At 46.8% G+C, this 115,343-nt stretch carries 115 protein-coding genes and 3 tRNA genes (2 of these 118 cut by a window edge); 61 read left to right on the top strand and 57 right to left on the bottom strand.

Going from position 1 to position 115,343, the window contains the following annotated elements:
* Both WOA13_RS08770 and purL read left to right on the top strand, forming a co-directional pair.
* On the top strand, positions 1–20 hold the 3' portion of the coding sequence (locus WOA13_RS08770; RefSeq protein WP_342127525.1) for a DUF192 domain-containing protein. Its footprint begins 328 nt before the window's first position; only the last 20 of its 348 coding nucleotides appear in the window; its start codon lies beyond the left edge, outside the window; it ends in the stop codon at positions 18–20.
* A gap of 90 nt (positions 21–110) precedes the next feature.
* Positions 111–2,258: a phosphoribosylformylglycinamidine synthase subunit PurL gene (purL, locus tag WOA13_RS08765; RefSeq protein ID WP_342127524.1), complete on the top strand. Its 2,148-nt coding sequence runs from the start codon at positions 111–113 to the stop codon at positions 2,256–2,258.
* A gap of 110 nt (positions 2,259–2,368) precedes the next feature.
* Here the strand turns inward: purL and WOA13_RS08760 are convergent, their stop codons facing one another.
* Both WOA13_RS08760 and WOA13_RS08755 read right to left on the bottom strand, forming a co-directional pair.
* Positions 2,369–3,547, bottom strand: coding sequence for a cysteine desulfurase (locus tag WOA13_RS08760; RefSeq protein WP_342127523.1), 1,179 nt, complete (start codon positions 3,545–3,547; stop codon positions 2,369–2,371).
* 43 nt (positions 3,548–3,590) lie between these two features.
* Positions 3,591–3,746, bottom strand: coding sequence for a hypothetical protein (locus tag WOA13_RS08755; protein ID WP_342127522.1), 156 nt, complete (start codon positions 3,744–3,746; stop codon positions 3,591–3,593).
* Between the two features lie 157 nt (positions 3,747–3,903).
* On the opposite strand from WOA13_RS08755, the gene WOA13_RS08750 reads away from it, so the two are divergent.
* Both WOA13_RS08750 and WOA13_RS08745 read left to right on the top strand, forming a co-directional pair.
* On the top strand, positions 3,904–5,184 hold the full coding sequence (locus tag WOA13_RS08750; protein WP_342127521.1) for a YcaO-related McrA-glycine thioamidation protein: 1,281 nt from the start codon (positions 3,904–3,906) through the stop codon (positions 5,182–5,184).
* Between the two features lie 4 nt (positions 5,185–5,188).
* Positions 5,189–5,839, top strand: coding sequence for a TfuA-related McrA-glycine thioamidation protein (locus WOA13_RS08745; RefSeq protein WP_342127520.1), 651 nt, complete (start codon positions 5,189–5,191; stop codon positions 5,837–5,839).
* Positions 5,840–5,842: 3 nt separating this feature from the next.
* On the opposite strand, the gene WOA13_RS08740 is transcribed toward WOA13_RS08745, so the two are convergent.
* The 3 genes from WOA13_RS08740 to WOA13_RS08730 form a co-directional block, all read right to left on the bottom strand.
* Positions 5,843–6,292, bottom strand: a complete 450-nt coding sequence (locus WOA13_RS08740) for a metal-dependent transcriptional regulator (RefSeq protein WP_342127519.1) — start codon at positions 6,290–6,292, stop codon at positions 5,843–5,845.
* Between the two features lie 59 nt (positions 6,293–6,351).
* Complete coding sequence (gene nudC / locus WOA13_RS08735) at positions 6,352–7,200, bottom strand: NAD(+) diphosphatase (protein WP_342127518.1); 849 nt, start codon at positions 7,198–7,200, stop codon at positions 6,352–6,354.
* A gap of 69 nt (positions 7,201–7,269) precedes the next feature.
* The gene (locus WOA13_RS08730) at positions 7,270–8,562 is read right to left on the bottom strand and encodes an MgtC/SapB family protein (protein ID WP_342127517.1); all 1,293 of its coding nucleotides are present in this window, start codon (positions 8,560–8,562) and stop codon (positions 7,270–7,272) included.
* Positions 8,563–8,734: 172 nt separating this feature from the next.
* Here WOA13_RS08730 and WOA13_RS08725 point away from each other — a divergent pair, with 172 nt between their 5' ends.
* Complete coding sequence (locus WOA13_RS08725) at positions 8,735–10,162, top strand: MBL fold metallo-hydrolase (RefSeq protein ID WP_342127516.1); 1,428 nt, start codon at positions 8,735–8,737, stop codon at positions 10,160–10,162.
* Between the two features lie 18 nt (positions 10,163–10,180).
* Here the strand turns inward: WOA13_RS08725 and WOA13_RS08720 are convergent, their stop codons facing one another.
* From WOA13_RS08720 to pylS, 11 genes are all read right to left on the bottom strand, one after another.
* Complete coding sequence (locus tag WOA13_RS08720; RefSeq protein ID WP_342127515.1) at positions 10,181–10,561, bottom strand: NifB/NifX family molybdenum-iron cluster-binding protein; 381 nt, start codon at positions 10,559–10,561, stop codon at positions 10,181–10,183.
* A 147-nt stretch (positions 10,562–10,708) separates the two neighbouring features.
* Positions 10,709–11,365 carry an MBL fold metallo-hydrolase gene (locus WOA13_RS08715; RefSeq protein ID WP_342127514.1) on the bottom strand — a complete coding sequence of 219 codons (657 nt, stop codon included), beginning with the start codon at positions 11,363–11,365 and terminating at the stop codon, positions 10,709–10,711.
* The gene (locus WOA13_RS08710) at positions 11,365–11,937 is read right to left on the bottom strand and encodes a DUF1847 domain-containing protein (protein WP_342127513.1); all 573 of its coding nucleotides are present in this window, start codon (positions 11,935–11,937) and stop codon (positions 11,365–11,367) included. The genes WOA13_RS08715 and WOA13_RS08710 overlap by 1 nt, the downstream gene beginning before the upstream one ends.
* Positions 11,938–11,977: 40 nt before the next feature.
* Positions 11,978–12,847 (bottom strand): nucleotide-binding protein, encoded by an 870-nt coding sequence (locus tag WOA13_RS08705; RefSeq protein ID WP_342127512.1) that lies wholly within the window; start codon positions 12,845–12,847, stop codon positions 11,978–11,980.
* On the bottom strand, positions 12,844–13,701 hold the full coding sequence (locus tag WOA13_RS08700; RefSeq protein WP_342127511.1) for an ATP-binding protein: 858 nt from the start codon (positions 13,699–13,701) through the stop codon (positions 12,844–12,846). The genes WOA13_RS08705 and WOA13_RS08700 overlap by 4 nt, the downstream gene beginning before the upstream one ends.
* A gap of 8 nt (positions 13,702–13,709) precedes the next feature.
* Complete coding sequence (locus tag WOA13_RS08695) at positions 13,710–14,087, bottom strand: NifB/NifX family molybdenum-iron cluster-binding protein (RefSeq protein ID WP_342127510.1); 378 nt, start codon at positions 14,085–14,087, stop codon at positions 13,710–13,712.
* Between the two features lie 322 nt (positions 14,088–14,409).
* Positions 14,410–15,441, bottom strand: coding sequence for a methylcobamide:CoM methyltransferase MtbA (gene mtbA / locus WOA13_RS08690; RefSeq protein WP_342127509.1), 1,032 nt, complete (start codon positions 15,439–15,441; stop codon positions 14,410–14,412).
* 206 nt (positions 15,442–15,647) lie between these two features.
* Positions 15,648–16,427 (bottom strand): 3-methylornithyl-N6-L-lysine dehydrogenase PylD, encoded by a 780-nt coding sequence (pylD, locus tag WOA13_RS08685; protein WP_342127508.1) that lies wholly within the window; start codon positions 16,425–16,427, stop codon positions 15,648–15,650.
* Between the two features lie 12 nt (positions 16,428–16,439).
* Entirely contained in the window at positions 16,440–17,522 is a 1,083-nt protein-coding gene (pylC, locus tag WOA13_RS08680; RefSeq protein WP_342127507.1) for a 3-methylornithine--L-lysine ligase PylC, read from the bottom strand.
* A gap of 1 nt (position 17,523) precedes the next feature.
* Positions 17,524–18,564 carry a methylornithine synthase PylB gene (gene pylB / locus WOA13_RS08675; protein WP_342127506.1) on the bottom strand — a complete coding sequence of 347 codons (1,041 nt, stop codon included), beginning with the start codon at positions 18,562–18,564 and terminating at the stop codon, positions 17,524–17,526.
* Positions 18,565–18,586: 22 nt separating this feature from the next.
* Complete coding sequence (pylS, locus tag WOA13_RS08670; protein WP_342127505.1) at positions 18,587–19,822, bottom strand: pyrrolysine--tRNA(Pyl) ligase; 1,236 nt, start codon at positions 19,820–19,822, stop codon at positions 18,587–18,589.
* A 509-nt stretch (positions 19,823–20,331) separates the two neighbouring features.
* Between pylS and cobD (WOA13_RS08665) the strand changes: the two genes are divergently transcribed.
* From cobD (WOA13_RS08665) to WOA13_RS08625, 9 genes are all read left to right on the top strand, one after another.
* The gene (cobD, locus tag WOA13_RS08665; protein WP_342127747.1) at positions 20,332–21,831 is read left to right on the top strand and encodes a threonine-phosphate decarboxylase CobD; all 1,500 of its coding nucleotides are present in this window, start codon (positions 20,332–20,334) and stop codon (positions 21,829–21,831) included.
* Between the two features lie 62 nt (positions 21,832–21,893).
* Positions 21,894–22,499 (top strand): NTP transferase domain-containing protein, encoded by a 606-nt coding sequence (locus WOA13_RS08660; protein WP_342127504.1) that lies wholly within the window; start codon positions 21,894–21,896, stop codon positions 22,497–22,499.
* A 175-nt stretch (positions 22,500–22,674) separates the two neighbouring features.
* On the top strand, positions 22,675–24,171 hold the full coding sequence (gene cobD, locus WOA13_RS08655; protein ID WP_342127503.1) for a threonine-phosphate decarboxylase CobD: 1,497 nt from the start codon (positions 22,675–22,677) through the stop codon (positions 24,169–24,171).
* Complete coding sequence (locus WOA13_RS08650; protein ID WP_342127502.1) at positions 24,168–25,163, top strand: cobalamin biosynthesis protein; 996 nt, start codon at positions 24,168–24,170, stop codon at positions 25,161–25,163. Before cobD (WOA13_RS08655) ends, WOA13_RS08650 begins: the two co-directional genes overlap by 4 nt.
* Before the next feature lie 22 nt (positions 25,164–25,185).
* Entirely contained in the window at positions 25,186–25,770 is a 585-nt protein-coding gene (gene cobZ / locus WOA13_RS08645; RefSeq protein ID WP_342127501.1) for an alpha-ribazole phosphatase CobZ, read from the top strand.
* A complete protein-coding gene (gene cobS / locus WOA13_RS08640; protein ID WP_342127500.1) occupies positions 25,767–26,582 on the top strand; it encodes an adenosylcobinamide-GDP ribazoletransferase in 816 nt (271 codons plus the stop codon). The genes cobZ and cobS overlap by 4 nt, the downstream gene beginning before the upstream one ends.
* Positions 26,567–27,175: an NTP transferase domain-containing protein gene (locus WOA13_RS08635; RefSeq protein WP_342127499.1), complete on the top strand. Its 609-nt coding sequence runs from the start codon at positions 26,567–26,569 to the stop codon at positions 27,173–27,175. Before cobS ends, WOA13_RS08635 begins: the two co-directional genes overlap by 16 nt.
* A 29-nt stretch (positions 27,176–27,204) precedes the next feature.
* Positions 27,205–27,573, top strand: a complete 369-nt coding sequence (locus WOA13_RS08630) for a hypothetical protein (RefSeq protein ID WP_342127498.1) — start codon at positions 27,205–27,207, stop codon at positions 27,571–27,573.
* 193 nt (positions 27,574–27,766) lie between these two features.
* Entirely contained in the window at positions 27,767–28,498 is a 732-nt protein-coding gene (locus WOA13_RS08625; RefSeq protein ID WP_342127497.1) for an RAD55 family ATPase, read from the top strand.
* Positions 28,499–28,621: 123 nt separating this feature from the next.
* Here the strand turns inward: WOA13_RS08625 and WOA13_RS08620 are convergent, their stop codons facing one another.
* A complete protein-coding gene (locus tag WOA13_RS08620) occupies positions 28,622–29,305 on the bottom strand; it encodes a DUF5591 domain-containing protein (RefSeq protein WP_342127496.1) in 684 nt (227 codons plus the stop codon).
* Positions 29,306–29,418: 113 nt separating this feature from the next.
* Between WOA13_RS08620 and WOA13_RS08615 the strand changes: the two genes are divergently transcribed.
* Positions 29,419–29,793 (top strand): helix-turn-helix domain-containing protein, encoded by a 375-nt coding sequence (locus WOA13_RS08615; protein ID WP_342127495.1) that lies wholly within the window; start codon positions 29,419–29,421, stop codon positions 29,791–29,793.
* A gap of 166 nt (positions 29,794–29,959) precedes the next feature.
* Here WOA13_RS08615 and WOA13_RS08610 read toward each other — a convergent pair whose 3' ends face one another.
* The 3 genes from WOA13_RS08610 to WOA13_RS08600 are packed head-to-tail and all read right to left on the bottom strand — an operon-like array spanning position 29,960 to position 32,098.
* A complete protein-coding gene (locus tag WOA13_RS08610; protein ID WP_342127494.1) occupies positions 29,960–31,135 on the bottom strand; it encodes an aminotransferase class I/II-fold pyridoxal phosphate-dependent enzyme in 1,176 nt (391 codons plus the stop codon).
* A 50-nt stretch (positions 31,136–31,185) separates the two neighbouring features.
* Positions 31,186–31,677 (bottom strand): Lrp/AsnC family transcriptional regulator, encoded by a 492-nt coding sequence (locus WOA13_RS08605; RefSeq protein ID WP_342127493.1) that lies wholly within the window; start codon positions 31,675–31,677, stop codon positions 31,186–31,188.
* Positions 31,678–31,720: 43 nt separating this feature from the next.
* The gene (locus WOA13_RS08600; RefSeq protein ID WP_342127492.1) at positions 31,721–32,098 is read right to left on the bottom strand and encodes a 30S ribosomal protein S8e; all 378 of its coding nucleotides are present in this window, start codon (positions 32,096–32,098) and stop codon (positions 31,721–31,723) included.
* A gap of 179 nt (positions 32,099–32,277) precedes the next feature.
* Between WOA13_RS08600 and rnz the strand changes: the two genes are divergently transcribed.
* Both rnz and WOA13_RS08590 read left to right on the top strand, forming a co-directional pair.
* On the top strand, positions 32,278–33,195 hold the full coding sequence (gene rnz / locus WOA13_RS08595; RefSeq protein WP_342127491.1) for a ribonuclease Z: 918 nt from the start codon (positions 32,278–32,280) through the stop codon (positions 33,193–33,195).
* Positions 33,196–33,279: 84 nt separating this feature from the next.
* Complete coding sequence (locus WOA13_RS08590; protein WP_342127490.1) at positions 33,280–34,026, top strand: hypothetical protein; 747 nt, start codon at positions 33,280–33,282, stop codon at positions 34,024–34,026.
* Between the two features lie 155 nt (positions 34,027–34,181).
* Here WOA13_RS08590 and WOA13_RS08585 read toward each other — a convergent pair whose 3' ends face one another.
* Positions 34,182–34,451: a hypothetical protein gene (locus WOA13_RS08585; RefSeq protein ID WP_342127489.1), complete on the bottom strand. Its 270-nt coding sequence runs from the start codon at positions 34,449–34,451 to the stop codon at positions 34,182–34,184.
* A 39-nt stretch (positions 34,452–34,490) separates the two neighbouring features.
* Positions 34,491–35,606, bottom strand: coding sequence for an AAA family ATPase (locus WOA13_RS08580; protein ID WP_342127746.1), 1,116 nt, complete (start codon positions 35,604–35,606; stop codon positions 34,491–34,493).
* 354 nt (positions 35,607–35,960) lie between these two features.
* Here WOA13_RS08580 and WOA13_RS08575 point away from each other — a divergent pair, with 354 nt between their 5' ends.
* The 4 genes from WOA13_RS08575 to WOA13_RS08560 all read left to right on the top strand — a co-directional run bounded on the left by WOA13_RS08575 (position 35,961) and on the right by WOA13_RS08560 (position 38,942).
* A complete protein-coding gene (locus tag WOA13_RS08575; protein ID WP_342127488.1) occupies positions 35,961–36,332 on the top strand; it encodes a response regulator in 372 nt (123 codons plus the stop codon).
* 26 nt (positions 36,333–36,358) lie between these two features.
* Entirely contained in the window at positions 36,359–37,837 is a 1,479-nt protein-coding gene (locus tag WOA13_RS08570) for a response regulator (RefSeq protein ID WP_342127487.1), read from the top strand.
* Between the two features lie 166 nt (positions 37,838–38,003).
* On the top strand, positions 38,004–38,780 hold the full coding sequence (locus WOA13_RS08565) for a sulfide-dependent adenosine diphosphate thiazole synthase (protein ID WP_342127486.1): 777 nt from the start codon (positions 38,004–38,006) through the stop codon (positions 38,778–38,780).
* 87 nt (positions 38,781–38,867) lie between these two features.
* Positions 38,868–38,942 (top strand) — tRNA-His (locus WOA13_RS08560).
* A gap of 205 nt (positions 38,943–39,147) precedes the next feature.
* Here the strand turns inward: WOA13_RS08560 and WOA13_RS08555 are convergent.
* From WOA13_RS08555 to WOA13_RS08545, 3 genes are all read right to left on the bottom strand, one after another.
* Entirely contained in the window at positions 39,148–39,495 is a 348-nt protein-coding gene (locus WOA13_RS08555) for a DUF356 domain-containing protein (RefSeq protein ID WP_342127485.1), read from the bottom strand.
* Between the two features lie 120 nt (positions 39,496–39,615).
* Positions 39,616–40,425, bottom strand: coding sequence for a pyrroline-5-carboxylate reductase (gene proC, locus WOA13_RS08550; protein ID WP_342127484.1), 810 nt, complete (start codon positions 40,423–40,425; stop codon positions 39,616–39,618).
* Between the two features lie 90 nt (positions 40,426–40,515).
* A complete protein-coding gene (locus tag WOA13_RS08545) occupies positions 40,516–41,010 on the bottom strand; it encodes a multiprotein bridging factor aMBF1 (RefSeq protein WP_342127483.1) in 495 nt (164 codons plus the stop codon).
* A gap of 83 nt (positions 41,011–41,093) precedes the next feature.
* Between WOA13_RS08545 and WOA13_RS08540 the strand changes: the two genes are divergently transcribed.
* Both WOA13_RS08540 and WOA13_RS08535 read left to right on the top strand, forming a co-directional pair.
* Positions 41,094–42,377 (top strand): proteasome-activating nucleotidase, encoded by a 1,284-nt coding sequence (locus tag WOA13_RS08540; protein ID WP_342127482.1) that lies wholly within the window; start codon positions 41,094–41,096, stop codon positions 42,375–42,377.
* A gap of 17 nt (positions 42,378–42,394) precedes the next feature.
* On the top strand, positions 42,395–42,985 hold the full coding sequence (locus WOA13_RS08535; RefSeq protein ID WP_342127481.1) for an endonuclease dU: 591 nt from the start codon (positions 42,395–42,397) through the stop codon (positions 42,983–42,985).
* 3 nt (positions 42,986–42,988) lie between these two features.
* On the opposite strand, the gene glmM is transcribed toward WOA13_RS08535, so the two are convergent.
* Positions 42,989–44,332: a phosphoglucosamine mutase gene (gene glmM / locus WOA13_RS08530; RefSeq protein ID WP_342127480.1), complete on the bottom strand. Its 1,344-nt coding sequence runs from the start codon at positions 44,330–44,332 to the stop codon at positions 42,989–42,991.
* A gap of 116 nt (positions 44,333–44,448) precedes the next feature.
* On the opposite strand from glmM, the gene WOA13_RS08525 reads away from it, so the two are divergent.
* Positions 44,449–44,736, top strand: a complete 288-nt coding sequence (locus WOA13_RS08525) for a signal recognition particle protein Srp19 (RefSeq protein ID WP_048206296.1) — start codon at positions 44,449–44,451, stop codon at positions 44,734–44,736.
* 119 nt (positions 44,737–44,855) lie between these two features.
* On the opposite strand, the gene WOA13_RS08520 is transcribed toward WOA13_RS08525, so the two are convergent.
* Together WOA13_RS08520 and WOA13_RS08515 are read right to left on the bottom strand one after the other, a co-directional pair.
* A complete protein-coding gene (locus tag WOA13_RS08520; RefSeq protein ID WP_342127479.1) occupies positions 44,856–45,029 on the bottom strand; it encodes a preprotein translocase subunit Sec61beta in 174 nt (57 codons plus the stop codon).
* A 51-nt stretch (positions 45,030–45,080) separates the two neighbouring features.
* Complete coding sequence (locus WOA13_RS08515) at positions 45,081–46,100, bottom strand: S-methyl-5-thioribose-1-phosphate isomerase (protein WP_342127478.1); 1,020 nt, start codon at positions 46,098–46,100, stop codon at positions 45,081–45,083.
* A gap of 143 nt (positions 46,101–46,243) precedes the next feature.
* Between WOA13_RS08515 and WOA13_RS08510 the strand changes: the two genes are divergently transcribed.
* Both WOA13_RS08510 and WOA13_RS08505 read left to right on the top strand, forming a co-directional pair.
* Positions 46,244–48,094, top strand: coding sequence for an HD domain-containing protein (locus tag WOA13_RS08510; RefSeq protein ID WP_342127477.1), 1,851 nt, complete (start codon positions 46,244–46,246; stop codon positions 48,092–48,094).
* On the top strand, positions 48,091–48,843 hold the full coding sequence (locus WOA13_RS08505) for a tRNA (adenine-N1)-methyltransferase (protein WP_342127476.1): 753 nt from the start codon (positions 48,091–48,093) through the stop codon (positions 48,841–48,843). The genes WOA13_RS08510 and WOA13_RS08505 overlap by 4 nt, the downstream gene beginning before the upstream one ends.
* A gap of 72 nt (positions 48,844–48,915) precedes the next feature.
* Here WOA13_RS08505 and radB read toward each other — a convergent pair whose 3' ends face one another.
* A complete protein-coding gene (gene radB / locus WOA13_RS08500) occupies positions 48,916–49,584 on the bottom strand; it encodes a DNA repair and recombination protein RadB (RefSeq protein WP_342127745.1) in 669 nt (222 codons plus the stop codon).
* A gap of 378 nt (positions 49,585–49,962) precedes the next feature.
* On the opposite strand from radB, the gene WOA13_RS08495 reads away from it, so the two are divergent.
* The 6 genes from WOA13_RS08495 (at position 49,963) to WOA13_RS08470 (ending at position 59,204) form a co-directional block, all read left to right on the top strand.
* Entirely contained in the window at positions 49,963–50,214 is a 252-nt protein-coding gene (locus WOA13_RS08495) for a glutaredoxin family protein (protein ID WP_342127475.1), read from the top strand.
* Positions 50,215–50,308: 94 nt separating this feature from the next.
* Positions 50,309–52,612 carry an anaerobic ribonucleoside-triphosphate reductase gene (gene nrdD, locus WOA13_RS08490; RefSeq protein ID WP_342127744.1) on the top strand — a complete coding sequence of 768 codons (2,304 nt, stop codon included), beginning with the start codon at positions 50,309–50,311 and terminating at the stop codon, positions 52,610–52,612.
* Positions 52,613–52,634: 22 nt separating this feature from the next.
* Entirely contained in the window at positions 52,635–53,414 is a 780-nt protein-coding gene (locus tag WOA13_RS08485) for an anaerobic ribonucleoside-triphosphate reductase activating protein (RefSeq protein ID WP_342127474.1), read from the top strand.
* Positions 53,415–53,487: 73 nt separating this feature from the next.
* Positions 53,488–54,363, top strand: a complete 876-nt coding sequence (locus tag WOA13_RS08480) for a DUF4349 domain-containing protein (protein WP_342127473.1) — start codon at positions 53,488–53,490, stop codon at positions 54,361–54,363.
* Between the two features lie 60 nt (positions 54,364–54,423).
* On the top strand, positions 54,424–55,419 hold the full coding sequence (gene thiL, locus WOA13_RS08475) for a thiamine-phosphate kinase (RefSeq protein ID WP_342127472.1): 996 nt from the start codon (positions 54,424–54,426) through the stop codon (positions 55,417–55,419).
* Positions 55,420–55,511: 92 nt separating this feature from the next.
* Positions 55,512–59,204, top strand: a complete 3,693-nt coding sequence (locus tag WOA13_RS08470; RefSeq protein WP_342127471.1) for an S-layer protein domain-containing protein — start codon at positions 55,512–55,514, stop codon at positions 59,202–59,204.
* 242 nt (positions 59,205–59,446) lie between these two features.
* Here WOA13_RS08470 and WOA13_RS08465 read toward each other — a convergent pair whose 3' ends face one another.
* Complete coding sequence (locus WOA13_RS08465; RefSeq protein ID WP_156146088.1) at positions 59,447–59,968, bottom strand: helix-turn-helix domain-containing protein; 522 nt, start codon at positions 59,966–59,968, stop codon at positions 59,447–59,449.
* A gap of 164 nt (positions 59,969–60,132) precedes the next feature.
* On the opposite strand from WOA13_RS08465, the gene WOA13_RS08460 reads away from it, so the two are divergent.
* The 3 genes from WOA13_RS08460 (at position 60,133) to WOA13_RS08450 (ending at position 62,751) form a co-directional block, all read left to right on the top strand.
* On the top strand, positions 60,133–61,128 hold the full coding sequence (locus WOA13_RS08460; RefSeq protein ID WP_342127470.1) for an ABC transporter substrate-binding protein: 996 nt from the start codon (positions 60,133–60,135) through the stop codon (positions 61,126–61,128).
* A gap of 76 nt (positions 61,129–61,204) precedes the next feature.
* A complete protein-coding gene (locus WOA13_RS08455; protein WP_342127469.1) occupies positions 61,205–61,993 on the top strand; it encodes an ABC transporter permease in 789 nt (262 codons plus the stop codon).
* Positions 61,993–62,751 carry an ABC transporter ATP-binding protein gene (locus WOA13_RS08450; RefSeq protein WP_342127468.1) on the top strand — a complete coding sequence of 253 codons (759 nt, stop codon included), beginning with the start codon at positions 61,993–61,995 and terminating at the stop codon, positions 62,749–62,751. The genes WOA13_RS08455 and WOA13_RS08450 overlap by 1 nt, the downstream gene beginning before the upstream one ends.
* Before the next feature lie 136 nt (positions 62,752–62,887).
* Here WOA13_RS08450 and WOA13_RS08445 read toward each other — a convergent pair whose 3' ends face one another.
* From WOA13_RS08445 to WOA13_RS08425, 5 genes are all read right to left on the bottom strand, one after another.
* The gene (locus tag WOA13_RS08445) at positions 62,888–63,322 is read right to left on the bottom strand and encodes a polymer-forming cytoskeletal protein (RefSeq protein ID WP_342127467.1); all 435 of its coding nucleotides are present in this window, start codon (positions 63,320–63,322) and stop codon (positions 62,888–62,890) included.
* Positions 63,323–63,429: 107 nt separating this feature from the next.
* Positions 63,430–64,176 (bottom strand): prenyltransferase/squalene oxidase repeat-containing protein, encoded by a 747-nt coding sequence (locus WOA13_RS08440; protein ID WP_342127466.1) that lies wholly within the window; start codon positions 64,174–64,176, stop codon positions 63,430–63,432.
* A 26-nt stretch (positions 64,177–64,202) separates the two neighbouring features.
* The gene (gene nrdD, locus WOA13_RS08435; RefSeq protein WP_342127465.1) at positions 64,203–66,011 is read right to left on the bottom strand and encodes an anaerobic ribonucleoside-triphosphate reductase; all 1,809 of its coding nucleotides are present in this window, start codon (positions 66,009–66,011) and stop codon (positions 64,203–64,205) included.
* Between the two features lie 162 nt (positions 66,012–66,173).
* Entirely contained in the window at positions 66,174–67,010 is an 837-nt protein-coding gene (locus WOA13_RS08430) for an Mrp/NBP35 family ATP-binding protein (protein WP_342127464.1), read from the bottom strand.
* A 38-nt stretch (positions 67,011–67,048) separates the two neighbouring features.
* Positions 67,049–67,372: a DUF134 domain-containing protein gene (locus WOA13_RS08425; RefSeq protein WP_048204597.1), complete on the bottom strand. Its 324-nt coding sequence runs from the start codon at positions 67,370–67,372 to the stop codon at positions 67,049–67,051.
* A 206-nt stretch (positions 67,373–67,578) separates the two neighbouring features.
* Here WOA13_RS08425 and WOA13_RS08420 point away from each other — a divergent pair, with 206 nt between their 5' ends.
* Genes WOA13_RS08420 through WOA13_RS08410 form a run of 3 tightly spaced genes read left to right on the top strand, consistent with a single transcriptional unit; the run spans position 67,579 to position 70,049 of the window.
* Positions 67,579–68,691 carry an ORC1-type DNA replication protein gene (locus WOA13_RS08420; RefSeq protein ID WP_342127463.1) on the top strand — a complete coding sequence of 371 codons (1,113 nt, stop codon included), beginning with the start codon at positions 67,579–67,581 and terminating at the stop codon, positions 68,689–68,691.
* A 14-nt stretch (positions 68,692–68,705) separates the two neighbouring features.
* Positions 68,706–69,269 (top strand): molybdenum-dependent transcriptional regulator, encoded by a 564-nt coding sequence (locus tag WOA13_RS08415; RefSeq protein ID WP_342127743.1) that lies wholly within the window; start codon positions 68,706–68,708, stop codon positions 69,267–69,269.
* Complete coding sequence (locus WOA13_RS08410) at positions 69,270–70,049, top strand: exodeoxyribonuclease III (protein ID WP_342127462.1); 780 nt, start codon at positions 69,270–69,272, stop codon at positions 70,047–70,049.
* Between the two features lie 145 nt (positions 70,050–70,194).
* Here WOA13_RS08410 and thsA read toward each other — a convergent pair whose 3' ends face one another.
* On the bottom strand, positions 70,195–71,835 hold the full coding sequence (gene thsA / locus WOA13_RS08405) for a thermosome subunit alpha (protein WP_342127461.1): 1,641 nt from the start codon (positions 71,833–71,835) through the stop codon (positions 70,195–70,197).
* Between the two features lie 331 nt (positions 71,836–72,166).
* Positions 72,167–72,340 carry a DUF5350 domain-containing protein gene (locus tag WOA13_RS08400; RefSeq protein ID WP_197072215.1) on the bottom strand — a complete coding sequence of 58 codons (174 nt, stop codon included), beginning with the start codon at positions 72,338–72,340 and terminating at the stop codon, positions 72,167–72,169.
* A gap of 276 nt (positions 72,341–72,616) precedes the next feature.
* On the opposite strand from WOA13_RS08400, the gene WOA13_RS08395 reads away from it, so the two are divergent.
* The 4 genes from WOA13_RS08395 to WOA13_RS08380 all read left to right on the top strand — a co-directional run bounded on the left by WOA13_RS08395 (position 72,617) and on the right by WOA13_RS08380 (position 77,059).
* Positions 72,617–73,909, top strand: a complete 1,293-nt coding sequence (locus WOA13_RS08395; RefSeq protein WP_342127460.1) for a DNA double-strand break repair nuclease NurA — start codon at positions 72,617–72,619, stop codon at positions 73,907–73,909.
* Positions 73,899–75,731, top strand: coding sequence for an ATP-binding protein (locus WOA13_RS08390; RefSeq protein ID WP_342127459.1), 1,833 nt, complete (start codon positions 73,899–73,901; stop codon positions 75,729–75,731). The genes WOA13_RS08395 and WOA13_RS08390 overlap by 11 nt, the downstream gene beginning before the upstream one ends.
* A gap of 75 nt (positions 75,732–75,806) precedes the next feature.
* A tRNA-Lys gene (locus tag WOA13_RS08385) sits at positions 75,807–75,880 on the top strand.
* Positions 75,881–76,099: 219 nt separating this feature from the next.
* Positions 76,100–77,059 carry a WD40 repeat domain-containing protein gene (locus tag WOA13_RS08380; protein ID WP_342127458.1) on the top strand — a complete coding sequence of 320 codons (960 nt, stop codon included), beginning with the start codon at positions 76,100–76,102 and terminating at the stop codon, positions 77,057–77,059.
* Between the two features lie 146 nt (positions 77,060–77,205).
* Here the strand turns inward: WOA13_RS08380 and WOA13_RS08375 are convergent, their stop codons facing one another.
* Positions 77,206–77,328 (bottom strand): hypothetical protein, encoded by a 123-nt coding sequence (locus WOA13_RS08375; RefSeq protein WP_342127457.1) that lies wholly within the window; start codon positions 77,326–77,328, stop codon positions 77,206–77,208.
* Between the two features lie 189 nt (positions 77,329–77,517).
* Here WOA13_RS08375 and WOA13_RS08370 point away from each other — a divergent pair.
* Positions 77,518–77,591, top strand: a tRNA-Lys gene (locus tag WOA13_RS08370).
* Positions 77,592–77,740: 149 nt separating this feature from the next.
* A complete protein-coding gene (locus WOA13_RS08365) occupies positions 77,741–77,920 on the top strand; it encodes a ribbon-helix-helix domain-containing protein (protein ID WP_048204603.1) in 180 nt (59 codons plus the stop codon).
* A 42-nt stretch (positions 77,921–77,962) separates the two neighbouring features.
* Here the strand turns inward: WOA13_RS08365 and WOA13_RS08360 are convergent, their stop codons facing one another.
* Genes WOA13_RS08360 through WOA13_RS08350 form a run of 3 tightly spaced genes read right to left on the bottom strand, consistent with a single transcriptional unit; the run spans position 77,963 to position 79,743 of the window.
* Positions 77,963–78,736 carry a sugar phosphate isomerase/epimerase family protein gene (locus tag WOA13_RS08360; RefSeq protein ID WP_342127456.1) on the bottom strand — a complete coding sequence of 258 codons (774 nt, stop codon included), beginning with the start codon at positions 78,734–78,736 and terminating at the stop codon, positions 77,963–77,965.
* Between the two features lie 27 nt (positions 78,737–78,763).
* Entirely contained in the window at positions 78,764–79,207 is a 444-nt protein-coding gene (locus WOA13_RS08355) for an RNA-binding domain-containing protein (protein ID WP_342127455.1), read from the bottom strand.
* Positions 79,204–79,743 carry a dephospho-CoA kinase gene (locus tag WOA13_RS08350; RefSeq protein ID WP_342127454.1) on the bottom strand — a complete coding sequence of 180 codons (540 nt, stop codon included), beginning with the start codon at positions 79,741–79,743 and terminating at the stop codon, positions 79,204–79,206. The genes WOA13_RS08355 and WOA13_RS08350 overlap by 4 nt, the downstream gene beginning before the upstream one ends.
* Before the next feature lie 149 nt (positions 79,744–79,892).
* Here WOA13_RS08350 and WOA13_RS08345 point away from each other — a divergent pair, with 149 nt between their 5' ends.
* From WOA13_RS08345 to porB, 5 genes are all read left to right on the top strand, one after another.
* Complete coding sequence (locus tag WOA13_RS08345; protein ID WP_342127453.1) at positions 79,893–80,849, top strand: tRNA dihydrouridine synthase; 957 nt, start codon at positions 79,893–79,895, stop codon at positions 80,847–80,849.
* Positions 80,850–81,167: 318 nt separating this feature from the next.
* On the top strand, positions 81,168–81,710 hold the full coding sequence (locus WOA13_RS08340; RefSeq protein ID WP_342127452.1) for a pyruvate ferredoxin oxidoreductase subunit gamma: 543 nt from the start codon (positions 81,168–81,170) through the stop codon (positions 81,708–81,710).
* 4 nt (positions 81,711–81,714) lie between these two features.
* Positions 81,715–81,975: a pyruvate synthase subunit PorD gene (gene porD / locus WOA13_RS08335; RefSeq protein ID WP_342127451.1), complete on the top strand. Its 261-nt coding sequence runs from the start codon at positions 81,715–81,717 to the stop codon at positions 81,973–81,975.
* Positions 81,976–83,190, top strand: coding sequence for a pyruvate synthase subunit PorA (gene porA / locus WOA13_RS08330; protein WP_342127450.1), 1,215 nt, complete (start codon positions 81,976–81,978; stop codon positions 83,188–83,190).
* A complete protein-coding gene (gene porB, locus WOA13_RS08325; protein ID WP_342127449.1) occupies positions 83,187–84,062 on the top strand; it encodes a pyruvate synthase subunit PorB in 876 nt (291 codons plus the stop codon). Before porA ends, porB begins: the two co-directional genes overlap by 4 nt.
* A 46-nt stretch (positions 84,063–84,108) precedes the next feature.
* Here porB and WOA13_RS08320 read toward each other — a convergent pair whose 3' ends face one another.
* A complete protein-coding gene (locus tag WOA13_RS08320) occupies positions 84,109–85,509 on the bottom strand; it encodes an alanine/glycine:cation symporter family protein (RefSeq protein ID WP_342127448.1) in 1,401 nt (466 codons plus the stop codon).
* A gap of 144 nt (positions 85,510–85,653) precedes the next feature.
* Here WOA13_RS08320 and nth point away from each other — a divergent pair, with 144 nt between their 5' ends.
* From nth to WOA13_RS08300, 4 genes are all read left to right on the top strand, one after another.
* A complete protein-coding gene (nth, locus tag WOA13_RS08315) occupies positions 85,654–86,286 on the top strand; it encodes an endonuclease III (protein ID WP_342127447.1) in 633 nt (210 codons plus the stop codon).
* Between the two features lie 48 nt (positions 86,287–86,334).
* Positions 86,335–87,051, top strand: coding sequence for a hypothetical protein (locus WOA13_RS08310; RefSeq protein ID WP_342127446.1), 717 nt, complete (start codon positions 86,335–86,337; stop codon positions 87,049–87,051).
* Between the two features lie 181 nt (positions 87,052–87,232).
* On the top strand, positions 87,233–88,327 hold the full coding sequence (gene dinB / locus WOA13_RS08305) for a DNA polymerase IV (RefSeq protein ID WP_342127445.1): 1,095 nt from the start codon (positions 87,233–87,235) through the stop codon (positions 88,325–88,327).
* Between the two features lie 12 nt (positions 88,328–88,339).
* The gene (locus WOA13_RS08300; RefSeq protein ID WP_342127444.1) at positions 88,340–89,062 is read left to right on the top strand and encodes an AAA family ATPase; all 723 of its coding nucleotides are present in this window, start codon (positions 88,340–88,342) and stop codon (positions 89,060–89,062) included.
* 27 nt (positions 89,063–89,089) lie between these two features.
* On the opposite strand, the gene WOA13_RS08295 is transcribed toward WOA13_RS08300, so the two are convergent.
* The gene (locus WOA13_RS08295; protein ID WP_342127443.1) at positions 89,090–92,704 is read right to left on the bottom strand and encodes a hydantoinase B/oxoprolinase family protein; all 3,615 of its coding nucleotides are present in this window, start codon (positions 92,702–92,704) and stop codon (positions 89,090–89,092) included.
* 55 nt (positions 92,705–92,759) lie between these two features.
* Between WOA13_RS08295 and WOA13_RS08290 the strand changes: the two genes are divergently transcribed.
* Entirely contained in the window at positions 92,760–93,278 is a 519-nt protein-coding gene (locus tag WOA13_RS08290) for a phosphatase PAP2 family protein (RefSeq protein ID WP_342127442.1), read from the top strand.
* Here the strand turns inward: WOA13_RS08290 and purF are convergent.
* The 3 genes from purF to WOA13_RS08275 form a co-directional block, all read right to left on the bottom strand.
* Positions 93,269–94,699, bottom strand: coding sequence for an amidophosphoribosyltransferase (purF, locus tag WOA13_RS08285; RefSeq protein WP_342127441.1), 1,431 nt, complete (start codon positions 94,697–94,699; stop codon positions 93,269–93,271). The two genes, WOA13_RS08290 and purF, sit on opposite strands and share 10 nt — an antisense overlap.
* 30 nt (positions 94,700–94,729) lie before the next feature.
* The gene (locus WOA13_RS08280; RefSeq protein WP_081955726.1) at positions 94,730–94,900 is read right to left on the bottom strand and encodes a 50S ribosomal protein L37e; all 171 of its coding nucleotides are present in this window, start codon (positions 94,898–94,900) and stop codon (positions 94,730–94,732) included.
* 114 nt (positions 94,901–95,014) lie between these two features.
* A complete protein-coding gene (locus WOA13_RS08275) occupies positions 95,015–95,233 on the bottom strand; it encodes an LSm family protein (protein WP_048204619.1) in 219 nt (72 codons plus the stop codon).
* Between the two features lie 227 nt (positions 95,234–95,460).
* On the opposite strand from WOA13_RS08275, the gene thiD reads away from it, so the two are divergent.
* On the top strand, positions 95,461–96,831 hold the full coding sequence (thiD, locus tag WOA13_RS08270; protein ID WP_342127440.1) for a bifunctional hydroxymethylpyrimidine kinase/phosphomethylpyrimidine kinase: 1,371 nt from the start codon (positions 95,461–95,463) through the stop codon (positions 96,829–96,831).
* A 69-nt stretch (positions 96,832–96,900) separates the two neighbouring features.
* Here thiD and WOA13_RS08265 read toward each other — a convergent pair whose 3' ends face one another.
* The 4 genes from WOA13_RS08265 to alaS form a co-directional block, all read right to left on the bottom strand.
* Positions 96,901–97,431, bottom strand: coding sequence for a universal stress protein (locus WOA13_RS08265; protein WP_342127439.1), 531 nt, complete (start codon positions 97,429–97,431; stop codon positions 96,901–96,903).
* A 59-nt stretch (positions 97,432–97,490) separates the two neighbouring features.
* The gene (locus tag WOA13_RS08260; RefSeq protein WP_342127438.1) at positions 97,491–100,091 is read right to left on the bottom strand and encodes a valine--tRNA ligase; all 2,601 of its coding nucleotides are present in this window, start codon (positions 100,089–100,091) and stop codon (positions 97,491–97,493) included.
* Between the two features lie 141 nt (positions 100,092–100,232).
* Positions 100,233–101,303, bottom strand: a complete 1,071-nt coding sequence (locus WOA13_RS08255) for a response regulator transcription factor (RefSeq protein ID WP_342127437.1) — start codon at positions 101,301–101,303, stop codon at positions 100,233–100,235.
* 366 nt (positions 101,304–101,669) lie between these two features.
* Entirely contained in the window at positions 101,670–104,441 is a 2,772-nt protein-coding gene (alaS, locus tag WOA13_RS08250) for an alanine--tRNA ligase (protein ID WP_342127436.1), read from the bottom strand.
* Positions 104,442–104,744: 303 nt separating this feature from the next.
* On the opposite strand from alaS, the gene WOA13_RS08245 reads away from it, so the two are divergent.
* Together WOA13_RS08245 and surE are read left to right on the top strand one after the other, a co-directional pair.
* Positions 104,745–105,020, top strand: coding sequence for a hypothetical protein (locus WOA13_RS08245; protein WP_048206305.1), 276 nt, complete (start codon positions 104,745–104,747; stop codon positions 105,018–105,020).
* A gap of 174 nt (positions 105,021–105,194) precedes the next feature.
* Positions 105,195–105,980 carry a 5'/3'-nucleotidase SurE gene (gene surE, locus WOA13_RS08240; protein WP_419095415.1) on the top strand — a complete coding sequence of 262 codons (786 nt, stop codon included), beginning with the start codon at positions 105,195–105,197 and terminating at the stop codon, positions 105,978–105,980.
* Positions 105,981–106,038: 58 nt separating this feature from the next.
* Here surE and WOA13_RS08235 read toward each other — a convergent pair whose 3' ends face one another.
* Positions 106,039–106,188 carry a hypothetical protein gene (locus tag WOA13_RS08235; RefSeq protein WP_342127434.1) on the bottom strand — a complete coding sequence of 50 codons (150 nt, stop codon included), beginning with the start codon at positions 106,186–106,188 and terminating at the stop codon, positions 106,039–106,041.
* Positions 106,178–107,146: a GTP 3',8-cyclase MoaA gene (gene moaA, locus WOA13_RS08230; protein WP_342127433.1), complete on the bottom strand. Its 969-nt coding sequence runs from the start codon at positions 107,144–107,146 to the stop codon at positions 106,178–106,180. The genes WOA13_RS08235 and moaA overlap by 11 nt, the downstream gene beginning before the upstream one ends.
* Before the next feature lie 77 nt (positions 107,147–107,223).
* On the opposite strand from moaA, the gene WOA13_RS08225 reads away from it, so the two are divergent.
* Positions 107,224–108,543, top strand: a complete 1,320-nt coding sequence (locus WOA13_RS08225) for a cobyrinic acid a,c-diamide synthase CobB (protein WP_342127432.1) — start codon at positions 107,224–107,226, stop codon at positions 108,541–108,543.
* Positions 108,544–108,628: 85 nt separating this feature from the next.
* Here WOA13_RS08225 and priL read toward each other — a convergent pair whose 3' ends face one another.
* The 4 genes from priL to WOA13_RS08205 all read right to left on the bottom strand — a co-directional run bounded on the left by priL (position 108,629) and on the right by WOA13_RS08205 (position 111,223).
* Entirely contained in the window at positions 108,629–109,687 is a 1,059-nt protein-coding gene (gene priL, locus WOA13_RS08220; protein ID WP_342127431.1) for a DNA primase regulatory subunit PriL, read from the bottom strand.
* Position 109,688: 1 nt separating this feature from the next.
* Positions 109,689–110,426, bottom strand: coding sequence for a DNA polymerase sliding clamp (locus tag WOA13_RS08215; protein WP_048204627.1), 738 nt, complete (start codon positions 110,424–110,426; stop codon positions 109,689–109,691).
* Between the two features lie 88 nt (positions 110,427–110,514).
* The gene (locus WOA13_RS08210) at positions 110,515–110,826 is read right to left on the bottom strand and encodes a transcription factor S (protein WP_048204628.1); all 312 of its coding nucleotides are present in this window, start codon (positions 110,824–110,826) and stop codon (positions 110,515–110,517) included.
* Positions 110,804–111,223: an NUDIX hydrolase gene (locus WOA13_RS08205; protein WP_342127430.1), complete on the bottom strand. Its 420-nt coding sequence runs from the start codon at positions 111,221–111,223 to the stop codon at positions 110,804–110,806. The genes WOA13_RS08210 and WOA13_RS08205 overlap by 23 nt, the downstream gene beginning before the upstream one ends.
* Positions 111,224–111,290: 67 nt before the next feature.
* Here WOA13_RS08205 and artA point away from each other — a divergent pair, with 67 nt between their 5' ends.
* The 3 genes from artA to WOA13_RS08190 are packed head-to-tail and all read left to right on the top strand — an operon-like array spanning position 111,291 to position 113,421.
* The gene (artA, locus tag WOA13_RS08200) at positions 111,291–112,103 is read left to right on the top strand and encodes an archaeosortase A (protein WP_342127429.1); all 813 of its coding nucleotides are present in this window, start codon (positions 111,291–111,293) and stop codon (positions 112,101–112,103) included.
* An 11-nt stretch (positions 112,104–112,114) separates the two neighbouring features.
* Entirely contained in the window at positions 112,115–112,741 is a 627-nt protein-coding gene (locus WOA13_RS08195) for a phosphatidylserine decarboxylase (protein WP_342127428.1), read from the top strand.
* Positions 112,741–113,421, top strand: a complete 681-nt coding sequence (locus WOA13_RS08190; protein ID WP_342127427.1) for an archaetidylserine synthase — start codon at positions 112,741–112,743, stop codon at positions 113,419–113,421. The genes WOA13_RS08195 and WOA13_RS08190 overlap by 1 nt, the downstream gene beginning before the upstream one ends.
* Positions 113,422–113,527: 106 nt before the next feature.
* On the opposite strand, the gene clpB is transcribed toward WOA13_RS08190, so the two are convergent.
* On the bottom strand, positions 113,528–115,343 hold the 3' portion of the coding sequence (gene clpB / locus WOA13_RS08185; RefSeq protein WP_342127426.1) for an ATP-dependent chaperone ClpB. Its footprint extends 791 nt past the window's final position; only the last 1,816 of its 2,607 coding nucleotides appear in the window; the start codon falls outside the window, past its right edge — the gene reads right to left on this strand; the stop codon is at positions 113,528–113,530.

The raw sequence follows: 115,343 nt of genomic DNA, 5'->3' as shown, positions 1-115,343 counted from the left end.
ATCATGTGATGTTCGATTAATCCTGAATCTTCTCTTACCGTTGGAAATCTTTATCTAATCTATGGTTTATTTAAGGCTAAATCATACTCCTTATATTATGAGGCGCACAAATGTTACCGGAAAATGACCTGAAGATCATAACAGAAGAGATGGGCAGAGAACCAAACCTTGTTGAACAGGGATGCTTTTTGAACCTGTGGAGTGAACATTGCTCCTATCGTTCCAGTGCTCCTTTGCTGAAGACATTTACCACTGTTGGCGACCGTGTGATCATCGGTCCCGGTGATGATGCTGCTATCATCCGCTTCGGTGATGGCTGGGTACTTGCCATCGGTATGGAAAGCCACAACCATCCTTCCTATGTGGACCCTTACAACGGCTCCGCAACAGGTGTGGGAGGTATCGTGCGTGATATCATCTCCATGGGTGCAAGACCAATTGCACTGATGGATCCTCTTTATTTCGGTCCTCTGGACACCCCGAAGAACCTCTACCTCTTTGAGCACATCGTAGAAGGTATTGCAGGATACGGTAACTGTATCGGTGTACCTGTTGTCAGGGGAGAGGCATACTTTGACGAGACCTACAGCGGAAATCCTCTTGTCAATGTTGTCTGCGTGGGCCTTGCCCGCGAGGAGAACATCGTGACCGCCTGTGCGCAGAAAGCAGGCAACAAACTGGTACTTGTGGGTTCCACTACCGGTCGTGACGGTCTTGGTGGTGCATCATTCGCTTCCCGTGACCTTTCAGAAGAAGCAGAAGCAGAGGACCGTCCCAGCATCCAGATCGGCGATCCTTTCACAGAAAAGCTCCTCATCGAGGCAACCCTTGAAGCAATAGGTACCGGGCATGTACTTTCATGCAGGGATCTTGGTGCAGCAGGTCTTGCAGGTGCAAGTTCCGAAATGGCATCAAAAGGAAACCTTGGAATGCGCCTGATGGCTGACAAGGTAATTCTCCGTGAATCCGGAATGACCCCTTATGAGATCATGATCTCCGAGTCCCAGGAACGTATCCTCTTTGAGGTCACACCTGAGAACGTAGATGAGCTCCTTGCTATCGCAGAGAAGTACGACCTTAACGCCAGCATGATCGGTGAACTTACAGAGCGTCTCTATTACACCGTTGAGTTCGAGGGTGAGGTCGTTGCAGATATGCCTGTCAAGCTCCTGACAGAAGGCGCACCTACCTTCGAGCGTCCTTCAACAGCTCCTGCAGAGCGTGACATTGGTGACAAACCGGAACTTGCAGCTGACTTGAAGCAGGCAGTAATTGACATTCTTTCATCTCACAACATTGCATCAAAGGAATGGATCTACAGGCAGTACGACCATGAGGTCCAGGTCCGTACCGTGGATAAGCCCGGATCAGATGCAGGCGTCCTTCGCATTGCAGACGGCAAAGGTCTTGCACTGTCCTGTGGATGTAACCCGGGACACACCCTTCTTGACCCTTACGAGGGCGGAAAGGGAACTCTCATTGAGAACAGCATGAACCTCGCTGTAAAAGGTGCAGAGGGTATAGCCCTCGTGGACTGTCTCAACTTCGGTAACCCTGAGAAACCTGACATCTACTGGCAGTTCAAGCATGCCATCCTTGGTCTCGGAGATGCTGCAAGGGAGCTTTCCATTCCTGTTGTCGGAGGTAATGTTTCCCTCTACAATGAGAGTGGCGAATACGGCACAGCTATCGTCCCTACACCATCCATAGGTCTTATCGGAATTACCGGTGATCTCGAGACGGTGCCAGCATCCTTCTTTGAAGGCGAAGGCAACTCCGTCATCCTTGTGGGTGAGACCTTTGATGAAATGGGCGGTTCCCAATACTACAACATAAAGGGACTCAGGAACAACGGCAATGTTCCAAAGGTGCTTGAGAATGCCCCGAAGACCGTTGAGAGCCTGATCAACGTCATCAGAAGCGGAAACATCGTAGCAGCCCACGATGTCTCTGCAGGTGGACTTGCAACAGCTCTTGCTGAAATGTGCAAAGAGGCCGGAGCAAACATCGATCTTTCAGGTGTTGGCAAAGACCTAAGGGCAGACGACCTCCTGTTCTCTGAATCCCATGCAAGGGCTATTCTTGTGACCTCTGAGAAAGATAAGGTCCTTGAGATGCTCGGTGACATCCCATGCACTGTGATCGGTACTGTTGGCGGAGATGACCTGAACATCAAAGGCAATGGCTTTGATCTTTCCTTTACTCTCGATGAGATCGCAGATGCAAGGGCAAGTCTTACAAAACTGATGATGGAATAATTTCCATTATCGTCTTTCTTTTCTTTTTCTTCTCTTTCCGACCAATATGCCGGAAGGGTGTGGGAATATAATTCCCACAGTTCGTTTTTAGTATTGTATATAAAAAAAGATCATGCGAGCATTGTTATCTGCTCGACACCTTCAACAAGTGACTCAACTTCTTCTTCTGTATTGTACAGGGCAAAGGATGCTCGCACAGTTCCCTCAACTCCCAGCATGTCCACTGAAGGCATAGCACAGTGGTATCCGCTTCGGACACAGATCTTCCTGGTCTCGTCCAGTATCATGGCAACGTCATGCGGGTTCATGCCTTCCACATTGAACGGAACCACGCCTGCCCTGTCCTCAGGTCCGTAGACCTCCACGCCTTCGATCTCTGCAAGTCGTTTTGCAGCATATGAAGACAGCTCTTTCTCATGTTTCTCTATATCTTCCACACCGATCTCCTGCACGTACTCAACAGCCCTGCCAAGTCCGATGACTCCAGGGATGTTCGGAGTGCCGGCCTCGAACTTTGATGGGGAAGGTTCCAGCTCATAACTTTCTGTGGTAACAGCATGGACGGTCCCGCCGCCAACATAGGTGGGTTCAAGGACATCAGGGTCTTTGATGCAGAGGATTCCTGTTCCCTGTGGTCCCAGCATTCCCTTGTGTCCGGGGGTGGCAAAGAAATCGCACCCTATCTTTTTGACGTCAACGGTCATGTGGCCTGCAGACTGTGAACCGTCCACAAGGACCATTGCTCCGCTCTTCTGTGCTATCTTTGTTATCTTTCCAACATCCCTTATGGATCCGAAGACGTTGGATACGTGGTTGACAGAGACCAGCTTTGTCCTGTCGGTAATTGCAGCATCAACTTCTTTCGGGTCTACACATCCTTCATTGTAAGTTCCGACGATGGTGACCTCTACACCCATCTCTCTTAGCCTCATCCACGGGAGCAGGTTGGAGTGGTGCTCCACAAGAGTTGTGACAACATGATCTCCTGCTTCCCACTGAAGGCCAAGGGCAACCATGTTGATACTTTCAGTTGCATTCTTTGTCAGTATGGTGCTCTCAGGTGCAGTGTTCAGGAACTCTGCGATCCTGTCCCTTGAATCCTCATAATTATCAGTGGTCTGTCGGGCGAGCCTGTGAGCTCCTCTACCATGATTTGCTGCGTATTTGAGGAAGTAATCGTTCATGGCATTGACTGCCGGGACAGGCGTTTGTGTTGTAGCGCCATTGTCCAGATAGATCACTTCATCAAGGACGGGAAAATCTTTGCGTACGGAATGAATGTCAAACATAACCTTCCTTACGCAAGATATCTAAAAATATGTTTTGCAGGCGTTATTTCGCCAGCATTCCACCGAGCATGAACTTGTAAAGTTCCATCTCCTCAGTGTCCAGTTTTTCAGTAGTTTGCCCACTTACAACCGAATGGTATGTCCCGTCTTCTTCACGCCTTCCGTATTTATCACTTATTTTCGTGATATTTCTCATCATCTGTTTCCTCCTGTCTCTTCAATTTGATTTTGTAAAAACTAAGCCTCCGGAGATAGCTTAAACACTTTCTTACGTGTTTATCTTATATAGGGTTTTCGGACAAATCTGTCTGGATTTTGTCGTAAGGGTTATAAGTTGCAAAGGACTTCCGATAAACATGTCCCATATCCAAATCGATCGATCATTACAGTATATGGATGGTACGCAGAGGGTTTTTGATGAGGAGACAACCCTTGGTAACACAAAACCACACCTGGAAGAGATCGGTGTCACAAGGATTGCCAGTATCACCGACCTGGACCGTATAGGGATCCCGGTATTCTCTGCCATTAGGCCAACAGCTGCCGAAGGTGCTATTTCTATCTATTCAGGTAAAGGGTCTACTGAAAGCCAGGCAAGGATCTCTTCCATGATGGAGAGCTTTGAGAGATGCCTTGCAGAGCGTGTTGGTGTTAATGCTGATATCGTTGAGGACGTGGCCGCAGAAGAGTTCATCGAATCTATTGAAAATGCTTCGGAAGGACATGAACTTGTAGATCCCAATAAACTCCTTCTGGCTGAACCATTGCCACCTGAGAGCCTGGTGGAGTGGACCCAGGGATGGGACCTTTTGTGCGAAAAGGAGGTATATGTCCCTTCGAACGCGGTATATCACCCTTATGATTCTCCCGGAATGTCTGCAAGGCTTTTCAGGAGCAATACCAACGGTCTTGCATCAGGGAACGTGATAGAGGAGGCAATATTGCACGGTTTGCTCGAAGTAATTGAGCGTGATGCACTGAGCACTGCCGAGTTCAACAGGAACCCGGGTAAGCAGATCCTCCTCTCCGAAGATGACGGTGTAAATTATGAACTTATGCAGAAGTTCGAATCCAATGGGGTACAGCTCAAACTTTGGCTGCTTCCGCATGATACAGGTATAACATCTGTTGTGGCTGCAACGGATGATCTTGATCTTAAGGATCCGGCTTTGCTTGTGATGGGTGCAGGCTCTCACCTGAATCCGGAGATCGCAATAAGAAGAGCGATCACCGAGGCTGCCCAGTCAAGGGTCGTACAGATACACGGTGCCCGTGAGGACACTGACAGGGAGAGCTTTGTCAGGCAGATCGGTTATGAACGCATGAAAAGGATGAACCGTTTCTGGTATGAAGATTCCGAGACCGTTACTACCGGAGAGCTGAATGATATCTCAAGTGCAACTCCTGCAGAGAACATCGATGTTGTTCTGGATGAACTGCGCAAGGTCACGGATAGTGCTATCGTGGTTGACCTTTCCCGTAAGAACGTAGGCGTTCCGGTGGTGAGGGTCATAATTCCGGGATTCGAGCAGTATACCCTCGACCGTGAGCGTGTCGGCCATCGGGTGAGAAAAGGACGTAAACAATCCCCTCCTTCCGAGAAACCCTGGAAGAGAAGGTTCGGCAAACGAAAGTGATCCTATGAGAGCGGTTGTCTTCGCAGGTACCAGCATCAGCCACGAGGATGCAAAAGAGATCCTCGATGTCACCTACATGCCACCGGTGGCAAGGGGTGATGTTGATAAGGTCGCCGGTCAGGGATATGATGTGATCGGCATAATCGATGGTGTTTTCTTTGACAGGGCTGCAGTGGCGCACAAGGAGATCATCCGCGCAATGAAAAAAGGCATCAAGGTCGTAGGTGGTTGCAGCATGGGCGCATTGCGCGCGTCAGAGCTTGATGTTCATGGCATGGTCGGTGTGGGTACAGTCTATGGCTGGTACCGTGACGGTGTCATTGAATCCGATGACGAGGTCGCAGTGACCACTAACCCCGAGACCTTTGAACAGGTCTCACTACCGCTTGTTAATATCAGGGAGACCTTCAGGGAGGCAGTTGAGCAGGGTCTGATCGATAATGAGACCTTCAAAGGGCTGATCGCGATAACAAAAAGTATCCATTATCCTCAGAGAAGCTATCTTGGTATTATAAAAAAAGCAGTTGAAGAAGGACTGCTGGAAGATGCGGAACCCCTGCTGGGCTACTGCAGGAACAATGCATCGGATGTAAAAAGGGAAGATGCAATTCTTGTTCTGAAGAAGGTCAAAGAGATACTGGAAGCAGGGGAATGATGCTCATCCCTCGTGGGGTTCGTGATGGTTATGTTTGAGGTTGCAGCTGTCATGCTCGATCCTGCCACAAACCCCGAAGGTCGGATGCCCCATAGAGTCACAGATCGTGTTGATGGCCTTTTTTGATACATAAGCCTCAAATCTTGCAACCTCTGCACACGATTCTTCTGCAGTGAGGCCGTAATGGTTCAGCATCAGGCTTAAGATACGGTGCCTTCTCAAAAGGAAGTGTGCATATTCCTCTCCTTTTTCCGTAAGGCTGAATCCCCTGTACGGGACATGGTTCACATATCCGGATGAAGCAAGCTCGTTAATAGCCTTGGTTATGGTAGAGGGGTCCACTTCCATGTGGGCGGAGATCTCAGTGGTGCGAACATTGTCACCCTTCTCAAAGAGATATTTTATGTACTCTATCTTCCTTGGCGATAGTTCCAGTCCTGTCATATCGTCCATAAGGAGGGTTATGCATGTATTTATTTAAAATTTGCGTACTCCCCAAAAATAATACTCTTTTATTCCCCTTTTGCATGCTTTTCCAGAAAATGATCGATGAGAGCTCGCGAGATACTCTTCTTTTGCGGGAGCTTTGGGATATCGTTCACGTGGAACCAGGCTGCATCTTCGATCTCTTCCGGATCGATGTCTATTTCACCTTCCGCAAAGTTCGCTGTAAATCCTATCATAAGCGATGAGGGAAATGGCCAGGGCTGGCTTGCGAAATAGGTGAGGTCCTTTACGGAAACGCCCACCTCTTCCCTGATCTCCCTGTGGGCAGCGTGCTCAATGGTCTCCCCGGCTTCCACAAAGCCGGCCACAAGTCCGTAAAGTCCTTCCGGGAAGTTCCTGGACCTTGCCATAAGAAGGTGTTCGTCCCTTTCTATAAGCACAATAACAGCAGGGCTGATGCGGGGATAGGCTATATGGTCACAATCGTGGCATTGCATTCCGGTCTCTTTCGGGATATATTCTGTAGTTCCACCGCAGATCCCGCAGTATTGGTGAGTGCGGTAAAAATCAGCCATCTGGACCGCCCTTGAGGCAATTCCAAGCATCTCCTCATCGATCACACCATACAGGTCATGAAGGTCGAAGTACTGCATATCCTCTTCACATAACTCTTCTTCCATCTCAAAGCAGTAACATGGTTTGCTATTGATAGTTCCGATATAGATGACCTCAGTTCCATTAATGACCTTCTCTCCAGGACTGTATTCAAAGTACTCTTCCGGCCGACTTGCAGCATCGATCAGGATCTTTCTCCGGTGAACGGGAAAATAGAGTGCTTTTCCTTCCGGGTTGTTCTCATTTCCGTGGAACTCCAGCTCCTCGGTGGCAAAAGAAGGTCTGTACTGAGTGTTCATAACATCACTTCTTTGAGGTATCGTCCTTAAAGGAGTTAACGCCTGACATGTACATTACACAGACAAAAATTAAAATACGGTAGAGCCTGCGTAAAGGGTCCACAGGTAAAGGGCTGCAATTCCTGTGGCAGCTATCAGTATGAGTGTGTTCCTCGAGCGGCAATATAGCTCCTTTGATCCGGATATCCTTATGAGTACCAGCTTGTTAAGCGTACTGATGATACCTGCGGCCACTGCTGTCTGTGCAGCTACCGTATATGACACGTTCCCTGAGAATGCCAGGGCTGCCACCGAGGCAGTGACTGCTGAACTGCTTACCAGTCCTCCAAGGGCGGATGCGTAGACACCGGCATCGCCGAGGAATTCGCTTGAAATGCTTGTGATCACAAGCAGGATAGTAAAGATCGCACCGAACCTGAAAGCAGGCTTTAGTGCAAAAGGTGAACCGATCTCAAGTGGTTCGGTCATTATATCGTTCTTTTTCCTTCGAATGATCACTATTCCGATCGTAATCATGAGCATTGCTAACTGTGGTGGTAGCATCATCAGCATGGTGGATGCAGTGGGGTCCACTATCAGTGCGATCAGGGTGTTGCTTATTATCATGGAGATATTTGACATCAACACTCCGATGTACAATGCATCCATCAGGCTGGTCCTGTTCTTTGCCATTGTCGCAAGTGCAGCCGTGGTTGCCTCACTGCTTATGAACCCTCCGAAAAGTCCTGAATATGTAATTCCACCATCTGTCCCGAACCTTTTGAGGGAGATGTAGCTGATAAAACCTATGAACATGACCAGTACCACAATGAGTATGGCCGATTTCAGGTTCAGGACACCCAATACAGGTTCGTCCGGCATTAGCGGATAAAGGATAAAGGCGACAACAAGGAACTGTACAGCATTGAGTATTTCCTCGTCTGAGAGGTGTTGTGCGAAGGTGTGAAGTGGCTTTTTCTCGATCAAAAGGAGTGTTATGAGCACAGCTATTATTATGGCAAAGAGGAATCGACCGCTAGTGACCAGTACTCCAAGCAGGTAGGTCGAGAACAGGGCAATGGAACTGGTCATTCCAAGCTTGCCGCTGGTTGTGTAGATCCTGTATACCAGTACAAAACAGGAGGCTGCAACAAGTGCTGTTGTGATCTGCAGTATGGCGCTGTTTATAACCTCTGCAACATAGGCTGCAAGCATTCCGCTAAGACAGACTATTGCAAAAGTGCGTACACCAGCAAAGACTTCCTGATCCTTACGGCGATGTTCCCTTTCTATGCCTATCAGTATTCCTATTAACAGGGACAGTATAGCTTTTGTAAGGAAATCATATAGTACAGGGTCCAGCCCGATGTCAAATGTCAGCACAATGCACCCCTCGGAGTAGTAAAGGAATTCAGTGTTCGATCACTTTATATTAATAATATATATCTCATGAACCCTTATAGTATTTTTGAAGTCTTTATGATGTTGCCATCATCATAGTATCGGCATAAATATTCTCTATGTTATGGCTCAAAAAGGGTGGGAGGTCCTATATTTGATCATCAGGCAGATATTTACAGACGGAATAGCACATAGCTCATACCTTTTTGGCGGGAACACTACGTGTGCAGTGGTTGATCCGGATCGTGACATCGATGTCTACATGGATGTTGCATCTGAGATGGGCTGGGAGATCACCCATGTCCTGGAAACCCATCTCCATGCGGATTTCATCTCCGGCCACATAGAACTCCGGGAAAGGACCGGTGCTACGATAGTGGCCCCGGCCTCTGCGAATTGCAGTTTTGATTCCATGGAGGTATCCGAAGGAGATTCATTTGAGATAGAGGACATGGTCATAGAGGTTCTGGAAACCCCGGGACACACACCGGAGCATGTATCCTATGTTGTCACGGACAGGTCACGTGGTGAGGTTCCGGTATGTGTCTTCTGTGGTGACACCCTTTTTGTAGGCGATGTTGGAAGGCCTGACCTGTTCCCGGGAAGAGCAGAAGAGCTGGCCTCGAAACTCTATGAAAGCCTGCACGAAAAACTGCTGAAACTGCCTGATCATTGTGAGGTATATCCTGCACACGGTGCAGGTTCCCTGTGTGGAAGGTCCATGGCTGCAAAACGCAGTACCACTATCGGTTATGAGCGTCTTTATAATTATGCCCTGAACATCAGTGATCGGGAAGATCTCATTCACTCACTTACTGAGAACATGCCTAATGCTCCCGATCATTTCAGCCGTTGCAGTGAGGTCAACGGAAGGGGGCCTGAACTGCTTGTTGTTCTTCCTCCTCTGAAAGCTATCCCTCCTGCAGATTTCAGCAAACTGGTCGAAGATCCCGGCACCATTGTCCTTGATATCCGCTGCTATGAGGCATTCGGTGGACGCCATATCCCGGGTGCATACAGCATCGACCTGAAGAGCAACTTTGCCACATTTTCAGGCTGGCTTCTTCCTCCGGATAAGAACATCCTGCTGGTTTCCGACTCTCCTGATCATGCATCCGAAGCAGCAGTATGGCTGCACAGGGTAGATCTTGACAGGGTCATCGGATTCCTTGAAGGGGGCATGCATGCATGGGCCATGGCAGGTCTTCCCACAGAACATCTATGTCAGGTATCAAGCCCTGAGCTCGATAACATGGTCAGGGACGACGAAGAGTTTATTCTTGTGGACGTCAGGGCACCTTCAGAGTTCGATTCCGGGCATATCGACAAGGCAATTAACATCCCTGTGGAAGAGGTAAGGTATTCCTACAAGGGGCTTGATCCCGAGGCAAAGACCCTGGTGATCTGCGGAAGCGGACATCGTTCCAGTATGGCTGCAAGTATCCTGCAACAGAACAACTTCAGTGATGTGCACAATGTTTCCGGCGGGATGACCGGTTATAATGCTGCGGGATTCGGTCCTGATTGTCCTTTGTGTGCTCTTCCCTGGATATCTTCCGGGAAAGGGAAGATGGACGAATAAAAAAAAGTTATAGGGCCATCAAAGGCTATGCTGTGTCAAACCTAGCCCCTGGTCTTTGTCCACGTTTATGCTCTTAGGCCTGTATAACTTCCCTGCTTTCCAGGAATCGATGGCTTCCTGTACCGTGCCATCGGCACCTATGAATATGTCAATATCATTCTTGTTCAGAAGGTCCACGATCTTCTGGCCGACCCCGGAACACAGGACAACGTCCACTCCGGCCTTTACCAGCAGTTCGTGGGGTAATCCTTTTCCACCCACATGGACACTTGTGTTCTCCATGACCTCAACTTCTTCTGTTTCGCTGTCATAGATCGTGTAGGTAGCAGCCTTTCCAAAATGAAGTTCGACATCATCTTCCAATCCGCCTTTTTCCGTGGAGGGTATAGCAATTCTCATATTCTCACCTTTTCCGGCGAAGAATATGTTCTCATTATTTGATATACTTCTGCATGGAAAGCAGTTCAAAATATACTGTGAACCTGTAGTGTTTTGAAGGTATGGAATTGGTACAACTGAAGATCTGGCAAGATATTTCAGTTCTATTCAGATCTCAAAGCTGTACCCTGCCTCAATAGGTACAAAAGTATCCGGAAACATGCTTTTGATGGTCTCAATGTTCGATGTACAGTGTCCGACACCTATGAACTCCAGTCCTTCAAGGAGTTCATACTCCCTGCTATCATGCAGGCCCCCAATGATGCCGCAGACCTCTCCTTCTGAAGCTGCTGCTCCGATTATGGCTTCCAGTCCCGGGTGTGCACATCCTGTGATCACGAAAATACCGTTTGCTGTTTCCAGCATCAGCGACTGCTCTTTAGGATTGTTCCCTAGTTCACCTGTAGAAAAGACGTTGTTGCATATTCTGCATTTGTCGGTGACCTCATGCAAAGTAGAATGGACCGACATCTCATTTTTAAGTTTCTCTGAAAAGGATGCTGGAACGAAGACCTCAAGGCTCTTGCTGCTGTTCAATATCACCGGCAGGCCACCTATATGGTCCCAGTGCTGGTGGGAAAGCACGAGAATATCGATATCCTCGACAGGTATGTTCAGCTTCGATAGATTGTGCCTTAAAGCACAGCCATCCCACCCCGTGTCAAAAAGTATCTTCCTGTTCCCGGTGTCAATATAACAGGAAAATCCCCACCCTTTCCTGAAAGGTGGTTTTGCTTCATTATCATAGACGATGGTGACCTTCATCACTTGTTCCCCATTCCGAAACGGTTCCTCTGGTAATATCCGGAATAAAGTGCTCCTGCAGGATTGTGTGCAAGGACCCTGTCCTTTACAATGAACGTTGTAACAGGTGCTTCGGAATATTTGTTGAACATTATGTCATGACCCATGCATAGTCCCACTATGATGTTAAGATCTGTTCCCGCCCGGTTGAGCATTGTTGCCTGAGCAATGGGGTTGCAGGTTGTTTCTCTTCCCTCCCTGATCTTGTCCAGTCCGTATTCCTCCTTGTCCACGCCACAGATCTTGCAGCATACAGACTCTACCATGAAGTCTTTCTCAAGTATATGGCAGAGGGTCCTGGCCTCATCTCCCAGACCCAGGCAGAAAGCGACGCCTAGTTTGCGGTATCCCATTTCCTTTGCAAAAAGGATGAGCTCTTCAAGCCTTGTTCTCTGCATGTAGAAATTAGCCTCTATCTTTGAGGCCGCCTTCATCATATCCAGGTCTTCTGCAACATATTCAGGCTGCACTTCCCTTGGAGTACAATCCTTTCCCTCCCTGCACCTTCTTGTTTTGCAGGATGCACATTTCATTGTCTGATCACCTTTTATACTACCAAATATCCCATTTTCATCATGAGGTTGCATCGAGTTCTGCTTTCACAGTTCTCCAGATGCTTTTCAGGTTATCTGAGAACTCATTGTCCGCATATTCAATGACGGTCTTTTTCCCTATCATCGCCCTGTTAGGTATTGTGTCATACGGAAGCTTTCCTGCAACCATAATGCCATTTTCCTCGCATGATATCTCGATCTGCTTTGTGTTCTCTTCATTTATGTTATATTTATTGATGCAGACGATGGCAGGAATTCCGAAATGGTCAGTGACCTTTATTATTCTTTCCAGGTCGTGTATGCCTGATACACTTGGTTCAGTGACAATAAGTGCAAGGTCAGCACCGGTAATGGTGGCTATAACAGGACAGCCGGTTCCCGGAGGGCCGTCGTAGATGACAAGGTCGGAGTCATTTTCCCTTGCGAGTGATAGGGCATGTTCTTTTACTGAAGTAACAAGTTTACCGCTTGCTTCTTCTCCGATAAACAGTTCTGCATGCACCATCGGGCCATACCTTGTAGTTGAACTGAATACAGTTCCTGAGGGGTTGTCTATCATTGTAATAGCATTCTCAGGGCATACGTATTCGCAGACCCCGCAACCTTCGCATTTGCAGCTGTTTATGGAATGGTCCGTGAATATCGCATTAAAATTGCAATTCTCGATACACAGGTTGCAGCCGGAACATTTCTCATCATCTATATTTGCGATGTCCATTCCGTGGAAATCGAAGGTTTCGATGACCTCTGGTTCAAGGAGAAGATGCAGGTTAGGTGCATCCACATCACAGTCTGCGATAATACTGTTCTCTGCAAGTGATGAAATACCTGCAGTGATGGTTGTCTTGCCGGTCCCGCCTTTACCGCTGATTATGACAAGCTGCTTCATGCTTTTTCACTCCTGCCGTATCTGTCTTTTATAGAAATGTAGAGCTGCATGAACTTCTCTTTCCACTCTTCCATCTCCTCCACGAATGGAATTCCCTCCGAGTAAAGCCGTGCGATCCTTGTGTCCTGGGGTATTTTCATAAGGACTTCGATACCCTCGTCTGCACAGTATTTTTCCACACTGTCATCGCCACTTCCACTTCGGTTGATAAGTATTCCGTGTGGTATATTGAGTACTCTGGCAACCTCGACCGCCAGTTTCAGGTCATGTAATCCAAAGGGAGTAGGCTCAGTAACAAGGATACAGTAGTCGACATCTTCAAGGGTGGTCAGTACCGGGCACGCGGTTCCGGGCGGTGCATCAATGATAGCTGTCCTGGTTGGATCGATGTATTTTTTCACCTTCCCGATCACAGGTGATGCCATGGTCTGGCCGATATCCAGCAGTCCTTCGTATAGTTCCGGACCGGTCTGGTCTTTGGTTGTTGATTTCCTTATTATGCCTGTAACGATCTCGCATTCCTGAATTGCCCCTTCGGGGCATACCATCATGCATCCGCCACAACTGTGGCATAGTGCAGGAAATGTCATGATCTTGTTCGGAAGAGTTGCAATTGCATTGAAACGGCAGAAGTCAGAACATTTTTTACAATATGTGCAGTTCTCTTCCAGGATCTCAGGGATGACGGTTGTTACCTCTGTGATCGGCTCCATTTCCCTTTTGAGAAAGAGGTTGCAGTTAGGTTCTTCAACATCACAGTCCAGGAGTTGTGCATCCTGAAGTGAAAGGGAAAGGTTCACCGCTACGGTGGTCTTGCCTGTTCCTCCTTTTCCGCTTGCTATTGCGATCTTCATGATATCATTCAGTTCTGGTGATCATGGTCGTGGTCATGTCCCTGGCAGACATTCTCACTGTTCGGACTTGCAAGGTTTCCTTCTTTCCATTCTGAAATAGCAGTTTCTACTGTTCCCTGAGCTCCAACGAAAACCTCTATCCCGAATTCTGAGAACATGTTGACAGCTTTTGTTCCAAGTCCTCCGCAAAGCATTATGTCGACGCCTGCATTTGATAATAGTTCAGGTGGCAAACCAACGCCGCCGTTGTGCTGGCTTGTATTTTCTACTACCATTACCTCATTTGTCTCTGTATCCAGTACGGTATAGTTTGGAACCATTCCAAAGTGCTGTCCGACATTATCTTCCAATCCACCATTTTTTGCAGAAGGTACGCATACTTTCATCTTTTTAACCTCTTGTAATTTTTAAATTTGATTTATTATGCTCATATACGAGGAAGTATTTAAAGATAATGGAGAACCTTGATATATTTAATCTCTTTTGTGCATTTTAATCTTCAAATATCTAAACCTTTGGTTAAGCCCCTGTGGGTTGTTCAATACTCAGAATAAGTTGTTCTGGAATGCGATGAAAGGTAGCAGGTTAAAATTAATGCAAATAGTGCATGTGCCCGGAGAAAAGGGGTTTAAGGGCAGAACAGAGTTTAAAAATGAATTTAATTTGAATTTCAAGTAATTAAAAAAAGAAAGGAAAAAAGAATTGGACTTAGTAAGTCCAGTTCTTTGCAGCTTCGATCATTGCCTGGAGGTTCTCGGTTGGGGTCTGGCTTACGATACCACAGCCAGGTGCGAGAAGTCCCTTGTTGTCGAGCTCTTTGAGTACTCTTGCGGATTCTTCCTTGACGAAATCTACGCTCTGGTTCCAGAGGCAGTTGACTGGGTCGAGGTTACCGACGATGAGTGCTTTCTCTACCTTGGTGATTGCTGTTGCTGCGTTAACGTTCTGGTCAACACTGATTGCGTCTACACCACAGGTCTCCATGAGTGCAAGACCTTCTGTTGTGTCACCACAGATGTGGAGTACAGCTGGTACGCCCTTCTCGTGGAGTGCGTCAATGAGCTTCTGGTGGAATGGTACTACGAACTTTGCGTAGAAGTCTGCACCAATAAGTGAGTAGCTTGCGGTTGGGTCAATGATTGAGAATACGCTTGCTCCAGCTTCTACCTGTGCGAGTGCGTACTTGATGGAGAAGTCTGTTGCGAATTCCATGATCTCAAGACCGTACTCTTCCTTTGTCATGATGTCCATGAACCAGGAGTCACCGGTGATGTGCTGTGCGAGTGAGAAAGGACCGATCATACTTCCGATGATTGGGACTTCTTCTCCGTACTTCTCTTTGAGGATCTTGATTGCTTCGAGGACGATGGAGGTTCTCTTGCTTGTGTCTTTGACATCGTATCCTTCAAATGGCTTGAGGTCGTCAAGGCTGTTTACAACGTGGCTGATGACGGATGGCTGCTGTACCTTTGTACCGTCCTTGATGCCACAGCCGAAGAACTCTGCTTCTGCGGTGATGTCGAATGGGACACGGATTGCTTCGAAACCGATAACTGTGTGACCTGCTTCTGAGAGTGCAGCAAGCTGTGCAGCATCGTAGTTTGCTTCTGGCCAGAAAACATCGATTGCTTCCATCTGGTCTACTGTACCGGTCTGTGTGACACAGATAGCTGGCATCCTGTCAACTTTCTCTCCCTGTAATACGCGGACTAATCTTTCCTTCTGTGTGTATTCGGACATTTACATTCTCCTTTATACTAAATCCTTTATAATCACTAAAAAGGTAGTTACGCTATGTATTTGCTATATATATACCTTTTTGTTTGAAAAAAATCAACTGCAATAGTCGCATTAGTCAAGTATTTTGGATTTATTTTAGTACTTTATGATATGTTTTGACAGGCATTTCTTCCTGCCAAAACATAATGCTTATTTTAACATACAATTTAAAAAATTGAATAGAGCATTGCTGCAACACCAATTACCAGTGGTTCCATGACGAGGTCGATATCGTACTTCTCGTCAAGGTCATCCGGCAGGGCGCACGGGATGCCCGGAGTTGATACCAGACATCTTTCTGCGATCATTCCTTCTGATATCGTATTTGCATTTGGGGTTGCCTCAAATACCATGGAGAACTTCCTTGGCTTTTCAATGTCAAAGGCGTTGACACCAAGCTCTTCGATAGCCCTGTTCATGAACTCTGTGTTCGGGTCGCATGCATACACATTAAATCCCTTTTTCACAAGGTGTGATGCGCCTGCATATCCCACACGTCCAAGACCGATGACCAGAACGTCCTTTGAATCAGCGTGCTTGTACCTTGAAGCTATCTCGGAGTAGATCACGCCGGTGCATATATGGTTGGTTGCTATCTTACCATTGCTTAAGTTGTGTGCAATGAATATATGGTCGTCTGCCATCAGTATGATGTCTGCACCACCTGCAACTGCCTCATAATATCCGGTCATGTCCGGATGTTCGGTGATAAAACCTTCAAGTCCGAAATATTCGGTTATTGCAAGCAGGGATGCTGAGAAGTTACCAATGATGCCGTTGCCGGCAGTGATGGGAACAATTCCCACTTTCTGGTTTCCGGGTTTTGTGCTATAGACTTCTTCACATATCTGTGAGATGTCCTTTCCGGTTGCTCCTTTTATAATATCATTGTTCGCGTTAAGCTTGTTCAGCAGGTCTTCCAGGTCTTCAGGTGTCAATAATGCCATAGTAATCACTTCTTATAATCCGTAATGTGTTCCGATATGTGCAATTCCTCTGTTGCGTGCCATTTGTGTTGCATCTTCATCGATGCCCTTTGAGATGAGGGTGAATACAGTGTCCTTACCTTCACTCCTGAAGATCTCCAGTCCATCCTCTTCATGATATATGTCATATGAGTCTCCCATTGACAGTACATGTTCCCCAACGGAAACAAGTTCTCCATCCTTCAGTAATAGGTGCTCAAAGATACAGTATCCTTTTTCAGGTGCCCTCTCTATCTCATCAATGCCTTCGTTGAATGCCTTCATAAGCATTTCAACAAGGTTGATGCCGCTTGAATGGTATACGGCGGTCGGTGTCTGGCTGGGGAACCTGGCATCTATCTCCAGGACCTTAAGTCCCCTTTCGGAGGCAATTGCCTCTACATCCATGATGCCTTTCAGGTTGAGATTCGCAGCCAATGCGTATGATATGTTCCTGAATTCAGGGTCGTGGTCTACAGGTGTTATCATGTGACAATCATAGGTGTCATCGATGTGCACCTTCGTTTCCTTCACCACTGCAAAATGCTCTCCGTCCCCGATTATCTCCAGTGATACAACATCACCTTCAAGATACTCCTCGATCATCATGGAAGGGTCAAGCCCTTCGAGCTCACTGTCATCGTAGATTATCTTTGTCCCGATGCTGCTGCTCTCGCATGGAGGCTTGATAAAATAAGGCGGTTGTGATGGTTTATCGTCCGGGGTCGGTACTCCGATGGAAACAAAGTATTCCTTGGACCTTTTCTTGTCCATGCTGATGTGGTATGCATCAAAATCAAAAAGAACGGGGCATTCCAGCTTAGTGCTGATGTCCCGAATAAAATCAAGGGTCCCAATGTTCTCATTGACCGGAATTATGGCATCTACATCCTTTGAGATGTCGATGAAACGGTCAGGGTCCTGAGTTATGTCAAAACAGTGGAACTCGTCAACAACATTGCGTATAAGTGGCTTCCTGTTCCTGTCTATCAGGACAACATCCATCCCCGCTTTCCTGGCAAGATAGCTCACTTCGAAGCCCTGAAGCTTCCCTCCTATCAAACATATCGTCGTCATCCTATCGCCCCAACAACTTCTCGAACTCGCTTTGTTCTGCAGGCTCCATACCCATTGTTTTCAGTCTGGCGACGACGCTCTTTACATCCCTGTCCCTTTCAGCGTGTTCCCTGTCATAGTTGACAACACCCTCAAGGGATGAATTGGAAGATATGATCGATGTGACTACGTTTGCTCCGGCGTTAAGCCTGTGGACCATCCCATCGATCCCTTCAAGGTCGAGTGATGCCGGAATAAGCTTCTCCGGATATAGAAGACGAAGTATCGAGATGATCTTCAGTTCAGAGGCACAATCTCTTATTTCCTTTCCTTCCAGTGGCGTTCCCTGCTGTGGCAGGAATGTCATCACACGCACCATGTCCGGATTAGAGGTTGCCAGTCCTCTCAGTGATATTATGGTGGACTCCATATCAGGTTCCACTTCTGTGAGCATACCGTCCTCGACACAGTATCCCAGCTTCTTTGCATGGTTCCTTGAATTGATCCTGCCTTCGAATGACTGGTCGACCCTCAACTGTTTGTAGAGTTCCATGTCATAGGTTTCCTGATACAGCGCAAGGAAGTTGGCCCCGTTGTTCTTTAAAAGTTCGAGAGTATCGTCATCAACAACTCCCGGGGATACCATGATCGGCTTTCCGACCTCTTCCTTTACAAGCCTCACGATCTCAGCAAGTCTCTCCGGCTTGTTGTGGAAGTACGGGTCTTCGCCCATTGTCAGGTCCACCATATGTACGTCTTCGGTCTTTATGACCTGGCAGATCTGCCTGATATCCTCATTGCTGAGGCGGTATCTTTCAATGTCATTGGAGTTCCTGTAGTAACAGAAAGCACATTTGTTCTTGCAGTGTGTGGAGAAGTACACAAAGCTGTACATGAACACCTTGTTTCCGAAGAAATGGTCCCTTATACGGCGTGCCACATAATGCAGTTTATCAATTATCTCAGGACTTTCTGTTTCAAGAAGGCTCCTGATATCATCATCGGACAACTGTGACCCGGCTATGATCTGGTCTGCATAGCTATCCAGGTCCTTATTATCCATGTTCTCAAACAAGATATTCACCTCATAAGTTGGTAATGATTCCGTTGTAGTACAGTTCGGACCTGCTTGCACGGCGTATGTTGGAATAGTCGTGCTTTACCTTGAGCAGTCTTTCCAGTCCGAAACCTGCACCTATCCATGGTTTGTTGACTCCCCATTCCCTGTCAAGGGGGATAGGTCCGACAACTGCTGAGGAAAGTTCCAGGTCACCATGCATTACATCGATTGTGTCTCCGTAGACCATGCAATCATCCGCTTCGATCTGGTATTCTATGCCAAGGTACTCAAGTAACTCATGTATGATGCCTTCAAGCTCTTCCCTTGTGCAGTTGGATCCCATCTGGCAGAAGTTCAGCATCGTGAACTCTTGAAGGTGGCTGCTTCCGTCGGACTCTTTGCGGTAACATGGTCCGATCTCGAATATCCTTATGGGGTCGGGGAGCACTTTGTCCAGCTTGCGCAGGTAGTTGTACAGTCCTGGTGCCAGCATCGGCCTCAGGCACATGTTTTCTCCCACACGGAATAGCTTGTAGTTTTCGTCATCCTTGTCGATACCCATTCTTTCGACATATTCGAATGGTATCATTATCGGGGACTTTATCTCAAGGAATCCTCTTTCAACAAAGAACTCGGTGATTGTCCTTTCAAGTTTGCCAAGGCGGTCTTCCCTGTCCTCTTCATACATCTTCCTGAGGTCTTTGCGCCGCCTTTCGAGTAGTTCTTTCTCAAGGTCCTTGAATTCGGGCAGATCTCCCTGCACCGGTATCCTGTCCTCAGGCGCCATCAATGTCTTAAGCCTCTCGATCTGGGAAGGTGAATATTTCACTTCCGGTTTTTTGTCCTTTTCAACTTTTGGCTCAGTGGCGGCAGGCTTTGCCTCACTTACTGGCGGTGGAGTTGGTGTGGACACTGAAACGGATTTAACAACAGCTTGTTTTGGCTTCCTGGGAGCAGGCTTCTTTGAGGAGAATACACTAACGGCTTGTCCTTTCTCCTTGAAGGTCTTCTTAACAAAACGATTGATCTGCTCGTCACTTGGACGACAGCGTTTGCAAGGCTTACGGTACTTATTGTTCCTGAGTGATCTTGCAGAACGGCTTGATCTGGAATTCCTTACTGTGAACCGGGCCCCACACTCGGTCTCAATATGAAGGTGATTCCTTGTGACCTCAAAGTCTTTGATCCCATGAAGTAATCCGCTTCGCGACAGCCAGACTCCGTTGAGTCCGACCAGAATATCCAGTAATTGCTTTTCCATAGGTCTAAGCTCCTATCGCGAAACACTTCATATTATCATCATCCTTTACTTGCACCCGATGTATCGTACATCAGGTTGTCATATGTTTTGATGGAAAGCCATGTCCATCTGGCGGAAACTCCGGGAATCTAACCCGGCTGAACGGATTTAGAGTCCGTTCGATCTACATGATCAAGTCTCCATGTTGTTGGGGTGTGTATATTCACCTGTTATGGATACTCTGGCTTTCCTGACATATTTGTGGCAGACATCCGGAAGATATGTCCTCCTGTGTCACCACGACACCTTCAAATTGCCGGGTTCCATATTTAAGAATTTCGGATTGGTTTTTTTCTGCGACTTTGGTTTGCAGATATTTACCGTTGGTTCCTTTAAGGACATTGGTAATGATGGGTGCCGATTTTTCCGGATGCTTTTTTAGTTTCATATGTGAGTATTGGAGTTTCTAAAGATAAATTTACATAAATTAATATAGCTTTTGTTCCTATCATAGGACGATTAATGTGACGATGAATCTGGAAGCTGAAGGTAATTTACCTCTCAAAAAACATATCATAGGTCTTGTGCCCGCATCGCATGGCGGTCTTGTACGCCAGGCATCACAGGAATACGGGATAGAAGAGTCCGATATCATAGACATGAGCGCAAGCCTGAATCCTTATGGCAGCCCGTTCGATCATCCTGAATATGGTCTTGACCTTTCTTCTTTATTTGAGGCTTCAAAGCCTGGAATGTATCACTATCCTGACAATCGCTACTTACTGTATAAGGAGGCTGCAGCAAAATTCCTTGGTGATGGGTTGAGTGCAGAGAACATCATTCCTGGGAATGGTTCATGTGAGACCATCCGACTTGTTGCAGAATGCATCCTGAGTAAAGGTGACATTGTGGGAATTCCACAGCCCACTTTTGATGAGTATGAGCAGCAGTGCAGGATCATGGGTGCGAACATCCGTTACTTCGAACACGAGGGCCTGATGGGGATCTCTGATGAGGCATTGCAGGATATAAAGATCCTATTCGTCTGTAATCCTAATAACCCAACGGGGAAACTGCTACCCAGGGATGATATACTTGCTCTTGCAGATCGCTGTGAGGCAAATGGAACTCTCCTGTTCGTTGATGAGGCGTTCATGGAGCTTGCCGACGATCCTTCGCAGAGCGTGGCCGATGTGGCAGCAACCAATGATCACGTTTTTGTACTTCGTTCACTAACCAAGAATTTCGCGATCCCTGGCATACGTCTGGGATTTGGTGTGGCATCTGAAAGAATGGCGGCTGCATTGAACACCGCAAGATTGTCCTGGAACCTTGGCTCGACCCCTGATGTTGTGGGGACGGCCCTTCTGGAGATGGAAGGCGGTTGTTACAGCAAGTATCTTGAAGAATCCCGTAGATCCATTGAAAAGGAAAGGAATTTCCTTGTGAAACGCCTGTCGGATATCTATGGCTTCAAACCTCTTCCAAGTGCCGTTAATTACGTCCTTGTTGATATCAGTCAACTTCTTATAGATTCGGTGGAGCTTACAGAAAGGCTTGCATCCCATGGCATCCTTGTAAGGGATTGCAGTTCATTTTACCTGCTTGGCAATGATTACGTCCGGATTGCAGTTCGCACCCGGGATGAGACCGATCGTTTGATCTATGCTATCGGAATGGTTCTGTCAGAGTCCGGAAAGGAATATGGTGAGGAAAAATTAAAGCATACTATCGAGTGTGCGGCATCCGGAGAACCCGCATCAAGAAATACCTGTGAATATTATCCCTGCCACTTCCAGAGGCAGGATTGCACCTTCTGTTTCTGCCCTTTCTATCCATGTGAGGAATCCCGCACAGGAGGTAAGTGGATAAATAGCACCACAGGAAGCAAGGTATGGAGTTGTGAAGAGTGTACTGTGATACACAAGAAAGATGTGGTACAGGATGTCCTGAAGATCCTGATGCGTGACAGTGAGGCAGATGATAACCTGAAGGTTGCTTGGGAAAAAGTAATTGTCCCGCGTCTTTGAAAATTTTCAGTTTTGTTTATCGGATGTATCTTTTATGATCGCTTTTAATGTGGATATCTAAAATGGATGCTATCGTAATGGCTGGTGGCCTGGCCCAGAGGTTAGGCATGGAAGAAAAAGCATGTGTTATGCTCATGGATAGGCCACTTATCAATTATCTCCTGGATTCTCTTCTTGGAGCAATTCATATCGATCGTGTGTTCGTGCAGGTTTCATCTTATTCTCCGGACACTGAAGGCTGTGTAAAGAAAAACTATCGTAACAGGGTATCTGTTCTCAGGACATCCGGGGATAATTATGTGGGCGATATGGTTGCAGCTGTCAGGGATTCCGGTAGTTCCGGTCCTGTAATGGTACTGATGCCTGATCTTCCACTGGTGACCTCTGAGCATATAGATATGATAGCCAGAGCCTATGGGGAATGTGGCTTCCCTGCTATGTCAGTGTATGTGCCTATCGGACTGTATCGCAAGCTCGGCTTGAGGCCGGGGACCGTGTTTAACAAAAAAGGTGTGATGCTCGTTCCTGTGGGTATCAATATCCTTGATTCACTGACAATAGATGAAGAGCAGGAAAATTATGATCATGTTGTTGAGATCCCCGGGGTTGCTATTAATGTCGATTCTGTGGAAAGTCTTCGCAAATGCCAGGACATGTTGTTAAAATGAGCATATTTTGATCCTGGAATCAAACCAAAGTGATTTACCATCTTCTTCTTATTTCGACTATAACTTTGAACATTGTTGGGCACAGTATCTGTTTTTATTCAACCTTATGTTCCCTTAAAGAAACCTAAATTGAATAACTTAATATATTTGCTGTTCTTTACATTATCCGATAAGCGTGTCGCACAAAAAACAAATACCTCTCAAAGATCATATTGCAGAACTTGCCTGCCCGGCTCACGGGGGCCTGATTCGTGAGATGGCCGGCCGGTATGGTATCCCGGAATCGGAAATGCTGGACCTGAGCGCCAGCCTCAATCCCCTGGGCAGCCCGTTCGAACATCCTTCCGGAGGCCTTGACCTTGATGCTATTATGGAAAAGGCGGCGAAGAGATTCGGCCAGTATCCGGACAACAGGTATCTGGAATACCGTTCTGCAGCTGTGAATTTCCTTGGTAACGGACTTTCTGTTGATAATATCGTTCCTGGCAATGGCTCCTGCGAGATCATAAGACTCGTGGCAGAAGCAGTACTGGATGAGGGGGATATCGTGCTCATTCCACACCCCACATTTGCTGAATATGAACAACAGTGCAAGGTTGCCGGAGCGGATGTACGCTACATCAGGCAGGAGGAGGTCATGGACCTTCCAGATGACGTACTTGAAAGTGCAAAGATCCTATTTGTCTGTAATCCGAATAATCCTTCGGGTAAACTGCGTTCCAGGGAGGACCTCCTGAAACTCGCGGAAAGGTGTGCATCAAAACATACACTTCTTTTCCTCGATGAAGCTTTCATTGAACTTGCTGACGATCCTTCCCAGAGCATTGCTGACGTTGTGGAGAGCAATGACCATCTTTTCATACTTCGTTCCCTGACCAAGGACTTTGCAATTCCAGGTATACGACTTGGTTTTGGCGTGGCTTCAAAGAGGCTGTCAGAAGCACTCAATACTGCAAGGCTTTCCTGGAACCTCGGATCGATCCCTGAGGAGATCGGGATTGCAGTAATGAACATGGAGGGCGGATGTGACAGCCCTTATCTTGTTCAGTCCCGTGAAGCCATTAAGAAGGACAGGGCATATCTCATAGAAAGAATTTCAAATATACGCAAGTTCATACCTATCGATACTGAAATTAACTACATTCTGGTGGACATCAGTGACTCTGCGTTTGATTCCACCGAACTGATGCAACGCCTTGCTTCCCATGGTGTGCTTATCCGGGACTGCAGTTCATTCCCGTTCATGGGCAAGGATTTCATAAGGATAGCTGTAAGGCCTAAGGAGGAAACAGACAGGCTATCCCGTGCAATAGGAAAGGTTGTTGTGGAAAAGGCAAGGGAGAATGCGAGATCGGACCTTGTCAACATGCTTGAAAGTGGTGATGTGAAGCCACAGGGTCCTAATACCGATTGTCCTTACTATCCATGTCACCATTTCCCCGGCCAGGACTGCACATTCTGCTTCTGCCCTTTTTACAAGTGTGAGGATGAGCGCACCGGTGGTAAATGGGTGGATCGCTCAAGTGGCGGAAAGGTCTGGAGTTGTGAGGACTGTGTCCTGGTACATCAGAAGGATGTTGTGGAAAAGATCCTTAATGAGCTCTCAGGCGAAGGTTCTATGGAAGATAAACTGAAAAGGTCCTGGGCTAAGGTTGTGGAGCCTCTTCTATGATCGAACTGTTTCTGGCAGACACCGATCACCTGATCTCTGTGCTTCTGCTTGCTACCGCATTTGACCTGTTGATAGGGGAACCGCCAACAGCTCTGCATCCGGTAGTTTGGATAGGCAATCTAATAGCTTTCTTCAAAAGATCAGCTCCGGCTACTCACAGGAAGCTCTACGGCGTGCTGTTCGCTCTTGTTGTGATCCTGTTCGCAGCGTCCATTGCCGGTGCTGTACTTTTCATAGCGAACCTGCCGTTCCTGCCGGGCTTTGTAGTACTTCTCATTGAAGCATATTTCCTCAAGTCCACATTTGCCATACGTCGCCTTATTGAGGCAGGTATGGAGGTCAATGCCGAGCTGGTAAAGGGCGACCTGCCTTCTGCACGTCAGAAGCTGTCCATGTACGTCAGCAGGGACACTTCACAGTTAAGCGAAGGCCAGGTGTCTTCATCCGTGATAGAGACCTGCTCGGAGAACTTCGTGGACGGCATTTTGAGCCCGCTGTTCTACTATGCGATCCTTGGACCATACGGTCTCATAGGTGCATACATCTTCAAGGCAGTAAGCACCCTTGATTCAATGGTTGGCTACATGGATGAGAAACACAGGGACCTTGGTTACTTCTCAGCAAAGACCGATGATGTGCTCAACTGGATACCTGCACGTATCTGTGTTGTTTATATTACCATTGGATCCGTGCTTGCGGGAATGATCTCAAAAGGAAAGAAACTCGACCACGGTGGTGCTATCAAATGTGCTACCAGTGACTGTCGTTCCTGTTCATCCCCGAATTCCGGCTACCCGATGGCTTCTGTGGCAGGTGTACTTGGGGTACGTCTGGAAAAACCGAACACCTATGTTATTGGCAAGGATTTTTCCCTCCCTGTGGCAGAGGACATAAAACAGGCATCTGTGGTAATTGCTGCAGCCTCTATGCTTGCGGTATTTTCGTTTGCAGTGTTAATCTATATAATATCAGCTATAATCAACTACATCTAATCATACCCAATAAGTGATCATTATGAAACTTTCAGATATAGACTCTCAGGACCTGAAGAAGGACCAGCCAAAAGAGCTGGAAGGTGAGATCACCTCCGATATCATCGATATACTGGAGGAGGAAGGTATAACCGTGGATATGCTTGTGGATACTGCTCTTGAGCTCTATGCTCCGCATCCCGGTCTGGAGACCAGGGAAATTGCAGAAGGGCGTTTCAGGAGGGAACTGGAAATAGCTGTATCTGATGCGAACCTGTGCCTTCTGATCTATTCCGGTATACTTCTGGAAAGGGAGGGTGAGAATGGCAAGCTTCCAAATATCAGCAGGAGCTCATACGAGAAAGACCTGACCTTCATAATCGCTGATGAGGTAATCGGAATGAGCATTGCCAAGTATATCAGTGGTGACAAGGGCATGTTCGAGTTTGTTCGTTTTGACAAACAGAAACCCGGTATTCTCTCAAAGCTAGGCCCGTTCATGGATGACATAATAGGTGGTCTTATCGGTGGTGTTTCAGCTAACATGTACACAAGGGGTATGGCAGATGCTGCTGAATCTGAGAAAAAACGTAAAGCTAAAGACGTAAGTGATGTGATAGCAGCATGAACAACTTTTTCCTTGCCCTTAAGACAAGTTTTGGCTTTCTTTCCACAATTCCTGTGGGAATCACCATGGAAGGCCTGGATGAGCTGGTAAAGCGTAGCTATCTGCAGACATTCGCAGGTGTGGTCCTCGGTCTTATGATCGGAGCCTTCGCATTTATCACTGAGACAGTGCTACCGGACCAGATCAGTGCGGTCCTTATCATGGCCTTCATTTACTACCTGACCGGTCTGAACCATCTTGACGGCCTGGCCGATTTCGGTGATGGTGCCACAGCACACGGTTCTCTGGAAAAGAAGATCAAAGCGCTTAAGGATGTGGCCCTTGGTATCGGTGGTGTGGGTTATGCAGTTCTTACACTGCTTGCACTCTATGCATCCATTTCTGCACTTCAGGCTGAAGCTATGTTCTTCTCCGACAATGCTGCTTTCATACTTGCAGTTTCACTGCTTGTAGCAGAGATCGGTGCCAAACAGGCAATGCTTACAATTGCTGCATTCGGTAAACCGATACATGAAGGACTTGGTTCCATGGTGATTAACAGCACTACCTTCCCAAGGTATGTGGTATCTTTCCTACTTGGTGCTGTAGCAAGTGTGCTGGCTTTCGGTTCTATCGGTGCTATCGGATACATAGCTTCTATTGTTACTGCATTTGTTATTCTGAATGTTTCAAATCGCCATTTCAAAGGTGTGAATGGGGATTGTGTTGGAACTTCCAATGAAATAGCACGTGTGATCGTGCTGATCGTAATTACTCTTGTGATAATCGCTTCCAATAACGGCTATGGAGGACTTGTTTGGACGCTGTTATAATGGCAGGTGGGCAGGGGCTTCGACTCGGCATGGGCGAGAAACCATGCGTCGAACTTCTTGGAAAGCCTCTCATAAGCTATGTGATCGATTCGCTGGAAAAAGCGTCTCATATTGATCGCATACTTGTAGCTGTATCTCCTTCAACACCTGATACTGAAGAGTTTGTAAATGAAGGGTATGGTGAGCATGTGCAGGTTGTCAATACTGCAGGTGACAACTATGTGGGAGACATGGTCTATGCGGTGGAGAGCTCCGGCATAGCTGAGCCTGTCATGATCATAATGTCTGATCTTCCTCTTGTGACACCGGAACTTCTTGATTCTATCATAGATGCATACGAGGTATGCGATAAGTCTTCCATGTCAGTGTTCATCCCTCTTTCTCTTTGCAGTGAGGTTGGTATCAGGCCGGATACGGTCTTCAACTGGAGTGGGCAGCTGATCGTTCCTGCGGGGATCAACATCCTTGATGGAAACTATATCAATGAAGAACAGGAATATCATAATTATCTGCTGGAAGATCCGGAGATCGCTCTGAACATAAATACTGCAGAGGATCTGAAGCGGTGTGAAAATATTCTTAAAAAAAGATGATTCCATTTTGACATTTGTGGGGATTAAATATGGTAGAATATGCAACTCTGGACGATAAGAAATATTCCATGCAAACGGTAAGGCTGGTAACCGGTGACCTGGCAATTGGTACTGATCTTCACAATATTCCGGAAGAACAACTCCTCCTCTGTGAGGCAATAGATGATCCGTATCTTCTCCCATTCCTGCTGGAAAGGTTCTATATGATGGAGATCAAGGATGCAGAGCAGTTCAGGTTATGTCTTATACGGGTACAGGTGGATTCGGATATGCGTCTTAATGAGGATATCCAGAAGCATCAGCACAGGGGTTATGTTGCCCGGACCATAGAGAAGCTGATGTTCCGTGACATTTTCCTCGAGATAATAAAGGAAGAAGAAATTGGAGTGGATGGTTGATCCATGGTGCAATTTATCAGTGGATAAATCATTTTTTATATCATAACAAGGCATAGAAGAATAGATAACGCAGATGTGTAATGGGCACTTGGCTATTTGAGTAGGGAGCAAATGTATCCATTATGTCTGCAAGGATCTCATGATTCTATTTTAAAAAAATCTACATGATCTAAGTATATTATCAGGTGTAAAGATGGCTGACGAAGTAGCTCAAGAAAGGGTTAGCACTGGAATTCGTGGATTGGATGAAATGTTACATGGTGGATTTTTCAAAGGGACTGCCAATGTGGTCTCTGGTAAATCCGGTACCGGTAAGACGATCTTCGGAACCCAGTTTCTGCTGGAAGGTATCAACAAAGGCGAGACCGTGATGTGTATCATCACATCCGAGGAATCCAAGTCAATTGTGCGTGAAATGCAATCTTCTTTCGGATGGGATCTCGATGCAATGGTCGCAGAAGGCAAGCTTGTGTTTGTAGACATCACAGACCCAAGCCTTCGTCTCCAGAAGAGTGTGGAGATAGCTCCAACAGAGCTTATCAAGAGCTTCAAGAAACTTGTAGAGAGCAAGATCGAGGAAGTCAAACCCGACCGTGTCTTCATTGATTCCATTGAAGCAATGTTCCTCGCAATTGAGTCCAGCTACAAGCTGCGTACCTTGATCGACGATATCTTCGGCATCTTCAGAAGGCGCAATGTCACAGCTCTTGTGACAGTGGGTGTTATGTTCGATCTGGATGAGATGGTAGAATATGGTGCGGATTCCGTGGTCAAACTGGGCCGCGAGATTATTGGAAGCAACCTGCAGCGTACTATCTATGTAATGAAGCTCAGAGGATCCAGCACAATCAACGAAGTAAGGGTGCTCAACATCTCTGACGCCGGTATGGCTGTACTTGCACAGTCCCCATATCTTGAGAAATAATCAATTTGACAGATGAAAAGGTACCTTCAGAGGTGCCTTGTTCCTTTTCTTCTTTTTTACTTCATTGACCCGACATTCAATGTTTAAGTTGCGCTTTAACTAAAAAATATCCACCTATATATTTTACAAAAGGTACCAGTCCATGTCATTGGTGGAGTGGTCTTCATGGACTCCCACTGTACGCTGCGGGACGTTAAGAATATTGGTTATGGCATCTGAAAAGTCCTGAAGGTACTGTCGCTGGCTGAGGCTTCCATATTTAAAGCGCTTGTTCGGGTTTGCGATCTCTTCCATTGTCTTCCTGTCGGGGACGATGGTAACATCGATGCCTGATATCTCAACTGCCTTTTCCATGGCTGTCCTGAAATCACCAATGCAATATGCGATGCGATGTTTGTAATTGTCGCGTGTTTTCTCAAGGTATTTAGCAAGCCTTTCGCTTTCCATCTTGATAAAATCGCGTTTTATCTTAGCTACATTGCATTTTCCCATCATGAACTTGTAGTCCGTGAACGGATACTCAGTATCTATTTCACGCGGCGTGATCCCGCAGGTACCAAATACCACTACGTGAGCGTCCTCCGGTTCAAGTATGCCGAAGATAATGCGGTCATACATCTTGTGTGAGGGGCTGGTATGATATGGTTTCCTCATGGCACAGGGCACAAAAATGCAAAAGTCATTTACAGGTGGTTGATACTCGGTCAGCACCCACTCATTGGCACGTTTCATATCGGGGTGGTATATCAGGCGTTCTGTGTCCAGCGGCTCATTTGAACGTTCATTTTCAGGAATTATTGTTGTCAAGGGTTGAGGGATTCTGACAAACTATATATATAATTAACGACGTGATGATTATGGTTTTGCATAAACTGTACAACAGTGATTCGGAAGTTTCATGAAATTACAAGTGGTGAATGATGACAGCGACAATCCGTGAAATGCTAAGGGCAAACTGTGAATGCGAAGATGTGGCAAAGTGTGTACTTGGCCTGAAGGCTCTGGATATGGATGCATACAAGTGCTTGCTTTCCAACGGGCCCATGACTGCCGAAAACCTCGGAGAGCATCTTAACAGGGAACGCAGTACTGCATACCGTTCATTACAGAACCTTATCTCATGCGGCCTCGTCTATCGTGAGACCAAGACCATCGATATTGGTGGATACTTCTATGAGTATGTTGCCATTGATCCTGTAAGGGTCAAGGAAATGCTTAAAAACAGCATAGAAGAGTGGTACACAAAGGTCACAGGTCTTGTTGAGAATATTGACAAAGAGCTCCTTGGTGAGTAACTTTCTCTTCTCAATGGTTATTTTATTTTAGAAAAGGTCCATTTCCGAAAAGTGGGTCCTTTATAGTTTAACTTTAAATTATAGTCCCTATCATGCTGTTATGTCGGATGATGGTTAAGCTGCTTTTTTGAAAATCAGTTGAATGAATAGATCATGAGATGTGATCTCATAATCCATCTACAAATGTACTGATCCTGTCAAGAGCTTCCTTGATGTCTTCCCTTGATGCTGCGTAAGCACAGCGGAGGTGTCCTGCTCCTGTATCGCCAAAGATATCTCCAGGAATGGTGACGACGTTCTGCTCGTGGAGCAACCTTTCTGCAAATTCGTCAGCTGTAAGTCCTGTGCTCTTGATGGATGGGAATGCATAGAATGCTCCTCTTGGGTTGAAGCAGTCCAGTCCCAGGTCGTTCAACCCGCCTACAATGAGCTTCCTGCGACGGTCGTATTCACGTACCATTTTCCCGACCTCTTCCTCACCGTTGCGAAGTGCTTCGATAGCACCAACCTGGGCGGTTATTGGAGCACAGAGCATTGAATACTGGTGGATCAGCATCATTGAATTGATTATCTCGGGTGCTGCCATTGCATATGCCATCCTGAATCCGGTCATTGAGTATGCCTTTGAGAATCCATTCAGCATAATGGTCCGGTCACGCATTCCTTCCAGGGCTGAAAAACATGTGTGTGTACCTTCATAGGTAAGCCTCTCATAGACATCGTCTGATATCATCATTATATCGTGTTCGACGATGACGTCTGCAATGGCTTCCAGCTCGTCCTTTCCTATTGTGGCACCGGTGGGATTATTTGGATAGTTTATGATCACTGCTTTTGTCTTGTCAGTAATGGCCGCTTCGATCTCTGCTGCTGTGATCTTGAAGTCATTCTCTCCTCTTGCACCGATAGTCACGGGAACTCCGCCTGCAAATATTACGGATGGTACATAGGCAACATATGATGGCTGGACCACGATGATCTCATCGCCGGGATTGGTGATGGCCCTTATTGCAAGGTCGAGTGCTTCACTAACTCCGGTTGTGACAAGGATCTCCTCTTCCGGGTTGTAATAAACTCCGTGTCTCTTCACATATGATCTTGAGATCTCTTCACGAAGTTCTATGAGCCCATAGTTGGATGTGTATGAGGTCTCTCCGTGTTCAATGGAATGTATGCACGCCTCACGGATATGCCATGGTGTAACATAATCAGGTTCTCCAACTCCAAGGGAGATGACATCCTCACTTCCTGACGCCATGTCAAAGAACTTTCGGATACCTGATGGCGGTACTTTTTGCATACTGTTCGATATAAACCGGGAGGGGTTGCATTGTGTTCTCAAGATATATGCCTCCTTTAATAATGGGGAAAGCAGTGGTTAAGAAAAACAAATTATGGGGAGACTGCAAGTCTCTTGACCTGGTCTGGTTCGTCCAGGATCAGCCCGTTCTCTTTGTAGGTCTTCAGAACAAAGTGGGTGGCAGTGCTCTGGACCTGATCCAGGGTCGCTATCTTCTCCGCTACGAAAAAGGCGACCTGTTTCATGGAATTGCCGCGCACTGTTATAGAAATGTCATGTTCTCCGGAAAGCAGCCTTACTGAGCGCACTTCCGGGAACTTGTATAGCCTCTCGGCAATTGCCTGGTATCCCAGTTTCCGTTCCAGCTGGACCTTAAGTTCAATGATGGCGTACACGTAGTTCTCGCCTGCAAGTTCCCAGTCGATGATCGTCTTGTACTGGCGAATGATCTTCGCTTTCTCAAGATATTCGATCTTCTGTTCTACTTCCTCAACGGTCATGCCGGTGAGTGCTGCGATCTCTTCTGGTACGATCCTTGCATCTTCTTCAAGGATCTCCAGTATGTTGCGTGTTTGCTCATCCATACCTGAAACGTCCCGGGATTAAAAAAGATGATCAAGTAAATATTTACTCGATCAGTACAGCGTTGACCACGCCATCCTGTCCAGGACGGCTTGTGACGACAGCATTGCCGATTGCGGTCTTGATAACTGCACCTTTTGTGATGGTGTTACGCCTGACGTAGTGCTCGTTTGCGGTGTTGTCAACAACTGTCTCGATAGCTGAGATGACTGTCTTGCCATCGGATGGGTTTGTGACGTTTGCAATGTTTGCCTGAAGGAGCCTTACTTTCCTGTTTCCGCCACGTGTTGCGATGTTCTTCCTCTTTGTGTCAGCAACGTGTGTTTCTGCAGGCTCACGTCCAAGTTCATATTTCCTCTTACCACGTGATGATTTGATCTTTGCTCCTGTGTATTTCCTTTTAGATCTTCCCTGAAATTGCATAATTTGTCCTCTTATTTATTATTAGTAGAATGAATCTCTAGCATATATAATCGGTTAATGGACTTCCTTTACTAATAGGATTCTATATGAACTTTTCGAGCCGCTAACCTTTGCCCTGTATTCCCCGGAAGTACAAATGTGATAAGTGATAAATAATTCTAATGTATAATAATTAATACATGCTTCTTGTAACATTTTTAGGGACCGGCGGGTCTTTGCCTACAAAGAACCGCAATCCATCAGCCATCATGGTAAACAGGGACGGCGAACTTATCATGTTCGACTGCGGCGAAGGTGCCCAGCAGCAGATGATGAGAGCAAAGACCGGCATGATGAACCTCTCTTCGATATTCATCACTCACTTCCACGCAGACCATATCCTGGGGATACCGGGGCTTGTACAGACAATGTCCTTCCAGGGCAGGACCGAACCTCTCACCATATATGGTCCTGAGTGGGTGGAAGAGTTCGTAAAGTTGCTATCAGCTCTGGGTTACTACAAGCTGAAGTTCGAAATAAGGGCTGCCAGGATGGAGCGCGGGGATGTTGTAAGGATGGACGGCTATTCCGTTGTTGCCCTGCAGACACAGCATAATGTACGCAGTATAGGTTATGCGCTGGTGGAGGATCCGCGCCCGGGAAGGTTCGACCGCAAAAAAGCTATGGAACTTGGAGTTCCTGTGGGTCCTTTATTCTCAAAGCTTCACAAAGGCGAGGATGTGGAAGTTGATGGCAGGACCATAAGGTCAGAGGACGTGGTGGGTGAACCACGGCCCGGAAGGACCATCATCTACACCGGTGATACAAGGCCCTGCAAGGATGTCCTGGAAGCAAGCGAGAACGCTGACCTTCTGATACATGACGGCACACTTGCAGACGAAAAGCTGGAATGGGCAAAAGAAGCAATGCACTCCACAGCAGGTGAGGCTGCAGCACTGGCAAAGGAGGCCGGTGTAAAACAGCTGGTGCTCACGCATATAAGTTCAAGGTATTCGGATGACGTAACTCCTCTTATGAACGATGCAAAAGCAATATTCGAGGGTGTGATCATCGCAGAAGACCTGATGTCCATCGAGGTTCCCCTTAGGGATGAATAAAGTTTCATTCCTTTCATTTTCTTTAGTGCATAACTTTTTTAAGTTCAGGCAGCCAAACTATTAATTGTAATAGTTGGTGGTGCAATGTTACATGAGCGACGTACTGGTAAGTCCGGAACATTTGATGGAAAGCATGTCATTGATCCCTATCACATAAGTGAGTTCAATGATGTGATCATGAAAATCGCTTCCCTGAAGGATAAAGATGCCCAGATATCCCGGGGGATCGATAAGATGACCGCAAAGGTCTGCAACACTGCTATACGGCTTGCACAGGAGGACCATGAGATCCCTTTGAACCGTATAGACCAGGCCATAGCAATGAACTTTGCAAGGTCTGAGCAGGTTGAGCATGACATCAACAGGATAATCTCTGAAAAACTGAACCTCGGCCAGATGTTCAGATACCCTGAAACTTTCCATTATGACCAGACAAGGAAGAAAGACCTGATCCCGCGTGAGGTTCCTGCTGATAAGAAGATCGGCATCAATATAAATTATGCAATGGAGGCACTCTATGCACAGGAGAACTCCGGGGAGATGTGGCACATTATCATCAATCATGAATGGTTCGAGCTAAGCACTGAACCTGTCTTTGAACTGGTGCCCGAGATGCTCCCGCCAAATTCTGAATATGGTAGTACAGTAGGGGTTGTAAACATCCTGAGTTTCTTTGATATGGGTGCAATTCACAGGGAATGGCCCGGCCTGGTAGACCTTTTTGATCCGGCTTGTGTCGCTACGTTAATGGAACACGCTGTTTCAGAACTGGAGGTTCCGGATGAGGATGGCATCGTTCACAATTATGGCATCGAATGGCTTGATGTATAATTGCCGGATGAACTAATGAACTTCTTATCTGCTGATATGTTGGTAATGAGTGGATTGTCAGGTTAACCGGCCGATAGAACGGGCTGATCGAATTAAATGATGTAATTTCGGGTTAAATAAAAGAAGAAACAGGAAAGACGAATGTCTTTCTATTCTCAGAGTATCGTCCAGTCAAGTTCTTTATCGTCCTCATCGTAGAGGTGAACTTCCATGGACATCTCTTCTATTCCGTAAGGTAACTCCTTTATGCCGATGTAGAGCGAATCTCCGATGGCAACATTGAAGCCTTCTGCTTTCACCTTTGCAAAGTAGACCCTGCCGCCGGAATCGATATCCTCAACTGTAACTCCTTTCCATTGTTTAAGGTTATCAATTATGTTCACTACTCTGCATTCGAACCTGTCATTTTCACTGATGGTTGTCATAATATCACATTTCAACTATTAGGATTAAGCTTCCATTTTTCATATATAAAGTCGATTCAGTGCACCGGTGTCTTCTTTTTTCACCAGTCTGGATATTGCAGTCTCGAAGAGTTCCTGCCCGACCTCTTCCCTGTCATCTATTATCGCCTGGTGGAGCGCGTTCTTGAGTACTTTTTCCACGATATCCCTTCCTGAGAGTCCTGCTGTGAGCTTTGCGAGTTTTTGAAGGTCGATGTCTCCGGCAGGAAGCGGGAATGTACTGATGTTCTGTTCGATTATCCTGTGGCGGTCCTGCTCATCAGGTAATATGAACTCGATCTCTTCCTCGAAACGGCTTCTTACAGCAGCATCAAGGCTGTCCACACGGTTGGTAGCTCCGATTGTGCAGACTCCCTGGCGCTCCACGATACCGTCCATCTCGGTAAGGAGTGCATTCACGATCTCTGCAACATCTCCCCTGAGCTCCTGGAATCTCCTGTCCAGGGCGATGGCATCCAGCTCATCGATGAAGATTATGCATGGCTGCATCTCTTCAGCTTTGTCATAAAGCTGGTGGATCTGGCGTGCGCCCTCTCCTACGAACTCTCCAATGAGCTGTGTGGCCTTTATGGGTAGAAGCGGTACTTCTGTCTTGTTCGCAAGGGCCTTTGCAAGCATCGTCTTTCCGGTCCCCGATGGCCCGAAGAACAGCACATTGCGTGGTGCCCATTTGCCAAACCTTTCCGGTTCTTCAAGGAATCGTTCGATCAGCTTGCATTTGCGGCGTGCATTAGTCTGCCCGATGACGTCCTCAAATGTAATGCCTGTGGAGGATTCAGCTGCGATGGGGGCCTTTTCATCTTCATTGACGATTATGGTCGTTTCCATTCCGATGACCGACTCCGGTGGTTCTACATCGATAACTTTGTAGGCAAAGTCAGGATACATCCGGTGGTCGAAAAGATACTCGCCTTTGCGAGCCATGAATCCCTTCCATTGCTTTCTTGCATACTGTTCGAAGATATCTGGGTCCTCGATCTCCGGATACTCGTCAAGCATGCTGCTAAGTGGATATCCTTTCGGTTTTAGTATGACTATATCTGCGGTGGAATCCGATGGGTCTATATTCTCTTCCCGGTTTCGCTTTTGGTTTGTCTTCTGGGCAGATCTGACTATTTTATCAACTCTTTTTCGTCTTACAATTGGATATTTGCAGATGATCTGATTTAATATATTTCCTGTGAGGTATCTCCATGAAAAGTTCATGTTGATCTATTATAGGGGCTATATATTATCTTAGAAAGACCACTAATTACATTTCGGTATATGACCTTAACGGGATAATTATTATATATTGACTCGTGACATATCTTAAGGATAAGTTATAGTCCTGCAAAATATGTTTTATTCTGTACCTTTCTGTGTACATGATGTTTGCCTGTCAGTGACTTGTCCTCTGTGGACAAGAGCTCACATGATGCTCTAAAAAAGTAAATTTGTCTATATGGCGTCTATGAAAAAGTGATAATTATGAGTAATATCCTGGTGGTGGAAGATAATCCCATGAATATGGAATTGACCGTGGTCCTGCTGGAATCATGGGGCCATAAGGTGGGACAGGCAGAAGATGGGGCTCAGGCCCTTGATGAAGTAAGAAAGGGCAATTATGATCTCATACTTCTGGATATGCAGCTTCCACGCATGGATGGACTTGAGGTTCTGGAGCACCTGCTGGACGACCCGGAAACCGCTGATATACCTGTGGTGGCCCTGACAGCACATTCAATGACCGGTGATGGCCGAAAATATCTGGATGCCGGATGTACGGGATACATTTCCAAACCTATCAATGTTCCCCGGTTCAGAGAACAGATAGATGAATACATGAATGCTTCTGCTTAATACTTATTTTATTTCGGGTGTGAAATATGACTGGTGGTACACTTCCAAAGATACTCATTGTTGATGACGAACCTCTGAATGTAGAACTGATGGAGGTCTATCTTTCCGGGGATTATGATGTTGTCTGTGCTTATGGTGGGGCAGAAGGACTTGAAAAGATAAGGACTGAGGATATAGATCTTGTCCTTCTGGATGTAATGATGCCGGATTTAAGTGGGTTTGATGTTTGTAAAGCCCTGAAAAGTGATCCTCTTTACCAGTTCATTCCTGTCGTCATGGTGACTGCCCTTTCCGGAAAGAATGACAAGATAATGAGTATTGAAGCCGGGGCGGATGATTTCCTTTCAAAACCCGTTGACAGGCTTGAACTGGAAACGAGAGTAAAGTCTCTCATAAAGATAAAACAATTGCATAACAGCCTTGTAGCGGAGCGCGATCAGGCACAGAACTATCTTGATGTTGCAGGTGCGATCCTTCTGGCGCTGGATAAGGATCAGAATGTAACCCTTGTTAACAGGAAAGGCTGTGAGGTACTTGGCAGAAATGAGGAGGATGTCCTTGGAAAGAATTGGTTTGATTCCTTCCTTCCGGAAAAGGATCTGGAATCTGCAAAAACTATGTTCTCCAGGATTCTCAATGGTGACATTGGTACATTTGAATACTGTGAAAATCCCCTCATTAATGCTGATGGGGAAGAAAGACTGATAAGCTGGCACAATTCCCTTCTTACAGATAAGAATGGGGATGTAACAGGTATTCTTACCTCCGGTGAGGATATCACGGAACGCATGAGGACTGAGATCGCACTGAAAGAATATGCAGAAGAGCTTGAGCATTCTAATGAACTGAAGGATCTCTTCATCGATATAATCAGGCATGACCTGATGAACCCGGCAGGTGCTGTAAAAGGTTTTACCGATATTCTCATAAAAAGGGGTAAACTTCAGGAAGATGATCTTCGTATGCTCCAGTCAATAAAGCGTACTAATGATAAGCTGATCACCATGATAAGCAGTGCAGCAACTTTTGCAAAGGTTGAGTCTGTTTCTGAAGTTCGATTGAAGCCCATGGACCTGGCTGAGGTTCTGGGGAATGTTGTTCAAACCCTTGAACCACAAATGGAAGAGAATTCCATCGAATTAAATATGGAATTTGATGGCTCCTTTTCTGTACTTGCAGACCCTATGATCGAACAGGTCTTTGTGAACCTCGTATCAAATGCAATTAAGTATAGCCCCCAGGGAACCCTTGTTAGTCTGGGAATAGATGACCTTGGAAATGAATGGAAGGTCAGGGTAATGGACCAGGGTTTTGGTATCCTTGATGGGGACAAAGAACTTGTCTTTGAACGTTTCAAGAGGCTGGATAAAGGGAATATCAAAGGTACAGGACTTGGTCTTGCTATTGTGAAGAGGATCGTCGAGCTTCATGAGGGTAAGGTGGGTGTTGCTGATAACCCGGAAGGTCAGGGCAGCATGTTCTGGGTAACCCTGAAAAAGCCATAACTTTTATTCCTACTTACTTTCCTTCTTTTTCCATTGATTCTATTTTATTTTAGGGATATTTTTTCTTCAAAGTATCCGTTTTGTACAGTCTCTTTGCCGGTTCCAATAACTTTAAGATACATGTATCCAATGACCACTTGGATTTTAATTATCATGAGGCAGTAATATGAAACTCGATGAGGTCACAATTTCAAGAGCGATAATAGATGAGTTCTCTAAAGTATTCCTTGATTATACGGAAGTAGATGTGGCGCTTGTAGGCGGTGGGCCTGCAAACCTGGTCGCTGCGAAGTATCTTGCAGAGGCAGGGTTAAAAACAGTCATCTATGAGAAGAAATTGTCTGTCGGTGGAGGTATGTGGGCCGGTGGAATGATGTTCCCACGTATCGTTGTGCAGGAAGAAGCACGTCATATTCTGGATGAGTTTGGTATTGATTACCATGAATATGAAGAAGGTTATTACATAGCCAATTCCGTTGAGTCCGTTGGTAAGCTTATCAGTGGTGCAACAAGTGCAGGAGCCGAGATATTCAACCTTGTAAACGTTGAGGATGTTATGATCAGGGACAACGATGAGGTATGCGGACTTGTCATCAACTGGACTGCTGTGGAGATCGGTAGACTCCATGTTGACCCGCTGGCAATACGTGCCAAAGTTGTTGTCGATGGGACAGGCCATGAGGCAGCTGTCTGTAACACAGTGCAGCGCAAGGTTCCTGGTGCAAAGCTGGGCGAACTTGGTGTAGTAGGCGAGAAGCCAATGTGGGCAGATGTTGGAGAGCGCATGCTTGTGGATACCACAAAGGAAGTTTATCCAAATCTCTATGTTGATGGTATGGCAGCTAACGCCGTGGCTGGTGCTCCACGTATGGGTCCGGTATTTGGTGGAATGCTTATCTCAGGTAAACAGGTTGCCGATCTTATAATTGAAAGGCTGAAATAAACCCTCAATGTCCGTTTTTGAGCCAAAAAGTTTATCTAACAAAAGTACTAGTATAAGGTGCTTCGTCTGAAGCACCCTATTTTCCGTGCCGGGGTAGGGTAGCGGTTATCCTGTAGCCCTGTGGAGGCTACGATCCGAGTTCGACTCTCGGTCCCGGCCCCATTCCTTTTACAATCATCAATTTCTGTTCTAAAAATTCATTGACCTTAAGGTATGGTAAATGGTTATTTCTGCATCAGTTCATCTGCTTTTAATTCTATGTATGTGCTACATTTTGAAGAACAGAGTACAGATCGTGACCACTGGTCAATAAGGCTGAGTGAATAAAAATTAAAAAAGAAATAATGCGGCTTATATCAGGCCGCGCTCATACTTCGAATGCCCTGTCAAACTCAGGGTATAGTTCGGAACTATCTGCGAGTTCCTCGAAAGCATCATGTCTTGGACTTACTATCACAACATGTGCAGGGGGGTGGATCTTCCTTAACTTACTGATCGCAGCACCTGCATTTGTGTCAAGTTCCACAAGGGCCGCAGAATTGCATTTTGCTTTTAAGGGTACCCCTGAAACGCTTACAAGAAGCTGGTCTGCATAAGATGGTTCGATCCTTTTCGGATTAGATCCGAATTTCATACTCCCATAGTGTTCTAGATCGTGCAAAGCTATTTTAATTTTATTCGGGTCCTCTGCCCGAATCACCGCAAAAGATTTCATTTTTTGTCCCCACATAAACTTGATTGAAGTTTAATAAAATGAATACAGTCATCCAGATATATCAACCTTTGTATATTGTTCTTTATTTTCGAAAGTCGAAATTAAAAAAGAAAGCTGGCTTTATTTGCCCAGCTCCTTTGACCTTTCGGAAGACGCGATGACAGCGTTCATGAAAGCAGCTCTTACTCCGCTTTCTTCAAGTGTATGTATTCCACGAATTGTGGTTCCTGCGGGGGAGGTAACCATATCCTTAAGCTCCCCTGGGTGCATTCCTGTCTCAAGGACCATCTTTGCAGCTCCAAGGACTGTCTGTGCGGCAAGTGTGATCGCGCTTGCACGGTCAAGTCCTTCATGGACCGCACCATCTGCCATTGCCTCGATAACAGGGAATATGTATGCAGGACCACTGCCAGAGAGGCCGGTGACCGCATCCATGAGCTTTTCTGGGATCTGGATCGCACTTCCAAGGGACCTGAAGATCGCAAGGGCGACCTCTGCATCCTCTGCGGTAGCATTGGTACCTGTACAGATAGCTGATGCAGCTTCGGCTACAGTTGCAGCGATATTTGGCATTACCCTTATGACCCTTGCATCGCTGTTGAGCTCATCCTCAATAGCTGCGACAGGGACTCCTGCTGCAATTGATATCACAAGTTTGTCGGATGTGATGTCATCCTTGATCTGTGCTAGTATGTCCTTAAGTATCTGGGGTTTAATTGCAAGAACAACAATATCGGAGTTCATTATGGTACTGGCATTTTCGGTGGAAACGTTGATGCCAAGTTCCTTGTTAAGTCTCTCAAGAGCAGGTTCGTAGACATCGCTTGCATAGATGCTGATCTCGCTGTGTGCTCCGAGAATTCCCCTGATAAGGGACTCTCCCATTTTTCCTGTGCCTATGAATCCGATCTTCCTGTCTGTAAGCTGCATGTTTTTTCCTTTTCCTGTATGGATATTAATGATTTAAACCGGGTCGATAAAAAAAGAAGGATCATTTAATGAATGATCCGTTTCGTCCTCTTATTTTCTCTTGATCGTAACGATATCGCCGAGTGTGGTTCCCTTGTTAAGGCGGTCAGCACTCCAATCGCTTTCGCCAACGCGTTCTGTAAGTTGGATGTTCAGCGCTTTTTCGATCTTCTTTCTGACTGAATCTTCCGGGACGATCTCTCCACGTTCGATCTTCTTGATAAGTGATGCCTTTTCCTTTATCTTTGTGGCAAGCACTTCCTGGGTCCATCCACGTTTTTCACGGGCCTCATGTATGATCTTCTCGTATTCATCGACAAGTTCGTCGCTAAGTTCTGCGAAAGGATCACGCCTCTGACCTGTTCTTTTTGGAACATTTCTTTTTGTTTGAGGTGACACAGGCGATATCTTCCTGGAAACAGGTGAACGGGCTTTTACTGCCGTTCCATATTGTGCGCATTTGCTGCACACCTTAAGCTGGCTTCCATCAATTGTGACTTCTATTGCCTGTCCTCTGATCTCTGTGCCACATATTTCGCATTGCATCTGGTATCATCTCTTGAAGTGTCTTTGCATTGCTCTTTACGAAAGGGCTATATATCGTTTCTACTTAAATATTATTCGGAACTATGAGCGAAACAATAGATGAAGAACCAGGAAATAACAATTATGGTTTCCATGGAATTGTCAATAATTCCGGTGAATACACCACCGGGAGCGATGAGGACTTCTCTAAGTATCTTCTGGACCGAATGAAACAGCTTGAATCACGCAACACTATGCTCAAAGAGCAATGTGGGCAGATCGAGTCTGAAAAGCGTTTCATGGAATCCCAGAAGCTCAAGTATGAGCGCGAGTCACAGAGGCTGCAGTCAGAGCTGGATCGGTTAAAATCCGTGCCCCTGGTAGTTGCGAACGTAGTTGATGTTTTTGATGACGGCAGGGTCCTGATAAGAAGCAGCACCGGCCCACAATTCCTTGTGAAGGCCTCCCCGGAACTCGATGAAGATCTTCTTATTCCCGGTTCAAGGGTTGGCCTTAACCAGCAGACATTGGCGGTCGTTGATGTCATCCCGGTGTCCGATGAGCCTGTGATCTCCGCCATGGAAGTTATCGAGTCCCAGGAAGTGGACTATTCCCAGATAGGCGGGCTTGATGACCAGATTCGGGAAGTCAGTGAATCCGTGGAGTTGCCGCTTACAAGACCCGAATCCTTTGTACGCATAGGTATCTCTCCGCCAAAGGGCGTTATGCTATATGGTCCTCCGGGGACGGGTAAGACACTGCTTGCAAAGGCGGTGGCGCACAGGACGAATGCCACTTTCATAAGGGTAGTAGGTTCCGAACTTGTCCAGAAGTATATCGGAGATGGTGCAAAACTTGTCCGGGATATATTTGAGATGGCAAGAAAGAAGGCACCTTCGATCATATTCATCGATGAGCTGGATGCAATCGCAGCCACAAGGTTAAATGATACCAACGGCGCGGACCGTGAGGTACAGCGAACCCTGATGCAGTTGCTTGCCGAGATGGACGGTTTTGATAATCGGGGTGATATTCGCATAATAGCCGCAACCAACCGCCCGGATGTCCTTGATCCGGCGATCATCCGCCCGGGAAGGTTTGACCGTGTGATAGAGATCCCGCTTCCTGACCAGAGTGGCCGTGAGTGCATATTCCACATTCATACTGACCGCCTCTCCATTGATGACGATGTTGATCTTGCAAAGCTGGCAAAGCTCACCGAAGGTGCAAGCGGTGCGGATATCGGTGCTATTGTTATGGAGGCCGGTATGTTCGCTGTTCGCCAGAACAATGACAGCATCAGCATGTCCAATCTGGTTGAAGCAGTGGACAAGGTCATCTCAGCACCGGATATCATACATGACCCGTCGCTCCAGATGTTCTCATAAAAATTCATATCGGTCGTGTGAGTTTGGTCTTTCATATCAAACCTGAGATCAGGATCCTTGGTATCGATGATTCTGCACTGATACGTGACAACATACTCATAGTCGGAGCTTTCTTCCGGGGCGGTCTGTGGCTGGACGGGGTAATGCGGTCAGAGATCACCCGGGATGGTATGGATGCTACTGATCGAATAATTGATATGGTGACCTCCAGCAAGCATTATGGCCAGATAAGGGTCATCATGTTGGATGGTGTAACTTACGGTGGTTTCAATCCAGTGGACATTGTAAGGCTTAATGAGGAAACCGGAATTCCGGTGATCGTTCTCATGCGTGAGCTCCCGGACTTTGAAAAAATAAAGACGGCACTGCATCATCTGCCTGAGGCCGATAAACGGATGGAGATGATGCTGCGTGCAGGACGTGTCATTAAAACAATATCAAAAGATGCCTCAAATCCTGTTTTCATTCAGTGTGCAGGAATCGATGTATGTCTGGCATGCGATATAGTTCGTCTGTCCTCCACAAGGAGTAACATACCCGAACCATTGCGCGTTGCCCATTTGATCTCCACCGGCATCATTTGTGGTGAGTCAAGGGGAAAGGCCTGATCATCAGGCCTTGAATTTTTCTACCAGTTCCACACCTTCGTTCATGAGCTGTTCAGCTCTCTCTTTTGTCTTTGTTTCTGCGAATATGCGGATAATGGGTTCTGTTCCTGATGGCCTGATGAGAAGCCAGCCGTCCTCATGCCAGATCTTGACCCCATCGGTGGTATCAACTTCGTGCTCTCCGCCCATGACGTGTTCCTTGATGCTCTCCATGGCTTCCTTAAGGTTGCTGCAGTGGACCTTTGTCTTTGAGTTGAAGTATTCAGGAACGCTTTTCACAAGGGATGAGAGCGTTTTTCCTGAGGCCATGATCTCAAGCAGCTTTGCAGCTGCCATGGCGCCGTCGCGGCAGTACTGGTGCTCAGGGAAAATGAGGCCGCCATTACCCTCTCCTCCGAAGACCGCACCGGTCTCCATCATCTTTCTTGCCACATTGATCGAACCGACGGCGGTCCAGTGAAGCTCGACTTCTGCTTCCTCGGCAACGTCCAGCATGCGCTGGGAAGAACTTACCGGGGTGACGATCGGACCTTTGTTATCTTCAAGGATGTACTTTGCCATCATGGAAAGGAGCACGTCCTCATCGATGAAGTCCCCATTCTCATCAAAGAAAACCGCCCTGTCAGCGTCTCCGTCCTGTGCGACACCCATATCTGCGCCTCTGCTCTTCACGATGTCCGCAAGTTCTGTCAGGACATCTGGTGTTGGTTCAGGGTTCCTCCATGGGAATGTGCCGTCGATCTGTGCATTGAGGGTTATGACCTCACAGCCAAGTCTCCTGAGCAGGAAAGGCAGTGTAAGGGAGCCGGCGCCACAGCCTGTATCCACAACGACCCTGAACTTCTTTTCCCGTATGTTCTCAGCTTCCACTGAGTTGATGATGCCGTTGATGTAATATTCGTTAGCATTGTTGTCCTTGTGGAAGTTGCCTGTCCTCTCCCAGGTTGCAGTGGAGAACTCCTTTGACATGTAGATCCTTTCGACGGCCTTCTCTCCTTCACGTGAGAACTCACTTCCATCTCCTGCAACCAGTTTTATTCCGTTGTATTCTCTTGGGTTGTGAGATGCGGTAACCCCGATGCCTGCGTCAGCATGGTCCCTGACGTAGTACTGTATTGCAGGTATTGGTGCCGTCCCGATGTCTATAACTGTCACTCCTGTGGAAAGTGCTCCTGCAATAGCTGCAGATTTAAGCATCTCTCCGGAAATTCTTGTGTCACGTCCGATAGCGATAATTCCTTTTGAGCCCATGTAGGTCCCAAGGCTTTTTGCAACATCTATTGCAAGCTGCGGTGTGATGTATTCATTGGCAATGCCCCTTACTCCGTTTGTACCAAAAAACGCCATTTGATATCTCCTCTTTACAATTGCTTGCATATGGGCTCTGACACTATTTTATATTTTTGAAGTATGACTTTTGACCAAGTTTAAATTATATGAGTTCCAATCTATGCCCCATGATGATGCGTGACAAAGGGAAACTGGTTATCTGGCCGGCAAACCTGGACAGGTCCAGGTCCAGAAGAGATGGCAGGATCATCTCCAGAAAAAGTTCTGTGGAGAATCCGGAGCTAAGGGAGATCTCAAAAGCCGCTGAGAAGCTGAACCTGCATCCTGAAGTGGAAGCTGATAAGAAATATCCTCGCTCCTGGTGGGAAGCAAGCGGTCGTGTCCTTGTGGATAACGAGGAACCAAAGACCATGGTTGCGAGAAAGCTCGCAAAAGCAATTAAAGAAGCACGTGGCGGATAATAGCTGGAGCTATTACTCTTCCAGCACCTATTCTATAACTTTTAAACTATCTGCACAAATTACGTAAGAAATGTACGTATTTAAAAAAAGACTCTGAAACTAAAATAGTGTTAATTAGGTTATGGCCAGAGGCCAAAACCTGCACTTAATGCGAGAATAACGATTCCACAGAGTGCTCCAAAGATCATAACTGTCTTTGGCTGCAGGTGAATTGCTCTTTTATCCGCATCGTAGTACCTCATGAGACCTGCGGATGACATAAGTCCGCTTCCGCCAGATTTTTGTTTAGCCATATTCTCTCCGATTGTCTTTTAGATTTTTAAGCTTTGTGGGTGCAATTGGTGTTACATCATTACTTCATCCAGCAGGAACGGTGGCTGGAATATTCCTTTTTCAGTAACAATGGCCGTGATGTTCTCCATAGGTGTGGCATCGAATGCCGGATTGTAGACCCTGACATTTGCAGGTGCGATCTGCTGACCAGCCATGTAGCGAAGTTCGTCTGCATCCCTCTCTTCTATCTTCACGGTCTCTTCCCAGCCGTTGGGGTCGAATGTGGAGATCGGCGCTGCAACAAAAAATGGGATATCATGTTCCCTTGCGAGTACTGAATGTGTGTAGGTTCCGATCTTGTTGAAGACAACATCCTGTGTGATCCTGTCAGCACCTACGATGACCTTGTCCACCATACCGTTCTTCATCACGTGACCGGACATTGAATCTGTGATCAGGGTGACCGGGATATTGTCCTGCATGAGTTCCCATGTGGTGATGCGCCCTCCCTGGTTCAGGGGACGTGTCTCACAGGCGATGACCTCTATCTCTTTTCCTTTTTCCACAGCGGACCTGATGACTCCCAGTGCCGTGCCCCAGTCCACACAGGCCATCCTGCCGGCATTGCAGTGTGTCATGACCCTGTCACCGTCCTCAAGCAGCCTGTGGCCATGCTTTCCGATGGACTTGTTGATCTTCACATCCTCGTCTGCGATCCTTATTGCTTCGGATATCACAATGTCCTTGATGCTGTCAAGGTCATAGGCATCCTCTGTTGCCTTAAGCACTCTGTTCACAGCCCATGCAAGGTTCACTGCAGTTGGTCTTGTTGCCTTGAGAGTGTCAGCGGCGACCTTCAGGTCCTTGAGCAGCATTTCCATAGAAGTTGCGCTGCTTAAGTTTACTGCAAGTGCCATTCCAAAACCTCCGGCTGCAGCCAGTGCGGGGGCACCTCTGACCCTCAGTGACCTTATTGCTTCGCAGATGGAGGCAAGGTTGTCGCATTCAATGATCTTGAGCTCTACTGGCAGGTACGTCTGGTCTACCAATACGATATTTTTGGATTCATCGTTCCAGTCTATTGTCCTCATGTGAACCACTTGTTGTGTTCTAATGGCAGTTCCACATAAAAAAGTATTCAATTTTATCCTCTGTCAACTTACATTTAATACTCAGCATTTTTCTCATCGTTCTGAGATTCTTTTTATATGGTATCTTCTCATATTGTTGTGTGATGACAAAACCCAGGGTGATCCATGACCCTGTTCACGGAACTATCATACTTTCCGAACTTGAACAGCTTCTGATCGATACTCCGCAGTTCCAGAGACTTCGTGGCATACAGCAACTAGGTCTTGCAGACGTTGTATTTCCCGGTGCCAATCACACACGTTTTGAGCACAGTGTCGGTACCATGCACACAGCGTCCCTTTTAGGTAACTATCTTGAACTTGATGATGAGTCAATATTGAAGCTAAGGCTGGCAGGCCTGCTTCATGATGTCGGTCACTCTGCCTTCTCGCATGCCGTTGAAAGTGTGCTCAAAAGGGATCCTGCGATCCGTCCGAAGATCAACGGGAAAAGCTTCCTTAAACATGAGGCTTTCACAAGACACATCGTCTCAGAGGTCCTGCCGGAAAGTTCTGTTATTTCCAGATTTGTAAGTGATGAGCTTGGTCATGATCCATATGAGTTCTTTTCCGAGATCTCAAAGATCGCCACTGGTGACCTGTTCGTTGAACATCCTTATCTTTCTCAGCTGATGTCAGGGGATATCGACGCGGACAGGATCGACTTCCTTCTCAGGGATTCGTATCACACAGGCGTATCTCTTGGCCTCATCGACCTTGACCAGATCATACAATGCCTCTCCATAAGAGGTGACAATGTGGTCCTTGGCGATCCTGATGCCGGCAGCTTCGATGAGGAGCTTACCCTTGCAGCTGCAGAGTCCATGCTTATTGCCCGTTCCCATCATTACACTGCTATCATCCATCACCCACGAACCCAGTCTGTCAGGGTGATGCTCCTGAATGCTCTTGAAAGTACCCTCTCAGGTCTGAGGGGTAGTATCGGAGACGATAAAGTAGCTGGGATGGTGGCAGATTTCTTTACAAAATACAATGATGCTGATCTGCTCGACCTCATCAACAGGAACGGGGACGATGCTGCAAGACAACTGCTGAACAATATCCGTGATGGCACGATATATGCTCCGGTTGCAAGGTTCAACCAGAAGACCCTTTCTCCTGGCACGAGGATGGCCCTTTCCACAATTGCACACAATGGTGTGGCAACAAAGATGCTGGAGGACGGGCTGGAGAAGGAATTCGGGGATGTACTTGTGGACCTGAGCATTGCAACGGGTGTTCCGAAAAGTGCCCGTGTGATGGCAGGGGGACATGAGAACTTCTTCTATGATGAATCAGCTCTTGCCAATGGGTTAGTGCGAGCCATATCCCGGCAGATGTCCCTGACGGCGTTTGCCCATCCTGATGCAGTGATGGATTCAGAGCTTGCTTCTGCACAGGAGAAGATGCGTGATATTGTCGATGACCTCTCTCCGAGGTTACTGAATTACATAAGAGGTGACCAGTATCTTCCAATCGAAGGTCTTATCCTTCTTCTTTATGCTGTACATAAGCTGTTCGAGGTCGAAAAGGATGGCTACATCTCTATTCCGCGAATCAGGAACATTACCTGGCTATATCGGAATGTGGTCTTCTTTAAGGAGGACAGCAGGTTAAAATACCTGTTCGACTATGATTTCCACACAAGATACGGTTTCCCTTACAGCAACAAGGTCTACGAGGACATCCAGTTGCTGGTCGCCATGGGTATCGTGGACGAGGACCTGCGCTACTATGAGTCTGAAGGACGTTTCAGGCAGCGGTATGAGTACGTATTCACCGATGCTGGTGTGCAGTACGCAGCTTCAATCGTGGATTCCTATGGTCGTGAGTTCGGGATGATAACCGATCATCTTTCAATGAACAAACATTCAATACCTCGTGATATCGTAACAATTCCTCTGGCAAGATACCAGAGGGACAGGAAAAAAGGAACATCAGGTGCAAACAGATGAAGTTAGGTGAAGTAGTGCTGTTAAAGACCAGCCACAGAGGAAAGATCAGGGAATTCATAACATCGGTATCTGATGATAAGTTCCACACAGATTTTGGTATGATCGAGATGTCAGAACTTCTGGAAAAAGAGCCCGGGGACAAAGTGGTTTCCCACATGGGTCAGGAGTTTGTTATCCAGCTTCCAAGGATGCCGGATTTCTTCAGGCATGCAAAGCGCACCGGTGCTCCCATCATGCCCAAGGATATCGGTATGATACTTGGCTATACCGGCATCAACAGGAACGATGTTGTTCTTGATGCAGGGACAGGTTCAGGTATCCTTGCCATGTACCTGGGTTCCATCGCAAAGAGGGTCCTCAGTTTTGAGATCAGGGAAGATTTCGTTGATGTGGCTCGTGAGAATATCCGACGAGCAGGTCTGGAGAACGTGGAGGTCCGCTGTGGTAACATCGTTGATGAGGTTAAGGGTTTTGACGAAAAGTTCAATGCTGTGGTACTTGACACAATGGATACACCTTCAGTTGTGCCTCATATTCCTTCAATACTAACTCCTGGTGGCTTCCTTGTAACATATTCTCCTTTCCTTGAGCAGACCGGACAGATAAGAAAAGCAATAGATGAGGCAGGTTTCTTTGAAGTAAGGACAATTGAGTGTATCGAGCGTGCCATGTCCTTTTCAGACCGCGGCACACGCCCGTCCACTTCCCGCGTAGGTCATACTGGCTATATTACCATTGCAAGACTGTAAGTGTGTAAAAAGAGACTGTATGTGATAGCACGTATGGTAGGCACGTAATCAAGCGAGATTGTAAAAAGGAATTTATCTGACGCCGTCTGCGGTTATGCTGAATTCGCAGGTGGCACCTTCAGGTCGGGAGCGGTGTTTCCAGAGTTTTGCACGACGGTTGCCAGTTCCTGTTTTTTCAAGCTGGACTATTGTCTTGGATATATGTTCAAGACCGCTTCCGCCTATGGGTTTGAGTGTATTGGTATTTATATCTGAGTAGACCTGGTTGGTTATTACAACCACGATCCCTCTTTTGCGTGCAAGGCTGTGAAGGAACCCTATCTGGTTCGAAAGCTCTCTTCTGGTCCTGATGCTTGAATCGTCATCGTCCAGTTCGAAACGATAGTATGCTGTTGCAGAGTCCAGTATAATAAGGCCTACGTTCTCTGTGCTTATTTTCTCGGTTTCCCTTACTGCCGAATACTGTTCTTCGAATGTATGCGGCTCAAAGATTATTATATCCTGTGCGATCTCTTTGGCATTCTCTCCGGCAATTTGCCTGAACCTGTCGGCGGAGATCCCTTCCGTATCTATGAAGATCGCCTTCTTTCCTTTCTTCACGCATTCAACAGCAAGCTGGAGGCATATGTTCGTTTTCCCGCTGCCCGCTTCTCCGAATATCTGGGTTACTACACCTGATTCGAATCCGCCTCCCAGAAGTTCATCTATGGGGTGGCAGCCTGATGCTAGCTGTTTGTTTATTTTCTACACCTCTGCTCGTGGAATGTATCTGGTATTATGGAATTTATGATATACATCTTTTGGCAAAGAGATTTTTTCTAACTCATTTTCTTTTGTATCTATATTGGTAACTAAGTTGGATACTTTCATCTCATTATTATAATGATGAATCTATTTGTTTGTTACCATATCTGTTATCATTAATGTTTCATTGGTATTCAATTGTAGGTGTAAAAAGCATTATTAACTGAGAACTCCATACTATTGGTTTACTCGTATAGAGGTCTTTCCCGCATTATAATATGGCTGCTGAATGCGATTATCATTTTTTCAGTTGCTGAGGGGATTTGTGTGATGGGTCTCTTGATTATGTTTAAAGATCAAACGGATGGAAGAACTATGCCTGGTGTAATTATCTATACAACGGAAACATGCCCGAAATGTGTGCAGCTGAAGAAGGTACTCAAAGCGAACGATGTGGCTTTCACTGAGGCTGACATGTCAACTCCTGAATCATTGACAGAGTTGCGTGTCAATGGAGTATTCACTGTTACAGCTCCGGTGTTACAGATAGAAGATGACTTCCTGACATATGACGAGCTCTTTAACAGCGAGGGCGTGAACCTCGATTCATTAAAGGATATATTATGAAGGTGGTCATTTGACATCTAATACAAAGCTGATCGATGATCCCGAAGGGGAAATAGAAGTGGGTACAAAGGAACAGACGCAGGACTCAGGTAATATGGAAGATGGGATGATGCCTCTTACCGAACCACAGTCAATGCAGCAGACACTTGATGGCCAGTTTATCTCAACAATGCCAAAGGTCAGGACGACCGATGGGCATATGGTGAACTGGGATCGCAACATTGTGGTCAACCAGTTGCTCAAGGAAACTACACTTAGCGAGTGGTATCACGGAATCGATTCTATCACAAAAGAGGAAGCCCATGAGATTGCCAGGGAGACCGAGAAACGTGTCCGCAGCATGAACATCAAGTTCCTCTCAGGTCCGCTTATCAGGGAACTTGTAAATATGATCCTGCTGGAGCGCGGCCATCTTGAATGGCGCAATATCTCAACCAGGGTAGGTTCTCCTGTTTTCGATGCATGTGAGATCGACCAGGGCTCAGGCTTTGAGGCCAATGAGAATGCCAACCTTCAGGAAAATGCCGAGACCTCCCACAAGAAGAAAGCTGACAAGATATCAAAGGAACAGTACCTGCTGTTGCTCCCGCCAAAGGTAGCAGACCTTCACCTCAACGGTGACCTTCACATTCATGATCTTGAGTACTTCGGTACCCGTGCTTTCTGCCAGGACTGGGATCTCAGGTATTTCTTCTACTACGGACTGATGCCTGACGGTTCAGGCGCAAAGGCAAGCGTTGCAGGTCCTTCCATGAAAGCAGAGGTCGCAATGCTCCACGCAGTCAAGGCCCTCGGAAGCGCCCAGACCAACTTTGCGGGCGGACAGGGATTCTACAACTTCCTTACTTTCTGCGCTCCATACTTTGAAGGCAAGTCCTACAAGGAGATAGAGCAGCTCATGCAGATGTTCGTCTATGAGATGACACAGATGATGGTTGCCCGTGGCGGTCAGCTCGTGTTCTCCTCAGTACAGCTCTCACCAGGTGTCCCGAAGATGTGGAAGGACAAACCGGTGGTCTACAGGGGTCGTGTCTGGGATGGTACCGACGGTACCGACAGGCGTGTCTACGGGGACTATGAGCGTGAGGTAAGGCTTGGATTCCAGGCACTCATGAACGTCATGCTTGAGGGTGACTACTGGGGTAAGCCATTCAACTTCCCGAAACCGGAGATCTCCATTGAGCCTGATTTCATGGTAGAGGATGAGATGTTCAACCGTGCACATCCTGACCTCCTTACGTATGATGAACTTTATGATCTCACCTTTGAACTGACTGCAAAATACGGAACTCCTTACTTTGACAACCAGCTTCCTGAATACAGGGGAGCAGGCGAGGGAATATCCTGTTACCAGTGCTGTGCATACCAGTTCTCAGCAACTCCTGAAGAGGATGCTGAGTTCGAGGACAAGATGTACTTTAAGGATGGAAAGCACTTCTCTATGGGTTCCTGGCAGGTAGTTTCACTTAACTGTCCAAGGGCAGCATATGAGGCAGATGGGGATGACCAGAAACTGTTCGCTCACCTGAAACACCTCATGGATGAGGCAATGGATGTGTTCAGTACAAAGGTCAAATGGATGACACCTATCATTGAGAATGGAAGGATGCCATTTGCAACACAGCAGCCAAAGGACCCGGTAACCGGCAAGAAAGGCGCAATTGCTGTGGATATTGATTCCCTTGTGTTCACCATCGGTGTTGTAGGTCTCAACGAGATGGTCCAGTATCACACAGGATCACAGATGCACGAGTCAAAGGCAGCTTTCAAGGTTGGTATCCGTGCCATGACAGAGATGGAGATGTATGGAAGGGAGCTTTCCCAGAAGTACGGCATGGAGATCGCTCTTGCAAGAACACCTGCAGAGACCACCGGCCAGAGGTTTGCAGTTTCCGATATGCTCCACGAGGAGTACCGTGAAAAGGTCCTCTCCGTTGTAAAAGGCGATGTGAATGCAGCAGTTGATGGCATCAAGAACACCCACGACCTGCCTGTTTACTACACCAATGGTACTCACGTACCACCTGGGGCCGATGTTTCCCTGATAGACAGGATCAACATCGAGCATGTATTCTTCCCTATCGTTGACGGTGGAGATATCATGCACATCTGGATGGGCGAGGGTTCACCTGATGCAAAGGGCCTGAAGGAGTTTGCAATGAACATTGCAAGGAACACCCAGGTAGGATACTTTGCTTTCACCAAGGATATGACAGTATGTATGGATGACTTCCACATGATGTCAGGTCTTAAGGATGCCTGTGAGAACTGTGGTTCAGATCACGTTGAACAGCTCTCAAGGGTCACCGGATACATCCAGGCCGTAGGTGGCTGGAATGCTGCAAAGAAGCAGGAACTGGAAGACCGTAAGCGCTACGCTTCAGCTGACATGATCTGATATATCGGGTGTCTGGTATCTGATGAATGTGAACTTTGGGGAGATCATCCCCATTTCTACTGTTGACTGGCACGGAAAAGCGTCAGTCGTTCTTTTTTTACGTAATTGTCCTTACAGGTGTCCATATTGCCAGAACTATGAGATACTCACAGGTTCTGATATGCTTGAAGCAAAGGAGCTTGAAGCAAAGATCGATTCATCTTCCCTGTTTGTGAGCAGCGTTGTTTTCTCAGGCGGTGAACCTCTTGTGCAAAAGAAAGCCGTGATGCACCTTGCTGCCTATGCAAAGAAGAAAAAGCTGCTTGTGGGTATTCATACGAACGGCTACTATCCGGAAGTGGTGGAGGAACTGATCGATGGCGGTCTTGTGGACAAGTTCTTCATTGACGTCAAGGCTCCTCTGGACGATCCTGGGATGTACGGTAAAGCCATCGGGTATGGTGATGATCCTGTTGTTCCTGATCCGGTGGATGTCGTGGAGAAGGTCAGGCAGACAATATCCATTGTAACGGGCAGGGAAGTGGAATACGAACTCCGCACCACTGCTATACGTGGTTTTGTAGGAGACCCTGATGATATTGCAGCGATCGCAAGGTCCATTGTACCTTATGTTTCGGTTTCGGATGCTCCGTATGTTATCCAGCAAGGCCAGCCAGCCCATTCAATGAGGGAAGATCTGCATGATATCGTGCCTTTCTCCCGTGAGGAAATGCTGGAGCTTGCCGAACGTGCTCACGAGTTTGTCGACAATGTGTGGATCAGGACAAAAGAAGGCGGCAACGAGCAGGTTAACTTCGAATGAATCTGAAGTTTAAGCAATTCTTTTATATGTTTGCGGTGTAGCTCTATTTATACAGTTGTAAGGAGCTATCAACATGAAGCGAACATATCCATTACTATTTATTTTCCTGCTCACCTGCGTCATTGCGGCAGGATGCCTCTCATCGGACACTAATACGCAGTATGCACCGCAGGAAGAGAGCTTTTCCTTTGGGAACGATATGGGCAAAATGGCCCTTGATGATGAATGGGATGTTGCCCGTGACAGTCCGTCCAGTGTGGCAGACAGTGGTGAATCCTCAGGCAGCAGCATAACTCGTAAGGTGATCACCACTTCTGATGTTTCCCTTGAGGTAAATGATGCTCAGGAAGCCATTGATTCGGTCGCTGCTATAGCTTTCGAATATAATGGTTATGTTTCTTCTTCATCTGTCTATGATACTTACTATGGTGACGGTGAGAGCATGGCCGGATATATCACCATCCGTATTCCGGCTGCTGATCACGACATCGTGATCAACGATATTGAAGCTCTCGGAAAGGTGACCTCAAAGAGCACCAGTGGAGTCGATGTGACCGAGGAGTACATCGATGTAGAGGCACGTCTGTCAAACCTGGAAAAGCAGGAACAGCGCCTTCAGGAGATCCTTGACATGGCCACAACCGTCGAAGAGGTCCTCGAAGTGGAAAAAGAACTTGGACGTGTTCGCGGTGAGATAGAAAGCCTCATGGGACGGCTCAATTACCTTAATGACAGGATCGACTTCTCCACAATAACAGTAAGTGTCTCTGAGCCCCGCAACATAACCCACTCATGGGGACTTCGTGATGCGTTGTCCGATTCGGTACGTGGTTTCATTGGCAGTGTCAATGGTATAATCGTCTTTATCGGAGTTGCCATTCCAATAGTGATATTCCTGGCAGTTGTTGGAAGTATAGTTATATTCGTTAAGAGAAGGGTCTGGAGGTAACTCTCTTTTCCCTGCTTTTTACCACATTGATATTAAATATTAAAACTATATGGTATTCCTATGGATAGGTCTGATCTGATTTCAAGTATAGATGAACGTGAGCTTGTTTCCAGACTATGCGGTATCTTCAGTCAGGATGAATGTGGCTCCATAATGGCAGGTGCAGGAAAGGATGACTGTGCTGTTCTGGATGTCTTGGATGAGGACTGCATGGTCATCACAACGGACATGCTGCACCGGAAGACCGATTTTCCTGACGTGATGACGCCATGGCAGATCGGCTGGATGTCTGCCGCTGTCAACCTGAGCGATGTGGCTTCCATGGGTGCAAAGCCTGTGGGTTTCCTTTCCGCTTTCGGTGTTACGGAGGACATGCAGCTTGGCGAGGCCGAGGATATCTCCCGTGGCATGGCTGCCTGTGCAAAGTTCTGTGATACATCTGTGATCGGCGGGGATATCGATCTCCACGACGAGTTGACAATAACAGGAACCGCCCTCGGAATGGTGAAGAAAGAACACCTTTTAAGGAGGACCGGGGCAAAACCGGGCGACCTTGTTTGTGTTACAGGAAATGCAGGCTCAGCGGGCGCTTCACTGCTGGCGATTCAGCACGACCTTGATGTCAGCGATGAACTGCTTAACACATTGCTTGAACCTGTACCGCGCACGGAAGAGGGCCAGAAGCTTGCAGCTACCGGTGCGGTCACTTCCATGATGGATACAAGTGACGGTCTGGCAATGTCCCTTTACGATCTGATGGATGCCAATGGAACCGGTTTCAGAATATATAAAGACAAAATTCCTATAGACGATGAGGTTCGCTCTCTTGTAGGCGACGATGATGCTCTTGAACTTGCCCTTTACACAGGAGGAGATTTCGAGCTTCTTTTCACGGTCTCACCTTCGATGCTGGAAGCCGCGAAATCCGTTTGTTATTTAAATGTTGTAGGCGAAGTTATTGATGACACTTTAATAACTATGATAAACAGAGGGGATACAGAAGTTTCGATATATCGAAAAGGTTATGTGCATTTAGGAAGATTTGATAACATATAATCATATAATATTCGGAGAACTAAACTATGAATAAAGGTTTTAAATTATTATTAATGAGTTTGCTCATCTTTGGGATGAGCTGTGGGGTGGCGATGGCTGCACCTACAATAGATATTTCGAATCCGGCTTCACCTCATACAAGTGATGCCGGTGATTCGGTAGATTTCTTTGTACATATAACTGAAACATCTAATGTTACATGGTATATTGATGGTTTACCTGTTCAGTCCGAAACTGGGGTGATTTCAAGTACATATACTAATAATACTGCACCTGAAGGTAGTTATACAGTAGTTGCAAATGCTACATCTGCAACTGGTAGTACTGAGAAATCATGGGATTGGACCGTTTCTGCAACTCCTGCCCCACAGATTACTTCTTTTCATCCATCGGATTTAAGTCCTGAATCTGTAGAAGGTACTTCTCAAGAATTTACTATAGACATAGATCAGGTTTGCGATGTTGAATGGTATATTGATGGTTCATCTGTCGATTCTGATACAGGAGTTACTTCAAGCACCTACACTAATACTAGTGCAACTGAAGGTTCTTATACTGTAGTTGCAAATGCTACATCTGCAAGCGGTAGTGTTGAACTATCCTGGGACTGGACCGTTTCTGCAACTTCTGGCCCACAGATCACCTCTTTTAATCCATCTGATTTAAGTCCTGAATCTGTAGAAGGCACTTCTCAGGAATTTAGCATAGACATTGATCAGGTTTGCGATGTTGAATGGTATATTGATGGTTCATCTGTCGACTCTGATACAGGAGTTACTTCAAGTACCTATACTAATAATAGTGCAACCGAAGGCTCTTATACTGTAGTTGCAAATGCTACATCTGCAAACGGTAGCGTTGAATTATCCTGGGATTGGACCGTTTCTGCAACTCCTGGTCCAGAGATCACCTCTTTTGATCCATCTGATCTGAGCTTTGAATCCATAGAAGGAAATCTACAGGAATTTAGCATAGAAATTGATCAGGATTGTGATGTTGAATGGTATGTGGACGGTGGTTCAGCTGTAAAATCCGAATCTTCTGTTTCATCATCTTTCTATAATGTCACAGATCCTTCAATTGGAACTTACACTGTGACTGTCAATGTATCAAATGCAAATGGGGAAGATTCCAAAGAATGGATCTGGGAAGTCCAGCCCAAAACCTATTTCTCAGGCGACCGCATCTGGGAACAAGGTATTCAGTCCGAAGATGAGTACACCTGGAATTTTTTGAGTTATTCAGGATTCTATTATGACCTTGACACAGGCGAAGGCTCCGAATCTATGACCATCAAAGATATTGGTCGAAAGATCGATGATGGTGATCTTGAATATGAAACAACTGTCATTCCTACAGGATTCGAATATAACGGCTGGAATGAATACGAGGTCATTGGTTTCATGGCTGAGAAGTATTTTGCCGGTTATCCTGAGGATGCATTTGATGACGGTAATGATGCTGTGAGCATGATGTCCAGGGGTCAGCTTTCAAAGGTCCTTATCGACAATGATGACAAGGAATCTGTTTTTTCAGGTGCGGGACTTGTACTTGAAGAAGGATATGTTCTGAATATTGTAGAGGTCGATATAAACGGTGACAGGGTATTCGTCAAGTTATCGAAAGATGGGGATGAGATGGATGAGGCTATCCTTTCTTCAGGTTCCACATATATCTATGAGAAAGACCTTGGTTCTGTTGATGATGTACCTATAATTGCCGTTAATTTCGATGAGATATTTAGTGGTATTGAAACAAATGCCGTTTTCATAAAGGGTATTTTCCAGATCTCAGATGAATATATTGAGGTCGAATCAGGTGATGAATTCGGAGCAATGGAAGTTGGCACAGTTACCTCTAAGAGGATCGAGATGTCAAATGAAGATTCAATTTCACTTGGTGAAGGAGACATTGTCGACGTAATGGGCAAATTAAAGTTCATTGTTGCAGATGATGACACCTTAAGGTTTGCACCATTTGTTGATATGACCGACCCGGGTACTTACGAACTCAGAGGTACTGTTGTAGAGGATGCAGGTTTCAACTGGACCCCGTTGAACTTTGAAGGTTTCTACTACAACATTGATGAAGGTATAGGCACCGAAACCCTTGAAGTGCTTAGCCTTGATGGAAGTAAGATAGATGAAGGAGAACTTGTCTATACCACCACTCCTGAGTCAGTCTCCTTTGAATACAATGGGTGGGAGGACTACGAGGTCATTGGTTTCATGGCGGAGAAGTATTTTGCCGGTTACCCTGAAGATGCATTCAACACCAATACCGATGCTGTCAGCCTTATGTCCAGAGGTCAGCTCTCACAGGTCCTTATCGATGAAGATGATAAGAAATCCGTGTTTGGTGGTACCTCACTTATTCTGGAAGAAGGTTATGCACTGGACATCATTGAGGTCGACATAAACGGTGACAAGGTCTTTGTAGAACTCACAAAGGACGGCGATGAAGTAGATTCCACAGTTCTGTCTTCCGGAACCCCATATGTTTATGAAAGGGATCTTGGAGATGTCGACGATGTACCGATATTAGTCATTAATTTCGACGAGATATTCAGTGGAAGGGAATCCACAGCTGTCTTCATAAGAGGCATATTCCAGATATCTGAAGATTATCTTGAGATAGAGGCTGGCGATGACTTTGGTGAGATGACAGTATCTTCCATTACTTCTAACTATATCGAAATGGAAAATGAAGATTCTATATCACTTTCAGAGGGTGACGAGATAGAGGTCATGGGTGAGATCATGTTCAAGGTCGCTGACGACGACGATGTTGTTCGCTACTATCCATTCGTCGAAGTAACCGTCGAGCCCGATGAGGCCCTTGATGTTGAGGTTGATCCAGAAGTGACCGTTGAAGGCGATGAGGTAGTCATAACCGTAACATCACGTGGTTCCCTTATCAGTGATGCAACCGTCAAAGCAGGAAGTCTTACTCTTGGTACCACAGACGATGAAGGTATAGTGGAATACGAGTTCTCCTCTGATGGCACCTATGAGATAACTGCTGAAAAGGATGGATATGCTACAGGAACTGCTGAAGTTGAGGTGATCTCACCTGACGACCTTAGCAGGAAGATGAGTATCGAAGTAACTCCTGAGGTCATTTATGAGGGTAACCTTGTGACATTTACCATCGTAAAGGCCATTGGTGGAGATCCAATGGAAGATGTCAGAATTTCCCTTGATGGCAAGACCATCGGTCAGACCGGCAGTGACGGTGTTGTGACTGATGTCATAACTGAGCCTGGCATGCACAAGATCGTTGCTGAGAAGTCCGGCTTCCTGGAAGCTGAACTGAACATCGAGGTCAAGGAAATGCAGGCAAAGTTCGAGTTCAGTGATCTTGTACTTGATCCTATTGAGGTAAAGTCCGGTAAGAATGTGGAGATCACATTAAATGCTGTTAACAATGGTAATGCAGAGGGAAGCTACACAGTTGAACTGAGGGTCAACGACAATGTGACCGATTTCCAGGAGATCGTTCTAGGTGTTAACGAAACCACTGAGGTAACGTTCGATTACACTGCAGGAGAACCTGGAAGCTATCTTGTGAAGGTTGGAGGAATGACTGCAACCCTCGAAGTAGTTGAAGGTGTAAGTACAATAGTCTATGCACTTGGTGGGCTGGCTGTCATCGTCCTTGGTGGTGCAGCATATCTCTTCACAGCAGGTGGCTGGACAATTGAGACTGCAGGTCCAAAGGCAAGTGAAGCAATGGCTGCACTTTCCGAAAGGATATCCAATCTGCTTTCTAGAGGAAAGGAATAACTGAAAATGAACCAAATGGCCGGGCCCTTTGGTCCGGTAAGCTGCTGGCAGTAATTGGTCGGCAGCCTCTCTTTTCTTTTTTATTATTTATTCAATGTCTGATCGATAGACCTGACTTTTGATCTTAAGATTTCTCAATTCATAAGGACCAATTATTCTGTTTGCATGAATTGAGCAATCGCTTTCAAAAGTCCAATAATTGGATATGAAAAACAGGTGGGATTAAAAAAGTGAAAGATCGTTCATTCGATCTTACGTGCCACAGTCTCGATAGCTTCGACAAGACTGTTCTTTGGCATTATCGTTGCAACAGGTATGCGGATTATCTTTTCAACGGTGCTGCTGACGATCGGTGCACAAACAAGTGCTTTGGCACCTTCCCTTTCGGCACGGACGGCGGCTATGATGGCTTCTTCCATTGATGTGGCGGAGTATTCTCTGATCGTGCAAAGAGTGCCGGAGATCTTTCTCTTTGTTTCGTTGATGTTATCCAGTACGGGGCGTGCAGCGATGACTGCAATGAACTCCCCTTTTTCTGAGCCTTCTATCGTCCTGATGGTCTTCACTATCTGGCGAAGTGTCCTCATGTTTGGTTCCCTGTTACCTGACATCAACTTATATAGTGTGCTTGGGGGAATGTTTGCATATTCTGAGAACTCTATAGCTGTGAGCTCAAGATCCTCTTTTATGACTTTTAAAAGTGTATTCTGAAATGCCTCATCTGATTCAAAAGCAGCATCTATCACTTTGTTTGCAACACTTATGTTCACTCCTCCAATACAATCCAATTTCCATTTAGGATATCTTTTCCTTCGTATTAATACTTTTAGGACATAATGATGGGATATGTGGTAAGACTTAAATAGTTCATTTTGACGAAATGTTATGTTACTAAGAGTTACAATATAATTTATCAGGAGGTTTTTATATGAAAATCACAACAATTGCATTTATTTCTATCATGCTGGTTGCAGCTGTATTCCTTTCAGGATGTACTTCTACACCTGAGGAAGATGCTGCGATCACAGAGATCAATATCGGCTATCAGCCAAGTACACACCAGATCGCCCACATGACTGCCATGGAGAAAGGCTGGTGGGCAGAGGATCTTGCACCATTTGGTGTTGAGACTGTGAACGAGTTCGAGTTCCCAACAGGTGCTCCTGAGATGCAGGCAATGCTCGCAGGAGAGCTCGATGTTGCTTACGTCGGTGCTGCTCCTGTTATCTCTGCACTGGCTACCGGTCTGGATGCTAAGATCGTTGCAGCAGTCAACACACAGGGTTCCGATCTTGTACTTAGACCTGAAGTTCCTTATGAAAGTCCTGAAGATCTTAAAGGATTAACCATTGCAACCTTCCCTCCGGGAACCATTCAGGATACACTGTTCAGGAACTGGCTTATTGAAAACGGCATTGACCCTGTTAATGATCTTGAAATAAAGGCTATGGGACCGGGACCTGCTAAAGCAGCAATTGCAGCAGGTCAGGTAGATGGTGTATTCCTGCCACACCCTTCACCAACTTTCATTGAAGCAGAAGGAAATGGTCGTACTGTCCTTGCATCAGGTGAGATCATGCCGGATCACCCATGCTGTGTACTGGTTGTAAGCGGTGACCTTATCAGGAACAATCCTGAAATGGTCGAACAGATCGTTATGACCCACATAAAGGCTGTAGAATACGATTCTGCAAACCTTGAAGAAGCTGCGGAAACATACGGTACCAAGCTTACCGCTGATCAGGAGATTGTCCTTGAATCCCTTGAGGATTGGGATGGTGTCTGGTCTGCAGATCCACGTCCGCTTGTAGATTCAACAGTTGATTATGCAAATATACAGTACGAGCTTGGGTTCATTAATGAAGAACTTACAGCAGAAGACATCTTTGATGTAAGTTTCTATGAAGCTGTATCCGAAGAATAAATAGAAACATACATTAATGAACAAAATATATATTGCCGGACCTGAGGGTTAATCCCCTCAGTCATCCGGAGGCAACATGAGTAAAGACAGCACAAAAAGAATTTCAGGCAGGGGTATAGAACTACTTTCTCTTGCTAGTACTATCATTGTGTGGCAACTGGTGGCTGACTATATTGTTGCTAATAAATTCAAGCTTCCGAGTTTTACTGATGTTCTTTTCGCTTTTTTTAAGACTATTGAGACCGGTGCACTGTTTACTGATCTTGCTATAAGTCTGTTACATTTTGGAATTGGTATTGGTTCAGCTTTAGTTATTGGAATCCCCATAGGTGTATCAATGGGCTGGTTCAAGACCGCAAACCGTGCTTTTGATCCTATTATTGAGATCATAAGACCGATTCCGCCTCTTGCATGGATTCCTTTTGCTATAATATGGTTCGGGCTTACGCATATATCTGCAGGATTTGTGGTTTTTGTAGGTGCTGTTTTCCCGATAATAATCAACACTTTTGATGGTTTCAAAAGTGTACCCAAGGTCTATGTGGAAGCAGCAAAGGTTCTCGGTTGCATGTCAAGCAGGTCCCTTATCCGTCACGTTGCTTTCCCTTCAGCCCTTCCTTCCATCGCGTCTGGTATCCGCATAGCAATGGGAGTTGGATGGATGTGTCTTGTAGCTGCAGAAATGTTCGGAGTGAGTAGCAGTGGTCTTGGTTACAAGATCTGGTGGCATTATTACCTGCACCAGATGGACTTTGTACTTGTCTATATGCTGATCCTCGGATTCCTTGGTCTTCTGATAGACAGGATATTCAGGTGGTATGTGGATGGTCGCCTCCTCAAATGGCGTGAAGGGGTCGTGGTATAATGGGTGAAGTAAAAGTATCCGGTGTTTCACTGGAATTCGAAAAGGAAAACGGGGAATCCACCCTTGCATTGGACAATGTAACCCTTGAGATAAAAGACAAAGAATTCGTCTGTTTCATCGGTCCCTCCGGTTGTGGTAAGACAACTCTTCTGAGGACCATTGCGGGTCTTGAGTTCCCGGATTCCGGAGAGATCACCCTTGACGGTGAAAAGATCACTGTCCCTGATTCCAAGAGGGGCATGGTGTTTCAGGAATATTCCCTGTTCCCCTGGAGAACTGTTATCCAGAATATCACATTTGGTCTCCAGATGAAGGGCTTAAGTAAAAATGAATCTCTTGAAAAAGGGGAAAAATACCTGAAGCTCGTCGGTCTTGAGCAGTTCAGGAACAGCTACCCGTATGAGCTCTCAGGCGGAATGCGTCAGAGGGTTGCTATTGCACGTGCTCTTGCAAATGAACCCAAGGTCCTTCTCATGGACGAGCCTTTCGGTGCGCTGGATGCACAGACAAGGAACACGTTGCAGAACGAACTTCTGGATGTGTGGGCAAAGGACCAGATCACTATCATATTTGTCACCCACAGCGTGGATGAAGCAGTTTTCCTTGCAGACAAGATCGTTGTAATGACCGCAAGGCCTGGAAAGATCAAAAAGGTCATTGATGTGGAGCTCCCAAGGCCTCGTGACAGGACAAGTAGTGAAGCTAATGAACTACGTCACAAACTGCTCAGGATGCTTGCAGAGGAAAGGCGGGATTAATCCCGCAAAGATTTTCGATCAATTGGATTCTAGCTATTTCAGTTAATCATGCCTGATCATTGGTCGATATCAGGAATTGATGCTCAATGATCGAAACTGGGAATTAACTATCAAGGATCAATATTTGTTGCCGACATTACATATCGGAACGGACAACGAGTTTTGTTCCGGATTCAATTTCTTTTATGTCAACTTTCCCGATAAGCTCAAGCGCTTTATCAGCTTTTGCAAAAGCCACCTTACAGCCGGGTCTGATGGACATCTGATTTCCGCATATTGCATGGCCTGCGACCTCTACATTGTCAAGCATCGTAAGGTTGTGGACAACATCAACATTCCCTCTGATCTCACAGCGTGTGCTGATCAGTGCATCGCTGGCTTTGACGCTTCCTTTTACAAGGGAAGCTTTACCAAGTTCAAGAGACCCGGTTACCTCAAGGTCCTTCCAGAAGTTTGCACCTGAACCGATGATCATGTTACCATCTATCCTGACACTGTCTTCAAAGAATGCTTTCCTGCGAACGATGTATGTATTTGTTTCCGGGTGATATTTGATAAATCTCTTATCCATTTATGCTCCACATCCATGGCCTTAAACGCGGATCGGTACTGTCCTTCAATATAATTGCGATCTGTAGCGTATTAATCTTTCTTTTTCTGACTCTCTTTTAGTTTCTCTTACTTCCTCTTATTTATTAGATTGTCCTTCAAAAATCCCAGCGTTATAAGCGAGAGTGCGGTTGCTGTAATGTCGCCTTCTCCTTTTCCCCATGAACCATTTGGATTTTGCTTCCTAAGCAGCCATTCCCCTGATCTTTCAAGCTCTTTATTGAACCCTGCAATGGACAATGCCTGGATAACGAGGTTGCTTGTGGATATGAATTTCCACCCTCCATCCTCGTTCCTTTCTGAGAATATCCATCCGGCACGTTCCCTGACGAAATCCGGATACATATTAGTTTGAACGAGGTCACTTTGTTTTATCAGGGCAGTTATGATAAGAGAGGTGGTTCCCACATGTTCCCATTTCTCACCATAGTTCTCAACAAGCCACCTGCAGCCATTCGGCTCGTGAACATCCATATCTGCCAGTGCTATCAGGGCGTAGGTGGTGTCATAAACATCATTATCCCAGGACCCGTTGTCCTGTTGTCTGGAGGCCATCCAGTGCAGGCTATCCCCGATGTTAAAGTTGCTATTAATATTCGATCCAATGTCCAATGCTGCAAGGGCTGAACAGGCTCTTGAGGTTTCCCTTATGGACCCTTCCCAGTTATCTTCACTTCTGAGCTGTACTAGTCGGGAAGAATAGTCATTTTCAACATTCCAGATCCTGCATGCAGTAATAAGGCGTGCAAGTTCCTTTGTACCGGATGCATCCTGCACCTCTGTCCATGCAAATGCCCTTTTTATTGCATCTTCCATGCGATAGATGATGCAGGCATCTTTATTTAGTGTTTTTCATGGAGGTTGTAGCGGTGCCTTTCCTCATACTCTTTCTGTTTTCCGGGGTTCCACTGTTTCACGTGTCCGAAATAGCCTGTGACCCTTGAAACATGGTCAATTGCAGGCTTATTGCAGATGGGGCACTTAAGGTTCATTCCACGTGAGACATGCCGGTTCTCGCAGACCGAGAAGTCAGGTGAGAAGCAGAAGTAAGCAAGTTCCGTCCCTGCAAGTTTCTGTATCAGTTCGCTCATTCCTTCCGGGTCCGGGAAACTCTCCCCCATCCAGATGTGACTGATGGTGCCTCCGGTAAAATATGGATGGAAAGCTGCTTCTATCTTTATTTTCTCTGCAAGGGATATACTTGAGCTGTAGGGCACATGCGTGGAATTCGTGTAGTAAGCATCACGATCAGTTCCCTGCACATGTGCTTTATCGCCGAACCGGGATCGGTCAAGCATTGCCAGTCGGTGTGCGGTGCTCTCTGCAGGTGTCTGTTCGAAAGTATATTCGATCCCGTCCTCTCTTGAGTATGTCTCGATCTTTGCAAGCATGTGGCGGATGATCTTCATACCCAGTTCATGTTGCTCTATCATGCTTTCCCCTGTTAGGTTGAGCAGACATTCATTGAGGCCCACCACGCCGAAGGTCAGGTGCCTTGAACCAAAGTCAAAATAAGGCAGGTCATTTTCAGTTCTCTGAAGCAGCCAGGGAAGTATCTTCCATTCATACAGGGACTTCCTGACGATCTCCTGTCCTTCAAGCAGGGCTTTCCTTGTTATCTCAAGGATCTCATCCAGCCGGTCAAAGAACCCGTCGATATCTCCGCTTTCAAGTGCAATTCCGGGGAGGTTGACCGTAACTATCTTGTTGGAACCACTTCCCATTCCTCCGGCTGTCCACACGCCTCCGGAATGTCGGGCAAGAAGGCGACAACACATGGCCTGAACGGTATTCTCTTCAAGATAGTCCGTGGTCAGGTTCAGGAAGTATGGAGCCCCTGTTGAAGATGTGGCATACATTGTCTTTTTCCACAGCGGATCTTCAAGGTCAAGGTCTTTTGTTATGGCAGTGGTGATCAGCGGAAAAGTGAATGGCAGGCCGTCAGCATCGCCATTTGCTGCGACCTCCATAAAGGCATTGTAGATATCACGTGCCTCCTTTTCAAATTCCGAGTACGTCCTGTCAATGAACTTCCCGTCATAGACCGCGTGTTCATTTGCAAGGGAAGAAGGACAGTTGATACGAAGGCCGATGTTCGTGAAGGCGCTCTGTGCACCGATACGGTTGGACTGGTTCATCTGGAACATGAATCCCTGTACTATCCGGAGCAATTGTTCCTCATCGATATCCGAATAGTGGAGATGTGGTGCAAGCAGCCAGTTGAACATATCAATGGCCTGTGCCCCTGCGAAGAACTGCTGTGAATGCAGCATGAAGGACATGGCATGGAACATGGCTGCATTGAACTGTTTGGCAGGGGCACTTCTGGAATCCGGGAACTTCAGTCCGTCCATGAGGAAGATCCTGCCATCGATACCATTGCAGTATGGCTTGAATGGTTCGCTCAGGTCATGTATTTGTATAATGCCCTCAATGTGTGCGTTTGCAACTTCCTTTGAGTACAGTTTCTCAAGCGCATATCTCTTTTTGAGCTGTGATGCAATATGCATATCGATGACAGAAGGGCTAAGCCGCGTGTTCGCGTTCTCCCTGAGAAGCCAGTTCCTGTCATACAGGACATCGTCTATCAGCTCACCGGTGTCTTCAAAATCAAGACGGTTTATCTCATCTTTGCCTGTGCTCCCACCCATGACTAAATGTCTGGAAGTCAAGCTTTATATATTTATTTAAATAGCCGGAATAATAAAAAACCCATTATGTGTGGGCAATATATTCAAAAAAGAGGTCGTGAGGCATGCCAAAAAAGACCCAAATTGAATCTTTCAGCAATGCCTTTCCTGAGATCACTATTATTATTTTACGAACTCTTCCACAGCATCGACGATCTCATTGAAGACCTTATACCATTCGGAATCGCCTTTGATATCCTCGTGGACCTTTCCACTGTCGCTGGTTGCTGCAACTTCTGTTTCGATAGGCAATGTGCCCAGTACTTTGACACCAAAGTCCTCTGCTGCCTTTGATACTCCGCCTGATCCGAACACGTGTATCATCTCATCACAGTGTGGACAGATAATTCCGCTCATGTTCTCTACCATTCCGATAACAGGAACTTCGATCATGTTTGCGAAGTTGAGTGACTTCCTGACGCTTGTAAGTGCAACGTCCTGTGGTGTTGTGACCACAACGGCACCGTCAAGGTTTCCGATGAGCTGTGCAATGCTCAGTGGTTCATCTCCTGTTCCAGGAGGCAGGTCAATGATCAGATAGTCAAGTGTTCCCCAGTCAACTTCTTCCAGGAACTGCTTGATAGCACTCATCTTTGCAGGACCTCTCCAGATGATCGGTGAATCATCGCTGTCGAGAAGTAGACCTACGGACATCACTTTCAGGTTATCGTTGACCGGAACCGGAACGATACCGTTTTCCCCGACGACCGGTCTCTGACCTTCCACGCCGAACATTGTCGGGATGGTAGGGCCGTGTATGTCGCTGTCAAGAAGGCCGACCTTGTAACCGCGGTCTGCAAGGGTTGCAGCAAGATTAGCGGAGACTGTGCTTTTTCCCACACCGCCTTTTCCGCTCATGACCATGATCTTGTTCTTTATCCCTCTGAGATTGGATACGAGCTTTGGCTCCTCTGGCTTTGCGCTAAGCAGACTTTCAGGTGATTGAATATTGGATGACATTTTACATCTCCTTTTATTATTTTTGAGCGACCAGAGGATCAGTTCGATTCATTCTGGTCTTTGATGCTGACATAGTTCCCGCCTTTGATCTCTATTGCTTTGCCTGTGGTCAATGCAAAGGCTATCTTCTTTCTTGCACTCTTAAGATCTTCCCAGAATGCACGCCTTGATATCCCCATTTGTGTTGCTGCTTCCTGTTGCTGGAGTCCTTCATAGTCCACAAGTCTTAATGCTTCCAGCTCTTCCACTGCAACGGAGATCACTTCAAGTTCTGAAAGTGCCACTCCTCGTGGCTTAAAATAGAATCCCTCAGGGTTACATTTGACCCTTCTGGGGCTTTTAGGTCTTCCTCTGCATGTCATAGCATCGTATCCTCTCATATTTTAGCATCTATATAAGTAATTCCCACAACCCTTTTATATTTATTCACATTTGCTCAATATCATCTGTTTATATATTATTCCGGTCTATGCTTTCATAAAGAAAGGGTTACAGAATCCCGATAAGCAAAAGGCTATTATGTATTTTCATAGTTACTATATTAGAACTCATTGAGGAGATACTGTATATGGATAAGGACATGCTGATGTGGGACGAGACCATTTTCAGGGACGGTAGTGTTCTTGAACTGGACCATCTTCCTGATCATTTTTCCCATCGTGACTCGCAGGTGCAGTCCCTTATGTACAGCCTGCGCCCTGCGCTTCGGGGAATGCGCCCTGTCAACAGCCTCCTCAGCGGTCCGCCGGGCACCGGAAAGACGACCACGGTCATGAAAGTGTTCGAGGAGATGAAAAAACATACGAAAGATGTTGTCTTCGTAAAGGTCAACTGCCAGATGGACTCCACCAAGTTCGCTGTTATTGCAAGGGTTTACAAGGCACTTTTCAAAGTATCTCCTCCTGCATCCGGTGTTGCATTCAGGAAACTTTTCGAGAAGGTCATGAACTTCCTGATCGAGAACGAGAAGACCCTTGTATTGTGTCTTGACGATATCAATTATCTTTATCACGAAGGAAATGCCGATGATGTCATGTATTCCATGCTCAGGGCCCACGAACAGTTCCCGGGGGCAAGGGTGGGTGTTATCGCCATCGTCAGTGATACGGGGAAGCTCTACCAGTTCGATCCCAAGGTGAACTCGGTGTTCCTTCCTGAAGAGGTTGCATTCCCGAGATATGAATATGATGAACTCCAGGATATCCTTGGCAGGAGGATCGACCTTGCGTTCTATCCGAATGTCGTATCAGATGATGTAAAGGATTCTATTGTGGAATATGTTGATATGACAGGCGACCTGCGTGTGGGTATCGACCTTCTGAAACGTTCCGGCCTTAATGCTGAAAGACGGGCCAGCAGGACAATATCCGTTGACGACGTGGAGGAAGCATACGAAAAATCCCGTTTGCTGCATCTTGGGAGGAGCATCATGTCTCTCACATCGGATGAGAAGGCCCTTCTGGGGCTTATTGCAAAGCAAAAGGAGTGCCAGACCGGTGATCTTTACAAGCTCTTCCATGAATTGACAGGTCTTGGGTATACTCGCTTCTATGATATGGTCAACAAGCTCAACGATGCACGTTATGTGACCACTGATTTTTCCGGCAAGGGTACACGTGGTCGAACCAGGATCGTGAAGCCAAGATATCATCCGGAAGATATTCTCAAATGTCTTGAATAATTATGGGTGGGATGATGGAAACAAGGACCAAAGTATGGCTCACTGAGGATGGGAAGCACATAATCGGTGCTGGAAAAGTAAACCTTCTTAAAGTAATTGATGAAGAACGTTCTTTGAGCAAAGCATGCAAAAAACTTGGTATCTCCTACAAGCACGCATGGCTCATCCTGAAAAAGATGAACGAACGAGTTGATCACGAGGTCGTTTACACTGTCAGGGGTGGGAAAGATCAGGGTACTTTCCTGACCGAATACGGTAAGCAACTGATCGACGAATATGAAGCAAGCCGCACCTACATTGATGAAACGGTTGGTGATGATACATCATGGGAGAACATCTCTTTCAAATTGTCTGCCCGCAACAAACTGCTTGGCAGGGTTGTTAAGGTAGAGAAAGGGGACATTGTGTCCAAAGTGAAGATCGAGGTAGACCCGGCAATCCTTACATCCATTGTAACAGCAGAGGCAGTGGAAAGGCTTGATGTAAAAGAGGGTGATGAATTGTTCGCTATCATCAAATCCACTGAGGTCATGCTTGCAAAACCGTCCCGTATGCCTGATGAAGGTGAGGATGAATAAATGAGCTCTATTAGTATCCTTTCATGGAATGTCAATGGCCTGAGGTCCATGGTGAAGAAAGGTTTTCTGGAATGGGTTGCTGAAGCCCAGCCTGATATTCTCTGCCTTCAGGAGACCAAGGCACAGGAAAGGCAGCTTCCCACAAAACTTCGACATATCGATAGTTATATTCCATATTTCTTTTCAGCCGAACGTAAGGGTTACAGCGGTGTTGCGGTCTATACGAAGGCTCAGCCTGTGAACGTTGAATACGGGCTCGGTGAGAAACGTTTTGATGTGGAGGGCAGGACGCTCATCGCAGAATATGAGGATTTCGTTCTTTTCAACATATATTTCCCCAATGGGAAGGCTTCTGATGAGAGGCTCCAGTACAAGATGGATTTTTATGATGCATTTATGGGAAGGGCAGATGAATTCAAGGATAATGGCAAGAACGTCATTGTATGCGGGGATGTCAACACCGCTCACAAAGAGATCGATCTTGCACGACCTAAACCGAATGAGAAATCATCCGGATTCCTGCCTATGGAAAGGGAATGGATCGACAAATTCCTTGATCACGGATACGTTGATACTTTCCGGATGTTCAATCAGGAAGAAGGGCAGTATAGCTGGTGGGACCTGAAAACACGTGCGAGGGATCGCAATGTTGGCTGGAGGATCGACTACTTCTTTGCAAGTGAAAGCCTCCGGGACAGGATAACTTCAGCTTACATATTGCCGGACGTTATGGGTTCAGATCACTGTCCTATAGGACTTGATCTGGAGATCGATCAGTAATATGATCTTTTTTGTTTTTTGAATAGCTGGCAAGAAACCCCATAGCTATTGCTATCCTAATTTAAGCCAATGTTCAGAATGTATATTAAAAAAAGAATTGAAGGGCGCAGGATGCGCCCATATTTTTGTTATTTTATTTTCAGGTTTACATCATTGGAGGCATTCCGCCGCCCATGCCACCCATGCCGCCTTCTGGCATTGGTGGTGCTCTGGTGGATGCAATGATGTCGTCGATCCTGAGGATCATGACTGCTGCTTCTGCTGCTGAGTTCATTGCCTGGGTCTTTACCCTGAGTGGCTCAACAACTGCGTTCTCCCACATGTCGATGACAGTGCCGGTGTAAACGTTGAGACCAGCGGTCTTTGTGCCCTTCTCGTGGTGTGAACGAAGTTCAACAAGCATGTCTATTGGGTCAAGACCTGCGTTCTCTGCAAGTGTCCTTGGGATGATCTCGAGAGCTTCTGCGAATGCCTTGACTGCAAGCTGTTCCCTTCCGCTGAGGGTTGCTGCATACTCGTTGAGTCTGAGTGCAACCTCTACTTCAGGTGCTCCGCCACCAGCGACGAGCTCTTCATCTTCAATAGCAACAGCGACTACACGGAGTGCATCTTCGAGTGCTCTCTCGATGTTGTCGATTACGTGCTCTGTACCGCCACGGAGGAGGATTGAAACTGACTTTGGATTGACACAGCCGGTGATGAATACCATGTTGTCGCCACCGATCTTTCTCTCTTCGACGAGGTCTGCCTGTCCAAGGTCGTCTGCGTTCATCTCTTCGATGTTGGTTACAAGTTTTGCACCTGTGGAGCGGACAAGTTTCTCCATGTCGCTCTTCTTGACACGCCTGACTGCAAAGAGACCTGCCTTTGCAAGGAAGTGCTGTGCCATGTCATCGATTCCCTTCTGGCAGAATACGACGTTTGCGCCACTGTTGGTGATGCTGGTCACAAGGTTTCTGAGCATTGCCTCTTCCTGGTCGAGGAAGGACTGGAGCTGGTCAGGGGATGTGATGGAGATCTCTGCATCGACTTCTGTTTCCTTGAGTTCGATAGCAGTGTTGAGGAGTGCGATCTTTGCACCTTCGATCTTCTTTGGCATGTTGGCGTGTACCCTTTCCTTGTCAAGGATCATACCTTCGATGAGCTCGGAGTCGTCGATACGTCCGCCGACCTTCTTCTCGATCTTGACATTCTCGATACCGACCTTGTTTCCGTCATCCTGGTCAACGATGCTGGTAATTGCGTCTACAGCGATCTTGGAAAGTACTTCCTTTGATGCTTCTGCGCCCTTTCCGGTCATTGCGGTGTCTGAGATCTTGGTGAGCATTTCCTTGTTGTCACATGTGACCTGCTTTGCAAGGGTCTTGAGGATCTCTCCTGCCTTCTTGGAAGCCATCCTGTATCCGGATGCAATGATTGTTGGGTGTACGTCCTGGTCGATCATCTCTTCTGCTTTCTTGAGAAGTTCGCCTGCAATGACAGCTGCAGATGTTGTACCATCTCCGACCTCATCGTCCTGTGTCTTTGCGACCTCGACGATCATCTTTGCAGCTGGGTGCTCGATGTCCATCTCTTTGAGGATAGTTGCACCGTCGTTGGTGATTACTACATCTCCGAGGGAGTCTACAAGCATCTTGTCCATACCTTTTGGACCAAGTGTTGTTCTTACTGCTTCAGCAACTGCCTTTGCTGCCATGATGTTGTTGCTCTGGGCATCCCTGCCCTTTGTTCTCTGGTTACCTTCTCTTAAAATGAAGATAGGCTGTCCTGACATCTGTCCTGCCATTTATTTTAACCTCCTATATTAAACATAGATCAATATAACTGCCTGTGTCTCAGGCCGTTTTTACATGTTTGTGGTTCTATATAAAGTTAACTGATTTTTTGTTTTTTGAGCCTTCAGGTACAGGTACCTTTTGAGCATGTATCTGGTTCAATAAATCCTGTTAAATGCAGGTATGATCGTCTATGATCGAATTTCATAGGGCTCTGAAAAAAATCTAAAAAAAGATAGTTGGCCCCTATTATTAATTCAAGAAATAATTCAAGAGACCTTTTTTGTGAAGGGCTGTAACATTTGTCATTACAGTCCTGAGAAAAGAACGCCGCTTGTCAGCTCAGCTGACAATGGCTTTTGGTGATCTCTTAAAGAAACGCCTCTTGGATCCGTTGGATGCGTATCTCTGTGCAGGACCTGGGTGTGCCTTTGCTCCAAAAGCCTTCTCCACTTTGATTGTCCTTCCTTTTCTTCCCTTTACCTTTACCCATTCAATGCTTCCTGTTTTGCCCATTATCAGTCCTCTCTGTGATTTTGTTAATTTTATTTATACGGTTTTAAGGCCCGTAGTCGCCTCTGATATATTATATTTGTAATTGGCACAAGTTCTCGAACTTTGTGACCTGGTAAATACAATGTTATAGGTTCCCTTTAGATGTAATGTTTATAGTTAAAGTTTACGGAACTCAGGAACATTATAATGTTCGAAAATAGCCCCTTTCATCTCACAAATTAAGCAGTTGGTAATTAAATAAACAAATATATCTATGTTCCTGTACATCTGTTCCCTATGACCCTTGAGCCGGTTCACATAAAGGCCATTTCCAGTATGGTAGCCCGTATCGACAGCATGTCAGAGGACGAGGATCCGGAGAAGGCACCTGAGATCTTTGAACTCCTCAGTGAGCTGGAATACGACGGGAAGGTAGTTCTCAAGGCCCTGGGGAAACTTTTCCGCGGGAAGGTTGACATTGACCGAATGTCACTTGCAAAAGACCCTTTTGAGAAGACATATTCCTGTGACAGTGGTAGTACCAATCCGATATCCTTCAACAGCGGTCTCTACATAGACCTCTGCCATTGCAGTATTGCTTCAACGCCCACAGACATCGAAATGCATTCAAAGTGGACCATGGTTATGTCATCGTACTCCCCATCCACTGCAATGGTCATCGATACTACAGGCGGATGGGAGAGGTTCGACGGAAATGAAGGCCGTGCATCCATTGTGAGGATCAGGCCCGGACTGCTTAAGAAAAGGGTTGACCGGATGGTGCATAACATTGCACTGTACCTTTCGGAATCGGAGCACATCCTCTGGCTCATGGACAGGTTTGATGAAGACAGTTTTTTCATAATGGATGGTCCCATCTATCCAAAACAGCTGATGTACTGGATGGTTGTGGAATCCGAAGATGTGCAGATCAGGGACGATGAGAACGCAAAGCAGATCCTGCAGAACTATGTTGACATCATGGACCATCACATTGGTAACAGAAGACCTCTCATCGGTTTTGTGAAGAACCCGGAGGACATGCAGATCATGATAACTCTTCGAAAGAAGCATGGCATGTCAGACCTGCCCTGGCTGAGGGATTCCCAGTTCTTCAAGAACGTGCTCTCCTCCGGTGCAGAGGAAGGTCGGGGAAAGGGAGTTCCTGAAGGAAAAAGCAGCCGGTGGATCACATATACCAACTGGTTCCTGCAGCCAAACCAGTTCTACGAGAACATGATGGACAGCACTTCCCTTATGCTGGCTCCTGAAATGGAGCTGGAGCACAGGTTCCCGAAAGAGGACTATGCTATTACATTCTTCATGGTGTTCGTTCCGTCTCTTGACGTTCTTTTCAAGGTAGAGGCGCCTTACGGGATCACCAAAGATGAGCAGATGAGGGACCTGATGACGAGGAAGGTCCTGCATGATATTGCCGTTAATGGCATTCCCATGACCCTTTCAAAGGCGGACTCGCTTGCGAAGATAAGGATCGTGGAAAAAAAGCTGATCAAAGGTATGTTCAAGGATCAGAAGATCGATACAATTTATAATGATGTGAGATGGGGTGAATCAACAGATGATCAATGATACAGATATATTGGCATATGCATCAGGAAGTTCTCTTGATGAAGAGAAACAGCTGTCAACGGAAAATGGTAAGTCTCTGGATGGAACTGTTTTCGAAGAGTATGATACCGGGTTTACGGCTGATATGTTGAAAGGTGATGTGAACAATGCCTTTGGTATCATTACAACAGGTTTTGAGCCGCTGGAGGTCACGGAGTCAGGTTCAAAGATCGCAGGCTACATTACCACGGAACATAGGTCGCAGGTGCGTCTGGGTACATATGTTATAGTTCCGTATGAGGATGAGCATCTCTTTGCACGCATCTGGAAGCTCCAGTACCAGCAGCAGTTCGAGGTGGATGACGCCACTGAGATCCACTCACGCAGGATGCTCAGGAGCAATACCACAGCAGAGCTTGACTACAAGTACCTTGCATACCTGGATCCCATTTGCATCCTGTATGAGCAGGAGCCGGGAAATGCCGATTCACTGATGCGTCGTATGGCAGACCGCATCCCCCGGCCGAACACTCCGATATTGCCGGTCACAGAGAAACTGAAGATCCAGACCGGTCTGAACATTCCCCGCGAAGGTATCTTCCTCGGGCATCTGAGCGTGGGAGGTGAACTTGTACATACCCATGCATCACCCCCAACGGTTCCATACTACCTGAGGAACGATTACTCTATGGGCGATCCGCTGATATTCCGGCATATGCTTGTATGTGGAAGTACCGGTACGGGTAAGACCTTCCTTACAAAGAACATCCTGCGCCAGTTCATGAGCGAGGAAAACATGTATCAGGTGCGTGATAATGGAGAGGGTGTGAAAAAGAACAGGATGCCTTGCCTTGTGATAATGGATCCTCAGGATGAATACTCACAACTTCTCGAAGACAACCCTGAACTTGTTTCTTCCGATGAGCATAATATGAACTCCGAGAGTGTCATGTTTGGTGGTGTTCCTTCCACTAAGACCTTTGTGGCAAAGGTGGATGGTCACAATTACAATGGAAGGTCCCGTGCCGAGCAGGCAGAATTTACGATCCCCTTCGAGATGGTCAGGAACAATTCCTGGCTTATCGCTGCAGCAGGGCTGACTGAATTGCAGGGAATTGCCCTGGAACTCCTGCTTGAGGATTACTTCAGAAGACCCGGCACGCATACGTACAACGGCTTTATCGAACACATCGATGATGCAGGCGTGAGGGGAACCTATGTTGACAACGGGAAGGTGCATGAATCATCCTATGACGGTATCGTAAGGAAGGTGAAGAACCAGGCCTTCAGGCGTGTCTTTGATCAGCCGGCAACACCAATAACCGAGATGCTTGCGGATATCTTCAAAGCGGGACAGGTTTGTGTGTTCCCCACCGAGTACATCTCGAACAGCAGGATACGTGATCTCATAACACTTACACTCATGACCATTGTGGTGGACAACAAACTGAGCACTTCAGGCGCTGCACTGGTAAAGGAAACACCGATCATCCTTGTGCTGGATGAAGCACACAGGTACCTTGCGAAAGGTTCCGGCGAGCACTCCAAGCGTATCATTTCCAAGTTCGCGGATGCAGCCCGTCAGGGGCGTAAGGAAGGCCTTGGACTGTTCCTGATCACGCAGGACCCCCAGGACATCGATGAGACCGTGTTCAAGCAGGTCAACAGTCGTGTGATTCTGAACCTTTCAAATGATGCCGCAATAAGTGCTATGAAGGTCAAAAAGGAATATGAAAAACGTATTCCATACCTTAAGAAAGGTCAGATGATCATCCAGAGTCCTGATAACAGTGATGTAGTGGAGATCACAGGGCTTTCAAAATGCGTTGTAAAGCATATCTGAGAGTTTTTTGAACCTCTCTTGCGATACGTATATATAGGCCTAATACGTATGGGAGCAACTACTCACATATGCGTTGGGCCGGTAGCTTAGTCAGGCAGAGCGATGGACTCTTAATCCATCGGCCGAGGGTTCAAATCCCTTCCGGCCCGCTTTTTATTATTACTGATTTTTTTCATAACTTCAAGTGTTTAGCTAACAGTTTGTATTCTATCTATTTTTGACTTCGGGATCTTCGTTTTTTCTGTAATATCAGTAACGATCTAAATATACGCTACATTCCACAGTACACAATGACTTTTTATCGGATGTTATCAATCATATAACAAAATAATATTAGTTACAAAATTTAGTTTTAATGTGGTATATTTATGGTACGAACAGATCTCATCCCGGTAATGAAAGCGTGCATTTTCACATGTGTCCTCTTCCTCGTATTTTCAGCGGGTATCGCAAGTGGGGAAATGGAGCAATCCGATGATGAGGGATGGGTGCAGATATTTTTCGAAAATTCTAATGTTTGGGCAGGTGGCTATTCTGTTCAGCAGACCTCTGACGGAGGCTATGTAATTACAGGCTACTACAAAAGCTGGCCTGAATCCTTTGTGAATGAATCCGATTACGAAGACCAGGTTGTGGAAGGTGCCTGCCTGATCAAGACCTATTCTAATGGCACTCTCCAGTGGTTCAGGGTCTTCGATGCGGATTATGATACCTTTCCGAATGCGGCCAGATCCGTTCAGCAAACGTCTGATGGTGGCTACGTAATGGTCGGATCTTATGTGGATGATTCGCTTGATGTCTGGCTTATCAAGACCGATGCTCAAGGAACAAAAGAATGGGATAAGACCTTCGGAGGTTCCGGCAAACAGGTCGGCTATGATGTCAAGCAGACCTCGGATGGTGGATACATTGTCACCGGTACCACTTCTTATGGGCAAAATATCTATCTTCTCAAGACCGATGCTGATGGCAATGAAGAATGGGAGAAAATATTCGGTGGCTCAAAATTTGCAAGTGGGCGATCTGTTCTTCAGACCTCGGATGGCGGTTATATTTTAACCGGAGACAACTGGCTTATTAAAACAGATCCTGAAGGTAATGAAGAGTGGAACACAACAAGTTTTGGAGGACGTTCCATCTGCCAGGCTCCGGATGGTGGCTATGTTATAGCTGTCGACAGTTACGATGTAGAGATCATCAAGATCGATCATGCCGGTAATGAAGAATGGACTCGTACATTTGATGATTTTGGCTCAGGGAGTTGCAATGATGTTCAGGGAACGTTCGATGGTGGCTACATCCTAACCGGCAGTTATTATGCAGGCTAGGACAAGATCGATGCTTATCTAATTAAGACCGATGCGCAAGGAAATAAAGAATGGGATCGATCGTTTGGGGATGTTGGTGAAGACCGGGGTTTTTCCGTTAAGCAGGCCTCTGATGGGGGATACGTTCTCACCGGTAGAACATACTCTTACGGGGAAGATGCCTTCCTGATCAAGACCGATGCTGAAGGCAACACCGGTGAAGATAGGATGACTCCTCCGCCAAGGAGTGTGTCCCGTATGATGGATGTTATTTCATCTATCGGTTTCATAGTGATGTATCTGTTTGCTCTGTTGCAGATTTTTGCCATCCCACTTATTATACTGTTGATACTTGTTTATCTGTGGAAAAGGCACAAATGAACCGGGATTGTGCAGATTTCAGAGTTTTGAAGCTTATCTTCTTCCGAAATCTATATATCATGAAAATACGTATGGGAGCAACTACTCACATATGCTTTGGGCCGGTAGCTTAGTCAGGCAGAGCGATGGACTCTTAATCCATCGGCCGAGGGTTCAAATCCCTTCCGGCCCGCTATCAAATCATGTCTTTTTCTGAAATTTTTCAAATCGAATCGACCATTTGGATAATTTTATAATGTTTGTCCCGTTTTACGTATCGTATTGATATTACATGCCATTGTATGATATTACATACTAATTTCCATCTTTAAGGTGAGAACAATGCCAAAAGTAAGTGTTGATATTCCACAGGAACTTCTTGACGACCTTAACGCACATGTAGGAAATGACAGGAAGTTCGTCAGCCAGTCCGATGCCATAAGAACTGCCATCCGCAAGATGCTTGACATGATGGATGATATCGACCGAAGGCATGGAAGGCTGGATCAGGAAAGGCCCTGATGGGTCTACATATTAAAAAATATAATTATGAAAGGTTTTGGCTCAGAGCTTTTTAAGGAATTCCAGACTCTCCTTCCCTTCTTTCAGATTGCTCATCTCGGTAACAAGTCTTCCTTTGTAACTGGATAATCCTTTTTTCACAGCTTCCCAGTTGACAGAGCCTCTGCCTGCAGGAAGATGCTCATCCCTTTTGCCCATGTTGTCATGCAGGTGTACGTGGATGATCCTGTCACTGCACTTTTCAAGGAATTCTTCAAGATGGCCTGTTGTGTTCGCATGTCCAACATCCAGTGTCATTCCGACGTTGTCACGGTTTACTTCATCCAGTATCCTGAGTATCTCATCAGGCTCCCTTCCGAAAATCATCGGGAAATCGGGCATATTTTCCACAGCAATGGAGATCCCGTGCTCATCAGCAGTATCACAGAGTTCCTGAACGGAGCGGACATTCGTATCCCATGCACGTTCAGGTACCTTCTTACCGTATGGTGAAAGATATCCGGGATGTACCACCGCGACCTCTACAAGTCCGGATGCCAGTGAAATATAGTTCTTCATCTGCCTGAGCACTTCCTCGTGTATCCCGGGATTAAGGCCAGCCATGTTCATGTCTGAAAAGGGCAGATGCATGGTGAGTACAAGGTTGGTGGTCTCAAGCACTTCCCTTACTTTTGGAATGCTTTCTTCAGTGAGGCACTGGGTACCTTCCTGCACCATCTCCCATCCTGTGAAGCCAATGTCTTCAAGTTTGTAGGCCCAGGAGAAAGGCTCCTCAAGGACTGCATTTGATGAGAAACTTATCTTGCTGACGTCCATGTTCTCTATTTCCTATGTTTCAAAGTTTCAAAGTTCCGGCATATCAGCCTCAAACAGGGCAACCCCATCTTCGGTAGGTGGTGTAAGCCACTCGATCAGTATCTCCATATCCTCTGCATTATCTGCTTCTATGTCAACGTTTATGGAACCAAGGGGCTCTTCAATAGCAGGGGCAAAGTTCAGCCTTCCTTTTGTTGCGACCTGCTTGTTAATGAGGAAATGTGTCCTGGTGGGATGCTTGTAACTTCCGGCTACCAGTCTGGTGCGGGCAGTATCTATGATCTCTTCTTTCCTGATAAGGTCGTGAATGTCCCTGAGACTTTCAATGTCCCCGGTTCCCTCGATAAACTTTCCTTCGTCGGTAGTGACCGTTTCCAGTTCGATCAAAGGGAACATCTTCAGGATCGCGTCTTCAACCTTTTTCTCATCTTCTGTAGGATTGATGATGGTAGTTACTTTTACTTCGATCATGCATTCTCCAGAATTGTTTTGATATCTTCCTTGAACTCATCGATGGTGCTGGTGTTCTCAACGGTGATATTTGCAACCTTGATAGCTTCTGCAAGACCCCATCCGAGTTCCCGTTCATCCCTTATTTTCAATGCCTCTATGTCGGTCATATCATCGCTTCTTCCACGGCTTGAGACCCTTTCAAAGCGCATTTCCAGAGGCGCATCAATGAATACCAGCGTGAAGTCCTCTCCGAAGTGGTCCTTGAAAAAGATGACCTCAGCTATTCCGCGAACCCCGTCAACGACAACGAGGTCTTTGCCCAATGCCTCTATCTTCGGTACACAGCGTTTTGCAACGGCATCCATGCCTTCCCTGTCCCTCAGGTCGTTGGCCACGCCACCGGTGTTCGCATCTGTGGGGTCAAGTCCTCTGGCCTTTACCTCGTCACGTATGACATCTCCCATGTTGACAACATTTATCTTCTGTTCCTTTACAACATCTGATGCCACGGATTTCCCTGCTGCCGGCATTCCTACAAAAGCTATGATCTTCATATTTCGTGATCCTGTTGTGATTTGAGTAATGATAAATTGGAATTGTATTTTCCATTACACGCATTAGTGTATATTATAGGTACGGTGAACGGGATTATCAAGGTTTTGATTTTATATATCAGTATGTCTTTGAGTGAGATGAGCTTAATATGAGACTGGGCGGCGTTGATCTTACTGGTAACCTTTTGCTTGCACCCATGGCTGATGTGACGAATCTTGCCTTCAGGTTGATGTGCAAAAAGTATGGTGCATCCCTTTCCTTTACTGAGATGATCAGTTCGGATGCTGTTGTACACGGGAACGAAAAATCCTTCCTTCGGGGTATGACATGTGAGGAAGAGCGTCCCTTTGGTGTTCAGCTGTTCGGCCACTGCCCGGAGACCATCACTGAGGCAGCACTTATAATTGAGGAAATGTTCGATCCGGAGGTCATTGATATCAACCTTGGATGTCCCTCTCCTGCTATTACGAATGCAGGGTGTGGTTCTGCACTGCTTCGCTCTCCCGATGTGGTGAGCAGCATCTTCGCTAGCCTCTGTGAGAATGTGGACACTCCGGTGACTGCAAAGATACGTATCCTTGAAAGCATGGATGATACCCTTGATATTGCCAATCGGGTCGAGGAAGCCGGTGTCTGTGCGATCACTGTCCATGGGCGTACAAGGGAGCAAGGTTACCAGGGGTTTGCAGACCATAGTTATGCAAAACGTATCAAAGAGGAGCTCTCGATCCCGGTTATTGCCAATGGTGATGTAAGGGATGGTGAGTCCGCAGAGCGTATTCTGGAATATACCGGTTGCGATGGTCTCATGATCGGGAGGGCAGCCATGGGCGATCCTCATGTATTTTATCGCATATCGCGATACCTTGAGGATGGTGAGCTTATCGGAACCTGTTGTGAGCAGCGCAGGGATGATCTTCTTGAGTACATCAGGCTGCTGGAGAAGTTCGACCTGGTATCACATGTGAACATGAAAGCGCATTCTCAGTGGTTTACCCGTGGATTGAAGGGTAGCAGAAATATTCGTCTGGAAATAGGTAACGCGGATTCTCACACTTCTCTTATAGAATGTATCCGGAATATGTGCGGGGATGTTCAGGCATAACTTTTGCGCATATGTGCATCAAATATCCTTGACGTCGGATGATGCTGTTTTCTTGAACAATCTGTCATTTTTCAGGTTGTATTTTTTTATCGATTTACCGAAAGACTAAATAGTAATTAGGATTGTACACAATTAAACATTGCATTTAGACTGCTATATATATTTTTAGCTGTCATTGCATGTATAGATCAGCTACATCCCAGAGGAAAATTCCTTGTGGCGTCAACTTCGTTTCCCTGTTGGACCTTGTCCAGGAACGAGTTTGGTAGCTGTTGTTTATTGAACTATCATAAATTTACTGTCTTACGGAGAATACGCATGAAAGAAATACGAATACACGGTAGAGGCGGACAGGGGTCTGTTACTGCTGCTGAGCTGCTGGCTGTTGGAGCTTTTGCTGATGGCAAGTTCAGTCAGGCATTCCCTGCTTTTGGTGTGGAACGTCGTGGTGCACCTGTTCAGGCATTTACCAGGATCAGCGATGAACCGATCAGACTTAGAGCCCAGATCTATGAGCCGGACTATGTTATTGTCCAGGACCCGACACTTCTTGAAGTAGTCAGTGTCGAAAGCGGTGCAAAGGATGATGGTATTATCCTTATCAACAGTGACTTTGATCCTGAGCACTTCGATCTTGACACCAACGCCAAGATCATGACCGTCAACGCTACAAAGATCGCTCTTGATGTTATCGGAAGACCTATTGTGAACACTGTTCTCTTAGGTGCTTTCGCAGGTGCTTCCGGTCTTATCGATCCGGAGTCCATCAAGGAAGCTGTTAAGGAGCGTTTCCCCGGCAAAGTAGGTGAGAAGAACGCAGAGGCTATCCAGAAAGCCTACGACATGATGAAGGAGGCTTAAACTTATGGCAATCCCACCAGGAGGAGTCTGTGCTCCAGGTTCCACTCTTGTTAACAAGACCGGAGGATGGAGAACATTCAAACCTGTCTATGATTATGACAAATGCATCAAATGCAAGCTCTGTGAACTCTTATGTCCGGACGCATCGATCGATCCAAGGGACGATGGTTTCTTCGAGTTCAACTATGACTTCTGCAAAGGATGCGGTATTTGTGCAAACGAATGTCCAAAGGACGCTATTGAAATGGTTCTGGAGGAGAAATAAATGCGTCGCGATTATGAAAATGAGAAGAAAGATATGGTCGTTGTTGAGGGATCGTACGCGGTCGCAAGCGCTGTAAAGGCATGCAGGCCAAATGTTATCTCCGCATATCCTATCACACCACAGACCCATATTGTAGAAGAGCTTTCCCAGTTCATTGCTGACGGGGAAATCCCAAACTGTGAATATGTAATGGTCGAGTCTGAGTTCTCCGCACTTTCCGCACTGGTCGGTTCATCCGCAGCAGGCGCAAGGAGCTATTCTGCAACAACCTCACAGGGTCTTGAACTAATGCACGAGGTCCTTTTCAACGTTTCAGGTATGAGATTACCTGTTGTAATGACCATTGCGAACAGGGCAGTCAGTGCACCTATTAACATCTGGAACGACCAGCAGGATTCCATCTCCCAGAGAGACACCGGCTGGATACAGCTCTATGCTGAGGACACACAGGAAATTTCCGATATGACCGCACAGGCATTCAAGATCGCTGAGGATCCGGATATCCTGCTTCCGGTAATGACCTGTATGGACGGTTTCATCCTGTCCCACGTTTACGAACCTGTCGTCCTTCTTGACGATGATCTTGTAGCAGAATACCTGCCACCATTCGAGCCTGAACTGAAGCTCGACCCGAAGAACCCAAAGACCTTCGGTGCATTCGCAGATCCAAACTCCTACACTGAGTTCAGGTACCTGCAGCAGCAGGCAATGGACAAGGCATTGAAGAAGATCGAGGATGCTGCTGATGAGTTCTATGACCTCTTTGGCAGGTACTACGGTGGTCTTATTGACACATATGAGACAGATGATGCAGATATCATCCTCATGGCAATGGGTTCAATTGTAGGTACCATCAAGGATGTCATCGACAAGCTCAGGGCAAACGGCGTCAAGGTCGGTCTGCTTAAGGTCAGGTCCTTCCGTCCGTTCCCGGTTGAAGCTATTCACAATGTAATCAAGGATGCAAAGGTCGTTGTTGCACTTGACAAGAACATCTCTATCGGTCTTAACGAAGGTGCACTCTTCACCGAGACCAAGGGAAGTCTGTACAACACCAAGATCGATGTTCCTGTGATCGGCTTTATGATCGGTCAGGGAGGTCGTGATATTCCTGTAGAGACCATCGAGAATATCGTCGATGAGGCAAAGAAAGTAATGGATTCAGGTATCACTGTCGAAAGCCAGTTCACTGACCTGAAGGAGGAGTTGTTATGAAATCACTGTTAGCACCAGGACACAGGGGATGCGCAGGTTGCTGTGACGCAATGGCTGCAAAGTTCACTCTCATGGCAGCAGGTGAGGACTGCATTGTCGTAAGTCCTACCGGATGTCTTGAAGTTATGACCACCCCATACCCGGAATCCTCATGGGAGATCCCATGGATCCACTCACTCTTCGAGAACAACGCAGCAGTTGCATCAGGAATCGAAGCTGCTCTTAAGGCAAAGGGCGAGATGGGCAAGACCAAGATCATCGCAATGGGCGGTGACGGTGCAACACTCGATATCGGTATGCGCTCCGTATCCGGTGCATTCGAGCGTGGACACGATTTCACATTCGTCTGTATCGACAACGAAGCATACATGAACACCGGTGTTCAGAGAAGTGGTGCAACACCATTTGCTGCATCAACCACAACCAGTCCTGCTGGTACGGTATCCTTCGGTAACATCCGTCCAAAGAAGAACATGCCAGCTATCATTGCAGCACATGGTTCACCATACGTTGCAACAACTTCCATCGGATATCCAAAGGACATGATCAGGAAGGTCAAGGCAGCAGTGGATGTCGAAGGTCCAACCTATGTGCACGCACACGCACCATGTACAACCGGATGGGGATTTGATACTTCCAAGACCGTAGAGGTCGCAAAGATGGCAGTCGAGACATGCCTCTGGCCACTCTATGAGATGGAAGATGGTGAGATCACCAAGGTCAAGAAGGTCAAGAACCCTAAACCAGTAGAAGATTACCTCAAGATGCAGCGCCGTTTCAAGCACCTTTTCACAAAGGAAGGCGGAGACGAGATGATCAAGAAGATCCAGGCGCTTGCTGATGAGAATATTGAGAAGTTCGGGTTACAGTAAACCCGAAACTCATTCCTTTTTTTTACTTTCTTTTTTTAGCTATTTTTCAGTAGCTATCGCTTTCTTCCTCAAGACCGTCGAAGTATTTCCGTGTCTCCTGTACGATGATCCTGCGTAAGGCCAGTATGGCTATGAGGTTTGGGATAACCATCAGCCCGTTGACGATATCCGCAAGGATCCATATGGTGTCCAGCGTGAGGTAAACTCCCCCTCCCACAAGTGCGATGTAAATGATCCTGTAAGGCATGATGCCCCGGACACCCACAAGGAATTGCACACATCTTTCACCGTAGTAGTTCCAGCCGAGTATTGTGGTGAATGCAAAGAACATTAGGCCTGTGCCGACGATCAGGGAGCCGAAGCTTTCAAGTCCTGTAGAAAATGCATATGATGTCATGTAAGCGCCTTCGAAATCACTTGTCCAGGCCCCCGTCATCACAAGGACGATGCCTGTCATGGTACAGACGATGATGGTGTCGAAAAAGGTCCCTGTCATGGAGATGAGTCCCTGTTTTGCAGGTTCCCTGATCCTTGCGGCAGCGGCTGCAATTGGTGCACTTCCAAGTCCTGACTCATTTGAGAACACCCCTCTTGCTATTCCCATCTGGACAGCCAGTATCATCGTGGATCCTAGGAATCCTCCTGCTGCAGCCGTGGGTGTGAATGCGGAGCGTATGATCAGTGAAACGGTTGAAGGCAGCAGTTCGAGATTCGAAAATATTATGATAAGACATCCCAGCACATAGGCCACAGCCATGAAAGGGACCAGTACCTGCGCTACTTTTGCTATGCTTTTAATACCGCCTATAGTTACCATTGCAACAAGGATCGTAATAACGATTGCAGTATAGAACGGAGGCACATTGAGTGTGATGGCAGCCGAATCTGCTATGGCATTGACCTGCGGGAAGATGCCGATGCCAAAGAAAGCGACACAAACTCCACTAAATGCAAAGAAGACCGCAAGGGGTCTGCTGTAGGACTTATCTGCCAGTCCTCTTGTGATGTAATGCATGGGACCACCTGCCATCTGTCCGTTCTCGTCCACTGTCCTGTACTTTACCGCAAGCATGCATTCGGCATATTTTGTTGCCATTCCGAAGAACGCTGCCAGTCCCATCCAGAAAAGGGCACCCGGACCTCCGGCCTTGATAGCAGTGGCAACTCCCACTATGTTCCCGGTTCCGATGGTTGCTGCAAGGGCTGTTGTAAGGGCCGCGAAACTGGAGATGTCTCCCTCGTGGTCGTTGTCAGAAGAGTCAGGCCTGATGACGTAACGTAATGCCAGTGGTAGCCTGAATACCTGTATGAGTCCTAGACTGAGTGTTAGGTATACTCCTGTTCCCACAAGGAAGAGCAAGAGAGGTGGTCCCCATACAAGGCTGTCAATGGTCTTGAGGATACTGAGAATGTCAGGTCCTGTAGTGAACAATTCGGTAAAGGCCATGCATCTTTCCTATTGTCTCTTTATTTATTTCAATTATTCTTCCCATGGTAACATCCGGACAGATACTATTTTGGATGTCCTTCATTTCAGGAATTTCAGGAAAACGTTTTGTATTGTGCTAACAAAATACCTGTGAGGATCACAATGGACAACACTGAGAACTTCGGCCAGATATGGTCTATATTGAAAAAAGAATATCCCGATCCACAACCTGAACTGGATTACACCAATGAGTTTGAGCTTTTGATCGCAACGATCCTTTCCGCGCAGTGTACGGATGCACAGGTGAACAAGGTAACAGCTGAACTGTTCAGTAAGTATCCGGATGCAGGATCACTCGCAGATGCCGATATCACTGATCTGGAGAAGGAAATCTATTCCACAGGTTTCTATCGGGCAAAATCGAAGAACATCAAAAAGACTTCCCAGTTGATCATCTCTGAGTTTGCAGGTAAGGTCCCGGATACAATGGAAGACCTGACATCACTTCCAGGCGTTGCCAGGAAAACGGCCAACATAGTTCTTGCGAGGGGCTTTGGGAAGGTCGAAGGTGTTGCAGTGGACACTCATGTGAAAAGGGTTTCCGGTAAGCTTGGGTTTACTGAGAATACCGATCCAAAGAAGATCGAAAAGGACCTCATGAAGCTTGCAGATCAGCATGAATGGGACGACCTTTCAATGACGCTTATCCTTCACGGACGTCGTGTCTGTGATGCGAAGAAGCCAAAATGTGGTATGTGCGTGGTTGCAGAGTTGTGTCCGTCAAGTATCGAATGAGCAATATTTCCGGGAGAATTTAAGATGAATGTCCGTTCAAAATATTTAATGTTTGGAGCTGGGCTTGTTCTGGCATCGGCTATCCTCCACCTGGTACATTACCTCATATTCCATGATATGCACCACATTTCCATCTATCTTGTGGGAAGAATTGCCTTTGTGCCACTGGAAGTCCTGCTTGCCTCTTTGATCATCCACCACTTCCTCGAGCGTATTGAGAAAAAACACCAGGTGGAAAAACTGAACATGATAATCGGGAGCTTTTTCAGTGAGGTTGGTACCAACCTTCTTACAGTGATCTCTGATGCTGATCCGGACCTTGACAGGGTAAGGGAGAAATTTGTCATAAAGGACATGTGGTCGGAAAGCGACTTCTCTGATCTTGAGGCCTTCCTTAAGAACTATGATTACAAGGTCGATGCAAGAATGATCGATCTGGTCTCATTCTCTTCGTCACTGGTCAGCAAAAGAGCTTACATGGCATCTCTGTTACAGAACCCTATAATGTTCGAGCATGAGCCATTCACCGAGCTCCTCAGGGCTGTATTCCACATGACTGAGGAATTGGATTACAGGGAAGACCTTTCAGCTCTTCCGGAGTCTGATAAGATACATCTTTCAGGTGACATTAAAAGGGTTTACAGTTTACTTGCACGCGAATGGCTGGTGTACATGCAGTATCAGAAAGCCAACTATCCGTTCCTGTTCTCACTTGCCATGAGGACGAATCCGTTCGATAAGAATGCAAGTGTGATAGTTCAGTAACGGTTGAATGCTGTTCAGCACAATTCACTGTTGACCCAATAATGACAATTCATGAGACTTTCCATGAGCATTTCAGGTTCATGGAAGTTCTCATCTATTGGGTTGAGTTTCCTTTTACTCCTCACTTTCACTCCACTTGCCAAATACTTAAAACCAACTTCCTCCATATTCACTCTTTACAATGTCCCGAATAATCCTCCATGTCGATATGGACTACTTTTATGCCGCCATAGAAGAGCGTGAAGATCCTTCAATTAAGGACAAGGCGGTTGTAGTGTGCATGTATTCCAACAGAGGTGAGGAAGGAGGGGCGGTAAGCACCTGCAACTACATTGCAAGGGATGCAGGTATTCATTCGGCCATGCCCTGCAGGCTTGCGAAGTCCATCAAGCCGGATGCTGTGTACCTACCGGTCAGGAAAGAGTTCTATACCGAGGTCTCAAACCGGATCATGGAGATCCTGAGATCATACGCCGATGGTGATGGCGAGCTTTTCGAGAAGATAAGTATCGATGAGGCTTTCATAGAGATCACCGATGGGGCAGGTGGTGACTTTGACAGGGCAAAGCAGATCGCAGAGCGTATCAAAGCGGATGTAAAGGAGATGGAGGGCCTTACCTGCTCGGTGGGTATCGGTCCCAACAAGATAATTGCCAAGATGGCATCCTCCCGGCAGAAACCGGATGGTATCACTCTTATCCGGGAAGGGGATGTAGGGGATTTCCTGAACGAGATGCCGGTCTCAAAGCTCTGGGGCATAGGCAATGTCACCGAAGATAAGCTGGCAGAGATGGGCATTGAGACCGTGAGCCAGCTTGCAGGGCGTGATGTGCAGGAACTCATCGGGGCTTTCGGAAAGACCCGTGGTACGTGGCTCAAGATGGCTGCATCGGGTATCGATGACAGTCCGGTAAAGGAGAAGACCAGCTCTGACCAGATAGGCAGGATGGCCTCGCTGACCCATGATACCCGCAAGAGCGATCTTGTGCTATCCCTGCTTGACGAGCTCATAGATGATGTGTTCTCAAAGGTGCAGTCCCGAAGTGTATCATTTCGGTCTGTTACGGTAACTGTCATTCATTCGAACTTCAAGACCGTAACTAAAAGCCACACACTGAATCACCCGGTTGCAGACAAATCAATGCTTCGTGAGATATCTTACCAGATAATGGGCGAGCTGCTGGATAACAGCACGCTTAATTTCAGGCGTATCGGTGTGCGTGTGGGTAGCCTTCAGGAAAGCAAGGGACAGAAAACGCTGGCGGAGTTCTTCTGAGGTGTATTCATTATGTTCTTAAGAACGATCTCACTGAGGGACTCAACAGAAACAGATAGCAGCAGCTATCCTTTTACCATTCCTGTTATCAGGAACTTCCGGGAGCTCGAACTTACAGGCAACGTAACCTTCTTTGTGGGTGAGAACGGCTCAGGAAAATCTACCATGCTGGAAGCCATAGCGCATCAGGCAGGTTTCAATACTGCAGGTGGGAGTCGCAATAACCTGTATGACGTCCACAGGTCAGGGTCTGTTTTTGGTGAAAATCTCCGATTCTCATGGATGCCAAAGGTCACGGAGGGTTTTTTCCTTAGGTCGGAAACATTCTACGATTTCGCATCCCACATCGATGAACTCCAGAAAATTGACGGCAGGGCCTATGATGCCTATGGTGGCAAATCCCTTCATGAGCAGTCCCATGGAGAGTCATTCCTATCCCTTTTCAATAACCGTTTCAGGAACGGTCTGTATCTTCTTGATGAACCAGAGGCTGCCCTCTCTCCGTTGAGGCAGTTGTCCCTGCTGAAGATAATCCACGACATGGAATCAAGTGGAAGGGCACAGTTCATAATTGCCACACATTCTCCCATACTCCTGGGCTATCCGAATTTCCGGATACTCGACTTTGATGGCGATCGCATAACCGAAGTTGAGTATGAGGACACAGACCATTACAATATCACAAAGGATTTCCTCAATGCAAGGGAACGGTATTTCAGGGAACTTTTCCGCTGAACACTTCTTTACTCTTTATTTGTGATCTCATTCAGCTTTCCCGAACCCACCGCCTCCAGGCGTTTCTATCACAAAGACATCCCCTTCATTCATATCGACCTGAGCAGTACCTTCGATCTCCTCGATCTCTCCGCTTTTCCTTATCACGACATTCCTGCCACATTTTCCGCCCTCAGCTCCATTCATTCCGAAGGGAGCGTACTTCCTGTGTGATGAAAGGATCGCAGCCTTCATCTTTTCAAGGAACCGTACTTTGCGGACAACACCATCGCCACCACTATATCGACCCCTGCCTCCGCTTCCCTTTCGGATCGAGAACTCCTCGAGAAGTACCGGAAAACGCAGTTCAAGCACCTCGGGGTCGGTTATCCGTGAATTGGTCATGTGGGTCTGCACAGAATCGGTCCCGTTAAAGCCATTCCCCGCACCGGAACCTCCGCAGATGGTCTCATAGTATTGATATTCGTGATTTCCGAATGTGAAATTGTTCATTGTCCCCTGGGATGCTGCCATTATTCCTAAAGCAGCATAGAGCGAATCAACGATATATTGTGATGTTTCGACATTTCCTGCCACCACTGCAGCAGGGAATGTGGGATTCAAAAGGCACCCTTGCGGTATGATGATCTCAAGTGGTTTCATGCAACCTGCGTTGAGCGGGATGTTCTCCTTTACCAGGGTGCGGAAAACATAGAGCACAGCAGCCCTGCAGATGGAGGAAGGTGCGTTGAAATTGCTTTCCTGCTGTGGTGAGGTGCCGGTAAGGTCGATCCTTGCTGAGCGTTTTTCATGGTCGATTGCAATGTTCACAGAGATATGGCTGCCGTCATCAAGGGTGTATGTGAATCTTCCGTCATGCAGCACTTCGATGACCCTTCTGACCGCTTCCTCGGCGTTGTCCTGCACATGTTGCATGTATGAGCTGACGGTTTCCAGTGAGTATTTGTCCACCATCTTCTCAAGCTGCTGTATTCCTTTCTCATTGGCGGCGGCCTGTGCCTTGAGGTCAGCTATGTTCTGCAGGGGGTTGCGTGAGGGATGCTTGCCGGATCCCAGCAGCTCTAGAACCTCTGTTTCCCGGAACTCTCCTTCATCCATCAGTTTGAAATTCTCGATCAGGATCCCTTCCTCATATATCGTCGTGCTTCCGGGGGGCATGGAGCCGGGTGTCACTCCTCCGATGTCCGCATGATGACCACGGGATGCCACGTAGAACTGCACTTCTCCTGTTCCGCAGAAAACAGGTGATATGACTGTGATGTCAGGAAGGTGTGTGCCTCCTGCATACGGTGAGTTTAGCATCCAGGCATCCCCTGGTCTCATGTTGCCGTTCGCTGACTGGATGGTTGCCTTGACAGCTTCCTCCATGGAACCCAGATGGACCGGGATGTGGGGGGCGTTGGCTATTAGGTTGCCTTCATTGTCGAAGATGGCACAGGAGAAGTCCAGGCGTTCCTTGATGTTGACCGAATGGGCGGTGTTCTGAAGGCGGTATCCCATCTGCTCGGCAACGGACATGAATCGGTTGTTGAAAACTTCCAGCATCACCGGGTCAGCATCGGTTCCTATGGCAATACGTTCTGCCTGGGGTTCTGTGCGTGTAAGTACAATGTGGTCCAGGGGCGTGATCTCAGCCTTCCACTCTGGTTCCACAACAATGGTCGTGGTGTCCTCAATGATAAGCGCAGGTCCTCTCACCACATGTCCGGGTTTCAGGCATTTCCTGATGAAAACAGGAGTCTGGTGGAATTCCCCGCACGTGTACATCTCAACGGTGGTCTCGCGGGAGCATTCACCTGCTGCAACTGCATTATTTATGATCTCTTCCGGGATCTCATTCAGTCCTATAAATTCCAGTGTTATATTGGATACTACAAGCTTCCTGTCTTCTATCACAAAGCCGAACTGCTTCCTGTGATCTTCCCTGAAACTTTCCCTTATGTTTTCAACATTCCCGAAATCGATCTCAAGGGAGGTGTCAGTACCGCCGTATCTCACATGGAGCTTACGTTCGAGCACAACTTCCTCTTCTGCAATTCCCTGCTCTTTCATGGCAGGGATGCCTTCAAGTCCCAGTTCTTCGAACAACTTCCGGATATCTCGGATGGTATTGTCATTAAGTTCTTCCTCCACAGACCTTTCAAGGATCATTCTCTGGTCTGCAAGTCCCATTCCATAGGCTGATAATACTCCGGCATAGGGGTGAATGAAAACCCGCGACATTCCCAGGGAATCTGCAACAAGGCATGCATGCTGTGCACCGGCACCTCCGAAACAGCACAATGTGTAATCCTTCAGGTCGTATCCTCTCTGGGTTGAGATCCTTTTGATTGCATTCGCCATGTTCTCCACAGCAACTGTCAGGAAGCCTTCAGCGACCTGCTCAGGAGTTGTATCCTCTCCGGTATCTTCAGATATTCGACCTGCAAGTACGGCAAAACGGGAGCGTACAACCTCTGCATCCAGTGGAAGTGTTCCGATTTTTCCGAATACGGCAGGGAAGAACTCCGGAATGACCTTTGAGAGCATCACATTGCAGTCCGTGACCGTAAGCGGACCTCCTTTCCTGTAGCATGAGGGTCCGGGATCAGAACCTGCTGAATCTGGTCCTACTTGGTATCGTCCTTCGTCAAAATGTAATATGGACCCTCCTCCGGCTGCAACGGTGTGTATGTTCATCATCGGGGAGCAGAGGTGTATCCCTGCGACCTCGTTCTCAAAGGAACGTTCGTATTCCCCGTCATAATGTGCGACATCGGTTGATGTTCCTCCCATGTCGAAGCCGATGATCTTATGGAAACCTGCCATTTCCGAGACCCTGGCAGCGCCCACGATGCCTCCTGCAGGGCCCGAGAGGATGCTGTCCTTTCCCCTGAACGACATCGCATCAGTAAGTCCTCCATTTGACTGCATGAACAGCAATCGTGTATTGCACTCATCGGTATGCAGGGCAGCAAGTATCCTGTTCACATATCTCTGCAGTACGGGTGAGAGGTAGGTGTCTACCATTGTTGTTTCCCCGCGACCGACGATCTTTATCAGCGGGCTTACTTTGTGGGAAAGTGAGATGTGCTCAAAACCGATGTCCTTTGCTATTTTCTCAATGAGCAGTTCATGGTCAGGGTAGTGGTATGAGTGCATGAGTACAACTGCAAGGGAGCGTATGCCGCTGGAATAAATGGACTCGAGTTCTCTTCTGGTCTTTTCTTCATCAACAGGAACCAGTTCTTCTCCTTTTGAGCTGAACCGTTGATCCACCTCGATGACCTGTTCATAGAGTACTCCGGGAAGTTCGATGTCCAGTGCGAAGATCTCCGGCCTGTTCTGGTAACCGATCCGCAGTGCATCCCTGAAACCCTTTGTGATAACAAGTCCAGACCTTTCACCTTTCCTTTCCAGAAGCGCATTGGTGCCCACGGTGGTTCCCATCTTGATGCACTCGATCTCTTCAGTGGGCAGTCTATCGTCCTTTGAAAGTCCGAGTAGCTGGCGTATGCCCTGTATGGCCGCATCTTCATAGTGCTCAGGGTTTTCTGAGAGCAGTTTGTGCGTGAGAATGCTTCCGTCCGGTCTCCTGGCAACAACATCGGTGAACGTGCCTCCTCTGTCGATCCAGAACTGCCATTTTTTACTTTCGGACATTATTGGGAACCTCTATTGCAAAAATGTTTATCATATACAGTTCCTACAATTATTTATGTCGTTCTCATCCCTGGAGCTTCAGATCGTTCAGATCCTGAACTCTTTTCCGGCACTGGATCCTCTTATGGTGTTCCTTTCTGTGATAGGTGAGGGTCCTTTGTGGATATTGATAGGAGCTTATCTTTTCCTCTCTGGCTCGAGGAGAACTGCTATATATTTTGGTATGATGGGAATATCTGTATGGCTGACGTCTACTTTTTTGAAATCGGTCCTGATGGTTCCAAGACCTGGAGGATTTCGCTTTGTGTTGGAAGCAACGGGATATTCTTTTCCGAGCACCCATTCTGCACTGGCATTTGCAACGGCCATGTTCCTGAACTCAAAGGCAGGGAAGTACAGTCCTCTTTTATGGGCAGGTGCTCTGCTGATGGCTGTCAGCCGTGTATTTGCTGGAGTTCATTATCCCTCTGATGTGATGGCAGGAGCTGTGCTTGGTATTGTTATGGGATATATGTGGATCAGGATAGGATCTGCTGTAAATATGTATATGGAAAAAAGAGCGGATCAGGATTGATCCTCTTCCCCGAACTCATCGAGGCTGAGCTGTTTGCGGTGACATTTTTCGCCGGGGATCTCTACAGGATAAAGCTCATTGAGACATCCAAGACAGAGTTCACTCCTGTCAATACCAATTGCTTTGACAAGACCGTCTATGCTAAGGTATCCAAGTGAATCTGCTGTTATCGCTTCCCTTACCTTGTCAATCGGTTTTTTGGCAGCGATAAGTTCTTCCCTTGTGGCCATATCGATTCCCAGGTAGCATGGTGCAATAATTGCAGGACTTCCGATCCTTGCATGTACTTCTTTAGCACCTGCTTTGCGTACCATCTCAATGATACGCTTGGAAGTTGTTCCGCGTACGATGCTGTCGTCGATAAGAATGACCTTTTTGTCCTTTAGGTTCTCAGAAATGGTGTTCATCTTGAGACGTACAGCTGTTTCTCTCATTGCCTGGCCCGGAATAATGAATGTACGACCGATATAACGGTTCTTCATCAGACCTTCCTGGTAATTGATACCGGACTCTTCGGTATATCCGATCGCGGATGTGATTCCGGAGTCTGGTACAGGGGATACAATATCAGCTTCCACAGGATGCTCTTTTGCAAGCTCCCTGCCGATCCTCTCACGGACCTTGTAAACAAGCTGACCATCAATAATGGAATCAGGTCTTGCAAAATAGATATATTCAAAAACACAGTGTGCAGCGTTCTTTTCGTTGAACATCTGGTAACTTTCAAATCCACTGTCTGTGATCTCGATGACCTCTCCGGGTTTTACATCCCTTACAAGCTCACCGTTGAGGGTGTCAATTGCCACACTCTCGGATGCGACCACATATCCGCCGCTGATCTCACCTATGCATAATGGTTTGAATCCAAGGGGATCCCTGGCAGCAAAAAGCCGGTCATCGATCATAAGGGCAAGTGAATAGGATCCCTTAAGCCTTGACATCACGGCTTTGATGGATTCGATGGGGTCATGTTTTAGCAGTTCCTTGACAAGAAGGTGTGCTATGACCTCGGTATCAGAATTAGTTATGAAAATACGTCCTTCGGATTCCAGTTCGTCCCGAAGGTCATGGCCGTTCACAAGATTTCCGTTGTGTGCAATGGCAACGTTACCACTCTTGTACTTGACCATTAGTGGCTGACAATTCTCAATCTTAGAATCCCCGGTAGTGGAATACCGGACATGTCCGACGCCAATGTTACCTTTGAGCTTCAGAAGATCGTCTTTGGAATATACTTCCGGAACAAGGCCCATGCCTTTGATGGACTTGATGGTCTCTCCACATTTGACCGTTATTCCGGTAGATTCCTGCCCCCTGTGCTGTAGAGCGTAGAGGGAGTAGTATATTTGAAGTGAAGCGGGTTTAGCCTTTGCATCTGCATCATGCATCAACACGCCGACAACGCCGCATTCTTCTTTCATTTATACTCCGTTTTGAGAATTAGTTTGTTTTTAGTATTTGCACTTTCTCTGCCACTGGTAGCTTCTCATGCGTGATGTCTTTCCGAAACCGCATGATGTGCACTGTTTTGTATGGATGTTGAGTGAAACGCTTCCACAGCGTCTGCATTTTGCGTGTGTGCGTTTTTGCCTCTTACCCATTGATGGAGTACCTTTTGACATCTCTTAATCACCTTTTGTAAATGTTTAATGTAATATGTTCCAGTATATTTCAACTGATGTTAGCTGTAATTATATTGGTGGGTTTATCCCTGATGCACCTATTCTTCTTATAGGTTACGGAGACACATAGACTACGTTATCTCCTCTGATAACAACGCCACCGATCTTACGTACGACCTCGCCTTCACTCAGTTCTTCTGCTTCGTCAAGTACAAGGTTCATGTGTACGTCATATCCCTGAAGGATACCCCTAAATTCTCTTGTGCCCTTTAACCTGACAATGACGGATGTGTTCAAAGCATCGTTCAATATATCCAGAGGTCTGTTTCCCATTATTGATCGCCCCTAATGCATTATATGATTTAGATAAGTTATGTTGATCCCGAACTTAATAAGCTTTTAGTTATTGCTTTAGTTCCTGATTTGATTCTCCATTGTTGCAAATACTCTATATAAACCTGTCGAAGACAGGTCAGTGTGTATATAATTCTTTAAAATTAGTCGCATTTCTTCTCGTGTAACCACTTGTTTTTTATTCAACAAATCCAATCTTGTGTTTCATGATCACAGAAGGCAGTAACATGGACGAGATGGACATAACACCAGTTGTATTGACGATCGCCGGTTCAGATTCCGGGGGTGGTGCAGGTATCGAGGCTGACATCAAGACCTTTGGTTCATTATATGTGCACGGCACATGCGCCATAACCTCTGTAACCTCACAGAACACCACCGGTGTAAAGAGTGCATATGAACTGCCACCTTCGGTCGTCTCAGACCAGGTTGATGCTGTCTGTACTGATATGGATGTCAGGTGGGCAAAGTCAGGAATGCTCTCATCTGCCGACATCGTCAGGCAGGTAGCGAGAAGCGTGAAGGAATACGGTCTTCATATCATCGTGGACCCTGTAATGGCCGCAGAGGCCGGAGGGGAACTCCTGAATGAAGATGCTGTTTCCGTATTGAAAGAAGAACTTCTGCCCGTAAGCTATGCAACCACTCCAAATATTGGTGAGGCGCAGGTCCTTTCCGGGATCACCATAAATTCACATGAGGATGCTAAGGATGCTGCCAGGGCAATTGCTGCCCTTGGTGTAAAGAACGTGGTGATCACAGGAGGTCACTCTGACGCTGTGGACCTTGTCTATGAATCCGAAAGTGATCTCTTTGCAGAGGTCCCGGGCAGGTTCATTGAGGGTGGCACACATGGTTCAGGATGCACTTATTCTTCAGCACTTACTGCTTATCTTGCAAGAGGCTATTCCATCGTGGACGCTGCCATAGCAGCAAAGGAATTCGTCGAATACGGTATTCTGTTTAGCAGGAACGTCGGCAAAGGCGTGTCCCCTGTGAACCAGATGGGCTATATGCAGATGATGGCAACAAAGGATGAAGTTCTTGCTAATACCGAGGAAGCTGTGGGGATGCTTGAGGACAGCCCTAACTTTAGCAGGCTTGTGGCAGAGGTCGGCTGTAACATAGCAATGGCCCTTCCACACGCAAGGAGGGTATCCGATGTTGCTGCTGTCAACGGCAGGATCGTCAGGCTTCAGGGAAGGCCAAAGGTGGTGGGATGTGTCGGCTTTGGTGCAAGCAGCCATGTCGCAAGGATCGTGCTTGCGACAATGGAGTTCGATCCTGAAGTTCGTGCATCGGTCAACATAAAGTATTCACAGAACGTGCTGGCGATCTGTGAGGACATGGGACTCACAATGTCTTCCTTTAGCCGCGCAGAAGAACCTGAACACACCCACACCATGGACTGGGGTGTGACCTATGCAATTGATTCATATGGCCGGGTCCCTGCTATAATATCCGATGCAGGTGGCATGGGTAAAGAACCAATGGTACGTGTCCTTGGAAGGGATGCAATAGAGGTTGCAAGCATTGCCATTGAGATCTCAGACCGTCTTGCAGTACTTGAGGGGTAAGGTTTCCTCTAACCTTTCCCAATTTTCCCTTTGTCTTCTTTTTCTTCTTCAGAATTTTCAGAATATATCTTACCTGACGACCAGAAGTTCTGTCGGTGAGTTCCTGATAACCTTTTCTGCAACACTTCCAAACCTGAACCTGCCATCGGCGGTCTTTCCTAGTGTGCCGATTACCAGAAGGTCCACATTCTCTTTCTCTGCGACATCAAGGATTACGTTTGCAGGATGGCCTTCCTCAATTCTGGTCTCGACCTCAGCACCCATCTTTTTGCAAAGCTCTTCCACATAGGATGTAACAGCACTGCCTTTCTCTTCAAGATGCTTGTGCCTCTCGGTCTTCCACATGTCATCTGCAACCCGGGCAAACTCGCTCCATTGCTCTCTGGTCATATGTTCGCTGACCGCCAGCTTCATTGAGGCTACATAGTCCCTGTGGACAGCTTCAGGAGTAACACCTACGGTCTCCATCTCAACAACATAAAGGGCAATGACCTTAGCACCGCTCAAAGCTGCTATCTTCACCCCCGACATTGCAGCTTTCTGTGCGTTCTCAGACCCGTCGGTAGCTATCAGTATCTTTTTGTACTCTTTATCTGCCATAAAAAACCCCCGCTTTTAGTTATATAAAACTAGAGCGGGGGCAAAAATAACTGTTTTGGTCAGCGGACTATCACGACGACAGTGCCGTTGACGTCAAGGACATCCACAGCCCTGCCGGCTGAGATTACCTCTTTCTCAATGACGATGCTTTCAGGCTCAAGTTCAATATCCTCGCCATCAACTGTTATGTTAATATTGCCTTTTGAAGCGATGTCAGCAACTTCCACAGGGTCCATTGATGTGAGTGTCTTGATGATAGCTCCTGCCTGCTTCCTGAACTTCGGACCAATGATGCCCATGTTCGGTTTGATGTTCACAGGAACATGCTCAAAGTCAGGCTCGCCTTCGATTACCTCTACGGTTGAGTTTGTAACACCGGTAAGGTCGGATACATCTTCAAGTGTGCCGTAGACCTCGATCTTCTCGAGAGGTGCGTTAAGTGCCATACCTGATTCGGACTTGTATCTTCTGACATTTCCGGCGATCTCCTTGATGAGCTCTCCTTCCGTCTCAATGTCCTCACTGATCAGTGCCTCATTGACTTCCGGCCAGTTCTGTGCATGTACACTGCCTTCATCACCGAGTCTTGAGTACATCTCTTCGGCAAAGAACGGTGCGAAAGGTGCAAGCATGCGTGCGAGGGCATCGATTGCCTGGTACAGTGCGTACTGTGCAGCCTTACGTGCGTTCTCGTCATCTCCGTACAGCCTGGACTTCACAAGCTCGATATAGTTGTCAGCAAGGGTTTCCCATGCGAATCCCCTGATTGACTTGTATGCTTCATCGAACTGGTATGCATCAAGGCTTTCGGTAACTGACATGATCAGCCTGTTAAGGTTGCTCAGGAGCCACTTGTCGATAATGGCAAGGTCTTCAGGTTTGTAGTTCACGATCTCGGAAATGTTGTCCTCAAGGTGTGACATTGAGAAGCGGTAGATACTCCACATTTTTGTGAAGAACCTGGATGCTGATACAACGTCCTTCCACCTGAACATTACATCTGATCCGGTGGAGCCGCCCACTGCAGCCCACTGCCTGAATGAGTCTGCACTGTATTTCGCAATGACCTCTTCAGGTGAGATGATATTTCCAAGTGACTTGCTCATCTTGTGGCCATCTTCTCCAAGTACCATTCCATTAACGAGTATGGAATCCCATGGTCTCTTGTCGGTCAATGCTTTTGAGCGCAGGATACTGTAGAATGCCCATGTGCGTATGATATCGTGTCCCTGTGGACGCAACTGGGTCGGGTTCCTCATTTCCTTATCGGTCAGCCAGCCTGCCACGTGCAGTGCTGTAAGGGATGAGTCCATCCAGGTATCCAGTACATCTTCTTCCGGCTCGAACTCAGTGGAACCACATTTACATGCTACTGGTGGCTGTTCCTGTGTAGGGTCTATTGGAAGCCATTCTTCTTCTGCTACCATAACCTCTCCACATTTCTTACAGTACCATACAGGTATAGGGGTTGCAAAGATCCTCTGGCGTGAGATACACCAGTCCCATTCCATGGTGCCTGCCCAGTTCTGGAGCCTGACCTTCATGTACTCAGGGAGCCACTGGATCTCATCAGCTGTATCAAGGATCTCATCATTGTCGATCTTCACGAACCACTGTCTCTCGGACAGGATCTCGATAGGTGTCTTGCATCTCCAGCACATTCCGACATTCTGGTCCAGCGTCTTCTGCTCATAGAGGTATCCTTCTTTCTTGAGGTCCTCGATGATAGCTGCCTTGCACTCAGGAATTGTCATGCCTGCATACTTGCCTGCGATCTCTGTGATGCGTCCGTTCTTGTCAATGGCCTTTCTCAGCGGAAGGTCATGCTCTACCCACCATCTGACATCCTGCTTGTCACCGAATGTACAGATCATAACGACACCGGTACCAAATGAAGGATCTACGTCCTTGTCACCGATGACCTTTACGTCATGACCGAACAGCGGGACCTTTACGGTCTGTCCGATGTGCTCATTGTAGCGGTCATCCTCAGGGTTGATGGCAACTGCAACACATGCTGCAAGCAACTCAGGTCTTGTGGTGGCGATCTCAAGTTTGTCGAAGTGCAGGAAGTTAAGCTTTGTGTCCCTTGCATCGTATTCGACCTCAGCAAAAGCAATGGCTGTTTCACATCTTGGGCACCAGTTCACAGGATGTTCTGACTGGTATAAGCGTTCCATGTTCTTCATCCTGACAAAAGATGTCTGGGTCTTGACATAGTAGTCAGGTTCCATTGTGATGAACTCATTGCTCCAGTCAGTGGAGAACCCGAGGCGAAGCATTGTAGCTCGCATCTTCTCGATGTTGCCGACGGTCATTTCCTCGCACATCTTCCTGAACTCGGTACGTGGGACCTGGTTCTTGGTAATGCCGTGGATCTCTTCCACCTTTACTTCGGTAGGGAGGCCGTGACAGTCCCATCCCTGGGGGAACATCACATTGAATCCCTGCATTCTCTTATATCGCGCAACAAAATCGATGTAGCACCAGTTGAGTGAATTTCCGATGTGGAAATTTCCTGTTGGGTATGGTGGTGGTGTATCTATTATGTACTGTGGACGGGTCTCATCCTTCCAGTCAAAGTGATACATTGACATGTCCCAGGTGTCTTGCCATTTTTCTTCTATTTCATGAGGGTCGTATTCTTTAGGAATCGCCATTAAAACACTCCAATGATAGTTAAACAGTTATCGTGTATTTTGTTAGATTGAGAGGCTTAAGATTATTTAAACATATCTGGTTGGAACTAAGATATGTGCCTGATTTTAGTCCGGAATAAAAATAGTTAAAAAAAGAAGGTTTTAGCTGGAGCTTGTTTCCGTTGGTTCCCAGCCGAATCTCTTCATGACCATCTTGATACGGGCATTGATCTCCCTCTTATCGAATGGCTTTGAGATATAATCATCGATTCCAAGCTTCATTCCCTTGAGCTTGTCCTCGACCTCTGTCTTTGCAGAGACCATTATGACTGCAATATCGGTTGTATCGCTCTTCTGCTTGAGCTTCTCCACGACCTCGTATCCGTCCATGTCCGGCATCATGATGTCAAGCAATATAAGATCGGGAAGTTCATCAGTAGCCTTCTTTATGGCTTCTTCACCGCTGTATGCTATTATGAAATCATAGGGTTCTGTGGCAAGGGAGAGCCTTATGAGCTCAGGAATGTCCGGCTCATCGTCCACGACAAGGATCTTCAACCTGTCCTTTTTCATCTTCTGCTGGCCGTAGCTCAGGTCGATCTTTCCGTCAACGATGGAATACTGCAGGTCAAGGCTGTTCATTCCGATATCGGTATGTATCTTTCCCTGTTCCGTGATGTCAACGATGACGTCAAAGAAGGAGCGCATGAGGCCTTCGGTGTCGCCTGGGAGGGCACCTTTTCCAAGCATGGAGATTATGCTGCCCTGATTGTCGCGAACTGTCCTTTCAAGGAATTTAATAAAATTCTCAACGATCTGCAGGTTGTCCTTGGAAAGTACTGTGAGGTCATCAAGAACAAGGATGGATCCGGGATTCTGGCCGAATATCTTCGAAGCATGTGACCCGATCCTGATGTAGTCTGTTACCGAATTACAATACAGCGTGTTCGGATCGTTCTTTCCAGGTCCTTCTGTATCAATGAACCATATTCTTTCCATAAGGTCCTCGACTTCCAGGCCATATTCCACAAATCTTTCAAGCACGTGTTTCCTTGAGGTCTTCAGGCAAAGCCATACAATATTACGAGAAGGATCACACTTCATTGCAGAATATGTGTAGAAATAGATCATCCTCTCGCTGAACACATTGACCGGTGCTAACAATAATGCATTCTTTGTCGTTAGTTCCTTACAAAGCGTGCTCATGATCTCGTCGGTTTCTTCTGCAGACATCTTACCCTCACAATTTCAGTACTTACTATTGTTTTTTTTCTAATATTAATCTTTTCAAATCAACCTCCTTTTTTTGATGTGTATCTGTGTCTATTTTCCAGACATTATCCTGTTCCTGGTAAGGTAGAAATATTGGCTATGCTGGTAATAAAAAGGTCTGTCAATTCCGAAAGTGAACTCCATCAGCTAGCAATTCAATGTAAAACAAAAGAAAAAATGAATTAAATTGACTAAAAATTAGATGGATCCAGAAAATAAACGAATGAATGAATGAATGAATGAATGAACTAAACTAAAAATAAGCCCAAAAATAAAATTTAAGAAGGCTCGCCTTAAACAGCAAAGCCTTCAATGTGAATCAATTGTTCATTCGGTCTGCTCTTTCAGAAGCTCAATACTCCTGTTCAGGGCTTCATCCATCTTTGATGCGTCTGTTCCGCCACCGCGGGCCATGTTTGGACGGCCTCCGCCGCCACCGCCGACAATTGCGGACATCTCTTTGACTATTGCACCTACGTTGATGCCGCTCTTTACAGCGTCCTCTCCGGCAGCTGCGACGATCTTCACACCGTTCATCTCGCTTATCAGCACAGCGACGACATCGGTTTCCTGTGTAAGTTCACCTGCTGTCTTGGTGAGCTCATCGCTGTCTGCATTCGTGATCGACTTTGCGATGACCTTTATGCCATTGAGATCCTCAGCTTCTGTGACCAGCTGGCTTACTCTTGCGTGTGCAAGGTCCTCTTTGAGTCTCGTGTTCTCCTTCTTGAACTCCTTCCATTCCTCGAAGAACCTTTCGATGGTGGATGGCAGTTGTTCTGCTGACACGCGGAGTGTTTCGGATGAATCGCGCACAAGTGACTCTAGATCCTGCATTGCCTTGATAGCAGCTTCTCCTGCTGCATATTCAAGACGTTCCACACCGTCCTGGATACGTTCGGTCTTCAGGATCTTTATAGGTCCGACAAGACCTGTGTTCGTACAGTGGGTGCCTGCACATGCTTCGATGTCATTGCCCACCTGCATCACACGGATCATCTTTCCTGGCGGAACTCCGCCCTGGTACAGACGGAATCCGTATTTCTGCTCGGCCTCTGTCCTGTCCATCCAGTCGCTCAGCACACGCCTGTTCTCCATAACGGTGCGGTTTGCGATAAGCTCTATCTGGTCCAGCTCTTCCTGGGTGATACGCTTGTAGTGGGAAAGATCAAGACGTGCCCTGTCCCTGAACTTCTGTGCGCCAGCCTGCCAGATGTGGCTTCCAAGGACCTCTCTTGCAGCATCATTGATGATGTGGGTGGCGGTGTGATGTCTTGCATGTGCCATACGGCGCTCCTCATCGACCTTGCCTACCACCAGATCGCCTTTCCTGATGTGGAGCTCGTCCTCTATATTATCTATAGTATGGACCACCACGCCATCGTAGATCTGTGTGTCCACCACATTAAGCACAACATCCTCAACGGTCAATGAACCGTGGTCTGCCGGCTGTCCGCCACCCTCGGGGTAGAGCAGTGTGTTATCAAGAACTATATTGTTCTCGAAGATGTCAAGCACGACACCCTCGAATTCCATCCTGTTCGGCTCATCGTAGAACAGGCGTTTAGTCTTTGGCAGTTTTACGATCCTGTCAGCAAATGGAATTACCTTTTCTTCCTTCTCCTCGGACTTGCTGTGCTTGTCAGCAACCAGTGAATAGAAGTTGTCCGGAAGGTCTACTTCCACACCTGCTTCTGATGCAACGGACTTTGATATTTCCGGTGGGATCCCGTGGCTGTCGTACATGTCGATGATGGTCTCAAGAGGGATCTTCTCTCCACTCTTCTTGTAGTGCTTTGCAGATTTTTCCATCATTCTCCTGCCACGGTCTAGGGTATCTGCGAACTTGCGTTCCTCGTGGACCAGAATATCGTCGATGACGTCGAAGTTCTCCTGGAACTCGGGGTACTCAGGAAGGTTGTCGATGTGCATCTTTACTATCTCGGAGATCGGTATCTTGATACCAAGGTCCTTCATCATCCTGAGGGTCCTGCGTATGACAAGTCTTGCAAGGTATCCTGCCTTGACATTGGATGGGATTCCGCCGTCACCCAGCATGAATGTGAGGCATCTAGTGTGGTCTGTGATCGCATAGACGCTTTCCACGGGCTCCATTATGGAACTGAGCTTTTCTACGGTTGTACCTATACTGGATGCGACCTGCTTCCTCAGCTCGAAGAGGTTTGCTTTCTCGCTGACATCCATAAGGCCTGCCAGACGTGCATTCTGTGAAAGGATGTTGGTGTACTCTTCGTTCTCAAGCTCGTGCTCGATCCCGGCAAGTCCCATAAGCTCATTCACGATGCCCGGGAAGACCGCATCATAGATCGTTGGTGAACCCTTTGATGCCCATACGAATCTCTCAAGTCCGTATCCTGTGTCCACAATGTAGTTGTCCATTTTGGAATACATGTCTCCCTTGATGTCGATGCTTCCCTTCTTGTCCTGCTTCAGGTCCATGAACACAAGTGTTGCGACCTCAAGTCCGCCGATAAGTGTTTCCACACATGGGCCTGCATTTCCACCGCCTGCCCATGGCTCTTCCTTGTATGTGACAGCCATTGGATCTGCGCCAAGGGAGTTGAGAAGTCCGTCACACAGCTCAAGGGTGTGGTCCTTCCAGTAGATCTCCTTGTCCTTCTTGTTGAAGGCGTGGTGTGCCATCATTTCAAAGGTCGTAAGGTGCCTTCCACTCCTTCCAACAGCATCAAGGTCTGAAAGCCTGATGCATGGCTGGGAAATGGTAAGCGGGTTTGCCGGTGGTGGTACCTGGCCTGATGTTACGAATGGCTGGAAGTCGGCAATGGATGCAATGGTAAGGTAAATGTCATCTCTCCATCTGGCAATTACCGGATACCTGTCAACACGGGTATGTCCCTGTTCTTCGAAGAACTTGAGGTAGGATTCCCGCATATCTGCAAGTTCCATCTTTTTCTTGAATACGGGATTGCCTATGAATGAATAGGGGTCGCATGGTGCGTCTCCACATGTTTCCCTGTCCAGGTCCCGTGTCCAGAAGTATTTACCGCATTTGGGACACTGTTTTCTGATAAATCCATTATCAGAGAAAAAATCGATTTGATATTCATCTTCAAGCATAATGATTCCAACTGTAAGTGTTATTTTGTAATCATGCTGTATGCAATATAGTTAGTACATAATGTGTTCTACCACGTATCCTTCAATAGTTTAAATAAATTTCTCATTTTGATCGTGAATACAAATTTTCGTATTTTATATCCTGCCTTTTTGCCTTTCATGATGTTGCTTTTTCTTTCAGCTCATTTCTTTTCTCTTTTTTATGTGTACATATTTGCTTTCTATCTGCAAAAAACGTGGACACACCGGCTATATGCATGTCCATAGAAACTAGCTATTATACGTTAGGAAAAGATGATCACAATGCAGGCAGTCAAATATATGTCCCTGGTCTTCAGGGGCGCAGTAGAAGAATACGACAATACAGGTGTCCGGCCATCTGTTTTCCTTGATGCAGCCGGGGATCTGCAGATCTATCTCTGTGATCCGATACTTGATGATGCTGAGGCTGAGGGCAATGTTCCTGAAATGGAGCTCGAGGTCAATGGCGGTCAGTTCTCTGACTATCCTGGTAATAACTTTAACGTCAGTTACAACAGGATGAGGTCCGAAGTGGTATCCGATCAGCTACCACGCTAACTTTTATTTGACGTGTAATATTGTTCTGTCATTCATCCGGTATTTGCATAATGCCTGCCTGATGACATTGTTTTTGTTCATCTGTCCTTAAGTCCACACTCCAAATCTCTTTTTACTTTTTTCATCTTTTTTGTTCCATTAACTATAATACGACAAAGGACAATGAGAACACCGATGTCAAAGCGAATACTGCTCACAAACGATGATGGTGTCTATGCTGCCGGTATAAGGGCAGCCTACAGGAGTGTGTCCGACCTTGGCGATGTCACAGTCTCAGCACCGGCTATGCAACAAAGCGGTGTGGGCCGATCGATCTCCATATTTGATCCACTTCGTATAACCCGTACATCAATAGATGGCATAGATGTGCATGCTGTGGGCGGAACCCCTACGGATTCCGTGATACTGGGCATCTTTTCTATCATGAAGGGACTGCCTGATCTGATCCTCTCCGGGTTCAACATTGGTGAGAACATAAGTACCGACACTATCACGACATCAGGGACCGTAGGAGCTGCACTCGAGGGTGCAAGTTATGGTGTTCCTGCTATTGCTGCTTCCATCCAGGTAACTGAGGAGGGCCTGAAATTCGATGACCTGAGGGATTTCCAGCATGACTTTGATGTGGGCGTGAAGTTTGTTAACCGTGTGGCAAAAAAAGTATTGAAGGATGGCCTTCCTGAGAATGTTGACCTTCTGAACATTAACATCCCTCATTTTGCAGAAGATGACTGTGAAGTGGAGATCACAAAGCTTGCACGCAAGTTCTTCGAGACCAATGTCGAAGAGCGCCATGATCCACGGGGAACCTCATATTACTGGATAACAGGTGACCTGATCCATGAAGCGGAAGAGGGTACCGATGTCAATGCCATTGAGAACGGTCACATATCCGTGACACCGATCTCGCTGGATGCAACATCTCCGATCGATTTCTCAGATATAGAGCATCTGGTCTGATACTTTCAGCCCGATGAAAAAAGATAGTGATGAATTGAAAGGCAGTACTATATTGGTTTTACTTTTTCAGTTTGATCGTGATGTCCTTCCAGTCGGTATCGACACCATGAAGTGTCTCCACTGAAGAGCTTGCCATTGCTCCCAGGATCTTCTGCACAAAATGGTTGATCTCAATATCATTGCCGTCAACTGTAAGTTCAACTTCCATCTTTTCTATCTCCGATTATTGTTTTTTTCTCAATGATCCTTTTTTCTTCAGAGTTCGTGTAGAATGGTATCCTGCGTTCTATGGAGGCCCTCAGTAGCTCAGGAAGTTCTTCCTGCTTAGCATTTGTGAAGTCTATAAGGTTATCCTTGACCAGAAGGCAGGGCTTTAGCTTACCATCTGCAGTTATCCTGAGCCTGTTACAATTGGCGCAGAATTCCGCATTTTCAATAGGTCTTACAAACTCAACTTCTGCTCCGTTGATGATATAGCTTTTACGGTGATGCATCTTCCGCATCCTTATATCATCTGCACGTCTTTCAAGATCCTCTTCGATCTTTTTGGCATCAAGGTCATATTGGGCACCGTCCCTGAAGTCCATTACCTGTATTATCTGTAGCACAAGGTCGCCGCTGTAACCCCTGACGAAATCCAGCATGTCATCGATCTCATTCTCATTGATTCCTTTGAGAAGGACCATGTTGATCTTCACCGGAGTAAGGCCTGCATCGATGGCTGCTTTGATCCCCTCGAGCACTTCATAAAGGTCCTCCGGCCTTCCGTGTGTGATATAGGCGTATTTCTCAGGATCAAGGGTGTCAAGACTGACATTCACACGGTCCAGTCCTGCTTCTTTCAGGGCGTGTGCGCGTCCTTTAAGCAGTACTCCGTTCGTGGTCACGGATACATCCTTTAGTTTTGGCAATGCCCTGAGTATGTCCTCAAAATCTTTCCTGACGAGCGGTTCTCCTCCTGAGAACTTGACCTTATTGACGCCGAACTTTGACGCGGTATCCACTATCTGCGCGATCATTTCAACTGTCATCTCGTTCCTGGTACCTTCGTCGCCTTCACTGTGGCAATAGATGCAGTCAAGATTGCAACGGTTGGTAAGTGAGATCCGGAGACTTGTGACCGTCCGGCCGAACCTGTCTGTAAGAAGATCTTTTGAGGATTTCATGTTCGTATACACTAGAATGAATTAAGTTATGAACAGGAATAGTAATGGATATATATAAAACCAACTCAATTAGAGGCATGAAACGATCGGTCCTAATTGCAGGAACACATAGCGGCGTAGGCAAAACCACTGTAGCAATGGGTGTTATGGCCGCTCTTACGAAAAGGAATATGAATGTACAGCCTTACAAGGTTGGTCCTGATTATATTGATCCTACACATCACACTGCCATATGCGGCAGGTCCTCAAGGAACCTTGATACATTCATGATGGGTGTTGAAGGGGTTCGAAGGACTGTTGAGAACAGCTACAAGGACGCTGATATTTCCGTTATCGAAGGTGTGATGGGTCTGTACGACGGTATGAACTCCACGGAGATCGCCAGCTCAGCCCATGTTGCCAAGTCACTTGATATTCCTGTAATTCTGGTCGTAAATGTTCATGGTATGTCCAGAAGCACTGGTGCCATAGTCAAGGGTTTCACCGAGTTCGACAAAGACGTTAACATTGCAGGTGTTATCCTGAACAGGGTGGGGAGTCCGCGTCACGCTCAGATGATAAAGGACGTACTTCCTGACATTCCTGTTGTGGGCGCAGTTCCAAGGAACCAGGATGTAAAGGTCCCCTCAAGGCACCTTGGCCTGCACATGGCCGGTGAGCAGGACTACGATGTCGGCAAGCTCGCAGAGTTCATTGAGGAGAACGTTGACATCGATGCGATCCTTTCTCTTGCTTCCGAGCCAAAGAAACCTGAGGTTGAGGATGAAAGGTGTATCGAGGACATGTCAGAGGTTACCATTGGTGTTGCCCGTGATGCTGCATTCTGTTTCTATTACGAAGAAATGTTCGACATGTTCAGGAAATGTGGTGCAAAGATCGAGTTCTTCAGTCCTCTTGATGGCGAGATTCCTGAAGTTGATGGTATGTATTTCGGCGGTGGCTATCCTGAGCTGAACATTGCCGAACTTGAAAAATCCCGGACCACAAAGAAGCTCAAAGATCTTTCCGCAGACGGTATGCCGATCTATGGTGAATGTGGTGGATTGCAGTACCTTTGCAGTTCCTATGAGATAGAGGATGTTGTTTACAAGATGGCAGACCTTTTCCCAGCAGAGACCCTCCTTACAAAGAAACTTCAGGCACTTGGATATACTCACGGTGTTGCAAAAGGTAAGTTCATCAAAGGACCTGTCAGGGGGCACGAGTTCCACTACTCTCTCACAGAGTGCGACAGTGATTCAAGGCTTATCTATGAGATGGAGCGCGGGAAAGGTATCATGAACGGCAAGGATGGAATCACAGAGCACAATTCCCTTGCAAGTTACATGCACGCACACCCTGCTTCTTTCCCTGTGGACAGTTTTGTGGAAGAATGCCGTAAGTATGGCAGGAAATAATTACGTGAATATTTGGTGCATTAAACAAAATGCGAAATTTAAAATTAGATCAGGAATTAACTAATAAATTCAAAAGAGGAGGCCTTCAGGTCTTCTTTTGATTCTCTTTTTCCGCTTTGTTCTTGAACCACATCCTTCTGCTGTAATATCCTAATGGATGCTTAATGCTCTTGCAGATCTCATCAGGATTGTAGCAGTTGCCGTATGTGCGCATGGTGTTGCAGGACGGTGGCTTGTAGGGCGTACCTGAGGAGCCTGCAATATGCTCTATCTGGTAGCGCGTTTTCTCTTCGTCAAAGTCAGGCGATACATTGAACATGGCGACGACCTCGTCCACGGACATCCCTATGTTGAGCAGGAACGATGTCATTGCAAATCTCATTGAATGGGCGAGGTTCACTCCTGCCCTGACCTTTGCGATAGCCTCTACGATACATGGGGGGAACAGTTCACTTTCGACCTTCTGGAACTCTCCGACACCAAAATCGGATTTCTTTTCTTCAAGGGTCTCGTTGATATCTGTAAGGTGGGGGTTGCATGCCTCGCATATCTCGTCAGGAACTGCTAGTGGCAGTGCATTCTGTATACGTACACGAATGGCTTCCTGGAGCAGACGGGCGAACTCTTCCTTTGTGATCCTCACATGGCCTGCTTTCATTTTCCTGTTGACAAGCTTCCAGTTGAGGTCCTTTAAGGGACTTGCAAGCCTTATGTAATCGGTAAAATGAAGGTCGAAAAGGATGTCATGTGTGTCCTCATTCTCGTAAGTATCTGCATTGATGCGGAAATCAACCCCAATCTCCTGCAGGAATTCCGGTTGTTGTGTCTTAAGGAGCCTGTATGCAGCCTTTGCTTCTGCAAGTGCATATTTCCTTATCAGGAACTGGTCATCTATGCAGGATACCAATATCCTGGCAAAAGGGTAGGATAAGAGCTCGGTGAGTATCTTTCCCTCTTCCGAAGCTGAAGGTGAGGGTTTTTCTATCTCTCCGGTCAGTGATTGTGTGACACGTTCCTTTCCGCGCATGCGGGCCGCGTCAAGTGCGCGGGAGGATAATAGTCTCTCTGGTGAAAAACCGAGGCTACCGACATATTCGGATGCCTCGGATACGAAAGGATATAAGGCCAGATCTCTGCTTTCCATTTTAGTCAGACTCGATCCTTGGTGCAAGGAGGTATCCGATAGTTCCGGCTCCGTTGGCAATGGAGAAGTTGATCTTTATCGGGAAGTCCTTTCCAAGGTGAAGTGTAACTTCATTGGATTTTGAGGCTGGTTTGATGATATCTGAAAGGTAGTCCAGTGAGAACAGTGAACGTGTGTCGTTGGGCTTGATGTCGATCAGCTGATCTCTTGACATTGTGAGCTTCACACGGTCAGTGTCACCCTCTGCTTCCATGAAGAAGTCCTCTCCTTCAACACCAAGTAACATGTGGTCGCTGATCTTCTCTGCAGCCTTGACAGCCTTCTGGAGGTCCTTGCCGTTAAGGACGATCTGTGCCGGAAGGTCGAGCTGTGGTATCCTTGGTTCTGCACGGATGGTTGACGGATCAAGTAAGGATAGTGTGTATGAGAAACCGCCGATCTGGATCATCAGTTTCTTTGTATCTTCATTAAGTTCCATGTGGACCTTGTCATCCCTGTCTGCAACTCCGAGTATGTCACTTACTCTTGAGAGGTCCAATCCCAGTTCGCAGTCATCTGCACTGAAATCATCGAATGCCTCGGTCGCCAGGTCAAAACTGACCATTGCAACGTTTGCAGGATCGACTGCCCGGACGGCGATTCCTTCCGGTGATATCCTGAACCTTGCTTCATCCACGAGTACAGATAGTGTTTCGACTGAATCCTTTAGAAGATATGCATCAATTGTCGCCTTGAACATGTTGTTTCTCCGCCAAATAGTTTCGATTTCAACTTCTTTATATCAGTTACAGTATATATGTTTTCACTGTTTTGCTTTGACACGGCTTTTAGTCATATTCACGCCATGTGAAGCTGCATTTGGTACACTTGAAGAACCTTGTCTCGGATTCATCAGCAGATCTCAGCTGTCTAAGCCACCAGTATGCGGTATTGTTTTCACATTCAGGGCATCTTACAGTAGTTGTCGGGAGTCCTTCGTCAATATTTCCTTCAAGAACTGTAACTTCTCTTTCTTCACGGTTTGATCTTGATACAAGTTCAGGCGCTTCTTCCTTCTCTTTTACATACCCGCATTTTTTGCATTTTAATGAGCCTTCGATGGGGAACATCATGCTCTTACATTTTGGACAGAATTCCATTAATATCGTCTCCTGCGTCGTCAATCATTTTCTGGTGGTCGAAAGCTATGTCCGGCAGCTCCTTTATGTCGAACAATGCTACTCCGGCGGCGTCCGTGGCGGCTCTTGGCTCTCCGTGGCCGATCGCAAGGTAACAAACGGACACAGTATGTCCTCTCGGGTCGCGCGAAGGCTCTGAATATACTCCAACCAATTTAATAATATCGATAGACAGCCCGGTCTCTTCCTTTGCTTCACGAATGACCGCAGCTTCGGTCGTCTCTCCCACCTCCACAAAACCGCCAGGCAATGCGAAGTTGTTTTTAAAGGGAGGGTTCTTCCTTTTAATGAGTACAATCTTCCTGTTTAATATGATTACGGCATCAACTGTTAGCAGGGGTGTGGTTGGAACTGTCATTTGAACAAAACCTTAATACAATTAGCAATGATACTATATATCATACCTGTAATAAAGGTGCTTCACAATGATAGAGAATGTACTATGGATCGCAGTTGCCCTGATGGTCCTCTCCTCGGTAATTCCTACAAAAAGAGGCGCAAAGTACCTCGTAGGCGGGGTAGGGTGGATTTTCTTTTCCGTCCATTGGGCATACCAGCCAGTTCACTATATTGAGATCAGTGATTACTTCAATGTAGTGCTGACCCTGGCAATTGCCGCGTTCTGTCTTTTCATGGCACATAATATGATACGTGAGTACAGGGAGCCTTCTATATCAGGAAGGGGTGGCGATATTGATATCGTCCTGATGGTAACAAGTGCAACGGCCATAGGCTCATTGTTCTATTTCCCTTTCGCGAACATTCCTGCCCTGAACCAGTGGCTCATATCCAATGTGACCAATGCTACGGCCGGTCTTCTCACCTTTCTGGGATACAATGTGGATTCAACATGGCATAAGATCACCTACAATGGCTATACTGTGCAGATAATCCTTGCCTGTACTGCCATCGAAAGCATTGCCCTTTTCACAGGACTTATAATCTCCATCAATGCACCTTTCAAAAGGCTCATGTCAGCATTTATGATCTCGGTGCCGGTAATATATGCACTTAATATTGTCAGGGATGCCTTTGTAATAGTGGCCTACGGTGACCAGTGGTTCGGTCCTGAAAGTTTTGAGATCGCACACCATGTGATCGCCAAGATCGGATCAGCTATTGCGCTCTTTGTGATAGCTTATGCTGTGATGCGAATATTGCCTGAGCTTCTTGACATGATCGACGGTCTGTGGCAGATGACGACCAGGCATGTCAGGAATATTGTACGGAAAAGCTAAGGACCTCGGAAATGTTAGCTAAAGATTCGGCCTCATGGATCGCTTTTATGGGCTTTTTTGCTCTGGCAGTCACAATAGCGTCTTTCCTTACTGACCTTTTATCGCTACGGTACCTGTCATATGCTGCTTTTGCTATCTTTGTCTTCATGATCTGGTTCTTCAGGGACCCTGACAGGACAACAAAGATATGTGACCACTGCCTGTTCTCTGCTGCAGACGGAAAGGTCATAGACATTAGCAATGGGAAGGTCTGTGTTTTCATGAACATCCACAATGTTCATGTCAACCGTGCACCGATCTCCGGTAAGGTCCGCAGCATAGAGCACAAAAAAGGTGGCCATATGCCTGCCTTCAACAAGGATTCTGACAGGAACGAGCGTACTATCACGGTCATAGGGAGCAGCCATGGTGATGTGGAGGTGACCCAGATAGCCGGTGTCCTCGTGCGCAGGATCGTATCCTATTTGCAGGAAGGTGACGAGGTTGTCAGCGGCCAAAAGATCGGTATGATACGATTTGGCTCAAGGGTTGATGTGAGTATTCCTTCAAATTTCGAGATATCCTGTAAGGTAGGTGACCGCGTGTATGCAGGTGAATCCATGATCGCAAAAGAAAAAGGCTTCAGGAGGAAACAATAATGATGTTCAAGCTCCTCCGTATCCCTGACTTCATGACACTTGGGAATGCCCTTTTCGGCATGATGGCGATCTTCAGTGCATGCTCCGGTTATGATGACCTTGCTTTCATATTGATACTTTTTGCAGCTATTGCTGACGGAATGGATGGTTTCCTGGCACGCAAGGTCGGTAGCAGTGATGTTGGTGAGTATCTTGATTCCCTTGCAGACGCGATATCTTTCGGTGTTGCACCTGCCTGTGCCCTATACTTCATCTATGGATATACCCACCCATACCTGATGGCTATTGTTGCCTGTTTCTACCTCTTCTGCGGAATTCTTCGTCTTGCAAGGTTCAACACGAAGCACAAAAGCATACCTGACTTTGAGGGCCTGCCAATAACCGCAGCTGCTGTGGTAATGGCTTCCTATTTGCTCATAGCAGACCGTTACGTTTACTTTTACGGCGTAATCGGTATCATGGTGTTGCTTTCTTTACTTATGGTCAGTGAATATCCATATCCAAAGCTAAGAGGCTCAAAAGCAATGGGATTTGTGGCTCTTGTATTTGCTTTACCCATAATGTCCTACTTTGTGCTCCCTGCATATCTTCCTGTATTTTCCACAGTGATGTTCCTCTTATTGCTCCTCTATCTTGAATCTCCGATAATGAGGGTCCCGAGGAAATATTACGAGGACTGATCTGGAACTATGACTGGCAAAATCCTTTCGTGATAGTCCTATACAAAATCTGGTCAGGTAAAGTTAAAAAAAGTAGTAAAGGGGATCATCTGTCCCCTCTCACGTCTTATTCTTCGGCCGGTTCTTTCACTTCTACAGTGATTCCCCGTTCATTGGCACCCACGATAACGGTGCATCCTTCAAGAGCCTTTCCTGCAACGATCAGTTTTGCAACTGCTGTCTCAACCTCGTTCTGGATCACACGTTTCAGTGGGCGTGCACCAAACATTTCGCTGTAACCTGCATCTCCAAGGTAGTGCTTTGCATCATCGGTGATCTCAAGGGTGATCCTCTTATCCCTGAGCCTGTGGACAAGGTCTGCAACCTTGATGTCCACGATATGAACAAGCTGGTCCTTCGTCAGTGGCCTGAAGATCGCCAGCTCATCGATACGGTTGATGAACTCCGGCCTGAAGTGCTTTGTCAGCTCATTCTGTGCCATCTCCTGCATCTTTGCATAGTCCTCGCCTTTCTCAAGTTTTGAGATAGCGTAGTCCACGCAGATGTTCGATGTCATGATGATGAGCGTGTTCTTGAAGTCCACCGTCCTTCCGTGTGAATCTGTCAGGCGTCCGTCATCGAGTATCTGGAGCATGACATTGAACACATCATGGTGTGCCTTTTCGATCTCATCGAACAGAACAACTGAATACGGTCTCCTGCGTACTGCTTCGGTGAGCTGTCCGCCTTCCTCATGGCCGATGTATCCCGGTGGGGCACCGATAAGCCTTGATACTGTGTGCTTTTCCATGTACTCGGACATGTCAATGCGGATCATGTTGTTCTCATCATCGAACAACTCTGCTGCAAGTGCTTTAGCAAGCTCTGTCTTACCAACACCGGTAGGTCCGAGGAAGATGAAGCTTCCAATCGGCCTCTTCGGGTCCTTGATACCTGCATAGGCACGGATGACTGCATCAGAGACAGCCTTCACCGTCTCATCCTGTCCGATAAGCCTCTCATGGAGCTTGTCTTCCAGATGTGTGAGCTTCTCGCGCTCGCCTTCCATGAGCTTGGTGATCGGGATGTTCGTCCACTGGCTTACCACCTGTGCGATATCCTCCTCGCCTACCTCTTCCTTGAGGAGCATTTCTTCCTGTTGTTCCTGCAGTTTTTCTTCCTCTTCCTTGTACTGGTGTTCAAGAGGTGCGAGTGTGCCGTATTTCAGCTTGGATGCCTGTTCGAAGTCTCCGCTGTTCTCGGCAAGTTCTAACTGGACCTTGATCTCTTCGATCTGCTGCTTCAGGGAACCCAGGTTTGCGATAACATCCTTTTCAGCCTGCCATTTTGCCCGCATGGCATCGGATTCGGCACGGATGTCCGCAAGCTCTTTCTCAAGGTCTGCAAGCCTCTCCTTTGAAGCTGCATCCTTCTCTTTTTTGAGTGCTTCGCGCTCGATCTCCAGCTGGAGGATCTTCCTGTCAGCTTCGTCAAGTTCCGGTGGCTTGCTGTCGATGGATGTCCTGACCTTTGCAGCTGCCTCGTCCACAAGGTCGATGGCCTTGTCAGGCAGGAACCTGTCCGAGATGTAACGGTCGCTGAGAACTGCTGCTGCCACAAGTGCGGTATCCTTAAGCCTTACTCCGTGGTGGACCTCATACTTCTCTTTCAGTCCTCTCAGGATGGAAATGGTGTTCTCGACATCAGGCTGGTCCACAAGTACCGGCAGGAAACGTCTCTCAAGAGCTGCATCCTTCTCGATGTACTTGCGGTACTCATCAAGGGTGGTAGCACCGATACAGTGGAGCTCGCCCCTTGCCAGCATAGGCTTTAACAGGTTTCCTGCATCCATGGCACCCTCTGTGGCACCTGCACCTACAATGGTGTGCAGCTCATCGATAAAGAGGATGATCTGTCCTTCGGATTCCACAACTTCCTTTAAT

Source organism: Methanococcoides sp. LMO-2 (assembly GCF_038432375.1).
Classification (GTDB): Archaea; Halobacteriota; Methanosarcinia; order Methanosarcinales; family Methanosarcinaceae; genus Methanococcoides; species Methanococcoides cohabitans.
Note: the sequence above shows the minus strand (reverse complement) of the source record. Positions and strands in the feature narration are given on the sequence as shown.

Coding starts and splice junctions, on each gene's coding strand:
- purL (WP_342127524.1), top strand. CDS start 111: ATGTTACCGGAAAATGACCTGAAGATCATAACAGAAGAGATGGGCAGA.
- WOA13_RS08760 (WP_342127523.1), bottom strand. CDS start 3,547: ATGTTTGACATTCATTCCGTACGCAAAGATTTTCCCGTCCTTGATGAA.
- WOA13_RS08755 (WP_342127522.1), bottom strand. CDS start 3,746: ATGATGAGAAATATCACGAAAATAAGTGATAAATACGGAAGGCGTGAA.
- WOA13_RS08750 (WP_342127521.1), top strand. CDS start 3,904: ATGTCCCATATCCAAATCGATCGATCATTACAGTATATGGATGGTACG.
- WOA13_RS08745 (WP_342127520.1), top strand. CDS start 5,189: ATGAGAGCGGTTGTCTTCGCAGGTACCAGCATCAGCCACGAGGATGCA.
- WOA13_RS08740 (WP_342127519.1), bottom strand. CDS start 6,292: ATGGACGATATGACAGGACTGGAACTATCGCCAAGGAAGATAGAGTAC.
- nudC (WP_342127518.1), bottom strand. CDS start 7,200: ATGAACACTCAGTACAGACCTTCTTTTGCCACCGAGGAGCTGGAGTTC.
- WOA13_RS08720 (WP_342127515.1), bottom strand. CDS start 10,561: ATGAGAATTGCTATACCCTCCACGGAAAAAGGCGGATTGGAAGATGAT.
- WOA13_RS08715 (WP_342127514.1), bottom strand. CDS start 11,365: ATGAAGGTCACCATCGTCTATGATAATGAAGCAAAACCACCTTTCAGG.
- WOA13_RS08710 (WP_342127513.1), bottom strand. CDS start 11,937: ATGAAATGTGCATCCTGCAAAACAAGAAGGTGCAGGGAGGGAAAGGAT.
- WOA13_RS08705 (WP_342127512.1), bottom strand. CDS start 12,847: ATGAAGCAGCTTGTCATAATCAGCGGTAAAGGCGGGACCGGCAAGACA.
- WOA13_RS08700 (WP_342127511.1), bottom strand. CDS start 13,701: ATGAAGATCGCAATAGCAAGCGGAAAAGGAGGAACAGGCAAGACCACC.
- WOA13_RS08695 (WP_342127510.1), bottom strand. CDS start 14,087: ATGAAAGTATGCGTACCTTCTGCAAAAAATGGTGGATTGGAAGATAAT.
- mtbA (WP_342127509.1), bottom strand. CDS start 15,441: ATGTCCGAATACACACAGAAGGAAAGATTAGTCCGCGTATTACAGGGA.
- pylD (WP_342127508.1), bottom strand. CDS start 16,427: ATGGCATTATTGACACCTGAAGACCTGGAAGACCTGCTGAACAAGCTT.
- pylC (WP_342127507.1), bottom strand. CDS start 17,522: ATGACGACGATATGTTTGATAGGAGGGAAGCTTCAGGGCTTCGAAGTG.
- pylB (WP_342127506.1), bottom strand. CDS start 18,564: ATGGATAATAAGGACCTGGATAGCTATGCAGACCAGATCATAGCCGGG.
- pylS (WP_342127505.1), bottom strand. CDS start 19,822: ATGGAAAAGCAATTACTGGATATTCTGGTCGGACTCAACGGAGTCTGG.
- cobD (WP_342127747.1), top strand. CDS start 20,332: ATGAATCTGGAAGCTGAAGGTAATTTACCTCTCAAAAAACATATCATA.
- WOA13_RS08660 (WP_342127504.1), top strand. CDS start 21,894: ATGGATGCTATCGTAATGGCTGGTGGCCTGGCCCAGAGGTTAGGCATG.
- WOA13_RS08650 (WP_342127502.1), top strand. CDS start 24,168: ATGATCGAACTGTTTCTGGCAGACACCGATCACCTGATCTCTGTGCTT.
- cobZ (WP_342127501.1), top strand. CDS start 25,186: ATGAAACTTTCAGATATAGACTCTCAGGACCTGAAGAAGGACCAGCCA.
- cobS (WP_342127500.1), top strand. CDS start 25,767: ATGAACAACTTTTTCCTTGCCCTTAAGACAAGTTTTGGCTTTCTTTCC.
- WOA13_RS08630 (WP_342127498.1), top strand. CDS start 27,205: ATGGTAGAATATGCAACTCTGGACGATAAGAAATATTCCATGCAAACG.
- WOA13_RS08625 (WP_342127497.1), top strand. CDS start 27,767: ATGGCTGACGAAGTAGCTCAAGAAAGGGTTAGCACTGGAATTCGTGGA.
- WOA13_RS08615 (WP_342127495.1), top strand. CDS start 29,419: ATGACAGCGACAATCCGTGAAATGCTAAGGGCAAACTGTGAATGCGAA.
- WOA13_RS08605 (WP_342127493.1), bottom strand. CDS start 31,677: ATGGATGAGCAAACACGCAACATACTGGAGATCCTTGAAGAAGATGCA.
- WOA13_RS08600 (WP_342127492.1), bottom strand. CDS start 32,098: ATGCAATTTCAGGGAAGATCTAAAAGGAAATACACAGGAGCAAAGATC.
- rnz (WP_342127491.1), top strand. CDS start 32,278: ATGCTTCTTGTAACATTTTTAGGGACCGGCGGGTCTTTGCCTACAAAG.
- WOA13_RS08590 (WP_342127490.1), top strand. CDS start 33,280: ATGTTACATGAGCGACGTACTGGTAAGTCCGGAACATTTGATGGAAAG.
- WOA13_RS08585 (WP_342127489.1), bottom strand. CDS start 34,451: ATGACAACCATCAGTGAAAATGACAGGTTCGAATGCAGAGTAGTGAAC.
- WOA13_RS08575 (WP_342127488.1), top strand. CDS start 35,961: ATGAGTAATATCCTGGTGGTGGAAGATAATCCCATGAATATGGAATTG.
- WOA13_RS08570 (WP_342127487.1), top strand. CDS start 36,359: ATGACTGGTGGTACACTTCCAAAGATACTCATTGTTGATGACGAACCT.
- WOA13_RS08565 (WP_342127486.1), top strand. CDS start 38,004: ATGAAACTCGATGAGGTCACAATTTCAAGAGCGATAATAGATGAGTTC.
- WOA13_RS08555 (WP_342127485.1), bottom strand. CDS start 39,495: ATGAAATCTTTTGCGGTGATTCGGGCAGAGGACCCGAATAAAATTAAA.
- proC (WP_342127484.1), bottom strand. CDS start 40,425: ATGCAGCTTACAGACAGGAAGATCGGATTCATAGGCACAGGAAAAATG.
- WOA13_RS08545 (WP_342127483.1), bottom strand. CDS start 41,010: ATGCAATGCGAAATATGTGGCACAGAGATCAGAGGACAGGCAATAGAA.
- WOA13_RS08540 (WP_342127482.1), top strand. CDS start 41,094: ATGAGCGAAACAATAGATGAAGAACCAGGAAATAACAATTATGGTTTC.
- glmM (WP_342127480.1), bottom strand. CDS start 44,332: ATGGCGTTTTTTGGTACAAACGGAGTAAGGGGCATTGCCAATGAATAC.
- WOA13_RS08525 (WP_048206296.1), top strand. CDS start 44,449: ATGCGTGACAAAGGGAAACTGGTTATCTGGCCGGCAAACCTGGACAGG.
- WOA13_RS08520 (WP_342127479.1), bottom strand. CDS start 45,029: ATGGCTAAACAAAAATCTGGCGGAAGCGGACTTATGTCATCCGCAGGT.
- WOA13_RS08515 (WP_342127478.1), bottom strand. CDS start 46,100: ATGAGGACAATAGACTGGAACGATGAATCCAAAAATATCGTATTGGTA.
- WOA13_RS08510 (WP_342127477.1), top strand. CDS start 46,244: ATGACAAAACCCAGGGTGATCCATGACCCTGTTCACGGAACTATCATA.
- WOA13_RS08505 (WP_342127476.1), top strand. CDS start 48,091: ATGAAGTTAGGTGAAGTAGTGCTGTTAAAGACCAGCCACAGAGGAAAG.
- WOA13_RS08495 (WP_342127475.1), top strand. CDS start 49,963: ATGCCTGGTGTAATTATCTATACAACGGAAACATGCCCGAAATGTGTG.
- nrdD (WP_342127744.1), top strand. CDS start 50,309: ATGGAAGATGGGATGATGCCTCTTACCGAACCACAGTCAATGCAGCAG.
- WOA13_RS08485 (WP_342127474.1), top strand. CDS start 52,635: ATGAATGTGAACTTTGGGGAGATCATCCCCATTTCTACTGTTGACTGG.
- WOA13_RS08480 (WP_342127473.1), top strand. CDS start 53,488: ATGAAGCGAACATATCCATTACTATTTATTTTCCTGCTCACCTGCGTC.
- thiL (WP_342127472.1), top strand. CDS start 54,424: ATGGATAGGTCTGATCTGATTTCAAGTATAGATGAACGTGAGCTTGTT.
- WOA13_RS08470 (WP_342127471.1), top strand. CDS start 55,512: ATGGCTGCACCTACAATAGATATTTCGAATCCGGCTTCACCTCATACA.
- WOA13_RS08460 (WP_342127470.1), top strand. CDS start 60,133: ATGAAAATCACAACAATTGCATTTATTTCTATCATGCTGGTTGCAGCT.
- WOA13_RS08455 (WP_342127469.1), top strand. CDS start 61,205: ATGAGTAAAGACAGCACAAAAAGAATTTCAGGCAGGGGTATAGAACTA.
- WOA13_RS08450 (WP_342127468.1), top strand. CDS start 61,993: ATGGGTGAAGTAAAAGTATCCGGTGTTTCACTGGAATTCGAAAAGGAA.
- WOA13_RS08445 (WP_342127467.1), bottom strand. CDS start 63,322: ATGGATAAGAGATTTATCAAATATCACCCGGAAACAAATACATACATC.
- WOA13_RS08440 (WP_342127466.1), bottom strand. CDS start 64,176: ATGGAAGATGCAATAAAAAGGGCATTTGCATGGACAGAGGTGCAGGAT.
- nrdD (WP_342127465.1), bottom strand. CDS start 66,011: ATGGGTGGGAGCACAGGCAAAGATGAGATAAACCGTCTTGATTTTGAA.
- WOA13_RS08430 (WP_342127464.1), bottom strand. CDS start 67,010: ATGTCATCCAATATTCAATCACCTGAAAGTCTGCTTAGCGCAAAGCCA.
- WOA13_RS08425 (WP_048204597.1), bottom strand. CDS start 67,372: ATGACATGCAGAGGAAGACCTAAAAGCCCCAGAAGGGTCAAATGTAAC.
- WOA13_RS08420 (WP_342127463.1), top strand. CDS start 67,579: ATGGATAAGGACATGCTGATGTGGGACGAGACCATTTTCAGGGACGGT.
- WOA13_RS08415 (WP_342127743.1), top strand. CDS start 68,706: ATGGAAACAAGGACCAAAGTATGGCTCACTGAGGATGGGAAGCACATA.
- WOA13_RS08410 (WP_342127462.1), top strand. CDS start 69,270: ATGAGCTCTATTAGTATCCTTTCATGGAATGTCAATGGCCTGAGGTCC.
- thsA (WP_342127461.1), bottom strand. CDS start 71,835: ATGGCAGGACAGATGTCAGGACAGCCTATCTTCATTTTAAGAGAAGGT.
- WOA13_RS08400 (WP_197072215.1), bottom strand. CDS start 72,340: ATGGGCAAAACAGGAAGCATTGAATGGGTAAAGGTAAAGGGAAGAAAA.
- WOA13_RS08395 (WP_342127460.1), top strand. CDS start 72,617: ATGACCCTTGAGCCGGTTCACATAAAGGCCATTTCCAGTATGGTAGCC.
- WOA13_RS08390 (WP_342127459.1), top strand. CDS start 73,899: ATGATCAATGATACAGATATATTGGCATATGCATCAGGAAGTTCTCTT.
- WOA13_RS08380 (WP_342127458.1), top strand. CDS start 76,100: ATGGTACGAACAGATCTCATCCCGGTAATGAAAGCGTGCATTTTCACA.
- WOA13_RS08375 (WP_342127457.1), bottom strand. CDS start 77,328: ATGAAACCGATAGATGAAATAACATCCATCATACGGGACACACTCCTT.
- WOA13_RS08365 (WP_048204603.1), top strand. CDS start 77,741: ATGCCAAAAGTAAGTGTTGATATTCCACAGGAACTTCTTGACGACCTT.
- WOA13_RS08360 (WP_342127456.1), bottom strand. CDS start 78,736: ATGGACGTCAGCAAGATAAGTTTCTCATCAAATGCAGTCCTTGAGGAG.
- WOA13_RS08355 (WP_342127455.1), bottom strand. CDS start 79,207: ATGATCGAAGTAAAAGTAACTACCATCATCAATCCTACAGAAGATGAG.
- WOA13_RS08350 (WP_342127454.1), bottom strand. CDS start 79,743: ATGAAGATCATAGCTTTTGTAGGAATGCCGGCAGCAGGGAAATCCGTG.
- WOA13_RS08345 (WP_342127453.1), top strand. CDS start 79,893: ATGAGACTGGGCGGCGTTGATCTTACTGGTAACCTTTTGCTTGCACCC.
- WOA13_RS08340 (WP_342127452.1), top strand. CDS start 81,168: ATGAAAGAAATACGAATACACGGTAGAGGCGGACAGGGGTCTGTTACT.
- porD (WP_342127451.1), top strand. CDS start 81,715: ATGGCAATCCCACCAGGAGGAGTCTGTGCTCCAGGTTCCACTCTTGTT.
- porA (WP_342127450.1), top strand. CDS start 81,976: ATGCGTCGCGATTATGAAAATGAGAAGAAAGATATGGTCGTTGTTGAG.
- porB (WP_342127449.1), top strand. CDS start 83,187: ATGAAATCACTGTTAGCACCAGGACACAGGGGATGCGCAGGTTGCTGT.
- WOA13_RS08320 (WP_342127448.1), bottom strand. CDS start 85,509: ATGGCCTTTACCGAATTGTTCACTACAGGACCTGACATTCTCAGTATC.
- nth (WP_342127447.1), top strand. CDS start 85,654: ATGGACAACACTGAGAACTTCGGCCAGATATGGTCTATATTGAAAAAA.
- WOA13_RS08310 (WP_342127446.1), top strand. CDS start 86,335: ATGTTTGGAGCTGGGCTTGTTCTGGCATCGGCTATCCTCCACCTGGTA.
- dinB (WP_342127445.1), top strand. CDS start 87,233: ATGTCCCGAATAATCCTCCATGTCGATATGGACTACTTTTATGCCGCC.
- WOA13_RS08300 (WP_342127444.1), top strand. CDS start 88,340: ATGTTCTTAAGAACGATCTCACTGAGGGACTCAACAGAAACAGATAGC.
- WOA13_RS08295 (WP_342127443.1), bottom strand. CDS start 92,704: ATGTCCGAAAGTAAAAAATGGCAGTTCTGGATCGACAGAGGAGGCACG.
- WOA13_RS08290 (WP_342127442.1), top strand. CDS start 92,760: ATGTCGTTCTCATCCCTGGAGCTTCAGATCGTTCAGATCCTGAACTCT.
- purF (WP_342127441.1), bottom strand. CDS start 94,699: ATGAAAGAAGAATGCGGCGTTGTCGGCGTGTTGATGCATGATGCAGAT.
- WOA13_RS08280 (WP_081955726.1), bottom strand. CDS start 94,900: ATGTCAAAAGGTACTCCATCAATGGGTAAGAGGCAAAAACGCACACAC.
- WOA13_RS08275 (WP_048204619.1), bottom strand. CDS start 95,233: ATGGGAAACAGACCTCTGGATATATTGAACGATGCTTTGAACACATCC.
- thiD (WP_342127440.1), top strand. CDS start 95,461: ATGATCACAGAAGGCAGTAACATGGACGAGATGGACATAACACCAGTT.
- WOA13_RS08265 (WP_342127439.1), bottom strand. CDS start 97,431: ATGGCAGATAAAGAGTACAAAAAGATACTGATAGCTACCGACGGGTCT.
- WOA13_RS08260 (WP_342127438.1), bottom strand. CDS start 100,091: ATGGCGATTCCTAAAGAATACGACCCTCATGAAATAGAAGAAAAATGG.
- WOA13_RS08255 (WP_342127437.1), bottom strand. CDS start 101,303: ATGTCTGCAGAAGAAACCGACGAGATCATGAGCACGCTTTGTAAGGAA.
- alaS (WP_342127436.1), bottom strand. CDS start 104,441: ATGCTTGAAGATGAATATCAAATCGATTTTTTCTCTGATAATGGATTT.
- WOA13_RS08245 (WP_048206305.1), top strand. CDS start 104,745: ATGCAGGCAGTCAAATATATGTCCCTGGTCTTCAGGGGCGCAGTAGAA.
- surE (WP_419095415.1), top strand. CDS start 105,195: ATGTCAAAGCGAATACTGCTCACAAACGATGATGGTGTCTATGCTGCC.
- WOA13_RS08235 (WP_342127434.1), bottom strand. CDS start 106,188: ATGGAAGTTGAACTTACAGTTGACGGCAATGATATTGAGATCAACCAT.
- moaA (WP_342127433.1), bottom strand. CDS start 107,146: ATGAAATCCTCAAAAGATCTTCTTACAGACAGGTTCGGCCGGACGGTC.
- WOA13_RS08225 (WP_342127432.1), top strand. CDS start 107,224: ATGAAACGATCGGTCCTAATTGCAGGAACACATAGCGGCGTAGGCAAA.
- priL (WP_342127431.1), bottom strand. CDS start 109,687: ATGGAAAGCAGAGATCTGGCCTTATATCCTTTCGTATCCGAGGCATCC.
- WOA13_RS08215 (WP_048204627.1), bottom strand. CDS start 110,426: ATGTTCAAGGCGACAATTGATGCATATCTTCTAAAGGATTCAGTCGAA.
- WOA13_RS08210 (WP_048204628.1), bottom strand. CDS start 110,826: ATGGAATTCTGTCCAAAATGTAAGAGCATGATGTTCCCCATCGAAGGC.
- WOA13_RS08205 (WP_342127430.1), bottom strand. CDS start 111,223: ATGACAGTTCCAACCACACCCCTGCTAACAGTTGATGCCGTAATCATA.
- artA (WP_342127429.1), top strand. CDS start 111,291: ATGATAGAGAATGTACTATGGATCGCAGTTGCCCTGATGGTCCTCTCC.
- WOA13_RS08195 (WP_342127428.1), top strand. CDS start 112,115: ATGTTAGCTAAAGATTCGGCCTCATGGATCGCTTTTATGGGCTTTTTT.
- WOA13_RS08190 (WP_342127427.1), top strand. CDS start 112,741: ATGATGTTCAAGCTCCTCCGTATCCCTGACTTCATGACACTTGGGAAT.